The organism is Pandoraea anhela, from assembly GCF_902459655.1.
Classification (GTDB): Bacteria; Pseudomonadota; Gammaproteobacteria; order Burkholderiales; family Burkholderiaceae; genus Pandoraea; species Pandoraea anhela.
Genome location: NZ_CABPSB010000017.1, coordinates 1 through 114,785, shown reverse-complemented (window position 1 = coordinate 114,785; position 114,785 = coordinate 1). Strand labels below are relative to the sequence as shown.

The window sequence follows — 114,785 nt, the reverse complement described above, 5'->3', positions numbered from 1 at the left end:
TCACCTCGAAGGTGCCGACGCCGTGCTCGCCATGTACCACGATCAGGGCCTGCCAGTGCTCAAGTACGCCAGTTTCGGCGCAGGCGTGAACATCACGCTCGGTCTGCCGATCATCCGTACGTCGGTCGATCATGGCACTGCCCTCGATCTCGCGGGCACGGGGCAAGCAGAGAGCGGCAGCCTTCTCGAGGCGTTGCGCACTGCCGCGACGATGGCGGCCAATGCCGCAACACACGCACAACTGACCGCGAGTGCGAGCGGCGATCCGCACGCCACCCAACCGCGTTCATAAGGAATTTCACATGAGTAGCGCATCGAAGCGCACGGGCGTCCAACAGGGCCACGTGGCGCGCAAACGTTTTGGTCAGAACTTTCTCGTCGATATGGGCGTGATCGACGCGATCGTAAGCGCCATCTCGCCGCGCAGCGACGACCTGATGGTCGAAATCGGGCCGGGGCTCGGCGCGCTGACGACACCGCTGACCGAATGGCTCGCGCATCTGCATGTCGTTGAACTCGACCGCGATCTGGTCGCACGTCTCACGCGCAAGTTCGGTGATCGCGTGAGCGTTCATGCGGGTGACGCCCTCGACTTCGACTTCGGCTCGCTCGTCCCGGCAGACCGCCACGACGAAGCGCCGCTTCGCATCGTCGGCAATCTGCCGTACAACATTTCCAGCCCGCTGCTGTTCCATCTCATGCGCTACGCCGCGCTCGTGCGCGATCAGCACTTCATGTTGCAGGACGAAGTGGTCGAGCGCATGGTGGCGCCGGCCGGATCGAGCAACTACAGCCGGCTGTCGGTCATGCTTCAGTATCGCTACTGGATGGACAAGGTGCTCGACGTGCCGCCCGATGCGTTCAATCCGCCGCCCAAAGTCGATTCGGCCGTGGTGCGGATGATCCCGCGCGCGGTGGCCGATTTGCCGCAGGTCGATCTGGACGTGTTCGAAGCGGTCGTCGCACAGGCATTTTCACAGCGTCGCAAAATGCTGCGCAATACCCTGCACAGCTATCGGGACCGTGTCGATTTCGATGCACTGGGCTTCGACCTCACGCGTCGCGCCGAAGATGTGCCGGTGGACGAATACGTGAACCTCGCGCGCGCGATCAGCGGCGCCGGTTCACAAGGCTGATCCCGGCGAACACGAGCACCACGGCGCCGCCGAAGCGCCAGCCGACGGATTCGCCGAGAATCAGCACGCCGAACGTCACGCCGAAGAGCGGACTCAGGAACGAGAACGACGCGAGACGGGCGGCGCTGTAACGTGTGAGCAACCAGAACCAGATCAGATAGCTCGCAAACGCCACGCCGACCGCCTGATACACGAGGCTGACCCACGCGGTGGCCGTCATCGGTCCGATCGTCACATTTCCCGTGACCAGTGCGAGCAGGCACAGGAGCACGGCCGAGACGGCAAGCTGGTAAAGCAGCGTCTTCGCCGGTGCCGCCGTCGCCAACCGCGAGGCGCGCACGACCACCGTCGTCATTCCCCACAACACGCCAGCGAGGATCGCCAGCAGATCGCCCGGCCAGGTTGTTGCGAGGGTCGCGCTGCTGCCGTCGGAGAACGCCACGACGATGCCGAAGAACGCGATGGCCATGCCGAGCCATTGGGCAGGCCGCAGCCGTTCGCTCGGCACGGTCCAGTGCAGTCCGATAGCGGTGAAGCACGGCGCCGAATACAGGAAGACGGCCATACGCGAGGCGGTGGTGTGGGTGAGGCCGACGAAGATGCAGAGGAATTCGAGCGAGAACAGCACGCCGGCAAGCAGCCCGGCGGGCAGGGTGCCGTCACCGGTGATGAGGCGCTGACGCCGCCACAGCATCCACGCGCCGACGAGCACTGTGGCGACCGCGGAGCGCAAGCCGGCCTGCAAGACGGCCGGCACCACCGGGACAGCCAGTTTGACGGCGACTTGCTGGCCGCCCCAGATCATGCAAAGGCCAAGCATGATCGCGAGCGCGGTGGCGTCGATCGGACGCGGTGTGGTTTTCATGGAATTGGTTCGGATGGCGATGTGTCGTGCGCGCGATGCGCAGGCCGACCATTGTCACCGATCCTGATATCGCATGCATCATTCCGGCACCGTCAATGCGAGTAAAGTTGACGGCCGGTCTCTCCGGATGCTGTCGTCATTGTTGCGTCGCGCGACACAATCTCTCCCCGGATTCCCGGTTTATTCGTACCGGAGGCATCGCTACAATGCTCCGCGAGGCGGCGCTTGCCCGCCCGATTTCACCCTCCTTCCTGCCGTATTGAGCATCAAAACGTATGTACAAGAAAGGTTCTGCCGTCGAATTGCAGTTTTCCCCGTCTCGACTCAACGACGGCGCCGGCGATCCGTTCTGGATCGATCTCACCCGCGACGAAGCCCAGGCGTTGCTCGACGCGCTGCAATCGCATCTCTGCCGTCCTGCAAACGACGCCTCAGGTACTGAAGCACCCCTCACGTTCACGCTGCTCGACCCGGGGGCGCCGTCGTTCGCGCACACGGTGCGGGACGGCGCTGCCGCCGCGACACCTGCCGACGACATCGAGACAAAACCGGCGCTCGCGACGCGCCAATGGGTCTGCGTGATTTGCGGATGGATTTACGACGAAGCGACGGGCTATCCCGAGGACGGCATTGCGCCGGGCACGCGTTGGGAGGATGTACCGCAGGACTGGCGTTGCCCGCTGTGCGATGTGGGCAAGGAAGATTTTGCGATGGTGGAATTCTGAAATACGGCACTCCGGCACTACGGCACTAAGTCGCCATTGCGCCACTTCGCCGATCGCAAGAAGACGGTCGATCGCGGCGCTGCGATTGACGCGCCGCAGACGACACGGCCGCCCGGGCAGGGCGGCCGCTTTCTTCCTGGAACGCGCTCCGAACGCTCGGAACGCGCCGATCTCTGTGACGCCCCGGCGGTATCGGATGGATCGGATGTCGGACGCCGCAGGTCGACACGCCTGCCTGCCGGCCTCGTCCGTCTTACAGACCGCCCTTGGCCGAGTGCTTCTGGATCAGCTCGATCTTGTAGCCGTCCGGGTCTTCGACGAAGGCAATGACCGTGGTGCCGCCCTTGACCGGGCCTGCCTCGCGCGAGATCTTGCCGCCGGCGGCGCGAATCGTGTCGCAGGCGCGGTAGGCGTCTTCGACTTCGACGGCCAGATGGCCAAACGCCGTGCCGATTTCGTACTTTTCCACCCCCCAGTTGTACGTCAGTTCGAGTACGGTGTTCTCCGACTCGGACCCATAGCCGACGAATGCCAGCGTGTATTTGTACTCGGGGTTTTCACTCTGACGCAGCAGTTGCATGCCGAGCACGCGCGTGTAGAAATCGATCGAGCGCTGCAGGTCGCCGACGCGCAGCATGGTATGGAGCATTCGCATGATGTTTTCAGTGTGGGGACAACGAAAATTCGATTGTACTCGTCGCCATGAAAATGAACATCATTCATGTCGCGTTGAGTCATTTTTAATTTAAAACGCGAGAGATTACGATATCTGCGTCAAATCGCCCGCTCAGAATTCCGGCAGCCACTCGGGAGCGTGCGATTTGAGCGTGTCCCGCGCGGTTTCGAACTCGGGGAAGATCGACGCCACGGCCTGCCAGAAACGCGGCCCGTGGTTCATCTCCTTCAGGTGCGCCAGTTCGTGCGCGACCACGTAATCGATCACGCCGAGCGGGAAGTGGATCAGACGCCAGTTCAGGCGAATGCGTCCGTCTGCGCTGCAACTGCCCCAGCGCGTGGTGGCCGACGACAGCCCCAGCGCCGTGTATCGCACCCCCAGACGCTCGCCGTAGACTTCCAGCCGTGTCGTAAAGAGCTTGCGGGCTTCCTGTTGCAGCCAGCCCTGGACGCGGTCGCGCATTTGCTCCGGCGCGGCCTGCGGCGGCAGATCGAGCCACAGCGTATGCGTATGGATGTCGTATTGGGCGGCGCCTGCGCGTCCGCCCAGGCGCACGGTCAGCGTATGGCCGAGGTAGGGCAGCGTTGCGCCGTCGATCCATGTCACACGCGGAATCACGCGTCGTGCCGCGCGTTCGCGAAACTCGGCGATCTTGCTGAAGATCCAGCGCTTCTTTTCGACGACGGCCGCTTCGACATCGGCAATCGTGACCCAGCGCGGCGCCGTCACTGCCAGTCCGGACTCGTCGATCATGAAGCCGATGGTGCGGCGCGAGGAGCGCTTGAAGCGGTAGTAAAGCGCGTGGCCGTCGAGCATGATGACGCGCTCGCCCGGCGCCGGTGCGCGTCGCGGCCCGCTGCCCTGCAATGACATCGGGGGCGAGTCGGCGGTGGTGGGGGGCGTCGTCGACGTCACGCCGTGCGTGGGCGCGGGCGCGACAGGTGGGGCGGACGCAGTGGGGGCGTCCGTCGCTACGCCGTTGGCTTCGGCTGCAGGGCTGCCGAACAGGTCGAGTTCCATCTGGGGCGCGGGGGTCTCATGGCGGGCGTGAGTGTCACGTTTGTCTCGTGTATCACGTGTATCACGTGAGGCGGGTTGGACTTTCGACATGAGACGGCCTCGCGTGCGCAGTCAGGTCCGGGGCTTCACGTCGGAAGTGTCCGATGTGTCGGACACGCTCGCCCGCGGTTTCGACGTGTAGGCGGCCGGGTCGATCCGTATCATCTCGCGCTCGATCCACTCGGCGACATCGGCGTTGACGGCTTCTGCCGTGCGGCCTGCCGTCTCGATGACCGGTCCGATGGAGACGATGACTTCACCGGGGAACTTCATGAACGAGTTGCGTGGCCAGACACGTCCCGCATTATGCGCGATCGGCACGACGGGCGTACCGGTAGCCGTCGCCAGACGCGCGCCGCCCGACTTGTACTTGTTGCGCGAGCCGGTCTTCGTGCGGGTGCCCTCCGGGAACATGATGATCCAGTTCCCCTCGGCAAGCCGGTCGCGCCCTTGCTTGACGACCGACGCGAACGCATCGGTGCCCTTGCGGCGATCGATGTGAATCATGCTCAGCAGGCCGAGCGCCCAGCCGAAGAACGGCACATACAGCAACTCGCGTTTGAAGACATAGCACAGCGGACGCGGCATCAGCGCAGGCAACGCCACCGTCTCCCACGCCGATTGGTGCTTCGATAGCAGGATGGCCGCCGTCTGCGGCAGATTCTCCCGACCGATCACGCGGTAACGCATACCGCACAGCTTGTCGCCCACACGCGTGACCACCTTGCACCAGCCCACGGCGAACCAGTAACGTTGCACGCGCGACAGGAACGGGAACGACACGATGCACGCAATCGCGTACGGAATCGTCCAGACGATCTGGAAGATGAAGAAAAGAATCGAGCGAAGCTGCTGCATGGGGTTCTGGCCTGAAATCGGTCGTCGCGGCGGATGTCGTGGCGGTCGTCTGAATAGGGCTCGCGGGCGAGTGCCGGATGCTCGTGGTGCGGAGGCTTACGCGTCCTCGTCGGCGAGCAGATCGTTGACGAAGGCCGCCAGACTGTCGTGCACGCGCGTGCCCTCGGGCAAATTGCCGGCGGCGAGCGTTTTCTTACCCTTGCCGGTGAGGACCAGATGCGGCTGCGCCCCCACGGCGGCGGCGGCCTGCAAGTCGCGCAACGAGTCGCCCACAGCCGGCGCGCCGGTCAGATCGACTTCGTAGCGCCGCGCGATTTCCTGGAACAGGCCGGGCTTCGGCTTGCGGCAATCGCACGCGTCGGCCGAGGTGTGCGGGCAGAAGAACACCGCGTCGATGCGCCCACCCGCTGCGGCGGCCAGCTTCGACATCTTCGCGTGCATGGCGCCGAGCGTCGCCATGTCGAAAAGACCGCGCCCCACCCCCGACTGGTTCGTCGCCACGACCACACGGTATCCGGCCTGATTGAGCCGGCCGATGGCCTCGAGACTGCCGGGCAGCGGCACCCACTCGTCCGTGGACTTGATGAATTGATCCGAGTCGACGTTGATGACGCCGTCCCGGTCGAGAATCACGAGTTTGCGGGCGGCAGGGCCAGGGGTGCGGTCTTTGCGCGAATCCATGAGGAGCTCAGTTGACTCGTTGGCACATCACGCGGCGAGCTTCGAGAGATCGGCCACGCGGTTCATCTGGAAGTGCAGGTTCTTGAGCAACGCGAGGCGGTTGTTGCGCAGCGCCTCCTCGTCGGCCATCACCATCACGTCGTTGAAGAAGGCGTCGACTGCATCGCGCAGTTCGGCCAGCGCGGAGAGCGCCTGAGCGTACTCGCGCGCCTCGAACTTCTGCTCGACGGCGGGCGTAACCTTCTCGAGCGCCGCAGCCAACGCCTTCTCGGCCGGCTCCAGCAGCAGGTCCGGCGAGATCGTGCCGTCCGCCGGCGGTGCCGTCTTCTTCAGGATGTTGCCGATACGCTTGTTCGCGGCGGCGAGCGCTTCGGCCTGCGGCAATGCCGAGAAGGCGCGCACCGCATCCAGACGCTCGATCAGATCGCCCAGATACTTCGGCTGATCGGCCAGCACGGCGTCGATTTCGTTCGCTGCGTAGCCTTGCTCACGCAGATAGCCACGCAGACGGTCGAGCACGAACTGGTAGACGTCGCTCAGATAAGCCGAATCGGCCACGCCCGTCGTGAACTGCCGGTACGTCACGTTCAGCAGTTCCGGGAGCAAGGCAGGCAAACGCTTTTCGATGAGCATGCGCACGACGCCGAGCGCATGACGACGCAGCGCGAACGGATCTTTCTCCCCCGTCGGGTGCAGGCCGATGCCCCAGATGCCCACGAGCGTTTCGAGCTTGTCGGCGAGGGCCACAACCGTGCCGGTCTGGCTGGCGGGCAACGCGTCGCCGGCAAAGCGCGGCTGATAGTGCTCCGAGCAGGCCAGCGCGACGTCGGCGTCTTCGCCGTCGTGGCGCGCGTAGTACGTGCCCATCGTGCCTTGCAGTTCCGGGAATTCACCGACCATGTCGGTCAGCAGGTCGGCCTTCGCGAGCAGGGCGCCGCGCTCGGCGAGTTGCACGCCATGTGCGTCCGCGCCGATCATGTGCGCGATCGCGCCGGCGAGTTTCACCAGTCGCTGCGTACGCTCGAACTGCGACCCCAGCTTGTTGTGATAAACGACGTTCGCGAGCAGCGGTACGCGATCGGCAAGCGGCTTCTTCTTGTCCTGCTCGAAGAAGAACTTCGCATCGGCCAGACGCGGACGCACCACGCGCTCGTTGCCCGTCACGATCTGTTCGGGCTGAGGCGTCTCGATGTTGGAGACGATCAGGAAGCGGTTCGTCAGGCGACCACCTTCGGCGAGCGGCTTGTCGGTGAGCGCGAAGTACTTCTGGTTCGTCTGCATCGTGAGAATCAGACATTCCTGCGGCACGGCCAGGAATTCCTTCTCGAAATGGCAGGCGTAAATCGCGGGCCATTCGACGAGTGCGGTCACTTCGTCGAGCAGCGAATCGGGCATCACCACGTGGTCGTCGCCGGCGGCGGCGAGCAGACGCTCGCGGATCGCGTCGCGACGGCCGGTGAAACTGGCCACGACCTTGCCTTCGCCTTCGAGCGTGGCGGCGTAGGCGTCGGCGTTGGCCACCGTGACTTCGCCCTTCGAGAGGAATCGATGGCCTTGCGTCTTGTTACCGGAGGCCAGGCCGATGGCCGTTGCGGGCACGAGCGTGTCGCCGTGCAGGGCGATCAGGCCATGCACCGGACGGACGAACTGCACCGTCTCGCCATCCGGGCGCTGATAGCTCATGACCTTCGGGATCGGCAGCTTGCCGAGCGTCTCGTCGAGCGAGGCTTGCAGCGCGTCGGCCAGCTGCGCGCCAGCCGCGGTGTAGGTATGGAAGAAGGCTTCGGCCTTGCCGTCCATGGCGCGTTCGAGGCTTGCGACCGGCAGGTCGGCGAAGCCCATCGCGGCGAGCTTCTTCGCCAGCGGCGGCGTGGGGTTGCCGTTGGCGTCGAGCGCGACGGACACCGGCAGCACCTTGGCGCGGATGGTGGCGTCGGGGGCGCGTTCGAGCACGTTGGTGATCGAGACGGCCAGACGGCGCGGCGTGGCGAACGGCGTGATCACGCTCGATTGCGTGACGAGGCCGCGCGAGCGCAGGCCGTTGGCGATGCCGTCGGCAAACGCGTCACCCAGACGCGCCAGTGCCTTCGGCGGCAATTCTTCGGTCAGCAGTTCGACCAGCAGGGTGCGTTGTGCGGTGCTCATCATGCGGCTTGCGTTTGGGTTTTTGCGGCGGGGGCGTTCAGCATCGGGAAGCCGAGCTTTTCGCGCGAAGCGTAGTAGGCCTGTGCGATCAGACGCGACAGCGAGCGGATACGGCCGATGTACGCCGCGCGTTCGGTCACCGAAATGGCACCGCGCGCGTCGAGCAGGTTGAAGGTGTGCGCTGCCTTGAGAATCATCTCGTAGGCGGGCAGCGCCAGTTCGGCTTCGATCAGACGCTTCGCTTCGCTCTCGTAGTTGTCGAAGAAGCTGAAAAGCATCGGCTGATTCGAGTGCTCGAAGTTGTACGTCGACTGCTCGACTTCGTTCTGATGGAACACGTCGCCATAGGTCAGGCGGCGCTTGACGGGACCGTCGGCCGTTGACTCTTCCCACTCCGTCCACACGAGGTCGTAGACGTTCTCGACCTGTTGCAGATACATGGCCAGACGCTCGATCCCGTAGGTGATTTCGCCCAGCACCGGCTTGCAATCGAGGCCGCCGACTTGCTGGAAGTAGGTGAACTGCGTGACTTCCATGCCGTTGAGCCAGACTTCCCAGCCCAGACCCCAGGCACCGAGCGTGGGGTTTTCCCAGTCGTCTTCGACGAAGCGCACGTCGTTTTCGGTCAGATCGAGACCGAGCGCGCGCAGCGAGCCCAGATACAGGTCGAGGATGTTCTCCGGAGCCGGCTTGAGCACCACCTGAAACTGGTAGTAATGCTGCATGCGGTTTGGATTCTCACCGTAACGGCCATCCTTGGGACGGCGCGACGGCTGCACATAGGCGGCACGCCAGGGCTCCGGGCCGATCGCGCGCAGGAACGTGGCAGTGTGCGAGGTACCGGCGCCGACCTCCATGTCGTAAGGCTGGAGCAACGCACAGCCTTGCTTGTCCCAGTAATCCTGCAACGTCAGGATGACTTGTTGAAAGGTAAGCATGATGAATTCGCGCGGACGAACAGGAAAAGATGCGGATTTTGCGCAGTCTTCCGGCCCGGCCGCGAGCGCGGCCGAAAGACTAAAACGTTGAATTTTAGCGGGAATTCGACCCGCGCGGGGCGCTGATGGCCCCGGGATCGTACGACGGGGAGATTTTCACGTTTCCCCACGTCGTTTCGATGGGGTAGCGCCGGCGGCCGGACGCCGCAGGGGCGTCGCTCAGCGCGCGCGGCGCGTCATCGCCAGACCGAGGCCCAGCGCGACGAGCGCGAGCACCAGCGCGGGCACGTTGCCGAAGCGCACGTATGGCGTGAGGCCGCTGTAGGGCTGCACATTGCCGGTGAGCACGCCGACGGTCATGGCCGGCAGACGTCCCTGCACCTTGCCATGGGCGTCGATGATGGCCGTCGCCCCGGTGTTCGTTGCACGCAGCATCGGACGCCCCGTCTCCAGCGTACGCATGCGCGCGATCTGCAAGTGCTGGTCGAGCGCGATGGTGTCGCCGAACCACGCCAGATTGGTCGAGTTCGCCAGCACTGTCGCGGGTTCGGGCATGTTGCGCAGTGCTTGCGCGATTTCCTCGCCGAACAAGTCTTCGTAACAGATGTCGAGCGCCACACGCTGATCCCGGACGGGGAAGCCGCCGGGTGTTGCCGTGCCCCGCAGGAAGTCGCCCAGCGGGATATGCATCATGTCGACGAACCAGCGGAACCCCCACGGCACGAATTCGCCGAATGGCACCAGATGGTGCTTGTCGTAGCGATAGAGCGTCTGGTCGCGCGGCGTCACGCCGAACAGGCTGTTGGTGAGGTCGGTCGGGCCACGATCGGTGATCGTCGCCCCCACCGCGCCGAGCACCACGTGCGAGCCGGTGCGGTCCACGAATTCGCGAATCGGTGTGGCGACCTCGGGCGGAATGCCTTGCAGCAGGACCGGAAACGCGGTCTCCGGGGTGATGATGAGGTCCGCCGGCGCGGCCACGATCATGTCGCGATACATGGCCATGGCGTGATCGATGCCGGCGCGCTCGAACTTCATGTCCTGCGGTACGTTGCCTTGCAGCAGCCGGACCGAGAGCGGTTTTCCGGACGGCGTTGTCCATTCGTGACGCGCCAGCCCTGCACCCACACCCATCAGCGCGAGCACGCCGACGACCGCCGCGAGGCGGCGCGTAGCGCGCGTGGCGGCCACGACCGGGACGACGGCACGGGCGAGGCACGCGGCGGCGAGCGCGGCGAGGCCGGTAATGCCGTACACGCCGAGCAACGGTGCGAAGCCCGCAAGCGGCCCGTCGACATGGGCGTAGCCGGGCGAGAGCCAGGGAAAGCCGGTGAAGACGGTGCCGCGCAGCCATTCGGCGAGCGTCCAGGCCCCGGCGAAGGCGAACACGCGCCACGGGCCCGTGCCCGACACCGCGCGCGTGGCGAAGGCGGCGAGCGCGGGGTAGATCGCGAGGTAAATCGAAAACAGGACGACCGCCGCACCGGCCATGATGCCGGGCATGCCGCCATACGTGTGCATGCTGATGTAGAGCCACCAGATGCCGCAGACGAACGACGCGACGCCGAAACTGCCGCCCAGCCACAGCGCACCGCGTCGCGAGGCGCTGCGTTCGACGAGCGCGAACAGCGCTGCCATCGCGAGCAGTTGCAGCCACCAGAGATCGCGCGGGGCGAAGGCCAGCGTTTGCGCGATACCGGCCAGACCGGCGAGCGCACGGGCACGCCAGGCCGGCCACGAGCGCCGCTCGGGCGCGTGGACGGTCATTTCCTGCATGGATCGATGAATTGGGTTACTCGGCTACTCGGCTTCGACGGCCGGTGCCGGCTCCACGCGCCGCAACAGCAGCATGTGAACCTGACGGCCATCGGCGCGCAGCACTTCGAACACGAGATTGCCGATGCGCATGCGCTCACCCCGGCGCGGCACACGGCCGAACTGGTGCGTGATCATACCGCCGATCGTGTCGTTCTCGTCATCGTGGAACTGGGTGCCGAACGCTTCGTTGAACTGCTCGATTTCCGTGAGCGCGCGAATGCGATAAGTCCCGTCGGGCGCGGCGATGATGTTGTCTTCTTCCTCATCGAAGTCGTACTCGTCTTCGATGTCGCCGACGATCTGTTCGAGCACGTCTTCGATCGTGATGAGACCGGCCACGCCGCCGTATTCGTCCACGACGATGGCGATGTGATTGCGATTGACGCGGAAGTCGTGCAGCAGCACGTTCAGACGCTTCGACTCCGGAATGAACACCGCCGGGCGCAGCATGTCGCGCACGTCGAAATCGTGATTCGCGTAGTAACGCAACAGATCCTTGGCGAGCAGAATGCCGATGATGTTGTCGCGATTGCCTTCATAGACCGGATAGCGCGAGTGCGCCTGTTCCAGCACAAAGGGCACGAAGGCTTCGGGAGTCTGTTCGATGTTGATGGCGTCCATCTGCGCGCGCGGCACCATGATGTCGCGGGCGCACAGATCGGCCACCTGAAATACGCCCTCGATCATCGCCAGAGAATCGGCGTCCATCAGGTTGCGGGCGTGGGCGTCTTGCAGAATTTCGAGCAACTCTGCGCGCGACTCCGGCTCCGGGGAAATCAGATCGGTGAGGCGTTCGAGCAGAGAGCGAGGTTTGTCGGTGTTTTTTCGACCGGGTCGACTGGGATAAGGGTCGTTCATGACGGCGCGTCCAAGTTGGGCGGACGCCGGACTGTTACAGGAAGCTCAAGGATACACCAGATGTGCGGCATCTCCGCGTCAGGGTGCCGGCACAATCATGTCGGAAAGGTGTCTTGCACCGTTGCGCATATTTCAGGACATTTCCGGCGTCGGCCTGCGCCATCCGCCGGTTTATTTTGCACCGCAGCGGTGCAGCAACGCTTCGAGCGCGGGGTCGGGCATGCCGGCTTCGCGCAGCGCCTTGACGGTCCGGGCGACGTAATCGTGCGTGGTGCCGTAGCGCCCCTGTGCCCGATCGAAAACCTGCCGGATGATCTCGTCTGACAGACGTCCCGCGTAGCTCACGGCTTCGCGCCGCATCACGAACGCCAGGCCCGGCTTGGCGCGTCCGTCCGCCAGTTGGCAATTGAGCCACATCGGCCGGTAAGAGCCCATGGCCATCTCGCGATACCAGAGCGTTTCGAGTTCCGCGCGTGCGTGGCGCGCGGCGAGCCGCATCGCCACGCCGGCGCACGAACCGCCGCGGTCCAGCGCCAGCACGAGCCCCGGTTGTTCGGGCGTGCCGCGATTGACGCGCGACCACAGATACAACCCCCGGTGATAGCCATGTACGCGGGCGCGATGGCATTCCTCGACCGGCATGCCGGGGTTCCAGATGAGCGAGCCGTACGCAAAAATCCACAGATCCTCGCGGCCGTCCCAGTCGACGAGCGCGGCGTCGAGCGATTCGCTCATCTCCGCTTGCGTGAGATGGCGGGAGACACCGAGGTCCGGCGGGTAACGCGTGCACCCCGGGCCGCGCGAGAGGCTGGCCTTTGCGGTGTCGCTGGCGTCAGAGGCGGGCGGTCGGTCGGGAGTGCGGTCCATGGGGCTTCGATGGGTCTCTGGTGGGGCGCGGTTGGTGTCTGATCGGTCTCGGTCAGACGCGGCGGGCTTTGGTCGGGGCTGCCGTCTTCTTGACGTTGCGCGGCGAGGGCGCGGGGGCACTCGCCGGCGTTGCACGCCTGGCAGCTTTCGGAGATTTCACCGGCGACTTGGTGAGGGCGGCGGCAGGGGGGGGCGCAGGGTTCGCGGCATCGGCCCGGTCCGCGATCTTCGACGGCTTCTCAGCGGCGTACGGATCGGCGTAGCCGAGGCCGGCGAGAATCTCCGTCTCGAGTCCTTCCATTTCCTGCGCCTCGTCGTCGTCTTCGTGATCGTAGCCTTGCGCGTGCAGCACGCCGTGCACGATCAGGTGCGCATAGTGCGCTTCGAGCGAGATGCCCTGCGCCTCGGCTTCGCGCTCGACGACCGGGCAGCACAGCACGATGTCGCCCGTCACCGGATCGCTCTCGTCCTGCGCATAGGCGAACGTGAGCACATTGGTGGCGTAGTCCTTGCCGCGATAGCCGCGATTGAGGGTCTGGCCCTCCTCGGCGTCGACGAAGCGCAGCGTCAGCGCTGCGTCGGCCAGCAACGCGGCCTGCACCCAGCGGCGCACGGCGGTGCGCGAGAGCAACGCCTTGTGCGACGCGAACGCCGGCCCCGCCACGAACTGGTTCGTCAGCGCGAGCGCGTGGCGGGCGGCCCGAGCGCTCATGCCTTGCCTCCGGCCGCGCGCGGTGCGCGGGCCTGATGCTCGCCCCGCGAGCCGGAGGCCGGCAGATCGAGTCCGGCTTCGAGGTGTTGCGCATGCTCGTCGTAAGCTTCGACGATGCGCGCAACGAGCGGGTGACGCACGACGTCCACGCTCGTGAAGCGGGTCATCGCGATGCCGCGAACGTTCTTGAGGATCACCTGCGCTTCCATCAGACCGCTCTTCTGACCGCGCGGCAGGTCGACCTGCGTGGTGTCGCCGGTCACGACCGCCTTGCTGCCGAAGCCGATACGCGTGAGGAACATTTTCATCTGCTCGGGCGTGGTGTTCTGCGCCTCGTCCAGAATGATGAACGCGTGGTTGAGCGTGCGACCGCGCATGTAGGCGAGCGGTGCGATTTCGATCATCTGCTTCTCGAAGTACTTCTGCGTCTTGTCGAAGCCGAGCAGATCGTAGAGCGCGTCGTACAGCGGGCGCAGATACGGGTCGACCTTCTGCGCCAGATCGCCGGGCAGGAAGCCCAGGCGCTCGCCCGCTTCCACCGCCGGGCGCGTGAGCACGATGCGCTTGACGGCGTCGCGCTCCAGCGCGTCGACGGCACAGGCCACGGCGAGATACGTCTTGCCGGTGCCGGCCGGACCGATGCCGAATGTGACGTCGTGCGAGAGGATCTGCTTGAGGTATTCGCGCTGCGCGGGCGTGCGGCCGTGCAGGTCGCTGCGACGCGTGTGCAGCACCGGCGAGCCGTCTTCCGTCTCACCTGCGGCGAACGGATTGTCGTCGCCATGGCGCACGCTCGGGGCAAGCCCCTGACGCGTCTCCACGAGGCCGAGCTGAATGTCGTCGACGGACAACGCTTCGGTCGCGCGGTTGTAGAAGCTCTCGAGCGCCTGCGTAGCGACGGCGGCGCTTTTGCCGCGAATGGAGAAACGATGGCCACGGCGGGTGATCGAGACGTCGAGCGCCTGTTCGATCTGACGCAGATTTTCGTCGAGCGGGCCGCAGAGATTGGCCAGACGGCGATTGTCGTCGCGCGGGGCGGTGAATTCTTGGACGGGTGCTTTCAAAATGATCCGGTCGGTTGCCTGTTCAGGTCGTTCGAGGGGGCCGCGGCGACGGGGGCAGTGACGGCTGTAGCGGCTGAAGTCGCCCTCGTCGCCCTCGCCGTCCTCGTTGTCCGATGTGCCCCGTCGGTGCGTTCATGCTCGCGGGTTCAGTGCGTGGTGACCAGTTCGCCGCGCAACGAGTGCGGATAGGCGAACGTGATCACGACATCGGTCATCTGGCCGATGAGGCCCGCGCGTTGCGCCTCGGGCGCCGGGAAGTTGACCACGCGGTTGTTTTCGGTGCGGCCTTGCAGCTCGTTCGGGTCCTTGCGCGAGACGCCTTCGACCAGAATGCGCTGACGCGAACCGACCATGCTCTGGCTGATGCGCGCGGCGTTCTCTTCGATCACCGCCTGCAAATGTTGCAGGCGACGCAGCTTCACTTCGCGCGGCGTATCGTCTTGCAGGTTCGCGGCGGGCGTGCCGGGGCGCGGGCTGTAAATGAACGAGAAGCTGGTGTCGTAGCCGATCTCGTGGATCATGGCCATGAGCTTTTCGAAATCCTCTTCCGTCTCGCCGGGGAAACCGACGATGAAGTCCGACGACATCGACATGTCCGGACGCACCTGACGCAGGCGACGGATGATCGACTTGTACTCCAGTACCGTGTAGCCGCGCTTCATGGCCGAGAGCACGCGGTCCGCGCCGTGCTGCACGGGCAGGTGCAGATGGCTCACGAGCTTGGGCACCTTGGCGTAGGTGTCGATCAGGCGCTGGGTGAATTCCTTCGGATGGCTGGTCGTGTAGCGAATGCGCTCGATACCCGGCACTTCGGCCACGTATTCGATGAGCAGCGCGAAATCGGCGATTTCGCCGTCCGCCATCAGGCCGCGATAGGCGTTCACGTTCTGGCCCAGCAGCGTGATTTCTCGCACACCCTGTTCGGCCAGTCCGGCAATTTCGGTGAGCACGTCTTCGAACGAGCGAGAGACTTCGTCGCCGCGCGTGTACGGCACCACGCAGTAGCTGCAATATTTCGAGCAGCCTTCCATGATGGAGACGAACGCCGTGGCGCCTTCGACCTTGGCCGGCGGCAGGTGATCGAACTTCTCGATTTCCGGAAAGGAGATGTCGACCTGCGAGCGACCGGTCGCACGGCGGGCTTCGAGCATCTGCGGCAGGCGGTGCAGCGTTTGCGGGCCGAACACGACGTCCACGTAAGGGGCGCGCTGCACGATGGCCGCGCCTTCCTGACTGGCGACACAGCCGCCGACGCCGATCACCAGGTCCGGTTTGATTTCCTTGAGGGCACGCATGCGGCCCAGATCCGAGAACACTTTTTCCTGCGCTTTTTCGCGCACCGAGCAGGTGTTGAACAGAATGACGTCTGCGTCTTCGGGGGTGTCGGTCTTTTCGAGGCCTTCAGCTGCGCCGAGCACGTCCGCCATCTTGTCGGAGTCGTACTCGTTCATCTGACAGCCGAACGTCTTGATGTAAATCTTTTTTGCCATGGAGTGTGCGCCGTTCGCAGTGGTTGACCTGGGGGCGTCGGTAATCATGAAATTCGAGCGAAATTCAAACGCAACCAAACGCAAAAGCCGGCATAGCCGGCCTGTCCGGACCTCCTTAGCGGGGCCGGTGTGTGGTGCACGCATTATACCGCGTGCACCAGGGGAAGGAGGGGGAAGGCGGGACGACCCGCCGGGGCTTAGCGGTTGTCCTTCATCGCGGTCGCGAGCGCCCGGATGTTGTATTGGAACAACTGGAGATAGGTCGTCGCTTCCGGGTTCTTCGACAGCGCGTCGGAGTAAAGCTTGCCGTCGACCGTTACCTTGGCGTCGTGCGCAATGCGTTCCACCAGACGCGGATTGGAGATGTTCTCCATGAACACCGCCTTGATGCCCGTCTTCTTGATAACGCGAATCAGTGCGGCTACGTCCTTGGCGCTGGCTTCGCTCTCGGTCGACACGCCTTCCGGCGCGAGGAACTTGATGTTGAAGCGCAGGCCCAGATAGCCGAAGGCGTCGTGCGAGGTCAGCACCACGCGGCGCGACGGCGGAATCGGCGCCAGTTGCTTGTTCGCCCAGACGATCAGGTCGTCGAGCGCCCCACGGTAGTTCTTGGCACGCTCGGCGTAGTAGGCGGCGCCGGCCGGATCGGCTTGCGAGAGCGCCGCGGCGATGTTGTCCACCATCGCCTTCACGCGCTCGGGATCCTGAAACATGTGCGGATCGGTGACCGTCTTGCCGTCGTCGACCATCGTACGCGCCTTGAGGCCCTTCGTGACCGTGACGAGCTGGCCGGGATAGTGGCTCGACTTCATCAGCCGGGGCAACCAGCCTTCGAACCCCAGACCGTTCACGAAGAAGAGTTTGGTGCCCGAGAGCTTGGCTACGTCGGCCGGGGTCGGGGCGTAGGTGTGGGTGTCCTGATCCGGGCCGACGAGGGTGGTGATCTCGATCCGGTCGCCGCCGACGGCCTTCACGATGTCGGACAAAATGCTGAAGCTCACGCCGACGGGCAGATGCGTGTCCTGCGCGCGCGCCGGGCCGGCGAACGCCATGGCCAGCGCGAACATCGCGGCGAAGATACCTGCGCCGAACCAGGAGTTGCCACGAATACCGATGCCGCCGTCGCCGTTGCCTCGCTGACGTTTGGCGCCTATAACCATTCCGAACATGTTTTCCTCTCTGACGCTTTTAATGTGCCGGCGCTTTGGCAGTATGTGCACCGCCCGGCGAAATCAGCAGTGCGCCCAGATAGGCGACACCTGCCGTCAACACGATGGCCGGCCCGGATGGGCAAGCCAGGTAGTAAGAAATCAACAGCCCGAGCGCGCTCGACGCGCTCGCGACCAGCCAGGCCGCGAGCAGCATGCCGGGCACCGTCCGGGCGACAAGGCGCGCCGTGGCCGCCGGGAGCATCATCAGCCCCACCGCCATGAGCGTGCCCATCGCCTGAAAGCCCGCGACGAGGTTCATCACCGTGAGCACCGTAAAGCCGAGGTGATAACGCATCACGCCGCGACTGCCGCCACCGCTCTGCCCGAGGAACGTCGGGTCGGCGCTGTCGAGCACCAGCCCGCGATAGTGCCAACCGAACCACAGCAGCGTTACCGTGGAAATGGCGCTCACCAGAATCAGCGAGGGGTCGTCGACTGCGAGTACCGAACCGAACAGGAGGTTCATCAGGTCGACGCTATTGCCCCATTTCGAGACGATCACGACGCCGCCCGCGAGCGCCAGCAGATAGAAGCCGGCGAACGATGCGCCTTCGTCGAGCCGCGTGCGGCGGCTCGACAGCCCGGCGAGCAGCGCCACGAGCAGCCCGGCGATCATGCCGCCTCCGGCCATCCACGGCAGCGACAGGCCACCGATCAGATAACCGACGGCGGCGCCCGGCAGCACCGCATGCGAGAGCGAATCGCCCATCAGGCTCATGCGGCGCAGCAGCAAAAACACCCCCACGGGCGTGCAGCCGAGCGAGAGCGCCAGACTGCCGACGAGGGCGTGCCGCATGAAGTCGAATTCCGCGAACGGGCCGACGATCAGGTTCAGCCACGCGCTCACCGTCGGCCTCCGGACATGGGCAGGGCCGCGCCCAGGGGCGCCGCGCACGGGGTAGCCGCACGGGCGGTGTAACCGCCTGCGCCGGAGAGCGCGCCGAGCGAGCCGCCGCCCGAGCCGTCTGCCAGGGGGAATCCGGTGTGCAGACAGGCCGATGGTGCGCCCGAGGCGACCAGTCGCCCGGCCATCACCGCCACGTGCGCGAAGCGCTCCAGCACGAGCGGCAGATCGTGAAGTACCGTCACCACCGTGCGCCCTTCGTTGCGCCACTGGTCCAGCAGGGCCAGCAACAGCTCCGCCGATGGCACATCGATGCCGGTGAGCGGTTCGTCCAGTAAAACAATGGGGGCGTCCTCGACGATAAGACGCGCGAAGCGTGCCCGCTGCCATTGCCCGCCGGACAAGGCTTCGAGGGCCTGAGCGCGCTTGTCGGCCAGACCGACGCGGGCCAGCGCGTCGAGCGCGCGTTCGAATTCGTCGCGACCCAGGCGACGGGCGTCGCCGGTGCGGCGCCACGTGCCGGTCAGCACGTACTCTTCCACGCACATCGGAAAACGGTGGTCGGTCTCGGGGCGCTGCGACAAATAGGCGACGGGGCCGTCGCTGAGCACACTGCCCCGGGACGCCTTTTGCAGGCCCGCGAGCGCGCGCAGCAGGGTAGTCTTGCCGCCCCCGTTCGGGCCGACGACGGCCGAGAGCACGCCGGGGGCGAATGTTGCGCTCACACCCTCCAGTGCGACGTTCGCGCCGAACTGGACGGACAGATCCTGGCAGCCGATCACGAGGCCACTCCTTTCAGTGCCCAGAAAACGAGCGCCCAAAGGGGGATGAGCACGAGCAGTGTGAGTGCCGTGCGCTCCCAGCCAGCGAGACGATAGAGCCAAACGGAGAAGCGAATCATGGATAAGTCGATGGGCGGTGCCCGGACACAGCCTGCAACTGTGTATCAAATCGCGCGCAAATGCAACAAAGTTGCATTATTGCACGAAACCGTCCGGGCATGCCGGGTATGCCGGGCGACTGCCGGCGGGGGGGGCTGGGGGGAGGGGGGCACATCACGTTACACATCGGCGCAGCAGATTTTGGCGAACCGGCGTAACATGCTTTCAAGGTCGCTCGTCTGGCACGTTGTTCGCTTCATTCCAGAGATCGACGATTTGCAAGGAGGAGGTTAGTCCGTTCAGACATCCGCCCGTTTTCGACTTTCCGCTTGCGACGAACATGCTCCCCCACGCATGCCGTTCGCACGACCTTCGCGACTTCGCGCAGCCGCGACGCTTCGACAGGAAAGCACATCTTTTGCGCCCACGTCTTCGGCTCCGTCGACGTCGTTGGGCTTCCCACTTTTTTTCCCGAAAACATGGCACGTGGTGCATCGCATTTTTGCAGGAAATTTTTCTTGATGCGTAGGATTCCGTAGTAAATGGACGGGTCGTCGATACGCTCTCGAATGCAGGCAAACCCGAGTGCGCAATGCGTGGGTGAACACTTCAAAACTCGCTCGATTTTTGATCTATCTCGCGTGACGTGCGCAATGCGTAGAGGCCGTGGAAACCCTTGTGATATGTGGGTTATCGAGAATGCTTAGCGCTGCGGAAAATATCTAGCGACAGTTTTTTTGTTTGTGCATATGATGAGTTAACGGTTGCAATTTTCAGTGACAAGTTTAAAGTCAACCTAAACCGATTTTCAGTCGTTCATGTGAGGGAGGGGACAGTGCGAAAGGTTTCGCGTGAGTCGCTCCGGCATGCAGTGAGCCAGGTCGAAACTATTGCGCAGTCATCCGGGTCTTAGGCAACAGAGCGGGCATCGCATCGCGATGTTTTCCGATGAAGCGGGGGGTGAGGCATATGGATATTTTCAGCCACTACACGACACGTTTCGAATCACGCAGGGAAGAGGAATACAGCATCCAGGAATATCTGGAGATCTGTAAGAAGGACTCGACTGCGTATGCCACGGCAGCCGAGCGCATGTTGCGCGCCATCGGTGAGCCGGAGCTGATCGATACGCATCACGACCCGCGACTCTCGCGGCTGTTCTCCAACAAGATCATCAAGATCTATCCTGCCTTCCGTGACTTCTACGGCATGGAAGACACGATCGAGCAAATCGTCTCGTTCTTCAAACACGCGGCGCAAGGGCTCGAAGAACGCAAACAGATCCTGTACCTGCTCGGGCCACCGGGCGGCGGCAAGTCGTCGCTGGCCGAGAAGCTCAAGGTGTTGATGGAAGACGTGCCCATCTATTGCCTGAAGGGATCGCCGGTGCACGAGTCGCCTCTGGGCCTGTTCTCCCCGGAGGAAGACGGCAAGATTCTCGAAGAGGACTTCGGCATTCCGGTGCGCTATCTCAATACGATTCCGTCACCGTGGGCCACCAAGCGTCTTAACGAATTCAACGGCGACATCACGAAGTTCCGCGTGGTGAAGGTGCGGCCCTCGGTGCTGCAACAGATCGCCATTGCCAAGACCGAACCGGGGGACGAAAACAACCAGGACATCTCGTCGCTGGTCGGCAAGGTCGACATTCGCAAACTCGAGGAATTTCCGCAGGACGATCCGGACGCCTACTCGTATTCCGGCGGTTTGTGCCTGGCCAACCGCGGCCTGCTCGAATTCGTCGAAATGTTCAAGGCGCCGATCAAGGTGCTCCACCCGTTGCTGACCGCGACGCAGGAGGGCAACTACAAGGGCACGGAAGGGTTCGGTGCGATTCCGTTCGACGGCATCGTGCTCGCTCACTCGAATGAAGCGGAATGGCAGAGCTTCAAGGGCAACCGCAACAACGAGGCTTTCCTCGATCGTATATACATCGTGAAGGTGCCGTACTGCCTGCGCGTGACCGACGAGGTGAAGATCTACGAGAAGCTGGTGAAGAACAGTTCGCTCGCCAATGCACCGCGCGCGCCGAACGTGCTCAAGATGCTCGCGCAGTTCGCGGTGCTCACTCGCCTGAAAGAGCCCGAGAATTCCAACATCTTCTCGAAGGTCCGTGTCTACGACGGTGAGAACCTCAAGGACATCGACCCGAAGGCCAAGTCGTATCAGGAGTATCGCGACTACGCCGGGGTGGACGAGGGGATGACGGGCATGTCCACGCGTTTCGCCTTCAAGGTGCTCTCGAAGGTCTTCAACTTCGATAACACCGAAGTCGCGGCCAACCCGGTGCACATGCTGTATGTGCTCGAACAACAGATCGAGCGCGAACAGTATGCGGGCGAGGTCGAGAAACGCTATCTCTCCTATATCAAGGAGTATCTGACGGCGCCGTTCGTGGAGTTCATCGGCAAGGAGATACAGACTGCCTATCTGGAGTCGTACTCCGAGTACGGGCAGAACATCTTCGACCGGTATGTGAACTTTGCGGACCTGTGGATTCAGGATCAGGAGTATCGCGATCCGAACACCGGCGAAATTCTCGACCGCACAGCGCTCAACGACGAACTGGAGAAAGTCGAAAAGCCGGCCGGGATCACCAATCCGAAGGACTTCCGCAACGAGATCGTCAACTTCGTGCTGCGCGCGCGCGCCAACAACGCGGGCAAGAATCCGCTCTGGACGAGTTACGAGAAGTTGCGGGCGGTCATCGAGAAGCGCATGTTCTCGACCACCGAGGATTTGCTGCCGGTGATTTCGTTCAACGCGAAGTCGTCCAAGGAGGATCAGGAAAAGCACGCCAACTTCGTCAACCGTATGGTGGAAAAGGGCTATACCCCGAAGCAGGTCCGCCTGCTTGTGGAATGGTATCTGCGCGTGCGCAAATCCTCGTAGCAACCAATCGGGGCCACTATGTCAGCAATCATCGACAGACGGCAAAACGGCAAGAACAAAAGCGCCATCAACCAGCAGCGCTTCATCAAACGCTACCGCGATCAGATTCGTCGCGCGGTAGCGAAGGCGGTGGCTGGGCGCAAGATCACCGATATCGATGGCAGCGGACAGGTCTCGATCCCGGTCAAGGACATTTCGGAGCCGTTGTTCCACCACGGGCCCGGCGGGCGGCGGGAGATGGTACATCCCGGCAATCGCGAGTTCGTGGTGGGTGACAACTTCGAGCGTCCGCCATCGGGCGCAGGGGGCGGCGGCAGCCGCGCCAGCGACTCGGGAGAGGGCGAGGACGATTTCGTCTTCAATCTCTCGCGTGAGGAGTTTCTGAAATTCTTCTTCGAGGACATGGCGCTGCCGGACCTCGCGAAACGCCGGCTTGCGCAGATTCCGGAGTTCCGCAAGGTCCGTGCGGGCTATTCCATCGACGGCACGCCGTCGAACCTGAACGTCATCCGTACGATGCGCAGCTCGCTGGGCCGCCGCATCGCGCTCACCGCCCCGTATCGCAAGCAATTGCGCGAACTCGAAGCCGAGTATGCGGACATCGTCTCGCGCGAGGGCGATACGTCGCCGCGCGCGTTGGCGCTGGCCCACGAGATTACGCACCTGCGCACGCGTGTCGAGGCGATCCCGTACATCGAAAAACTCGATCTGCGGTATTCGAACCGGATCATGCAGCCGCGCCCGCAAGCGCAGGCGGTCATGTTCTGTCTGATGGACGTCTCGGGCTCCATGGATCAGAGCCGCAAGGAACTCGCCAAACGCTTCTTCATGCTGCTTTATCTGTTCCTGCGGCATAACTACGAGCGTATCGACCTGGTGCTCATTCGCCACCACACCACAGCGAAGGAAGTCAACGAAGACGACTTCTTCTACGCGCGCGAGTCCGGCGGCACGGTGGTCTCCAGCGCGCTCAAGCTGATGAACGAGATCATTGCGGACCGGTACTCGCCGAGCGACTGGAATATCTATGGGGCGCAGGTCTCCGACGGCGACAACTGGGACGGGGACTCGCCCATCTGTCGCGACATTCTGATGCAGTCGATCATGCCGGCCGTGCAGTACTTCGCCTACGTGGAGGTGGCGAGCGCGGAACCGCAGAACCTGTGGAACGAATACCTGTCGGTCAAGCAGCAGCACCCGAATTTCGCGATGCAACGCATTATGGAAGCCGCCGAAATTTACCCGGTGCTGCACGACCTGTTCAAGAAGAAGGCGGCCTGAAAACCGTCCCGCCGGTACTACAACGAGGACGCATCATGGCGTATATCTCCACCGGATCGGAATGGACGTTCGAACTGATTCAGCGCTACGAGCATGAGATCGCGCGTATCGCGTCGGATTTCAAGCTCGACACGTACCCGAACCAGATCGAGATCATCACGGCCGAGCAGATGCTCGACGCTTACGCGACCGTCGGCTTGCCCATCGGTTATCACCACTGGTCGTACGGCAAGCACTTCCTGTCGTCAGAGCGTGGCTACAAGCGCGGTCAGATGGGACTCGCCTACGAGATCGTCATCAACTCGAACCCCTGCATCGCGTATCTGATGGAGGAGAACAGCATGACCATGCAGGCGTTGACCATCGCGCACGCCAGCTACGGTCATAACTCGTTCTTCAAGGGCAACTACCTCTTCCGTACATGGACCAGCGCCGACGCCATCGTCGATTACCTGCTGTTCGCGCGCAATTACATCACCGAGTGCGAGCAACGCTATGGCGAGCAGTCCGTGGAACTGTTGCTCGATTCGTGCCACGCGCTGATGAACTACGGCGTGGACCGTTACAAGCGGCCCAAGCGGCTGTCGCTGGCGCAGGAGCAGGCGCGGCAGAAGGAGCGTGAAAACTACCTGCAAATGCAGATCAACGATCTGTGGCGCACACTGCCGAATCACGCCCTGCACGACGACGATGAAGACGACGGACTCGATCCCACCGATTCGGACGAACCGCCGTTCCCGGGCGAGCCTCAGGAAAACCTGCTGTACTTCTTCGAGAAGAATGCCCCGAAGCTCGCGCCGTGGCAGCGCGAGATCGTGCGCATCGTGCGCAAGCTCGCGCAGTACTTCTATCCGCAGCGTCAGACGAAGGTCATGAACGAGGGTTGGGCCACATTCTGGCACTACACGATTCTCCAGCAGCTCTACAAGGAGAAGCTCGTCAACGACGCTTTCATGATGGAGTTCCTGCACGCGCACACGAACGTGGTCTATCAGCCGTCGTTCGACAGCCCGTACTACAGCGGTCTGAATCCGTATGCGCTGGGCTTCGCGATGTTCCAGGACATTCGCCGCATGTGCGAGGATCCGACGGAAGAAGATCGCCGGTGGGCGCCGGATATTGCGGGTGCCGACTGGCTCACGACGCTCGACTTTGCGATGCGCAACTTCAAGGACGAGAGCTTCATCCAGCAGTTTCTCTCGCCCAAGGTCATTCGCGACCTCAAGCTGTTCTCGGTGCTCGACGACGATCGCGACAGCCGCCTGCGGGTGACGGCCATTCACAACGACGCCGGTTATCGCGAGATTCGCGAGATGCTTGCACAGCAGTACAACCTCAGCCAGCTTGAACCGAACATTCAGGTCGCGCATGTCGATCTGCACGGCGATCGTTCGCTCACGCTGCGTCACGTGCAGAGCGAACGCAAGCCGCTCGACGACAGCTTCGAAGAAGTCCTCAAGCACGTGGCACGGTTGTGGGGCTTCACGGTGCGGCTGGAGACGGTCTTCGAAGACGGACGAAGCGAAATGACGCACGAAACCAAGGTCGAGAAGCGACGGCGCTATGCGCTGAGTGCCTGACGCCGTAGCGAGCCAAGGGATGAAGATTCCGTTCGTCGCCCTCGATCACGTCGTGCTGCGCACCGCCGATGTCGCCCGGCTCCGGCACTTCTACATCGATGTATTGGGCTGTACGCTGGAGAAGGTGCAGGCCGACATCGGACTGGTGCAACTGCGGGCGGGCGATTCGCTGATCGATCTGGTGGATGTCGCCGGGACGATCGGCCGCCAGGGCGGCGCGGCGCCCGGCCCGGAAGGGCGCAATCTCGATCACTTCTGTTTGCGCGTGGCGCCGTTCGACGACGAGGCCATTCGTCAGGGACTCGCGTCGCACGGCGTGACGCTGGGCGAGGTCGTGCAGCGCTACGGCGCACAGGGCGAGGGGCCATCGTGTTATCTCAACGATCCGGATGGCAATACCGTCGAACTCAAGGGGCCTCCGCGTCGTCTTCCCGATCGGCTTGACGCTCGCGTGTCTCAACCGGCACGCCTCTCAGACCTCACTGACCCTCCCATCGCTCGCGCTTCACGCGTCGAGATCGCGGGCAACCGATAATCGGGGCGACGCGAAAAGATGCGGCCATGAGGCATTGCCGGCTTAGTGGTCGTGGTCGCTCTCGTTGTCGTTGTCGGCGCGGCGGGCGTTGACGCAACGAACCTCACGCCGCCATCTGTCCCAGCACGCTCTGATCGCGTCCCTTGTGCTTGGCCTGATACAGCGCCTTGTCCGCACGGTCGAGCATCGCGCTGATGACGAGCGGCTCGCCCGGCTGCCATGATGCAATCCCCACGCTGATCGTGATCGCCTCGCCTTCGTCGCGCGCTGTTTGCGGCAGCAGATCGGAACTCGCGCGCTTGACCGATTCGCGAATCCGGTCGGCGACCCGCAGCGCCGCATGCTGATCGATCTCGGGCAACACCACCGCGAACTCCTCGCCGCCGAGACGCACGGCGAAGTCGCTCGGCAACCGGATGCAATGCTGGATCGTGGTGGCGATGCGCTGCAATACGGCGTCGCCGAACGGGTGTCCGTAGCGGTCGTTTACCTGCTTGAAATAGTCGATGTCGATCAGCAGCACGGACAGCGGAATCGCGCGCTGCTGCACACGCTCCGCGACGAGGCGGATGCGATTGTCGAAGTAGCGGCGGTTATAGATGTGCGTGAGCGGATCGATGAACACTTTCTCCACCAGATCCGTGTTGGTGAGCGCGAGCGATTGATACTGACGCGTGATTTCCCACACGAGCGCGAGCGTGGCGACACCCGGCGACGCCAGAGCGAGCAAACGCGCCGCATACCACTGATAAGACGCTTCGCTCGGTGCGGTTAGCGAGAGCAGCAACTGACACAGCGAGATGGTGACGACGACCCACACGAGCAAAAACAGCTTGTGCGACAAACGCGTGATCACCGCGATGCGCCACCACAGCGCGACGTAGGCGACGAAGAGCGCCCCGAGCGCGAGCGTCTCGATGTCTATGCCCCCCGCCAGATGCGGTGTGATCAGCGTGCGTCCGGCCCCAGCGAGCGAGAGCGATACCGTCACCCAGATAACCAGCACGGTCGCGCCGTATCGTGCGGCTTCGGAATAGCCCGGGCGCGTATGCGGATCCATGCGCGTGCGCGAATAGCTGCGTACGCTTAGCATCACGTACGCGGCGAAGCTGGCTTCGGCCACCAGCCAGAGCCAGAACGGCGCGCGTGTGGCGTGCGTGGAGATGCCGGCCAGTTGATTCGCGAGCAACACCCCTTCGGTGAACATGAACAGGCCGCGCAGCAGGAATGCGCAGCCGAACTGCGCGAAGTAGCGCTTGCCGTTATAGAGATACTGAACGCCGAGCAGACACGCCGTCGACAGGTTGAGAATGCCGCCTGCGGAGACGAGAAAGAAGGTGAGCAACGGGTTCACCGCGCCTTCGAAAGCGCGCGCAAGGAATCCGCCGAGCGTGAGCGCGGCGCACGCAGCCAAAATTGTGGTCGCGGCAACGCGATTGCCCTGTTCGGTACGGCTGATGGTACTTTTCATAGTTGTTATTCGCCATTCAACGAACTCGTGCCCGCGCACGATCGCTTTTTTACCGTTCAATACTGTTCAATCACCGCGCCCGCGAATCGCCGCAAGGTCATGGCCTCACGTTACGCCCACGTTTCCCCGATTTTTCGCTAAATGATTGAAAACTAAGATAAACCTCGGAGAATACACGAGTTTTTCCGGCTTCGCATCCGTTTCCGAAGCGGGGTGCTGATTTCCGTACGCGCACCCGACGACATGCGGATTTCGACGCCGTGACGCACCATGTCGGGGCGGAAAAACACGATGCCGTCGGCGCCGGAAAACAATTCGCCGCGGTACATCGATCCGCGATGCGAAACGTCGAAATGCAGGATTTCGGGACGTCGTAAAGCCGTGTTGCAGATGCAACTTTTCATATTCCCGCAACGCCAGTGACGACGGGGGATTTCAGCGTACGCAATTAATTAGTTATCCTGTTTATTAAGCGATCGATGGGTGTAATTGCGTGTAAATATGCCGGATTCTTCACTAAAAACGTGCTACGGGTTGGCATCGACGCACTATCTGTACTAGAATAAAAAAAGCCAATCGCTTCGGTTGGCCCATAGAATCAAAAGCGTTGCCGGTGTTCCTCGTTGCGCCGGCGTCCTTACCATCACGCAATGAGTTTGTGCAGTAAAACTTTCGCGCGCTTTCAATAAGCGTGCACCGAGAGGCCCAGGCGCCCACGGCGTCGAAAGCTCGTCTCTCATGTCGCATTTCGCGACGCCTTGTTCGTCACCGTCGTCTTCCACAGACCTTCGGATCGAACACATCACAATTCGCAAGGCAGCTATCAGTTGTCATGCTTGATTGACCGCGTTGTCACGTGGGGCGATGGCTATGGCTATTGCCTCGCGCGCAGCGCTGCCAACCCATTCAAAGGGAGCATGAACGTGGCGAAGCAGTATCGCATTCTCTATCTGGCCGGCTTCGGACTGCTCGGTGTTGCCGCCGCAGTGACCGGTCTGGTGTATTGGCTGGGCGTCGATTCGCTCATCAAATACCGGGGCGACCTGGTGTATTACACCCAGCAGCATCTCAAGCTAGTGGCGATTTCGATGACATTGGCCATCGTGGTCGGCGTGCCTGCGGGCGTGCTGATCTCGCGGCCGATGTTCGAGAAACACGCTGAGCGTGCGGTGCAGATTTTCAACATTGGCAACACACTGCCGTCGCTCGCCGTGCTGGCGCTGTCGATGGCGGTCCTCGGGATCGGCGACCGGCCGGCCATTCTGGCGTTGTGGCTCGCGTCGCTGCTGCCGATCGTGCGTAACGCGTACGAAGGCTTGCGGCAGGTGCCTCCCGCGCTGCGGGAATCGGCGCGCGGCATGGGCATGACGCCGGCGCAAGTGCTGTTCCGCGTCGATCTGCCCAACGCCATGCCGGTCATCGTCGGCGGCGTGCGCACTGCGCTCGCGATCAACGTCGGCACCGCGCCGCTCGCGTTCCTGATCGGTGCGGACAGTCTGGGACAGTTGATCTTCCCGGGCATTTATCTCAACGACCAGACCAAGTTGCTGCTCGGCGCGGCCGGCACGGCGTTGCTCGCGCTCGTGCTCGACGGCATCGTCGCTTTCGTCAGCGGGCTCTGGTTCGCGCGTCACGGCGCCGCTGCGCGCTAAGACTTCAGGAGACCCACACGTATGCCATTTTCTTTTCCTCGCTTCATCACGCGCTGCACGCGTGCGCTGGGCGTCGCGGTCGTCGCGCTCGGTGCGTTGGCGACGAGCGCTGCCGCACCGGCCGCCACACTCACCATTGGCGGCAAGAACTTCACCGAGCAGTTGATCCTCTCCGAGATGACGGCGCAATACCTGCGCAGCAAGGGGTACGACGTCGAACTCAAGAACGGGCTGGGCAGCGTGGTAATGCGCCAAGGCATGGAGAGCCATCAGCTCGATGTGGTCTGGGAGTACACCGGCACGTCGCTGATCGTCTACAACAAGGTCAGCGAAAAGCTCGATCCGCAGCAGACCTACGAGCGTGTGAAGGACCTCGACGGCAAGATCGGCCTCGTCTGGCTTAACCCGGCCGCGCTGAACAATACCTATGCATTCGCCATGCCGGGCAAGATCGCGCGTGACGAGGGCATCGAGACCGTGTCGCAACTCATCGAGACATTCCGCACGCATCCGAAGATGCAATTTGCCTTCGACATGGAGTTCGTCGGTCGCTCCGACGGTCTCGATCCGATGGAGCAGCTTTACGACTTCCATCTCGAGCGCCGCAACATCAAGCAGATGGACCCCGGCCTCGTGTACACGGCGCTCAGGAACGAGCAGATCGATGCCGGTCTCGTTTATACGAGCGATGGCCGTAACAAGGGTTTCGATCTGAAGGTGCTGGCCGACGACAAAGGCTTCTTCCCTGCGTATGCGGCCACGCCGGTGGTGCGCAAGGAAGTCCTCGACGCCAACCCCAAACTCGCCGACGAACTCAACGCGCTGTCCGCGAAGATCAACGACGAGAACATGCGTGACATGAATGCGAAGGTCGACATCGACCATCGGTCCGTCTCGCGTGTGGCGAGCGACTTCCTCAAGCAGGAAGGACTGGTGCAGTGACGGCGATCCATTGCCGTCGCCCACTGACTGATTGAGGAGTCCCATGATTGAATTTCTGACACACAACTGGCATCGCATCCTGACCCTGACCGGTCAGCACGCGTGGCTGGTCGCCGCCTCGGTCGGGGCGGCTATCGTGGTCGGCGTGCCGCTGGGCGTGCTGGTCACGCGTTTTCGCTGGTTGTCGGGCGCTGTGCTGGGTCTGGCGACGGTCGTGCTCACGATCCCGTCGATCGCCCTGTTCGGCCTGATGATCCCGGCGCTGTCCGTGTACGGCATGGGCATCGGCCCGGCGCCCGCCGTCGCCGCCGTCTTCCTGTACTCGCTGCTGCCGATCATGCGCAACACGAGCCTCGCGTTGCGGCAGATCGACCCCAGCATTCGCGAAGCCGGCATCGGCATCGGCATGACGTTCTGGCAGCGACTTCGCCTCGTCGAACTGCCGCTGGCCGTGCCGGTGGTGCTGGGCGGCGTGCGCACTGCCGTCGTCATGAATATTGGCGTGATGGCCATTGGCGCCATCGTCGGGGCCGGCGGTCTCGGGGTGTTGATCACCCAGGGCATCAGCCAGAGCGATACCCGGCAACTCGTCGTGGGTGCGGTCATGGTGAGTTTGCTCGCCATCGTCGCCGACACCCTGTTGCACCGCCTTCAGCGCGTGCTGACACCGAAAGGAATCCGAACCGTATGATCAAACTCGACAATCTCACCAAAAGCTTCGTTCAGAAGGACGGCACGCGCGTGACCGCCGTGAACTCGGTCAGCCTCGAGGTGCCGCCGGGCGAAATCTGCGTCTTCCTCGGCCCGTCGGGATGCGGCAAGACGACCACACTCAAGATGATCAACCGGCTGATCAAGCCGACGTCCGGGCACATTCTGCTCAACGGCGAAGACACCGGGAAGATCAACGAAATCGAACTGCGCCGCCATATCGGCTATGTGATCCAGCAGATCGGCCTGTTCCCGAACATGACCATCGAGGAGAACATCACGGTGGTGCCGCGTCTGTTGGGCTGGGACAAGCAGCGTTGCCGCGAGCGCGCGACCGAACTGATGGCGATGGTGGCGCTCGATCCGAAGCGCTATCTCTCGCGCTATCCGCGCGAGCTCTCGGGCGGCCAGCAACAACGTATCGGCGTGATCCGCGCCCTGGCGGCGGACCCGCCCGTGTTGCTGATGGACGAGCCGTTCGGTGCGGTCGATCCGATCAACCGCGAATCGATCCAGAACGAGTTCCTGCAAATGCAGCGTCAACTGGGCAAGACCGTCATCATGGTCAGCCACGATATCGACGAGGCGATCAAACTGGCCGATCGGATCGCGATCTTCCGTCAAGGCCGTCTGGTGCAATACGCGCAACCGGATGCATTGCTGGCGCGCCCGGTCGACGAATTCGTCGCGAGCTTCGTGGGACATGACCGAATTCTCAAGCGCCTGCTGTTGGTGCGCGCAGAAGACGCCGCAACCCCGCAACCGACCGTCAAGCCACAGACGACGCTGGCCGAAGCCTACGGCATGATGGACGAACTCGATACGCGTTCGCTGGTGGTCGTCGACGAAAGCGCACGCGCGCTGGGGTACATTGCACGTCGCGATACGCGTCATGCGCAAGGCACCTGCGGCGAGCGGGTGCGTGAGTTCAAGGCGTCGGCCGTTGCCGGCGACAACCTGCGCGTGCTGCTCTCGCGCATGTACGAGCACAATCTGGCATCGCTGCCGGTGTTGGGTGACGACAATCAGTACCTCGGCGAGGTCACGCAGGATTCGATCGCGGACTATCTGAGTTCGGGCAAGTCGCGGGGCAATGGTGGCGGCACGATCATTGCGCCGTCGCTGCCGGGCGCGCCGAGTGTCGTCGCGAGCGTGCCGTTCGGCGCATCGGTGTAAGCTGCCGGGACCGCCGTTGCACCGACGCAGCCCCAAGACGCGGGGCAACGAGGCGGACCTGTATCGCAGATTTTTCGAGTGTCGGGAGACGGGGAGGAAACGTCTTGCCGGCACCGCCAAGAATGACGGCCCACCGCGGCCGTCATTTGCGTTTGTCCGTCGTCGGTCGACCACGGTGAGCGACCGGCGGGCATCATGTAAAGCAATCGGTGAGTCAAGGAGTTAGGGGATGACGTGGGAAGCGGTAATGGCTTGGTTCGACAATGCGCCGCGGGCGCGCATGGTCGGGGGGCTGGCGATGCTGATCGTGGCGGCGGCACTGACGCAGGCCGTGGCGCAGTTTCTGATCGTTCGTGTGGTGCGTATGGTGGTGCAGCGCACCGCCAATCGCTGGGACGACGCGCTGCTCGCGCATCGCGTTTTCCATCGGGCGGCGCGCGTGCTGCCCTATCTGGTGATTCAGTTCGGCATCGAGCTGGTGCCGGATCTGCCGGAGAAGGCCGTGCTCGTCATCGGCAACGTGGCGCTCGCCACGACGCTGCTCTACGCGACGCTGGCCGTCGCGGGGATTCTGGATGCGGCGCAAACCGTGTACGCGATGTCGGAGCATGCGCGTACGCGCTCGATCAAGGGATACGTGCAGTTAGGCAAGATTGCGCTCTACGTCGTGGCGGCGATCGCCATCGTCGCCACGATCATCGACCGTTCGCCGTGGCTGCTGCTCTCCGGGTTAGGCGCAATGTCGGCGGTGCTGCTGTTGGTGTTCAAGGACACGATCATGTCGTTCGTGGCGAGCGTGCAATTGACGTCTAACGACATGCTGCGTGTGGGCGACTGGATCGAAATGCCGCAAGTCGGCGCCGATGGCGATGTGGTGGATATCGCGTTACATACGGTGAAGGTGCAGAACTGGGACAAGACGATCACGACGATTCCGACGTGGCGTCTGATCTCCGAGAGCTTCCGCAACTGGCGAGGCATGCAGCAGTCGGGCGGTCGTCGCATCAAGCGCACGCTGTGTATTGACGCCGGCAGTGTCGGGTTTCTGGACGACGCCGAGATCGCGCGGTTGTCGAAGCTGCATTTGCTGGGGGGTTATCTTTCGGAGAAGCAGCGTTCGCTCGCGGATGCCAATGCGGCGCTGGGCATCGCGGCGGGGGTGCCGGCGAATACGCGGCGTTTGACGAACATCGGCACGTTCCGGGCGTATGCGTTGGCCTATCTGAAGGCGCATCCGAACATCCATGACGGCATGACATGCATGGTGCGCTCGTTGCAGCCGACGGCTACCGGGATTCCGGTCGAACTCTATTGCTTCACGAACACGATCGTTTGGGCCGAATACGAGCGCGTACAGGGCGATGTCTTCGATCACTTGTTGGCCATCCTGCCGGAGTTCGGCTTGCGCATGTACCAGAATCCGGCGGGTGCCGATCTGGTTCGCTGGCAGGCGCAGCGCGCGGCGTAGCGAACGAATTGCCGGCGTCTCGGGGAAAAAATGCACCGGGGCTACCGGCGTTCATGTCACGTCAACGATGCGTCTTCGCCCGCCGACGAGACAGGGGCGCACGGCGATGGATTCGTCGCCGCGAATCCAGGCGGCCCGGCGGATGCAACAAGGGCTCCCGAAGGAGCCCTTTTCGAAGGGGGCCGTCGCACGGCGGCATCAACTCGATGGGATGTCGCGTGCCTGGCGCACCGTACGTTCAGGGCGTCCGTTACGCCGCCGACTCGTCCAGCGTGGGATAGTCGACGTAACCACGCGCATCGCCGCCGTACAGCGTATCGCGATCCAGTGCGTTGAACGGGCCGCCGCGCTTGAGGCGCTCCACCAGATCCGGGTTCGCAATGAACGGTTTGCCGAACGCAATCAGATCCGCGAGGTTTTCCTTGCGGGCCTTGAGCGCCAGTGCAAGGTCATAGCCGTTGTTGGCCATGAACGTGCCCTTGAAGCGGTGGCGCAGCTTCTGGAGATCGAAGCCGCCTTCCACTTCGCGCGGGCCGCCCGTCGCGCCTTCGACCACTTGCAGATACACCAGGCCGAAGCGGTTGAGCTGTTCGACGGCATACGTGAACACCGGTTCCGGATTGCTGTCGCCGCAATCGTTGGCCGGGCTGATCGGCGACAGGCGGATGCCGACACGATCGGCCCCCCAGACGTCGACGACCGCTTGCGTGACTTCGAGTACCAGACGCACGCGGTTTTCGATGCTGCCGCCGTACTGGTCCGTGCGATGGTTGGTCTTGTCGCGCATGAACTGGTCGAGCAGATAGCCGTTCGCGGCATGGATTTCCACGCCGTCGAAACCGGCGCGCTTCGCGCATTCGGCAGCATGCCGATATTGCTCGATGATGCCCGCGATCTCGGACGTTTCCAGTGCGCGCGGCACCGGATGCGGCTCGAAACCATGTTCCGTGAACGCCTTTCCGGCAGGCTGAATCGCGGACGGCGCCACCGGCAGCGCGCCGCCGGGTTGCAGCGACGGATGCGAGATGCGGCCCACGTGCCACAACTGGCAGAAGATCTTCCCGCCCTTGGCATGCAACGCGTCGGTGACCTGCTTCCAGCCGGCGACCTGTGCTTCCGTATAAATGCCCGGCGTGAATGCGTAGCCCTTGCCTTGCTGCGAAATGTTGGTGGCTTCGCTGACGATGAGCCCGGCGGATGCGCGCTGGGCGTAGTACTCGGCGACCAGCGGGCCCGGCACGTCGCCCTTGCCTGCGCGGCTGCGGGTGAGCGGCGCCATCACGATGCGATTACTCAGTTCGAGCGGGCCGAGCTTGTACGACGAAAACAGGTCGGTATCGAGCGCGGCGAGTTGGGTATGTTGCGAATCCGTCATGGCTGAATGTCCTGTGAAAGTCGGGGGTGCTGTACTGCACAAAGCTCGCACAGATTACGGCAATTCTCCCGGCCGTGCTTAGCACGACGACGTTGTTTCGGCCAACGACCCCCGCCACCAAAGCGCGCCGGATGCCCTGCGCCGAAGCCGGGCTTGGCGACGCGTTGTCATTCAATGGATGCGATGTCGGATGGCGGTCGAGTACGTCGAAAAAGGGCCTTCGAAATGCGTTCTCAGGCGCGCGCTGCCATCGGGCGCTTCGGCGCGTGCGGCGCAATGCGTAACACCATGATCGCGCCGATGATGCAAACGCCGCCGGAGAGCATCGAGGCCATCGTGTAGTTACCAAGCGTTGCACGCAGCGATCCGGCCACGAGGGCTGCGGTCGCCGCCCCGAGCTGATGACCGGCAACGATCCAGCCGAACACGATCGGGGCCATCGTCTTGCCGAACACGTCGGTCGTCAGGCGCACGGTCGGCGGCACCGTGGCGATCCAGTCCAGACCGTAGAACAGCGCGAACAGCGGCAGGCCGAAGAAGTCGAGACCGAAGGCGTAGGGCAGATAGATCAGCGAGAGTCCGCGCAGACCGTAGTACCAGAAGAGCAACACACGGCTGTTGTAACGGTCCGAGAGCCAGCCCGACGCGGTGGTGCCCACCAGATCGAGAATGCCCATCGCCGCCAGAATGCTGGCGCTCTTGACTTCGGAGATGCCGTAATCGCCGCACATCGCGATGAAGTGGGTGCCGATATAGCCGTTGGTGCTTGCGCCACAGATGAAGAAGCTGAAGAACAGCAACCAGAAGTCCCGCTTGCCGGCAGCCATGCGCAGTGCCGACAAGGCGGCGGTGAGCGGATTGCCCTGGCTGAGCGGGACATCCGGCGCGTCTTCGGGCGCGCCGACCGGGCGCAGGCCCACCGACCCCGGACGCTCCGGCACCAGCAACGCTACCAGCGGCAAGACCACTGCCGCCACCAGCGCGACAATCAGCACCACCGGTCGCCAGCCGTAGTTTTCGGTGATCGCCGCCATGAGCGGCAGGAACACCATCTGGCCCGTGGCCGAACTGGCGGTCAGAATCCCCATCGCCAGGCCGCGATGCGTGTGGAACCAGCGATTCGACACCGTCGCTGCGAGCGTCACCGCCGCCACGCCCGTTCCGCCGCCGACCATGACACCCCAGATCAACACCATTTGCCACGGCGCCGTCATGAGCGAAGAGAGCGCCGTGCCCGACGCCAGCAGCAACAGCGCCACCATGACCGTCGGACGAATGCCGAAACGCTGCATGGCGGCGGCGGCGAACGGTCCCGTCAGGCCGTACAGCGCCAGATTGACGGAAATCGCCAGCGAAATCGTGGCGCGGCTCCAGCCGAAGTCGTGTTCGAGCGGCACCATCATGACGCTGGGGGTCGCGCGAATGCCCGCCGAGGCGAGCAGAACCAGGAAAATGACGCCGACGACGATCCACCCGTAGTGGAAGCGACCGTCGATGCGCTTGGCAAGTGCAGCCTTCATGGCGGAAATCCTTGCTGAGGTTCGGTGTCGGGTGCCGAACCGGGAACGTTTGCGAGAGCCGGGCAGTCTATGCTGATCGGTAGCATTGTGACTGATCGGTAACATGAGGTTGCCATGTTATGAACCGATCGGTAACATGTCAAGTATTCCTTTGTGACGGCAGGGATTTGTCCGCTGCGCGGTGCTCGCACCGAACGCAGTCGCCGAATGCGGCCCGGTGGCATTCACGGGTGCGCGCCTGATCGTCCAAGTATCGTTTCAGGGAGGGCCGGAAATGGCCAAATCGACAACGCCCCCCGCGCTCGACACCATGTCGGTCGCACCCGAGGACACGGCGGGACCGGCAAGGGAGGACGGTGATGGCGTGATGCGTCATGCACCGAAGCACGCTGGCGGCGAAGCAGCGGGCAAGACGGGCACGGAAAAGGGGGCCGGGGCGCGACGTCGCAGTGCTGCCCCGAGAGCGGGAAAGCCCGCGCGACATGTCACGCCGGCACCTATTGCCCAACAGCATCTGCTCGATGCTGCCGTCGAGCTGTTCCATAAGGAAGGCGTGCGCGCGGTAGGCGTCGATGCGGTCGTCAAGCGCGCGGGCGTCAACAAAATGAGCCTGTATCGTCAGTACGCATCGAAGGACGATCTGATTCTGGCGTATCTGGATCATATGCAGACGGCGAGTTTGGCGCGCATCGACGAGAGCATCGCGAAACGGGCAGGCGAGCCGCGCGCCCAGATGCTGCAAATCTTCGTGGATTTGTCCGAGCGCGCGAGCAAGCCCGGCTATCGCGGGTGTCCGTTCGTGAACGTGGCCGCCGAATTCCCGGATCCGGCGCATGCGGCGCGGCTCTCGGTGGTGAACTACAAGGCGGAAGTGGTCAAACGCTTTACTGCGCTCGCGACGGCGGCAGGCCTGGCCGAGCCCGCCCCGCTGGTCAATGCGCTGTGTCTGGTCCTCGAAGGTGCCTATGCGGCGAGCCAGACCTTCGGTCCGGGATCGCCGCCGTTGCGCATTCTGCCGACGGTGGCGCGTCAGGTGATCGAAGCGGGCTTGGCGGGCGGCTTGGCGGGCGAATTGACGGCGATGGCCTGAAGCATTTCGCCTCAGTACCGGCAGGGGGCGCGACGCGACGCGTCGCGCCGGTCGCACGCCCTCACGTCTTGCAACACACGCGCCCGGCGGACGCGGCCGGCTCAACGAGCGCAGCCTTCTGCTGCGTCACCTCACCTCACCCATCGGCGTGACGGCCCGCGCGGCTTCCACGGCGGCGTTCCGCGCCAGAATGTTGGTCTGGAACGCGATGCCGTCGATCACGCTGATGTCGGCCAGAGATACGTGACGAACGGATCGTCAGTCCGCGCGGCGACGCGGTGACGCGGTGACGATGTGCGACCGCAGACCACAATGTCGCTTTCAGACGCAAACGCTGCATTCCTTCGTCATCCCCACTGATTCCGCTTTGGTGTTGCATTGGCGGTGGCCGCACGTGACGTGGCGACACGTCCGGGCGGTCCGTTAAGCGATCGGTTGTCGGCGCCTTCGGCGAAGGCGCCGACCGAACGTGCGCTAACGGCGGTTCGCAGGGGGACTTGAGCTTTGGCTTACCCGTGGATGACGATCATCAGTCCGCGCGCCACCGACTTGCCGACGTTGCGAATGGCATGGGCACGGTCGGCCGGATAGCGCGCGGTCTCGCCCGGCTTCGCGCGGCGCGCGACATGTTCGACCTCGATGTCGACCTGCCCGTCGAAAACGGTGAAGTGCTCGCGCGTGCCCGGGTCGTGCGGTTCGGAGACGAGCGCCGCGCCGGGTTGCAGCGTGAGTTCGTACCATTCGAACTTCCCCGCCAACTCCATCGGCCCGAGGATCTTCAACTGATACGCCTGCTCCGCGCCCGCCAGTGTCGGGGTCTCGTGCTTGCCGTAGATGCGCACCGGCTCGGGGTCGCCTGCCGGCGCGCCCAACAACTGGTCGAGGCGCACGCCCAGCGCGTTGGCCAGCCGCCACGCCACGGCGATGGTCGGGTTCGCCTTGTCGCGTTCGATCTGCGAGAGCATGGACTTCGAGACGCCGGAGGCGCGCGAGAGCGTCTCCAGGGTCATGCCACGCTCTTTGCGCAGTTGCTGAATCATGTCGCCGACGGGCGGCGGCGCGATCGGGGACATCGCGGACGCTGCGGGAGTGCTTGCCATATGAATTCCGGGATATTAGAATTTTTCAATATATTGAAACTTGTTCAATATAAAGTATAGTTTCCGATAAGCTGTATGTCGTGATGGTAGCAGAGCGCGCTTGCGGGCACGCCGGGTTTGCGCCCCTACGTCGCGATTTCCACGATATCGAAGCCGACCGGCGTCCAAAAGCGTCGACGGCAATCCCGGGCGGGGCCTCACGACGGTCCCGCCGAACGCAAAACAGCATGAAAGGAGATGCGCCCGATGACCGCACATACCCAGGAGGCCCGCGAGGGCTTCTACCGTCAACTGACCGAACGACTCGAAGACACGCGCCGTCAGGGCCTTTTCAAGCAGGAACGCGTGCTCATGTCGCGGCAGGGGCCGGAGGTCATGTGCGACGACGGACAAACGCGTATCAACCTGTGCGCCAACAATTATCTCGGCCTGTCGGGCAGCGAGTCGCTCGTCAAGGCGGGGCAGAAAGCGCTGGAAGACTTCGGCTTCGGCCTGTCGTCGGTGCGCTTCATCTGCGGCACGCAAGGTCCGCATAAGGAACTCGAAGCCCGCATCGCGGCGTTTCTCGGCACGGAAGACGCCATCCTGTACGCCGCCGCGTTCGACGCCAATGGCGGCGTGTTCGAGCCGCTGTTCGACGAGCAGGACGCCATCATCTCCGACGCGCTGAACCACGCCTCGATCATCGATGGCGTGCGGCTGTGCAAGGCGCAACGTCTGCGCTACGCCCACAACGACATGGACGACCTCGAGCGCCAGTTGCAGGCGGCGGCCGGCGCGCGTCATCGCATCATCGTCACCGACGGCGTGTTCTCGATGGACGGCACTATCGCCCAGCTCGACCGCATCGTGGCGCTCGCCGGGCAGTACGGCGCGCTGATCATGATCGACGAGTGTCACGCGTCCGGCTTCATGGGGCCGACGGGGCGCGGCACCCATGAGCATCACGGCGTGCTCGGCAACATCGACATCATCACCGGCACGCTGGGCAAGGCGCTGGGCGGGGCGATGGGCGGCTTCACGGCGGGGCGTCGCGAAGTGATCGAGACGCTGCGCCAGCGCTCGCGTCCGTATCTTTTCTCGAACAGCCTCGCACCGGCGATCGTCGGCACGTCGCTCGCCGTGTTCGACGAACTCGAACACTCGTCGGCGCGCCGCGAGCAACTGCACGCTAACACCGCGTTCTTCCGTCAGGAAGTGGCAGCGCTCGGTTTCACGATCAAGCCGGGCACGCACCCGATCGTCCCGGTCATGCTGTTCGACGCCACGCTCGCGCAGCGTTTCGCGCAACGCCTGTACGAACTCGGCGTGATCGCCACGGGGTTCTTCTACCCGGTGGTGCCGCAAGGTCAGGCGCGCGTGCGCGTGCAACTCTCCGCAGCGCATACCCGCGAACATCTCACCCGGGCGCTGGCCGCGTTCGCCCAGGCCGGTAACGAACTCGGCATTCTCAAGCAAGGTTGATCATGGAACGAATTCTCATCATCGGCGCGAACGGGCAGATCGGCAGCGAGCTCGTCGAGGCGCTCGCAGCGCAGTACGGCAACGAGAATGTCGTCGCGACGGATATCGCCCCGGGGCCCTCGCGCCATCCGGTGCATTACGAGACGCTCGACGTGCTCGATGCGGCGCGACTGGCTGCGCTGGTCGAGCGTTTCGGCATCACGCAGATTTTCCATCTGGCGGCGCTGCTCTCGGCCACCGGCGAGACCCGTCCGCTGCAAGCCTGGACGCTGAACATGAACGGTCTGCTCAACGTGCTCGAACTGGCGCGCGAGCATCAGGGCAAAGGCAGAGGCTTGCGCGTGTTCTGGCCGTCGTCGATCGCCGCGTTCGGCCCGCACACCCCGGCCGTCGAGACGCCGCAGCTCGCCATCATGGATCCGACCACGATGTACGGCATCAGCAAGCAGGCGGGCGAGCGGCTATGCGAGTACTACTTCTCGAAGTTCGGCGTGGACGTGCGCAGTCTGCGCTACCCGGGCGTGATCAGCTACAAGACGCCCCCGGGCGGCGGCACGACGGACTACGCCATCGAGATTTTCCAGGCGGCGCGTCGCGGCGAGACATACACCTGTTTCCTGAAAGAAGACGCTACGCTGCCGATGATCCACATGCCGGACGCCGTGCGCGCCACGCTCGAACTGATGCATGCCGATGCGTCGAGGCTGCGGGTGCGTTCGTCGTACAACGTGGCCGGCGTCAGTTTCGATCCGAAGACGCTCGCCGGCGCGATTGCCCGTCGGGTGCCTGGCTTCAAGGTCGAGTACGCGCCGGACTTCCGTCAGGCGATCGCGCAGACGTGGCCACACACGCTCGACGACACGCATGCCCGCTACGACTGGGGCTGGAAGCCGGCGTTCGATCTGGACGCGATGGTGGACGACATGCTCGCCAACGTGCCGCTGGACTGGCATGCGCCGGTGCTGGGAAACGCAGCCTGAAGGAGCGACGACCGCCTGACGGGGATCAAGGCAGGATCGAGATAGGCGGCGCGTCTGACCGCTTCGGTGAGCGCCGACGGTAGGCGCGAGCCGATCGGGGCGCGTGCGATGCGAATCGTACGCGCCTTGTTTCGTTCGGCGACGGTGTTGCGCCAGCGCTTACTTCGGGTGATGTACGGCGTAGTAAGCCAGAGCGGCAAGCACCGCACACGACACGGCGAATGCGCGACGGCGCCAACGGTAGGCGGGCGTGAGGCTGAGGGCGCGTGCGCGGCCTTCCTCTTTCGAATGGTAGTAGCTCATATTGCACCTTCCGGGATCTGGTACACGGTCTTCGCCGCAGAAAGAACCTGCTGACGTTTCTGCCGATGCGCCCCCCGGCACACGGCAGACCCCCGAACTGGCTTCGGTTTGCGGCAGGTTCCGAATCGATTATGCGACTGCACAAAAACGACCGCTAATCAGTATCTATACCGATAGGTGTGGCCTTTTTGATACGGTCTCTCAACGCGCGATTCGTTTCGACGAACGCCTCGAAAGCGGTGGGGTGCCGTCGATGTCGTCTTCCTTGCCAATCGCCACGGCCCGCTCGCAGGCGTTGCCGGTTTGCGCGCCTCGCCCCCACACAAATCTCGATAATCGAAGGATACGAAGAATCCACATTTCCCCGCTTGCGCGGCGTCGTGCGCGCTGAAACAATGCCTGAAAACGGTGGCCTCGCCGAAGGCCGCTTTCAAGTCGTCGTTGCGATCACGCCTGGGGAGGGACGTGCCATGACGCCGGATACGCGCCGCACCATTGCTTGCGGCCTTCGCGGAACCGCCTTCGGGCGCGCCGCCTGTCTCGTCGCTGTCGCCGGGCTAACCGGGCTCCTTGGACTGTCGAACGCCGAGGCGCAGGAGGCCATGCTACGGGCCAACAATCAGGTATGGCTTGGCGTGGGCGCGCAGCAGTTGAACTACTGGGAGACCATCGGGCCCGGTAAAAGCGATTCCGAAAGCGGCACGACCGCCGCGTTTGCCCTGACCGCCTCGACCCAGCGCCAGTTGTTCGGCGTGTCCAATCTGTACTTCAGCGGGTCTGTCCGTGTGGCGCACGGCAACGTGAACTACGGCGGCTATTTGCAGGACCGCGCCGGCAACGTCATTCAGCCCGACTATCAGATGTCGACGCGCTCCACGGCGACGGACGTCACGCTCAAGGCCGGCAAAGCCATCCCGTTCCATCTGGGCACCTGGAATGCGCAGGTGATTCCTTACGTGAGCTACAGCTACCGCGACTGGATTCGCGACAGCAGTCGGGATCGCTATGGCTTCTATGAGCGCTACCGCCATCATGTGGTCGGCGGCGGGTTGATGGGGCAGATGGAACTGACATCGAAGCTGGTGGCGACCGCCGACATTCGTGCCGGTGCGATGCTCGGCGCGTCGATGACGCTGGCCGGTTCGCAGAACACCTTCAGCCTCGGCAACAAGCCGGTCGTCGTGGCCGGTTTCGGACTCGACTATGCAATCGCGCGCAACTTCCACATCAACGCCAGTTACGAGTGGTCACGCTTCCAGTACGGCCGCTCGGCGGCGACGCAGGTCGGCCCCGGCGTGAGCGCCTACGAACCCGATTCGAGGACCATCAACCAGACGTGGATGATCGGCGCGGGGTACGCGTTCTAGTCGCGCGCCTGTCGCCCCTCGCGCAGAAACGACAACGCCGCGCGGCCGGACGGCTCGCGCGGCGTTGCCTTTTCAGCCGCCGATCATGCGCTCATGCGGGCGTTCAGACGTCGATCAGGTCGCGCCTTCCACGTCTTCCAGACTGAACGTTTCCGTGTGGTCGTTGTACGAGAAGATCTCGGCGTAGCGTCCCCAGTTGATGGCGGTGTCGAGCGTTTCCTGCGCGAGATCGTCCGACATCGAATCTTCCAGTTCCTGCTCGAAACGCACGCGCGGCGCCCGCTGCCCGCGACGCTCCTGCAACACGGTGCGGATCTTCGCGGCGAGCGGCACGTGACGCAGCAGATGCTCGGCGAACAGCACCTTGCGCTCCTGCGTGCCGATGTCCACGAAGCGCTTGCCAGCGGCGGTCAGCATGATGTCGCCTTCCTTGAGTTCCGCGAAGCCCAACTGATCGAGAATTTCCGCCACCGGAAAGAGGTCGTCGACCTCCAGCAGCAGCGTCTGTGCGATGTCCGGCAAGTCGGCGCGTCCGTTGTAGGGCGGCACCGCCAGCGCTTCGAGCAGGCCGGCCATCAGGTTGGTCGACACTTCGTGCAGCGGGCTGGAAAGTTCCAGCGGGATCTTCTGCGTGGTGTGGGCGTTGCGGCGCGATGTCATCAACGCGTAGATATCGTCCACCATCTTGCGGAAGGCCGGATCGAGGCGGTTGCGACGATGCGGGAACGGCACCTTGATCTCGGCGACCACCCGGCCCGGATTCGACGACAGCACCAGAATCCGGTCGCACATGAACACCGCTTCTTCGATGTTGTGCGTGACGATCAGGATCGATTTGATCGGCAACTGACGCTGGCTCCACAGATCGAGCAGGTCGGTACGGAGCGTTTCCGCCGTGAGCACATCGAGCGCGGAGAACGGCTCGTCCATGAGCAGCAGCGTCGGGTTGACGACGAGCGCGCGGGCGAAGCCCACTCGCTGGCGCATACCGCCCGAGAGTTCGCGCGGGTAGGCGTTTTCGAAGCCGTCCAGACCGATCAGGTCGATGGCCGCGAGGGCGCGCCTGCGGCGCTCTTTCGGCTCGACGCCGAGCGCTTCGAGCCCGGCTTCCACGTTCTGCAACACGGTCAGCCACGGGAACAGCGCGAACGTCTGGAACACCATCGCCACGCCCTCGGGCGGCCCTTCGAGCGGCTCGCCCATGTAGCGAATGTCGCCCGAGCTGGGCTGAATCAGTCCGGCGATGATGCGCAGCAGCGTCGATTTGCCCGAGCCGGAGCGGCCCAGCAGGCCCACGATCTCGCCTTCGTGCAGATGCAGGTTCACACCGTCGAGCACCTGACGCTCGTCGCTGCCCTTGCGGAAGCCGCGACTGACGTTGGCTAGCGAGAAGATCTCTTTTCCGGCGATCGTTTGGCCAGCGGATGTATCGTTCGGCATCTCGGTCCCTTCAATTCAGACGAAGCTTGTTTTCGGCGATGGCGTACATGGGGCGCCACAGCAAGCGGTTGAACAGTACGACGAACAGCGCCATCACCGCGATGCCGAGCAGAATGCGCGGATAGTCGCCGGCGGCCGTCGTTTGCGCGATATAGGCGCCCAGTCCGTGTGCGGCGACCTTGTCGTCGCCCCATTGCACGTATTCCGAGACGATGGAGGCGTTCCATGCGCCGCCGGACGCCGTGATCGCCCCCGTCACGTAATAGGGGAAGATCCCCGGCAGCATCACCTGACGCCACCATTGCCAGCCGCGAATGCGGAAGTTCGTGGCGGCTTCCTTGAAGTCGTTCGGGAAGGCCGTGGCCCCGGCGATCACGTTGAACAGGATGTACCACTGCGTACCCAGCACGATCAGCGGCGAGAGCCAGATGTCCGCGTTCAGGCGGAAGTGGACGATCAGTACCACGAATATCGGGAACAGCAGGTTGGCCGGGAAGGCCGCCAGGAACTGAGCGAGCGGCTGGATGCGCTCCGCGAGTTTCGGGCGCAGCCCGATCAGCACGCCCAGCGGCACCCAGATCACCGACGCAATCGCGATGAGCACCACCACGCGCACCAGCGTGATGAGACCGAGGCCGAACACGCGCAGGATCTCGGCGCCGCCGACTTCGGCCAGCACGAACGTGCAGATTTTCCAGGCGGCGGATACGCCCAGTGCAACGAGCACCGCCGCCCATAGCCAGTCGATCACGCGCGAGAGCGGCGACTTCGATTCGGAGTGAATCGCGGCCGGCAGCGAGATCGGCATACGCATGCGGGCAATCGTGCGCAGCAGCTTGCCCAGCGGACGCAGCAGCAACTGGATCGCGCGCGTGCGCTGAATGACGTTGAGTACCCAGGATTCGGGGGCTGCCTGCGAGACCGTGTCTTCCAGACGGAACTTGTCCGACCACGCGACCATCGGGCGGAACAGGAACTGGTCGTAAATGATGATGACGACGACCATCGCCAGAATCACCCAGCCCACAGCGCCCAGATCGCGCTGAAGGATGGCGGTGGCGAGGTACGCCCCGATGCCCGGCAGCGTCACCGTCTTGTCGCCCACGGTGATCGCCTCGGAGGCCACCACGAAGAACCAGCCGCCGGACATGCTCATCATCATGTTCCAGATGAGGCCCGGCATCGAGTAGGGAACGTCGAGCTTCCAGAAGCGCTGCCATGGCGAGAGGCGCAGGTTCACGGCGACTTCGGACAGGTCGCGCGGCTGGGTGCGCATCGATTGGTAGAACGAGAACGTCATGTTCCACGCCTGACTCGTGAAGATCGCGAAGATGGCGGCGCATTCGGCGCCGAGCACGCGTCCCGGGAAGAGGGCGAGGAAGAACGTGACGGTAAACGAGATGTAGCCGAGCACCGGCACGGACTGGAGGATATCCAGCATCGGCACGAGCAGCTTTTCGGCGCGGCGGCTCTTGGCCGCGAGCGTGCCGTAGACCAGCGTGAAGATGAGCGAAGCCACCATGGCCGCGAGCATGCGCAGCGTGGTGCGCAGGGCGTACTCGGGCAGGTTCGCCGGATCCAGCGAGATGACTTCGGTATGCAGGTCGCCCAGCGGGGCCCACGTCTGACGAATGCCCATCGAGCTGACCATCAGAAAACCGATGATGATCGGGAACGCAATGAAATCCCAGCGGTTGGGCAGCAGGCGTCGCGCGGTGGCGGGGATGAACGGACGGGCTACGCGCGTCATCAAGACCTCGTTCGGATGAGGGTTCGGACGGACAACAGAACTGGAGCGTCGGTGTGCAGCGCGGCAGCGACGATGCGCGTGTGCAGCGACGGCAGCGGATGCTACCAGATTGCCCCGTAAAAAGATGTTAAAGCCGGTGTCATTGGTTGGCAAACCTCGTCCCCGACGAGCGACTGTGGTATTTATGCTGCACTGCGGGAGGGTGCGGTTTCGCTGGTCGATACGTGGTCTCGCCCCGACCGATGACGCTTCCGAAAAGCGCCTGAATCCTTGGGGGGAACGCCGGGGGATGGCATGACGGTGGCTTTGCCCGGCCCGGCGACTGGAACCGGCGCGGGGAGGTGGGGCGTGAACCGTGAAGCGCGTGAACTTTATTGGCGTTGCGAAGACCAATCCCCGCGGCTTGCTTCGTGCCGTGCGGTCGTGTAGTGTGCACCGCTTATTCGGGCTACGGCGCCTGTTGCCGAGGGGCTGCCTTATGGCCGTACGGCCCCGGGTGTTTCCATGGCTTGCCGGCCCGTCTTCTCCAATTCCCACACAAGCAAGGATGCGCCGCATGACGACGCCATTAGATGCGCGTTGCGAGCGTGCACGACAACTGAGTGCCGCCGGCCGGCTCGACGAGGCGATCGCCGAGTTACGACAAGTTCTGAAACAATCCCCTGAATTTCTGCCCGCGCTGGAGGGCCTCGCGTACGTTTCGTTGCGTACCGGCGCTTTCGAGTCGGCGGCAGACGCTTTCGATCGTCTGCTGGCGCTCGTGCCGCACCCTGGCGCACAGGCGACGTTCGACGCCGCGATGGCGAGCCTCCAGGCCGGCCGTCACATGCGCACCGAAGCGCTGTTCGAAGCGACGGTGCAGCAGTCGCCGGACGTCATCGGCACGCTGCACACCATCGGAATGACGTGGGCGCAGGCGGGCGATAACGCACGCGCGCTCGTCTGGTTCGAACGCACGGCGGCCAAGGCGCCCGCATTGTGGCAGGCGCACTTCAACCGGGGCCGTGCGCTCGGCGCGCTGGGACGGTTCGACGAAGAGATCGCCGCTTACCGGCTCGCCAACACCATCGCGCCTGCGCAACCCGATCCGCTCGTGAATCTGGGCGTAGCGCTGCGCGAGCGGCATGCGTTCGACGATGCCCTGCAATGCCTGCATCAGGCCGTGAAGCTCTCGCCGAACCATGCCGGCGCGCGCACGAACCGTGCGCAGACGCATTTGCTGCTCGGCGACTTCGAGCACGGCTGGCACGATTACGAGTGGCGCTGGCAGGACGGCGTTCAGCAGCGGCGTTTCAACGATCGTCTCTGGGACGGCAAGACGTCGCTGGCGGGCAAGCGCGTATTCGTCTATAGCGAGCAGGGGTTCGGCGATACGTTGCAGTTCGTGCGCTTCGTGCCGAGTCTGGTGGAGATGGGCGCGACGGTGGTGCTGTCGGTACAGGCGCCGCTCGTGACGTTGCTGGGCGGCTTCGCACGCGGTGTGACGGTGCTCGGCGAGCATATGCCGGTGCCGTCGTTCGACTTGCAGATGCCGTTGCTCAGTCTGCCGCATTTGCTCAGGACGGGCGGCAATGTGGCCATGCATTCGCCATATCTGCGCGCCAGCGCAGGGCGCGAGACCATCTGGCGGTCCTTGCTCGGCGCGAAGCCCGAGGGGGCGCTGCGTGTCGGTTTCGTGTGGCGTACGCGTCCGTTCCCGCCGGGACGCGATATCCCGCTCGCGCATTGGGCGTCGTTGTTCGCCACAAAGGCCCAGTGGTATTCGTTGCAGGTCGACGCGACCGACGAAGAGCATGCGGAACTCGAGCGCTATCGCAAGGCGCACGGTAACGTGCACGACATTGGCTCCAAACTCAGCGACTTCGCCGAGACGGCGGCCGTCATCGCGCAGATGGATCTGGTGATCGCCGCCGACACGGCTGTGGTGCATTTGGCCGGAGCGCTGGGCAAGCCGGTGTGGGTGCCGCTGAACTACACGCCGGACTGGCGCTGGCAGTTGTCGCGGCGCGACAGCGACTGGTATGCGAGCGTCTCGCTCTTCCGTCAGCCTGCGCGCGGCGACTGGGATGCCGTGATGGCGCAGATCGCTCAGGAGGTCGCCGCGCTGGCCTCGCGCGATGTCGACGCGGTTTCGACGCCGTAGACGCCGTAGACGCCGTAACGCGTCGGGGGCAGCACCGAGGCCCTGAAGCGCCCGCGCCCTGAAGCGGTCAGACGCTCAGGCGGTAACGCGCCCGGCTGCTATCTCGATAGCCCGGTAACGCGGGCGCGGCCAGCCGGGGCGGGATGACGGGCGCGGCTGGCATGGCTTGCGTCGGCCGCAGACAATGACGCCATTCGCCCGGAACGGTGCCGGGCGTAGGACGTAGGGTGTCGGGCGTCGGCAAGGCGTCGCCGACGTTGCAGATCGTCATGCCATGTCAGCCTGCGTCGGCGCCCTCGTCGTCGTCGCGCAAGCGCGTGTAGATGTTCCAACTGGCGATGAACAGCGCCGCGATCAGCGGCCCGATCACAAAGCCCGTCAATCCGATGAGCGACATGCCCCCGAGGGTAGAGATCAGCACGACCCAGTCGGGCAGCTTGGTGTCCTTGCCCACCAGAATCGGGCGCAATACGTTGTCCACCAGACTGACGATGGTGCCGCAGAACGCGAACAGAATGATCGCCTTCCAGATGTCTCCCGAGAGCAGCAGCCAGATCCCGACGGGCACCCACACGACGGCCGCGCCGACGGCGGGCAGCAGCGACAGAAAGGCCATCACCACGGCCGCCAGCACATATCCCTGAATACCGAGCACGGCGAAGATGAAGCCCCCGAGCGCCCCTTGTGCGACGGCTACCGCGATATTGCCTTTGACCGTTGCGCGCACGACGGTGGTGAACTGACGGATCAACTGACTCTTGTGACGTTCGTCGAGCGGTAGCGCGCGGCGCACCATGGCGCCGAGCGCCGTGCCGTCGCGCAGGAGGAAAAACAGCAGATAGAGCATCACGCCGAAGCTCACGAGCAATTGCGCCGTGTTCTGGCCGATGCTCACCAGGTAGACGGCGACGAGGCGGCCGATCTGTGCGGCGCCGTCGCCGAGCTTCTGCTGGATGGCGTTGACGTCCTGCACGCCGGCGAGATCCATGATCCGATGAACGCTCGCGGGCAGGCGGTCGAGCAGTTGCTGGAAAGCGACCGTGAGCTGCGGCAAATCGGTACGAAAGCGCACGAGTGCCGTGCTGATTTCCTGCGTCAGCATGCCCACGACGAGCGTGAGCGGCAGGATGACGATCACCAGAATCAGCGCGAGCGTGGTGAGCGCGGCGAGGTTGGGGCGTCCGCGCATGCGCGTCAGCATGCGACGCTGCACCGGCTGGAACAGCACGGCGAGAATCGTCCCCCAGAAGATCGCGCCGAACAGGGGAAACAGAATCCAGCCGAACACGATGGTCACGACGAACAACATCAGGTGGAAAAACTTGCGCTGGTCGCTACGACTCGACATGGGGTTTCCTTGCAGATGACGACGGCGCGGATGGCACGTCACTCGTTCTTATAGCAGAACCGGGCGTCGGATCGTCGACGATGTCCTGGGCGTGGCCATGTGCATGGCCGAGGGGATGGCCGAGGGGATGGCCGATAATGCGAGCCACGAGCGGATGACCCTCGCCGCGCCGCGAGCGAATGGCGTGGACCTCCTCGTGCACGTCTTGCGGGCGGCCCAGCCAGCGCAAGCCGCGCAGCACGGAGACGTCGCCCGCGCCGGCTTCGCTGAGCGGAAACACGCCCAGACCGCGCGTGGCGAATACCGCCATCAATGCGCTGTCCTCGAACTCGCCGACGATATGCGGGCGGATGCCCAGCCCCTCGAACCACTGATCGAGCCGGGCGCGTAGCGCCGAGTGGCCGGTCGGCAATAATACGGGCAGTGTCGTCAGGCATTGTGGAAAGGTGTCGCGCGAGATGTTGCGCACGATCGACGCTGGTCCATACCAGTCGACCGGCGAATCGACCAGACGTTCGCTTGCCAGCCGCAGGGTAGGGTTGTACGGCGCGGGTTGGCTCGCGAGCACGAGGTCGAGCTTATGCAGCGCGAGTTCGGCAAGCAGTTGTTCGTGCTCGCCTTCGTGGCAAACGAGTCGCAGCGAAGGCGTGCCCAGGACAGGTGCGAGAATGGCGTGAGCGGCGAGTTTCGAGATGCCGTCGGCGAGGCCGACCGAGAGGCGCGCGACCCGGCCGCTTGCGGCTTCGCGGACATCGTCCGGAATCGACTGGCCGAGGCGGAAAATCTCCTCGGCGCGGCGAAAGGCGGCCTGACCCGGTTCGGTCATCGTCACCCCCCGCCCCAGGGGTTTGAGCAGTTGGTGACCCAGCGACTTTTCCAGCTCGCGAACCTGCGCGCTGATCGTCTGCACGGCCATGTCGAGGCGCTCGGCGGCGCGGGCAAAGCCGCCTTCCTTGACGACTACCCAGAAGTAATAGAGATGGCGGTAATTCAACATGGCAGGAATGCTTCGTAAAAACCGAACCAAATTGAAGTATATAGCTGGTTTTTACGAAACATGAGTTCGACGATGATGCTGTCCTGAGCCCGCACCTGACGTTTGGTGCGGGAGACGAAGGGAGGTCCGCGGCCTGAGGGCGGCGGATGCACCGATAACCAAACGGAAAACTCTGGCGCCTATATGGACTATCTACTTGCTTTGGCGGCCGACCCGGCGGTGTGGGCGGCGCTTGTTACGCTGGTGGTCATGGAGGTCGTGCTCGGCATCGACAACCTGATCTTCATCTCGATCCTGACCAACAAATTGCCGGTGTCGATGCGTGCGCGCACCCAGAAGATGGGTATTGCGCTGGCGCTGATCATGCGCCTGGCGTTGCTGGGCACGGTGGCGTGGATCGCCAAGCTGACGGCGCCGCTGTTCGAAATGTTCGGGCACGGGTTCTCCTGGCGCGACCTGATCCTGATCGCGGGGGGGCTTTTCCTCGTCTGGAAGGCGACGAAGGAGATGCATCATCACGTGGCGCTGGGCAGTGGCGACGATGAGGGGCATGCCGAAGGCGGCTCGGGCGCGGGGGCGCTCGCGACGATCACGGCGCGGGCGGCCGTATTGCAGATCATCATGCTCGACATCGTGTTCTCGATCGACAGTATCGTGACGGCCGTGGGCATGACCGAGCACATCCCGATCATGTTCATTGCGGTGATTGCCGCCGTGACGGCGATGTTGTTCATGGCGGGACCGCTCTCGCGCTTCATCGCGGCAAATCCGACCGTGGTCATGCTGGCGCTGGGCTTCCTGCTGGTGATCGGGATGACGCTGATCGCGGAAGGGTTCGGCTCGCACATCCCGAAGGGTTACATCTACGCGGCCATGGCTTTCTCGGCGTTCGTCGAGGGACTGAACATGCTCACGCGCCGGGCCAAGGCGCGTCGCGAGGCGCAGAAGGCGCGGGTGGTGCACTAAGTAGTGCATTAAGTGGTTCACCAAGGGAAGCCCTCGGGTTCCCGGTAGCCTCCCGCAGTCGATCGGGTGCGATCAGTGAGTGATCGCGCATAAAGGCAGCGGTGCCGACAAACGTCGGCACCGCTTTTTTTCGTCCGGAGCAAGGGGGAGGCGGGCGAGACCGGCCCATCGCGCTGTATTCGGGACAGTTCGAAAATATCGAAGTTAAGTGAATAAAAATGCAGGTTTTTCCGTCGCCACGTGCCCGATACATTGAAGGCGTTGTCTTTTACGTAACGGAGCCAAACGATGAAATGTCCTGTGTGCGGTACCCCGGATTTGCTGATGACGGAGCGTCAGGGAGTGGAGATCGATTACTGTCCGAACTGTCGTGGCGTATGGTTGGATCGGGGCGAGTTGGACAAGTTGATTGAGCGCACGGATGGCGCGGCGGCGGCGTCGGCCCCGATGGTCCGGGGCGAGCATGACAGGAGTCGTCGCGAGTCCGGCGGGCGTTCGAATGGCCATGCGAACGCGCAGGAGTATCGCGACGACGATCGAGGGTATTGGGAGCGTCGCGACAATCGTGACAATCGTGACAAACGTGACAGTCACGACCGCCAACATGGCGACGACAACCGCCGTCGCTATTACGACCGCCCGCGCAAAAAGAAGTCGCTATTCGAGATGTTCGACTTCGATTGATTAGGCGGGGCGCCGCGAAGGCATCGGCGGCGATTGTCGCCACGCTATGTTTCGTGCATCGGGGATGGGCGTGCAGTCCCCGATGCATCGGTAAGCGGCGCTGCCGAAATGACCGGCTCGGTCAACATGGCGGACTTAACTGGGGATGCGTGCTTTGACGAAGAGTTCGCGGACAATCGTTTCGTCGCCTGGCGGCAGTATATTGAGGTCGAGCTGTCCTGTCTTGACTGCTTCGTTGACCGCGCTCCATCCGTAAGGCTCATCTGTCAGGATGCATTGAAGCCCAGGGAGACGCGCCTGAGCATCCAAATGTCCCAGACTGCCAGCGAGCAGTACCAACACCGAGTGCCGAACGTTGGTGTCCCCCCTATCGCGGTTGTGTCCGTGCAAGAAGTGTATGTGGGTGTGGAGGCAGAATGCGTTCCAGTCACTTGATTGATTTCCCAATCGAATTGCTCTCGTCCAGAAGTCCTTATCGGACTTGGAGAGAAAGCGAATCCCTGCGAGGGGCTGCTCAGACACCCCCATTGAAGACTGAGGAGACAGTTGCACGGACATCAGGTCTGATGGCAGGGCTCCCACGTTTGGCGTTGAGGTGCGTTGCACCGACGTGTCGGTAGATGCGTTAGAGATTTGCGGCGTGATGTTCGATACGGGGTCCATGATGTTCCTCCAATGGATGGCGGGACTTCATCGTGGCACTTTGAGCGTGACGTACTTTGCGTTACAAGGCGTTGGATTATCGAAAGCGATGCCGGACTTGCCGACCTATGGGTGAGGGCCTAATGGTGTGGCTGGGAATTGCCGGCGGACGGTGCCGACCTCGCCAAGCCCAATGACGATGCACACGAAATCGTGTTCGATCGAGATTCGGAAGAGAATAAAAAAACGGCTTCCATTGCTGGAAGCCGTTCTTAAATTTGGTGGCGAATCAGGGACTCGAACCCCGGACCTGCGGATTATGATTCCGTCGCTCTAACCGACTGAGCTAATTCGCCGTAGAAGAAAGATTATAGGTAGACCCCTATGGACTGTCAACAGGTATTTTGCGAAATCATGAAAATATCCTGATGACGTTCATCGGGATTGAAGAGGTCGCCCCAAGGCGTCCTCTTCAACGACAACGCCGGGACCCGAAGGCCCCGGCGTTGCATCGCATCCTGACCTGCCTCGTGTGTCGGGGCAGGTCACGCCATCGTCAGTCGTTGGCGTAGATGTCGACGTCCTTCGTCTCCTTGATGAACAGCATGCCGATCACGAAGGTAATCAGCGCGATCACGATCGGGTACCACAGGCCGGAGTAGATATCGCCCTTGGCCGCCACGATGGCGAATGCCGTAGCCGGCAGGAAGCCGCCGAACCAGCCGTTACCGATGTGATACGGCAGCGACATCGAGGTATAGCGGATACGCGTCGGGAACATTTCCACCAGCATCGCCGCGATCGGGCCATACACCATCGTCACGAAGATCACGAGGATCGCCAGCAGGACCACGACCATCGGCTTGTTCATCTGCGCCGGGTCGGCCTTCGCCGGGTAGCCGTCCGCCTTGAGCGTAGCCGACATGTCGGTCTCGAACACCTTGGTCTTGTCCTTCGCGTCTGCCGCCTTGCCGTCGACCGACTGGATCACCTTGTCGCCGATCTTCACCGACGCCATCGTGCCCGCCGGTGCCGCCTGGTTCTGATAGTTCAGACCGGCGCGCGACAGATAGCTCTTCGCGATATCGCACGAGCTGGTGAACTTCGAGGTGCCCACCGGGTTGAACTGGAACGAGCACTCGTTCGGATCGGCGATGACCGTGATCGGCGAACGGGCCGTCGCGGCTTCCAGCGCCGGGTTGGCATAGTGCGTGAGCGCCTTGAAGATCGGGAAGTACAGCAGTGCTGCCAGCAGGCAACCCGCCATGATGATCGGCTTGCGACCGATCTTGTCCGATAGGGCGCCGAAGAACACGAAGAACGGGCTGCCGATCAACAGACCCAGCGCGACCATGATGTTCGCGGTGTTGCCGTCGACCTTGAGCACCTGCGTCATGAAGAACAGCGAGTAGAACTGGCCCGTGTACCACACGACCGCCTGACCCGCCGTAAGGCCGACCAGCGCCAGAATCACGATCTTCAGGTTCTTCCACTCACCGAACGATTCCTTGAGCGGCGCCTTCGAGCCTTTGCCTTCGGCCTTCATGCGCTGGAATGCCGGCGATTCGTTCAGTTGCAGACGGATCCACAGCGAGATCAGCAGCAGCACGATCGACAGGATGAACGGAATACGCCAGCCCCAGTCACCAAACGCTTCTTCGCCCAGCACCATGCGAGTGCCGAGAATCACGAGCAGGGAGAGGAACAGACCCAGCGTAGCGGTCGTCTGAATCCACGACGTGTAGAAGCCGCGACGGCCATGCGGCGCGTGCTCGGCAACGTACGTGGCAGCACCGCCGTATTCGCCGCCCAGCGCCAGACCCTGAAGCAGACGCATGGCGATGAAGATCACCGGCGCCGCGATGCCCCAGGAGGCATAGCCCGGCAGCAAACCGACGACCAGCGTCGACAGACCCATCAGCGTGATGGTTACGAGGAACGTGTACTTACGACCGACGAGGTCGCCGATGCGACCGAACACGATGGCGCCGAACGGACGCACCGCGAAACCGGCAGCAAACGACAGCAGCGTGAAGATGAAGGCCGCCGTGGGATTGATCCCCGAGAAGAAGTGACGGCTGATGAATGCGGCCAACGAACCGGCCAGGTAAAAGTCGTACCACTCGAACACCGTGCCCAGCGACGACGCGAAGATGACCTTGCGCTCTTCTTTGGTCATCGGTGCATGGGAGGTGGCTGTCGTTGCAGTAGCCATGCGGTTGTCTCCTGTAATGTAAGCACGCCCCTGGGACGCACCCGGGCCGTTGCAACTGATTATTGGAGGACAACCTTACCGCCGTCTGACGCCAAACTGACTCGAACCTTACGTTGCTAGGGACTTACCCTCGACTTTGGCCTGAAATCGACCGTATTTCGCGTGATTCTGTCACGCATGAGGGTTTTCGATAAGCGCCTCGGCGAGCGGTAACGTCACGCGTATCAGGGTGCCGGTTGCTTCGGGATGCTGTGCATCGACATGGTCGAGCACGCTGACATCGCCCCGATGGATCTGCACGATCTCGCGAACGATCGCCAGGCCGAGACCGCTGCCGTCGCTGTCGCTGCCGAGAATGCGATAAAAGCGCTCGAACACGCGCGGACGCTCCGCCGCGGGAATGCCCGGCCCGGTGTCCTCGACTTCGAGATGCACGAAGCCGTCCGAGGCTTCGTGGCGCAGACGCACCGTCACCTTGCCGCCCGCCGGCGTGTAGCGGATCGCGTTGTCGATGAGGTTGTTGAGCAGCTCGCGCAACATCACCGGCTGACCCGACAGATGCACCGGGAACGGCGGCTCCTCGAAGCCGAGATCGATCCGTTTGGCGAAGGCCGCCTGGAACCAGTCCTGCATGGCGCTGCGGGCGAGCAGGCTGAGGTTGACCGGCGTGAACGCGGCGGCGTCGTTCGCGCTATTCTCGGCGCGCGCCAGCGCGAGCAACTGGTTGACGAGGCGCGCCGCCTGTTCGGAACTCACCGCAATTTGCGAGAGCGAGCGGCGTAATTCATCGGGGGAAGTCTGACGCAAGGCGAGTTCGGCCTGCATGCGCAAACCGGCCAGCGGTGTCTTGAGTTGGTGCGCCGCGTCTGCAATGAAGCGTTGCTGGAGTTTCATGTTCTGCTCGAGACGTCCGAGCAGATCGTTCAGCGAATTGACGAGCGGAGCGATCTCCGGCGGGGCCTGACGCGCTTCGAGCGGCGACAGATCGTCGGGGCGACGTGCACGAATGTGTTCTTGCAACGCATGCAGCGGCGCCAGACCGCGTGACAGCCCGAACCATACGAGCACGATGGCCAGCGGCAGAATCACGAACTGCGGCAGGATCACGCCCTTGATGATCTCGTTGGCGAGTTGACTGCGTTTGTCGAGCGTCTCCGCGACCTGAACGAGCGCCATGCTCCCGGGCGGCTCCATGCGCGGTAGATCGACGTAAGTGAAGGCCACGCGAATGTCGTTGCCGCCGACCGTCTCGTCCCGAAACTGGACGACGCCGGGTTGCGGCCGGTCGTCTTCATGCGGCAGCGGCAGCTCGGCCGTGCCGCCGACCAGTTCTCCCTTGGCGCCAAGAACCTGAAAGTAGATGTTGTCGGTGGCGTCGGCGCGCAGCAGATCGCGTGCGGGCATCGGCAAGGTGAGCGTGACCTGACCCCGATCCGAATGGACTTGCTGGGCAAGCACGTAGGTATTGGTTTCCAGCGCGCGGTCGAACGGGCCGTTGGCGATCGACTTCGCAACGAGGTACGTCACGGCAATGCTCATCGGCCAGAGCAGCAGCAGCGGCGCGAGCATCCAGTCGAGAATCTCGCCGAACAGCGAGCGCGGCGGCGGCTCGGCTTCGCGCTCCAGCGGCGCGCCGAAGCCGGGGCGCACGAACGGGTCGGCGTAGGGGTCGAACGGATCGGTGGCGTCGGCCCCATGCGCGGCGTCACCGGAACGGCGAGCGGCGTCCGGATCCGTGGCGCGATGGGGGTGACGAAAGCTCAGGCGCATCGGGCAGGAAGGCTAAAGAGGCTGAGGCAGCCGGACGATGGCACGTCGCGCGGCAGGCATGCAGGCATGCAGGCAAGCAGGCGGCGGCGTCGCGTGCGCGCCTGACGTGGGAGCCTCAGGCTGCGTTCGCCGGCGTCGCAGCCGGTTTCTCCAGACAATACCCCAGTCCGCGGATCGTTGCGATGCGCACACCGCTCGGCTCGATCTTCTTGCGCAGCCGGTGCATGTATACCTCGATGGCGTTATTGCTGACCTCTTCGCCCCAGCCGCATAGATGGTCGACGAGCTGCTCCTTGGAGACGAGCCGCCCCGTGCGCAGCAGCAACACTTCGAGCAATTCGAGTTCGCGCGCTGACAGGTCGAGCATCTGCTCATGGATATAGGCGGTGCGCCCGACCTGATCGAAGCTGAGCGGGCCGTGGCGGATGACCGTCGAGCCGCCGCCCGCGCCGCGCCGGGTCAGGGCTCGCACGCGCGCCTCGAGTTCGGCGAGCGCGAAGGGCTTGGCCATGTAATCGTCGGCGCCGAGGTCGAGTCCCTTCACGCGGGCGTCGACGCTGTCGGAAGCCGTCAGAATCAGCACGGGCAGATGGGAATTGCGGGCGCGCAACCGGCGTAACACCTCGTGACCGGGCAGGCGGGGCAAACCGAGATCGAGAATCAGCAGATCGAACGTCTGTGCGGAGAGGGCGGAATCCGCTTCGAGCCCCGTCTTGACGTGATCGACGGCGTAGCCCCCCTGACGTAGCGAGCGGGTCAGGGCGTCGGCCAGAATGCTGTCATCCTCTGCGATGAGAATTCGCATGGGCGTGATAGGCTTGTGTAGGCACCGTCGCCTGACGGCAGCGGTGTGTCTCCTGTGATGTTGCGGCGCGTGGTTCGCGGCTTTTTTTGTCGTTTCGGCGCTTTCGGACAACAGGCACTTGCAAAGAGCACTGGTTTTTTATACAGTACCGGCAGTCACGCCTCACTCGAGCCGTCTCGCTCATCATATCAAAGGACGATTCATGGAAGAAAGCAAGAAAGGGTCTGCCAATCTGTCGGCCGAGAAAGGCAAGGCGCTCGCCGCCGCCCTCGCGCAGATCGAGAAGCAATTCGGCAAGGGCTCGATCATGCGTCTGGGCGACGGCGAGGTCGAAGCGGACATCCAGGTCGTCTCCACGGGCTCGCTGGGTCTGGACATTGCGCTCGGCGTCGGCGGCCTGCCGCGGGGTCGTGTGATCGAGATCTACGGCCCGGAATCGTCGGGTAAGACCACGCTCACGCTGCAAGTCGTGGCGGAAATGCAGAAGATCGGCGGTACCTGCGCGTTCATCGACGCGGAACACGCGCTCGACGTCGGTTACGCCAGCAAGCTGGGCGTCTCGGTGCCGGAGCTGCTGATCTCGCAGCCGGACACGGGCGAACAGGCTCTGGAAATCGCCGATGCGCTGGTGCGCTCGGGTTCGATCGACCTGATCATCATCGACTCGGTGGCGGCGCTGGTGCCGAAGGCCGAAATCGAGGGGGAAATGGGCGATTCGCTGCCGGGGCTTCAGGCACGTCTGATGTCGCAGGCGCTGCGTAAGCTGACCGGTACGATCAAGCGGACGAACTGTACGGTGATCTTCATCAACCAGATTCGTATGAAGATCGGTGTGATGTTCGGCAACCCGGAAACCACGACCGGCGGTAACGCGCTGAAGTTCTACTCGTCGGTGCGCCTGGACATCCGTCGTATCGGCTCGATCAAGAAGGGCGACGAGGTGGTCGGTAACGAAACCCGTGTCAAGGTCGTGAAGAACAAGGTGTCGCCGCCGTTCCGCGAAGCGATTTTCGACATCCTCTACGGTCAGGGCATTTCGCGCGAAGGCGAAATCATCGATCTGGGTGTGAATGCGAAGATCGTCGAGAAGGCAGGCGCCTGGTACAGCTACAACGGCGAGAAGATCGGTCAGGGCAAGGACAACGCGCGCGAGTTCCTGCGTGAGAATCCGGACATTGCCCACGAAATCGAGAATAAGGTACGTGCATCGCTGGGGGTGACGGCGATCAACGAAACCGGTGAAATCGAAGAAGACGACGAGGCTTAAGCGCCGAAGTTGTCGGAGCGGCAGCGCGAAGTCAGACGGCTTCGCGCTGCCGTTTTTATTTGGTTGCGCCGCTTTCTTAATTTCCCGTGCCGTGCCTCAAGCTCCGGGTGGGGGTATCTCGCCCGGCAGATTGTGGTTGATGGCGCTACGATGAACGCATGATCAATCGCCGTCCTCCCCGTGATCCGAATGCGCCGCCGCCCCCGCCGGGGGATCCGGACGTCGCCGTCAAACCATCCCGTAAGCCTGCGCTGAGTCTGAAGGGGCGTGCGCTGTCTTATCTTGCGCGTCGCGAGTACAGCCGTGCCGAGTTGCGCCGCAAACTCGCGCCGTATGCCGAGGCCGAGGACCCCGAAGCACTCGATCGCGTGCTCGACAGCCTTGAGCAGGAGCGCTGGCTATCGAACGAGCGGTTCGCCGAGAGTGTGGTGAACCGGCGCGCGTCGCGAATGGGCACGACGCGAATCGTCGGGGAGCTCAAACAGCATCAGGTCGATGCACAGACCGTTGCGGCCATCTCGGAGCAATTGCGCGAGACCGAACTGTCCCGCGCCCGCGCTGTCTGGCAGAAGAAGTTCGGCGAAGTGGCGACGACGCCCGAGGCGCGCGCCAAACAAATGCGCTTTCTCGCGGCACGCGGTTTTTCGCGTACCGTTATCAGCAAAATCGTACGAGGCGCAGACGACTTTTCGGACGATGTTTAAAGCGGGGGGCATCGCATTCGTTATGGATCGGCGCACATTCATCGCCAGACGGCGAATGACGCGCCGCATCGTGTAACTGGCTTCAACGCCGGCGTGACAAAGCCATGAATCTCGCGTGACGCGTCGTTGCTCGGTTATCCCGTTATGGCGCCGCACCATGCACATGGCATGCAGGCGATGTTGATAACCCGACCGATGGGTCGGGTTATTCGGCCTTATGCGGCGGGCTTCTGCTGCGCTGCGGCAGACGGTGCTGTCGCCTATGCTAGAATCAAGGTCTTTCTGCGTTCATGCATTGCACACTTTCGCATGCCGCTCTCCGCGCCTGCCTCTCGTACCTTGCGTCACCGTCGCACGATCGCTGTCGAAGCGTTTTCGCGCGACGATGGCCTATGGGACATCGAAGCCTGTCTGACCGATCATAAGGATCGCGACTTTACGTTGGCGACCGGCCTTCGCAAGGCGGGCACGCCGATTCACGAGCTTTGGCTGCGGTTGACGATCGATGAATCCTTCGAGGTGCATGACGTCGAGGCCGTGTCCGACTGGGTGCCCTATCCGGGTATTTGCGATCAGATCGGCCCGGAATATCGTCAGTTGATCGGTCTCAACTTGCGACGGGGTTTCCGGCGCGGGGTTCGCGAGCGCCTTGGCGGCGCGGCGGGCTGTACCCATCTGACAGAACTTTGCAATGTCCTGCCCACGGCAGCGATTCAGGCCTTTGCCGGGGTGGTGATCCACACGCCCGATACGGCGCTCAAGGCCGCCAACGACGCCAACGACATCAACGATTCGGCGCCTCCTTTCCAACTCGGACATTGTCACGCCCTGCGGTTCGATGGCGAGGCGGTGCGCCGGTTTTACCCGCGCTGGTTCAACGGCCGCGCAAACGATCGAGCGAACGAGCCCACGACGCCCGTCACATCAGAAGCGGTGCGCGATGAGGCCTCGACTCGCAAGCTCGAACCCAAACTTCCAACTCAGCAAGAAGGGAATCACGCATGAAGATTCATGAGTATCAAGGCAAGGAAATCCTCCGGAAATTCGGAGTCGCGGTGCCCCGCGGCATTCCGGCGTTTTCCGTGGACGAGGCCGTGAAGGCAGCCGAAGAACTCGGCGGTCCGGTTTGGGTGGTTAAGGCCCAGATTCACGCAGGCGGTCGCGGTAAGGGCGGCGGCGTGAAGGTTGCCAAGTCGATCGAGCAAGTGCGCGAATACGCCGGCCAGATCCTCGGTATGCAACTGGTCACGCACCAGACCGGTCCGGAAGGTCAGAAGGTCAATCGCCTGCTGATCGAAGAAGGCGCCGACATCCACAACGAACTGTACGTCAGCCTGGTGGTTGACCGCGTCACGCAGAAGATCGTGATGATGGGTTCGAGCGAAGGCGGCATGGACATCGAAGAAGTCGCTGAAAAGCATCCGGAACTGATCCATCACGTCGTGATCGATCCGTCGGTTGGCCTGACCGACGCGCAAGCCGACGACTTCGCGAAGAAGATCAGCGTGCCCGACGCCTCGGTGCCGCAAGCCCGTACGATCCTGCAAGGTCTGTACAAGGCCTTCTGGGAAACGGACGCATCGCTGGCCGAAATCAACCCGCTGAACGTGAGCAAGAACGGCACGGTCACGGCACTGGACGCCAAGTTCAACTTCGATTCGAACGCCCTGTTCCGTCATCCGGAAATCGTCGCTTACCGCGATCTGGACGAAGAAGATCCGGCGGAAGTCGAAGCCTCGAAGTTCGATCTGGCTTACATCTCGCTCGACGGTAACATCGGCTGCCTGGTGAACGGCGCCGGTCTGGCCATGGCCACGATGGACACCATCAAGCTGTTCGGCGGCGAGCCGGCCAACTTCCTGGACGTGGGCGGTGGCGCCACGGCAGAGAAGGTGACCGAAGCGTTCAAGATCATGCTGAAGAACCCGAACCTGACGGCCATTCTGGTCAACATCTTCGGCGGCATCATGCGCTGCGACGTGATCGCCGAAGGCGTGATCACCGCATCGAAGGCCGTGTCGCTGAAGGTGCCGCTCGTCGTGCGCATGAAGGGCACGAACGAAGACCTGGGCAAGAAGATGCTCGCCGAGTCGGGCCTGCCGATCATCTCTGCGGACAGCATGGAAGAAGCTGCCCAGAAGGTTGTCGCGGCCGCCGCAGGCAAGTAACCAGAACAGTCGAAGCCGTCGCGGCGCGCCACTCCGAGAGGAGAAGCGCGCACCGCCAGGCAACAGGACGAAGGAAATCAAGCAATGTCGATTCTGATCAACAAAGACACCAAGGTCATCACCCAGGGTATCACTGGCAAGACCGGCCAGTTCCATACCCGCATGTGCCGCGAATACGCGAACGGCAAGAACGCGTTCGTCGCTGGCGTGAACCCGAAGAAGGCTGGCGAAGACTTCGAAGGCATTCCGATCTACGGTTCGGTGAAGGACGCCAAGGAACAGACCGGCGCGACCGTGTCGGTGATCTACGTGCCGCCCGCAGGCGCGGCTGCCGCCATCTGGGAAGCTGTCGAAGCCGACCTGGATCTGGCGATCTGTATCACGGAAGGTATCCCGGTCCGTGACATGATCGAAGTGAAGGACCGCATGCGTCGCGAAGGTCGCAAGACCCTGCTGCTCGGCCCGAACTGCCCGGGCGTGATCACGCCGGACGAACTGAAGATCGGCATCATGCCGGGTCACATCCACAAGAAGGGTCGCATCGGCGTGGTGTCGCGCTCGGGTACCCTGACGTACGAAGCCGTGGGCCAGCTGACCGCACTGGGTCTGGGCCAGTCGAGCGCCGTCGGTATCGGTGGCGACCCGATCAACGGTCTGAAGCACATCGACGTCATGAAGATGTTTAACGACGATCCGGAAACGGACGCCGTGATCATGATCGGTGAAATCGGTGGTCCGGACGAAGCCGCTGCCGCCGAATGGATCAAGGGCAACATGAAGAAGCCGGTCGTCGGCTTCATCGCAGGCGTGACGGCGCCTCCGGGCAAGCGCATGGGCCACGCCGGCGCGCTGATCTCGGGCGGTGCCGATACGGCCGAAGCCAAGCTGGCCATCATGGATGCCTGCGGCATCAAGGTGACCAAGAACCCGTCGGAAATGGGCCGTCTGCTCAAGTCGGTGCTGTAATTCCCGCCGGACGACCTCGTTACTGCCGTCGGAACCGGCGGCAGCGTAACGGGTCATGAAAGAGGGAGCCCAGGGCATCGGGCTCCCTCTTTTACTATTGTGTTTGCGCAATCCTTTGCTGCAAACGTTTCATCGGTCGCTATCGTCTCGTCTTCATCGTTCCCGAGGATATTCGCGCCATGCTTGCGTTTTTTGCCGAGCTGAACTGGGCCGCTGTGGCACAGATCATCATGATCGACATCCTGCTGGGTGGCGACAACGCCGTGGTGATCGCGCTCGCGTGCCGCAATCTGCCGGCCAAGCAACGCCTGCAAGGGATCGTTTGGGGAACGGCCGGTGCGATTGTATTGCGCGTGATTCTGATCGCGTTCGCCGTGACGCTGCTCGCCGTGCCGTATCTCAAGGCCATTGGCGGGCTGCTGCTGCTCTGGATCGGTATCAAGCTGCTGGTGCCCGACCATGACGCGCATGACAGCGTAAAGCCAGCGGACAAGCTCTGGACGGCGGTCAAGACCATCATCGTTGCCGATCTCGTGATGAGCATCGACAACGTGATCGCGATTGCCGGCGCAGCGGAAGGCGCCGCCGAGCACCATCAATTGCCGCTCGTCATTTTCGGTCTGCTCGTGAGCATTCCGCTGATCGTCTGGGGCTCGCAACTGGTGCTCAAGGCGCTCGACCGGTTTCCGATCATCGTGATGGCCGGGGCCGCGCTGCTCGGCTGGATCGCGGGTGGGCTGATCGTGTCGGATCCGGGGATCGGTCACCTGCTGCATTTGCCGGGCGATGCCGCCCGATACACGCACTACGTGGCGTCCGCGATCGGTGCGGGGCTGGTTCTCGTGATGGGGCTGGTGCTCAGGCGTCGCAGCGAAGCACGTCAGATGCGTGCAACCTCTTCGAAATAATCGAGTCCATTGCCGGGTCCGGACATGAGCGTGCGGCATCGCGGCGCTTTGCCGGGGCGCGTGCACAACGTGACGGATCGCGGCGGCTCGTCAATCCCTTGGTAAAGCCCGCCCATCGACGATTCCTTCGACGTTGGTTCGGATGATTCCGAAGACCCCATGCGGCGCCGGCCGATTTTGATCTGCGGCAGGGCGTTCGCGGGGAGGGCTATGGCATACTCCGCCCACTTCCCCCCGATGTCCCTTTTGTTTTCATTGCTTTTGCAGGGAGTTACACAATGCGTCGTTTCGGCCACCGGACTACCGGTCTCGCCAAATCCCGGGGTTTCACCCTGATCGAGTTGATGATCGTGCTCGCGATCATCGGCGTGCTGGTTACGGCAGGGGTTCCGTATCTTCAGAATTATCTGGTGCGCGCGCGCGTCGTCGAAGGGTTGGGCGCAGCGGCTTCGGCCAAGGCGCTCGTCAGTGAGAACGCCATGCATGGCGCACCGTTCAACAGCGGTTGGCAGGCACCGAGCGCCACCGACAACGTGAGCGGCGTGAGCATCGATTCGGTCAGCGGCAATGTGACGGTGGCTTACACGCAGCGCGCCGGTGACGGTGCGATCGTTCTGGTGCCCACGAGCACCGGCGTGACCGGCAAGCCGGAAACGCTGACCGTCGGCAAAGCGCCCGAGGGCCAGATCGTCTGGACGTGCTATGCCCAAGGTCGCGAAGGCGCGCCGAACGGCGCCACGCTGCCGGGCAAGCTGGCGCCGCCGGAGTGCCGTGGCGAAGCGGCGGCCAAGGGCGCCTGAGTCCGATTGGCGGCTGGCCGGATGACGTGACGTTGCATCACGCGATACCACGCCCGGCGCCGCCGCCATTGCTGTGAGTGACGATCAGGGCGATCGTGACTGTCGCGACTGTCACGACGATGGCGGCTTCGGCGGGACGCACGGCGACCTCGAACGAAGCCGCACCCCTCGAACTCCTCGAACCACCCGAGCCACTTGAACCACGCGCGTCAGGCATGAAATGGCTGCCCCCGGGCGGCCGTTTTTCGTTATGCTTGCGCATCTTCCAACCGGTGCATTGCACGGCGGCGACCTTGTTTCCTCCTCTGCTTCTCTCGATGATCGGGCTCACGCTGGCCCTGATCTGGGCCCTGCCCTACAACCTCGTCAAGCACACGTATCCGATCTCCACGTTCTACTCGGAAGCGCTGGCGTTTTCGCTCTTTGCGCTGCTCGGCGCGCTCTCGATGGTGGCCGTGTGGCAACGTGACGCACGGGTGCTGCGCATGCCGCGCGTGACGTGGATGCCGCTGGCGTTCGTGGCGGTGATCCTCGTACAGCGCGCCGCGATGCCGACCGAGTTGCCGCAGTTGATGATGACGGCACTGCTTTATGGCGTGGCGATGATCGTCGCCGTCAACGCGGGATATTGGCTGGCGCAGTTGGGGTGGCGTGGTGTGCTCATGCGCTGGAGTGCGGTCGCGCTGACGCTGGGCGGTCTGTACGCCGTGGGCGCGCAGATCGTGCAGGCGTTTCATCTTGAGGCGCATGTGCCCTGGCTGGTGGCCAAGTACACGGTGACGGCGGCGAGGCGTCTGTTCGGCAACATGTATCAGCCGAATCATCTGGCAACGTATCTGTCGCTGGCGAGCGCGGGCGCGTTCTATCTCTGGTATCAGCGCAAGTTGCCGGCCTGGGCGCTGCTGGTCGCGTGTGCGGCATTCGATATCGGCATCTGCCTGACGGGCTCGCGCACGCCCTGGTTGCAACTGGCCTTGCTTGCGGCGTTCGGGTTGTGGCTCGTGTGGATGGAGCGCAGTGAAGAGACGCGCAACATGCGTCGCTCGATGCGCTGGTTTGCGCCGGTTGCGATCTTGCCGCTGCTCGCTCTGATCACGATGTTCGTCGGGTGGGCGAACGTGGCGTGGGGGCTGCAACTCGATGGCAGCGCCGTCGCGCGCATGCAGCAGGCGGGGCAGGTGACGGGGCGTCTGAACCTGTGGGAGTACGGGCTGGCCATTTTCCGCGAGCACTGGCTCTCCGGTGCGGGATGGTCGAACTACATCGATGCGCAGTTCGCGCTCGTCGATAAGCTCGGTCCCGTTGAAATGGCGGACAACGCGCATAACGTGCTGCTGGATCTGCTGGCGAAGACGGGGATCGTGGGCACACTGGTCGTGTTGCTGCCGCTGGCGTTCTGGTTCGTGCGTGCGGTGCGCGGCATCAAGACGGCGCCGATTGCGCTCGCTTTCGTAATGCTCGGCATGCTCGCGATTCACGCGCTGCTGGAGTACCCGCAACATTACGCATTCTTCCTGCTGCCGGCGTTGTTCCTGCTCGGCTTCTGCGAGACGAAGCCGATTGAGAGTGTGTCGCCGACGGCGACCGGCGCCATCAACGGTGTGATCGTGTTGTTCGCGTGCGTGGCGATTCCGTGGCTGTATGGCGACTATCAGCGCGTGGAGGTTGCGTATCGTGCTGGCAAGATCGAGACCTATCGCACCGATCCGGCGTTGTTCTTCGCACCCTACGGCGATTATGCGGTGACGGGGGCGCTGTACCTGAATCGGGATCAACTCGACGAGAAGCTCGCCGCACATCGTGAGGCGCTGGCGCTGGGCGCCGGGCCGACGATGATCAAGCGTTATGTCGTGCTACTGGCGCTGGCGGGACGCGACGACGAAGCATTGCTCGACATCCAGCGGTTGAAAAACTACAACTCGCGCATCTTCGAAGGGCAGTACGCCGCACTCGTGCGCATGTTGCGCGCGCAGGGGGACGACCTGAAGCCGTTCGTCAAGCGCGTTATCGATACCTATGGACGACCGACCGGCGAATCCGACACCGACGCCATGATGTCGCCGGGGGACGGTGCGCGTCGTCTGTCGTAGCCGTCGCTCATCTCTCGTCTCTCGTCGCTCACGCTTCGTCACCCATCTCGAATGCCGGCGCACGAGACCGGCAGATGACAAAACGCCCGTGCGTCGGAAGGGACGCCCAAACGTTGGATGGAAGTTCAACGCTTTGGGACGCTTCGGACTCGCGGGCGTTTTTGATTGCCATGTCGGTCGTCGTCGCGACGACCTGATGCATCAGGCCTCGGGCGTGTTGCCGTCCTGCTCGGTTTCCTCGGTGCGAGCCCAAAAGAAACGATCCGGAAAGTGGCGTCCCATGCCGGGGCGGAACGCATTCTCCAGCACTTGCTGAAGATACTCCTGCGCCTCGCGTACGGCTTCCGGAACGGCCAGGCCGTTGGCGAGCATGGCCGTGACCGCAGCGGCGAGCGTGTCCATGGCGCCGGCCACGTTGTGCGGCGGACGATCCCACGCGTCTTCACGGACCACGCCGCCGTCGCTGTACAGCGTATGCGTGAACTGCGGCGCATTGCCGTCGCTCACCAGCACGAACTCGCAGCCGTTCTCCAGCAGGATCGTGACGGCCTCGTCGAGCGAGAGGTTTTCGTTCTCCGTAATCGTCTGTGCGAGGGCGATGGCGCTGGCCGGGCTCACGACGAGTACGCTCGCCTGCGGCACGAGCAGACTGGCCGTGGCTTCGCGCAATTCGTCCGCCGAGAGCAGATGGTCGCCGGCCAACCCGAAGTCGGGGGAGACGACGAGGGGCGTCTCGTCGTAGTCGGCCACGATTTCGGCGATGGCGGCAACGTTCTCGGCATTCACCGCGCTGCCCACCTTGAAGGCGGCCACCGGCATGTCTTCAAGCAGCATGCGTGCCTGATCGGCGATCCAGTCGGGATCGATGGGCTGCACGTCGTCGCACGCGCGCGAGTCTTGCGAGGAGTAGCCGGTGAGTACCGATACGCCATAGCCGCCCATGCTCGCGAAAGTGAGCAGGTCGGCCTGCACGCCGGTTGCCGAAGTGGGGTCGGAAAGCCCGAAGGTCAGGAGAATGGGTGGGGATTCTGTTTGCATGGAAGCAGGATAGACGGCGATCTGGTCAGGCCTTGGGTTCGTTGGTACCATCACGCCTTAAATGCCCGTTTCGGAGCGCTTGAAAGCGCCGTGGGCAGCGCCCGCCGGGCAATGCACCGGCAGGGTTCCCACAAGACCGTCCGGCATGTCTGCCGACGGGACCCGAAGCGGTTGACAAGCCATTGTAACGGAACGCTCGTCGCTGAAGAAAGCATGGAATACAAGAGCTGGATGTGCCTCATTTGCGGTTGGATCTACGACGAAGAGGCAGGATTGCCCGACGAGGGCATTGCGCCCGGCACGCGCTGGGAAGACGTGCCCATCAATTGGACCTGTCCGGAGTGCGGGGCCCGCAAGGAAGACTTCGAGATGGTGCAGATCTGAGGCCGAACGGCCAGGAGACGGCCTATGGTGATGTCTGAATCGTCCGGTGCCGCGTCCCGCGCGGCCGGTACGTCTCAATCGTCTCCCGATTCCCCTGATAACGTCACGGCAAACGTCGCGCGCGAGATGCGCGAGGCGCCGTTGTGGCGTCTGCCGGAGGTCGCCGAAGCGCTGACCGAGGCGTCCGACGCGTGGTCCAATGGCCCGGCGGCGGCGCTCGGTCCGTTGCGCCGCGCCAATCGTCTGCTGCAAACGAGCGGTCACGTCGACTGGGCGCTGCAAGGCGAGCGTCTCGTGCAGGCGATCGCCGAGGCGGCCTACGGTGAGCCGGGCGGTCAGGACGCCCAGCGCAACGCCCTGCGCCAGTTCGAACGCGATATCTGGCAGGCGGGCGTCGTGCAGACGGTGCAGACGGTGCCGTCTGCGGCATCCGCATCGTCAGCCGAACCCTCGCTCTCGCAAGGCACGGCCGGCGGCAACTGGTCCGGTGCGCCGACACCGGGCGAGCTGCGGATGGCCGGATGGGCGATTGCCCGCCCGCGTCTGCACGGCCTGCCGGCGGGCACCGCCCCGCTGCGCGCCGATGTCGAGCGCGTGCTGCTGCGCTTGTTGCGCCCTGATGCCGACGCGACCGACACCACGGCCGCGTTGGGCCAATTGGCCGATCTTGCCGCCGATCTGCATCGCGCCGGTGCGACCGCGCCGCTCGATTACTGGCGTCTCGCTGCGGCGTGGCTGCGCTTCGCCCGGGCGCCGCTGAGTCTTGCCGACAAGCGCCAGATCGGGCGGATGAACATGGCGCTGCGCAAGCAACTCGCCCGGCCGGGCGGTCCCGACGAGATTGGGACGACATCCCTATCCGCTACGTCGTCGGCGGGGGCCGCCAAAGCGTCTGCCGACGCCATTCCCGGTCACGATCTGCTCGAAGCGCTCGCCACATGGCATGCGCAAGCGCCCGATAGCTGGCTGGGGACGCTGTTGGCCGATTTTGGCGTCTTACGCCGCCCCGGCCACCTGCCCGAACCGTTGGCGGACGCCGCGCAAGCCGGTGAGAAGCAAGGCGCGGGCACCAGTTCGCGCGATTGGCTGCGTATCGGCCCGTTGGCGGTCAGACAGGACGTTTGCCAGACATTCCTGAGCCTTGCGGATGAGGCGCTTCCGAATTTGAACGATCCGGCCGTGGCGGCGCAGGTGGCGCAATACGCAGCGGCCATCGGGTTGGCCCCGGTCGCGCGGCTGGCTGCCGCCGTCGCCGCGACGGGCGAGCGTCTGGCGGCGTCGCCACCGGCCGAGCCGCGCGGTCCGGCCGCCTTGGCCATGACGGTCAAGACATTGCGGGGCATGCTCCATCAGTTCGCGGCAGATACCTATCCCGAGCCGCGTCCCGACCTGATCGCGGAGATGGCCTTGTGGCGCGAGCGGGCGTTGGACGCCAGCGTGTTCGGGCAGCGGCTAGTCACCGGGCGCGACGTTCCGTGATACAGTCGGCCCAAAGGCTGCCCCTGGTGGCCGATGGCCGTATCACGATGCGGAAAAAGTTCGTCCGCCGACCGGCCGCCGGCAGGTGACGCGAAGCCCGCTCAGGGCGTCGGCGCCTCGCTGCGGCGTGAGGTCGCGCGGCAGACCGTCAAACAGGTTCCGTTAAACTTGGCCCTATGCCGAACGACCGTATCAACCTTACGAATCAATTCCTCATCGCCATGCCCGGCATGGCCGATCCCACCTTTTCCGGCACCGTCGTCTATCTGTGCGAGCACAGCGAAAAAGGCGCGATCGGGCTGGTGATCAATCGTCCTACCGACATCGATCTCGCGTCGCTCTTCGAGCGGCTCGATCTCAAGCTCGAAATCGATCCGCTCGCCCATCAGCCGGTCTTCTTCGGTGGGCCGGTGCAGACCGAGCGCGGCTTCGTGCTGCATGAGGCGACGGGCACGTCGTACAGCTCGTCGCTGTCGGTGCCAGGCGGGCTCGAGATGACGACGTCCAAAGACGTGCTCGAAGCCGTCGCCAACGGGCAGGGGCCGAATCGCTTCCTACTCACGCTGGGGCACTCGGGCTGGAGCGCCGGGCAACTGGAGGACGAGATCAGCCGTAACGGCTGGCTGACCGTCGCGGCGGATCCCGGCATCGTGTTCGATGTGCCGCCCGCCGAACGCTTCGATGCTGCCCTGGCGCTGCTCGGGGTCACATCGTCGATGCTCTCTGCCGACGCAGGTCACGCATGACGGCTGGTAGTCGCACGGTGCTCGCTTTCGATTACGGCGAGCGCCGCATCGGCGTCGCGATGGGCAATCTGATGCTGCGCGAAGCCCGCGCCCTTACCGTCGTCGCCAATCTCAATCGTGAAGTTCGTTTCGCCGAAACGGGCAAGCTCATTGCCGAATGGCAACCGGAGCTGATCGTCGTCGGCCTGCCGTGTCACCCCGACGGCACGCCGCATGAAATGACCCAGCAGGCCAAACGCTTCGGCAATCAACTCAACGGGCGGTTCGGCGTGCCCGTCGTCTGGGTCGACGAGCGTTATTCGTCGGTGGCCGCCGCGGCGGCGCTGGCCGAGGCGGGCGTCAAGGTCTCGCAAAAAACATCGCTCGACGCCGAGGCCGCCCGCATCATCCTTCAGCAGTACTTCGACGAGCATGTGCCTGCCTGACCTTCCCCCGTCCCTCGTGACATCGCTCGCCGCGGAGCCGCAGCATGGCTAACGGCATCCTCGGGCGGCGCGGTCATCCGCAACTCAACCGTCACGGCGAGCTGAAGCATTTGCTGACGGTAGAGGGGTTGCCGCGCGCCGTGCTCATGCACATTCTCGACACCGCCACGCAGTTCGTCAGCGTGAACGATGCCGATGTCAAGAAGGTGCCGCTGCTCAGCGGCAAGTCGGTTTTCAATCTGTTTTTCGAAAACTCGACGCGCACGCGAACGACGTTCGAGATCGCCGCGGCACGCCTGTCGGCGGATGTGCTCAATCTGAATATCAATGCGTCGTCGACGAGCAAGGGCGAGACGTTGCTCGACACCATCGGCAATCTGTCGGCGATGCATGCGGATCTGTTCGTCGTGCGTCACGCGCAGTCGGGCGCGCCCTATCTGATCGCCGAGCATTGCGCGCCGCATGTGCACGTCATCAATGCCGGCGACGGACGTCACGCGCATCCCACGCAAGGGCTGCTCGATATGTACACGATTCGCCATCACAAGGGCGAATTCCAGAATCTCACGGTGGCGATCGTCGGGGACATTCTGCACTCGCGCGTGGCGCGCTCCGATATCCATGCGCTGACGACGCTCGGCGTGCCCGAAGTGCGCGCCATCGGTCCGCGCACGCTCCTGCCCGCCGGGCTCGAACAACTCGGCGTGCGCGTGTTCCACGACATGGACGAAGGACTTCGCGACGTTGACGTGATCATCATGCTGCGCTTGCAGAACGAGCGGATGAACGGCGCGCTGCTGCCCTCGGCAAGCGAGTATTTCCAGTATTACGGCCTGACGCCGGCGCGTCTCGCGCTGGCGAAACCCGACGCCATCGTCATGCACCCCGGCCCGATGAACCGGGGCGTGGAGATCGACTCGTGCGTCGCGGACGGCCCGCAGTCGGTCATTCTCGAACAAGTCTCGTTCGGCATTGCCGTGCGCATGGCGGTGATGAGCATCGTCGCCGCGAACAACGGGTAAGCGCGCCATGAAACTGCATCTGAAGGGTGGCCGCGTCGTCGATCCCGCCACACGTACCGATTGTGTGCAAGACGTCTACATTGCCGACGGCAACATCGTTGCGCTGGACATGTCGCCTGCCGACTTCACTGCCGAGCGCACCGTGGACGCCACGGGCATGCTGATCGCTCCGGGACTGGTCGATCTGTCGGCGCGCCGTGTGACGGCGGCGACGGAAGGGGCGGCGGCGCTCGCCGGTGGCGTCACGCGCGTCGTCTGCCCGCCCGACACCGATCCGGTGCTCGACGAACCCGACCTCGTGGAGATGCTGCAATTGCGCGCCCGCGCGACGCATTCTGCGCAGCTCCATCCGCTCGGGGCGCTGACGGTCGGGCTGGCAGGACGCGAACTCACCGAAATGGCGCAATTGACGCGGGCGGGTTGCATCGGTTTGTCGCAGGCGAACGCCGCGATGGCGGATCACCGGACGCTGCTGCGCGCGCTGCAATACGCCGGTACCTTCGGACTGACGGTATGGCTGCGCGCGCAGGACGCGTCGCTGGCGGCGGGCGGTGTGGCGGCAAGCGGAGCGGTCGCGTCGCGTCTCGGACTGGCGGGCATTCCGGTGGTCGCCGAGACCATCGCCCTGCATACGATTCTCGAGCTGGTGCGGGTCACGGGTACACGCGTGCACCTTTGCCGCCTGTCGTCCGCCGCCGGACTGGCGCTGGTGCGCGCGGCGAAAGCCGAAGGACTGCCGGTGACATGCGACGTTGCCGCGCATCACCTCCACCTCACGGACATGGACATCGGGTACTTCGATGCCCAGTACCGGCTCGACCCGCCGCTGCGGACTCAACGCGACCGTGAGGCCGTGCGCGACGCTGCGCGCGACGGTACGATTGATGCTATCTGTTCGGATCACACGCCGCTTGCTGCCGACGCTCGTCTCGTGCCCTTCGCGGAAGCGACGCCGGGCGCCACGGGGCTCGAATTGCTGCTGTCGCTGGTGTTGAAGTGGGCCGAAGCGGCGCGTGTGCCGCTTGTCGACGCGCTCGCCCGCGTCACGCACGGGCCGGGACAACGCCTGACGGCGGTTGCCCCGGGGGCGGGTCGCCTGTCGGTCGGCCAGCCCGCAGACGTTTGTGTCTTTGCGCCGTCGACACACTGGACCGTGTCCGCGCCGCATCTGCGCAGTGCAGGTCACAACACCCCGTTTCTGGGATATGAATTACCGGGCCAGGTACGGCTCACGCTGGTCGGTGGCCGCGTGGCGTACGAAGCGCTCGCCGTCTAGGATGCGATTGCCGTGCTGTTGATCAAAAAACTTCGTCTGGGCCTGCACCTTGCGCGCGGCATGCTGACCGCAGCGACCTTGTTCCCGTTTCTGTCGCAAGCACAGAAGGACCGTCGCATTCGCGCGTGGTCGCAAAAGCTGTTGAAATTGTGCGGCATGCGTCTCGAAGTCGAGCAACACGCGCCGGTGCCTGAAGGCGGCGTGATGCTGTTGTGCAATCACGTGTCGTGGATCGACATCTTCGCGCTCAACGCGTGGCAGCCGGTGCGTTTCGTCGCCAAGGCGGAGATTCGCCATTGGCCGCTCGTCGGCTGGCTGTGCGTGCAGACGCGCACCATCTTCCTGCAACGCGAGCGTCGTGCAGACGCGCGCCGCATCATGCATTACCTGTCCGATTGCCTGCGAGACGGCGACATCATCACGGTCTTCCCGGAAGGCACCACAACGGACGGACGCAGTCTGCTGCCGTTCCATGCCAATCTGCTGCAAGCACCGGTGTCGACGGGCAAGCCGGTGCAGCCGATGTGCCTGTTCTACACCGATGCTGCGAGCGGACGCCACACGATGGCGCCGGCTTATATCGGCGAGACGAGTCTGATCGAATCCATCGACATGATTCTGAGGGCGCCCCCGATGACGGTGCGTCTGTCGATCGGTGCGCCGCAGTATCCGCAGCCGGGGCAGCATCGTCGCGAATTCACCCTCGGGGCACAGCAGGCCGTCGGGGCCGCGTTGCAGTGCTTCCTGCCCGAAGCGGTGTTGCCGGCGAATGGTGCAGTCGGATCGCAACCGCTGACATTGGGTGACGAAGAGGACGATGCCGCACAGGCGGTACAGGTCTGAAACCCCGCGACGCGCGAACCGGTCCGGCGATCACTCGCCTTTGCGCTTCGCTCCCCTGTCCGACTTGTCCGACTTGTCTGCCTTCGCCGCTTTCTCCAGCTTCTCCAGCTTGCGCGCTGCTTTGCCGAACTTGTCGAGCTTCTCGGCTTTGGCGGCTTTGAGCGCGTCTTCGGCCTTGTCCGCCGTTTTCATCTTGCTGCGCTTCTTGTCGCCCGACGCGAGTGGGTCGCGAATCTGCGGGCAGTCGATCTGAATCAGTTGGCGACCCGCCGGCGACGCGGCGAGCTTCACGGCCGTGAGCTTGCCGCCCCACACGCAGCCCGTGTCGAGTCCGAGCACCTTGTCGCGCATCACGAGCCCGAGCGCCGACCAGTGACCGAAGACCATCGTGACATCTGCGGTGCGTCGGCCCGGCACGTCGAACCATGGCTTCAGGGCGTCGGTGGCGGCGTCGGCGCCTTCCTTGATCTTGAAGTCGATGCGTCCGTCCGCGCTGCAAAAACGCATGCGGGTGAGGGCGTTGATCGTGAGACGACGACGGTCCTCGTCGCTCAGTCCTTCGTGCCATTGATCGGGTTGATTGCCGAACATGCGCGAGAGGAACGCTTTCCAGTCCGGGCTGCGCAACTGCGTCTCGACATCGCGGGCGAGCGCGACGACCTGTTCGGCATCCCATTGCGGCAGTACACCGGCGTGCACCATCAGATGCCCGTGCGCGAAGTGCGCCAACGGCTGACGGCGCACCCAGTCGATGAGGGCATCGCGGTCGGGGGCGTTGAGAATGTCGTCGAGCGTATCGCTGCCGTGCGCCTGACGCACGCCGGCGGCGACCGCCAGCAGATGCAAATCGTGATTGCCGAGCACGGCGGTGACACGCTCGCCCAGCGCCATGACCTGGCGCAGCGTATCGAGCGAGCGCGGCCCGCGATTGATGAGATCGCCGGCGAGCCAGAGATCGGCGTCTTGCGGCAGGCGCGCGAGCAGTTGTTCGAACGACGTTTGGCAACCTTGCAGGTCGCCGATGGCATAGATGTCACGCATCGCGTTGGTGGCGCTGTCTTGTCTTGTTGTCCCGATCCGGGGGATTGCGTGTGCCGCAGCCGCGCACTTTCGGTGCGCCGCCCCCGTGGTCGTTCATTTCTTGTAGATCAGCCAGCGCGGTGCTTTGAAGCGGACGATGCTCAGGTACAGCCACACATACGTCACCATGAAGGCGACGCAGCACAGTGCCAGCACCACGCTATGCCGCCAGAAGACCGTCGCGGGGATCACTGCCAGCAAGCATAGCAGCCAAAGGTAGGGGGAGGTCAAAGAATTGCGTTGCGTGAGCGCACTGGCCGTGCGTGCGCCCGCGGCCCAGCGCATCAGTCGTTTATACACGAGCATGTGCAGATGCACGCCGTCGGGAATGCCCGGCGAGATGCCGCGCACGAAGCGCTTGCGATAGATCGAGAAGCAGACTTCGAACGCGGGATAAATCACCATCAGCGCGGGATACCACGGCGACACCTGCGGGTTGCGCATCACGAGCAGCACGGCGATTTCGGCGAGCATGAAACCCAGGAAATACGCGCCGCCGTCACCCAGGAAGATTAGCCCGCCGGGGAAGTTGAAGATGAAGAAGCCCAGGATGGCGCCGACCATGATCATCGACGTGGTGAGTACGATCGGGTCCTGCACCTGAAACCCGACGTAGCCCAGCGAGGCGAACATGATCATCGCGACCATGGCGGCAAGACCGTTGAAGCCGTCGATGATGTTCACGGCGTTGGCCATGCCGGCCACGCACAGTACCGTGAGCGGCACCGATACCGCCGCGATGGCCAGTGCCCGGTCGGCCACGCCGATGTCGACGCGGGTGATGTGGATATCGAGCACCAGCCAGGCCAGCAGCGCGGCGAACATCGTGCAGATCAGCCGTGCGGTGGGCGACACCTTCTTGGTCAGGTCTTCGATGAAGCCGGACAGAAATGCAGGCAGGCCGCACGCGACCAGCAACAGAATGTCGCGCGAGACGATCGGGTACGAAAGACTGAGCGCCGTCCCCGCGACGAGCAGCCCGGCGAGAATGCCCACGCCGCCGATACGCGGCACCGGGCGCACGTGAAACTTCTGCACGCCGGCAACATCGCTATCGCCGGAGAAACGAGAATGAACGTGCGCGTAACGGACGATCAGCAGCGTCGCGACAAACGACACCACGAGGGCGATGACAAGGCTCAGCATGATGCGGGAAGGGATCCGAGAATCCGAAAATACTCTGCAATGACGACGTGTTCGTCGAATTCGCGCGCTACTTTAGCACGCCCGGCATCGCCCATCTGCGCAAGCGCCGTGGCCGGTGTGACCGCTACGGTGCGCAGGCGGGCGGTCAGCGCAGCGGCGTCGCGCGCCGCAACGAGGTAGCCGGTGACACCGTCGTCGATGACATCGCGGCACCCCGGTACGTCCGTGGCGATCAGGGGGCGGCCCATGGCGGCGGCTTCGAGCAATGTGCGCGACAGACCTTCGCGGTAGGAAGGCAGCACTACGCAATGCGCGTTTGCAATGAAGGGGCGCACATCGTGGGTCGTGCCGAGATATTCGACGACGCCCTCGCGTTGCCATGCCTCGACTTCCGCCCGCGTGATCGCCGTCGGGTTTTCGACGTCTGCCGCTCCGAGGATCTGGAAGACGACGTGCGGCATCTCGGCGCGCAACGCGCGTGCCGCCTCCACATACTCGAGCACGCCTTTGTCGCGCAGCAGGCGCGCGATCAGAAGATATCGCATGGGCGACGGCGGCGCGTCGGGCGGGGTGGCCGACGGTGGCCACGGCGCTCGCGCGAAATGCGTGAGATCGACGCCTTCGCCGGGCAGCAGACGTGTCTTGGCGAGCGCCACGAGTCCGCCATCGACGAACGCGCGATGATCCTCGACGTTCAGGAACCAGTTCTCGAGCGTGTGCCGGAACGCCACGCGATATAGCCGGCGAGCCAGACGCGTGGTGATCGATTCGCGGATGAAGACGTAGCCGAGGCCGGTCGTCATCGACACGGCGGGAATACGGGCGAAACGGGCGGCGATAGCGCCGTAGATGTTCGGCTTGATGGTGTAGTGGAAGACGACGGCCGGCCGGATTTGCCGATAGAGCCGGTACAACCGCCACATCAGCCCGAGATCCTGAAGGGGGTTCTGTCCCTTCGCCGCCATCGGCACCCGATGCACGACGCATCCCATCTGCGCGAGTCTGGCGGCGAATTCGTCGTCCGGTGCGGCGACATGGACCGGGTGTCCTGCCGCGAGCAGGGCCGCAATCGGCCCCCGCCGGAAGTTGTAGATCGACCAGAACGTGTTGGAGCAGAGCAGGACCGGAGATGACATTGACGATGTTCTGATGGAGTCAGGCGTTTGCATGACGGGCGTTGCGCAAGCTTGTGTACGTTGCAATCCAGCGCGTGACGATGGCGTCGAGCGAGTAGTGCGCCACGATGCGTTGCCGGTTCCCGGCGCCGGCAGCGAGCCGTTCGCTCGGCGCTGTGCGCAGGTGACGCAGCAGCGCGTCGCCGAGGGCAGCGGCGTCGCCCACGGGCACGAGTGTGTTGTGAGGTCGCTCGCCGGTCAGCTCGCGAACGCCCCCGCAGTCGGTGGAGACGATCGTCAGCGCGCTCGCCATCGCCTCGCCGACCACGAGTGGCAGTCCTTCCCAGGCAGACGACATCGCATAGACGTCGGCTGCACAGAGCAACTGCGCCACATCGTTGCGTCGGCCGAGCAGCGTGATGGCGTGCGCTACGCCCTTCGCGTCGATCAGCGATTGCACCTGAGCGCGTAACGGGCCTTCGCCCGCGATGAAAAGGCGGGCGTCGGGCATGCCCTCCAACACGTGGACGAAGGCGTCGACCAACGTCGGATAATCCTTCGCTTCGACCATGCGCCCTGCGGCAAACACGACGGGCGTAGTCGCCGCGGCGCTGCCGGGGCCCAACAACATCTCGCGCCAATGCACGCGCACTTGCGTATCGGGACGGTAGCGTGCGGTGTCGATGCCGTTGGGCATGCTCACGATGCGTGCGGCAGGCGCGGCACGCTGGGCGACGAATGCGGCGACGGCGTCGTCGCTCACGTTGGTCGTGAGGTCGGTCCACCGGTCGGTCAGCCGATACGCCAGCATGCGCGCGCGGCCGCCTTCGTTGCGGCTGTGCGCGCTGGTGACCAGCACCGGCATCGCGACGAACCACCGCGCGACACGCGCCATCAGATTCGCATGCACCATGTGCGCGTGGACGACGTCGGGCTGCCACTCGCGCAAATATGCGGTGAAACGCAACATGGCGCCGAGCAGCGAGTGCGGCGATTTGCCGGCTCTCAGTTCCACGAGCGTGAGACGTGGGGACTGCGGCAGCGCGATCGTGCATGGGCCGGTCAGCGAGATGAGTGCGACGTCGTGACCGCGCGCGAGAAAGCCGCGCGCGAGATCCGCGACTTGCGTTTCCGCACCGCCGAGTTGCAGGCCAGTGACGAACAGGGCGATTTTCATCGTGTCTCCCAAAGCGCTTCCCAGCGCGCGGCGATGGCGTCGGCTCGGAAGTGCTGCGCATGGGCGTAACCCGCCCGCCCAAGTTGGCGACGCAGGGGGGCGTCGCCGATCAGCCGGCGCAACGCCTCGGCCAGCGCGGCGATGTCGCCGTCGTTCACGACCAGACTGTCGATGCCGTGATGCAGCAGCGCGCGCGGCCCGGCGTCGGCGGCGAACGCCACGATAGGCACGGCGTAGGCCTGCGTTTCAATGAGCACGAGGCCGAAGCTCTCGCGACGCGAGGGCAGGCAGTAGATCGATGCCTGCGCATAGTGCTGCGCAATTTCGGCGACGGCCGGCAAGACCTGTACCGAATCGGCCACGCCTGCGCTGCGCGCCTGCGCGATCAGGGCGTCGCGCAGCGGCCCGTCGCCGACGATCCGCACGCGCCAGCCCGGCGCGTCGTGGGCGATACGCGACCATGCGTCGATCAGGCGGTCGAATCCCTTTTCCGGCACGAGACGTCCGACGGCGAGTATGCAGCGCTCGTCTGCGTGTTCAGGGGCGATGTCCGGCATGGGAATGCCGAGGGGGTTCGGTAACGTGACGAACTGCGCGCGGGCATGGGGATGGTGCGTCTGCCACGCCTTGCGGTCGGCATCGGTGAGCACGACGACGGCGTCGTAGCGCCGCGCCGCGAGCGCACGTGCCCAGCGGCGCGCGCGGCGGCCGAGGTCGCTCGCATAGGTGCTGTGTTCCCAGGCGATGCGTCGTACGGCAAGTCCCAGCGTGGCCGGCACGGTGTAAAGGGCAAGCATCGGGTCGACGTCCACCATCACCTCGATACCGTGTTCAAGCACGTAGCGCCTGAACTGACACACGATCGACGGGTAATGGCGCTTGAACGCGACGCGCGCCTCGAACATCGCATGGTGCACGACGTCGGGCGAGAGCGGGAACACGGGCGCGTGTCCCCACAGCGAGAGGACATGCACGCGATGTCCGCGCGCGGCGAGCGCGTTGGCGAGCGTGGCGGTGGCGCGCTCCGCACCGGCGAACGCGGCGAGCGTACCCGTGAACAGGCAGAGGGTGCGGGCGCCGCCAGGCGATGTGCGTGAATCGATCGTCGTCATCGCCTTAGTCCCGTCGCAGCAGCCACACGCCGAGAATCAGCGCCGCAGCGTAGCCTGCCCCGTAGCCCAGCGCGCCGGCGAGGGCGCCGAGCTGCGGCGCCAGACCGCGCACGACAGCGAACGCAACCAGCGCTGCACACAGCCATTTCGCGATGACCCAGCGTCCTGCGCCGCGCCGGATGAGGGTGAGGTTCAGCGCGGCATCGGCGAACACGAGAATGCCCATCAATGCGGAGATGCGCAGAATCTGCGCCGACTCGGCAAAGCCGGCGCCGTAGATCAGATGGACGATCCATGGTGCGAGCAACGCGATCGGCACGGCCAGACTGGCCCCGGCGGCGACCATCAGCCAGACGGCCCGAACGGTGTTGCGTCGGGCCATGACATTGTCCGTCGTCTGAAAGATGAGTTGCGGCGCGAGTGAATTCGCGATGATCGGCGCGACGAGCACGAAGTTCTCCGTGATCTGCATGGCGGCCGCGTAAGCGCCGAGTTCCGCCAGCGGGACGATCGGTTTGAGCACGAGCTGATCGATGCGCTTGAACAGAATCATGAGCATCAGCCCGCCCCAGAAGGTCGCACCGCTGGCGAGCAGTTCGAGCAGCAGCGTGCGACGCCAGACGATGCGCGTCTTCGGCGAGTGCTTCAGGTAATAGCGTACGAGCAAAGCGGCTGCGACGACGGCCTCCACGGCGTAGACGATGGCGAAGGCTGTGACATCGGCGTGCGTGACGAACAGCACCGCCACGAGCGCGAGCTTCACGCCGAGCGCACACAGGTTGGCCGTCACGCTGGGCCGGTTGAAGGTCCGCGCTTGCAGCCAGGCGATCACGATGCCCGATGGCTCGCGAAACCACAGCGCGACGCCGAGCCATAGCGTTACGGCGACGAGATTCGATTCGGCGAAGCAAACGACGTAGATCGTGAGCAGCGTATAGGCGACGGCGGCGGCGGCCAGTCGCAGCACGAACGCGTGAGCGATGACGGTACGTTGCTCGGCTTCGGGCTTGCCGACCAGCCGCGGCACCACGACTTCGCTGCCGCACAGCAACGTGAGCGAGGCCGCGAGAAACACGAGCGATTGTGCGTACTGGAACAGGCCGAATTGCGCGGCGCCGAGACTGCGGGCGAGCAGGCCGGAGACCGCGATGCCGCCGGCGATCTGCGCGCCGCGCTCGGTCAGCATCCAGAGGATGTTGCGTAAGATGGTCCGGTACGTTCGGTAGGGCATGTGGCGCTCGCGCGTCTCACTCGTTCTCAAGATAAGCAAAACCGGCCTCGTGAGGCCGGTGCGGGTGGACCGAAACTTGGGCTGTCGCGACCTGCCCGACTCGCGGTCCGACGACGGTGCAGGCAACGGCGCAGGCGAATGTAGGCGCAGGCTGACAAGGGTTTGGGGAAATGCCGCAGTGCGGCGAAGTCCCGTATAATTTTAGCGTAATGCGGCAACTCCCGGCCGGGCTTCCCGCTGGGATTCGATGTTTGTGGCGTCCTTGCACGCCACGGCATTTTTCTGGCCTTGCATTCCGGGCCTTGCATTTCGGGCCTTGCATTTTTCCGAACGTTGCTTTTTCCAGGCACATTCCAGTCAAATCTCCCCCTCGTTTCCGAGAGACTCTTTCCCATGACGCAAACCACGCAAGTTTCGCCTGCGATTTTCAAGGCATACGATATTCGCGGCATCGTCGGCAAGACGCTGGACGCCAACGTCGCGCATCTGATCGGGCGCGCCTTCGGCACGGCACTGCGTCGCGAGGGCGGCAATGCCGTCGTCGTCGGCCGCGACGGTCGTCTGTCCGGTCCCGAGCTGGTCGGGGCATTGGCCGACGGCCTGCGCGCATCGGGCATCGATGTGGTCGATATCGGCGTCGTCGTCACGCCGATGGTGTACTTCGCCACGAACGTGACGCTGCACGGTCGCGTGGTCGACTCCGGCATCATGGTCACGGGCAGCCACAACCCGCCCGACTACAACGGTTTCAAGATGGTGCTGCGTGGTCGTGCGATCTACGGCGACGCGATTCAGGGCCTCGCCAGGCTGATCGAGGCGCAGGACTTCGAGACCGGACAGGGCACTTATACGGCCGACGAAATCGGCGAATCGTATCGCTCGCGCATCGTCAACGACGTGCATCTGGCGCGTCCGATGAAGATCGCCGTGGATTGCGGTAACGGCGTGGCGGGCGCGTTCGCGCCGGCGCTGTTCCACGCGCTGGGCTGCGAAGTCATCGAGTTGTTCTGCGACGTCGACGGCACGTTCCCGAACCACCATCCGGATCCGGCGCATCCCGAGAACCTTCAGGACCTGATCCGCACGCTGCAAACCACCGATGCGGAAATCGGTCTGGCCTTCGATGGCGACGGCGATCGTCTCGGTGTGGTCACCAAGGACGGTCAGATCATCTATCCGGACCGTCAGCTGATGCTCTTTGCCGCCGAAGTGCTGAGCCGCAATCCGGGCGAGAAGATCATTTACGACGTGAAGTGCACGCGTAACCTCGCGAGCTGGGTGCGCAAGCATGGCGGCGAGCCGCTGATGTGGAAGACGGGTCACTCGCTGGTCAAGGCCAAGCTCAAGGAAACCGGCGCGCCGCTGGCCGGCGAAATGAGCGGTCACGTGTTCTTCAAGGACCGCTGGTACGGTTTCGACGACGGCCTGTACACGGGCGCGCGTCTGCTGGAAATCCTGTCGAAATCGGCCGATCCGAGCGCGGTGCTCAACGCGTTGCCGAATTCGATCTCGACCCCGGAGTTGCAGATTCCGCTGGCCGAGGGCGAGAACTTCGCGCTGATCGACAAGCTGCGCGAGACTGCGAAGTTCGACGGGGCGCAGGACATCGTCAAGATCGACGGCGTTCGTGTCGAGTACCCGGACGGTTTCGGGCTGGCGCGCTCGTCGAACACCACGCCGGTCGTCGTGCTGCGCTTCGAGGCCGACAGCGACGCCGCGATCCGGCGTATTCAGGACGATTTCCGTCGCGCCATCCTGGCCGTCAAGCCGGACGCCAAGCTGCCGTTCTGAGGTCGCGCGGCCGTCGGAATCATGCCGCACGGCTGGCCGGAGCGGCACGGTAAGGCGGTCGTTTTCCAAACGACGGCGACAATCATGATCGGCGGGCCGGGTCGGGGTAAAATCGCGGTTTTGCTCACGAGGCCCGGCCGAACCGCCGGGGCGTTCGGTTGCAGGTTCTGATCGTCAAAGTCTCGTCGCTCGGCGACGTCGTCCATAACATGCCCGTGGTGCAGGACATCCTGCGCCGGTATCCCGATGCCCAGATCGACTGGGTCGTGGAAGAGGGCTTCGTCGACCTCGTCAAACTCGTGCGCGGTGTGCGCCGGGTTATTCCCTTTGCGCTGCGCCGCTGGCGCAAGACCCCTTTCGCGGCGCGCACGTGGCGGGAAATCGGCACATTTCGCCGTGCGCTGCGCGAAACCCCGTACGACTACGTGATCGACACGCAAGGTCTGGTCAAGACCGGCTGGATCGCGCGCACCGCGCGCGGCGCGGTATGGGGGCTGGGCAACCGCACCGAGGGCGCGAGCTACGAATGGCCGGTGCGTTATCTCTATCAGCACATGGTGCGTATCGAACCGCATACGCACGTGGTGACGCGCTCGCGTCTGCTCGTGGCGCAGGCGCTGGGCTTCAAGGTGCCGGGCGAGATCGACTTCGGTATCGCTACCGAACGCGCGGATCACAGCCAGTGCCCCGATCGTCCGTATGCGGTGTTCGTGCATGCGACGTCGCGTGACGACAAGACCTGGCCGGAAGACGACTGGATTGCCCTGGGACGCGATCTGGCGTCGCAGGGGTTCCTGATCGTGCTGCCCTGGGGCAGTGCTGCCGAACGCGAGGTGTCGCTGCGACTGGCGGCCGCTCTGGGCGATGCGGCGTGGGTGCCGCCGAAGATGAATCTGTCGCAGGTCGTGGGGCTCATCGACCGCGGGGCGATCACCGTCGGGGTGGACACGGGGCTGGTGCACATTGCCGCCGCGCTGAACCGTCCGACCATCGAGCTATACAATTTCAGCACCGCGTGGCGTACCGGCGGATTCTGGTCGCCGCGCATCGTCAATCTCGGCGACGCCGAACACAAGCCAACGCTCGCACAAGTGCGCGATGCCGTGCGCGAGCTTGCACCATCGCTCACGCCCGTGCCGGCTGGCGCCGCCGCGTCCGAGGAGGACTGACTCGCATGAATTCAGTAAACGAAGCCAGGGAAGCCGACGAGAGCAGCCAGATCGTGACGGTGCCGTCCGGCGATTGGCATGGCGGGCAACTGCCGGTCTCGCGCGAAGCGCTGGTCGCGGACGTCGAAGCCGGCAAGGTGCTGTTCTTCCCGCATCTGGCCTTCGCGATCGATACCGCCGAGCAACGTCTGCTCGACCCGGCCATCGCCGATCCGAAGCGCAAGAACATCAGTCTGGATCCGAAGACCGACGTGCTCGTGGGTGTGGCCGCCGACGACGCCACGCAGCGCGCCGTCCATGCGCTGGTCAAGCGGTACTACACACAGGCGAGCAGCCTGATCGACGGCCTGATGCCGGAGTATCGCGGCAAGCTGCGCGCGGCACCGACGAGCCTGCGTCTGCATCAGGTGGAGACGCGCCAGACGTCGTGGCGCAAGGACGACAGCCGTCTGCATGTCGACGCCTTCCCGTCGCGCCCGAACTACGGCGAGCGCATTCTGCGCGTGTTCACCAACATCAATCCGGCCGGACAGCCGCGCGTATGGCGCGTGGGCGAGCCGTTCGAAGACGTGGCGAAACGCTTCCTGCCGAAAGTCCCGACGCAGTGGCCGGGCTCCGCGTGGCTGCAAAACGCCGTGGGCATCACCAAGCGTCCGCGCAGCGGCTACGATCACATCATGCTGCATCTGCACGACGGCATGAAGGCCGACATGGCTTATCAGCGCGATGCGGGGCAGCAGACCATGCCGTTCCCGCCCGGTAGCGTCTGGATCTGCTTTTCGGACCAGACCTCGCACGCCGTGATGTCGGGGCAATTCATGATGGAGCAGACCTTCTTCCTGCCTGCCGAGGCCATGGTGCACCCCGAGTGCTCGCCGCTGGCAGTGTTGCAACGTCTCACGCATCGCGCGTTGGTCTGAATGTTGCTGCGTCTCGTCTATCGCGCGCTCTGGTGGGTCGTTGCACCGCTGGCGGTGGTTCGGCTGTGGTGGCGCGGCCGCTTCGAGCCGGGCTATCGCCGTCATATCGGTGAACGCTTCGGCATCTACAACACACCGCCTTACACCGGCCGTCCGCTGATCTGGGTGCATGCCGTCTCCGTTGGGGAGACGCGTGCCGCGCAGCCGCTCATCGACGCGTTGCTCGAACGCTACCCGTCGCATGGCGTGTTGCTCACGCATATGACGCCGACCGGGCGCGCGACCGGCGAAGGGTTGTTCGGCGATCGCGTGGTGCGTTGCTATTTGCCGTACGACATGGTCGGTCCCATCCGGCGTTTTTTGAAGCACTGGCGGCCGAGCGTCGGTGTGGTGATGGAGACCGAAGTCTGGCCGAATCTCATCTTCACGTGTCAGGAAGACGGCGTACCGCTCGTGCTGACCAACGCCCGTATGTCGGCGCGTTCGTTCCGTCGCGCGGCGCGCTTCGGCGACGCGACGCGGCCTGTCTTCGGCGGATTCAGTCGCGTGCTGGCGCAAAGCGACGCGGACGCCGAGCGTCTGCGCATGTTGGGGGCGAGCGACGTCGACGTGATGGGCAACCTCAAATTCGACATGACGCCGCCGCCTGCGCTGACGGCGCTCGGTGCGCGCTGGCGCGAGCGCTTCGGCGACCGGAAGGTGTGGCTCGCGGCAAGTACGCGCGACGGCGAGGAGGCGCTCGTGCTTCAGGCGCGGGCGATGCTTTCGGCGGCCTCCGATGTGGGACGCCGTTCGTTGCTGGTGCTGGTGCCGCGTCACCCGCAGCGCTTCGACGAAGTGGCGGCGATGATTGAGAAGGTGCGTCTGAATTACGTTCGCCGGAGTGTCTGGCCGGATGACGATGCGCCGTTGCCCGCCGATGTCGACGTCGTGCTCGGCGATTCGATGGGCGAGATGGCCGCGTACTTTGCGGCGGTTGACGTCGCGTTCATCGGTGGGAGTTTGTTGCCGTTAGGCGGGCAGAATCTGATCGAAGCCTGCGCGGCAGGCACGCCGGTCGTCTTCGGTCCGCACATGTTCAACTTCACGCAGGCCAGTGAGAACGCGCTGGCGGCGGGTGCGGCTCGCCGGGTGAGCGACGCGGGCGAACTCGCCTCGACCGTTGCCGACCTGCTGATCCACGACGACAAGCGGCTTGCGATGCGAACGGCGGCGTTGCTGTTCGCAAAGCAGCATCAGGGCGCGACGGCGCGCACCGTCACCGCCCTCGGACGCTGGCTCGATACGAGCGGTGGCGGACGCGTCGGCGGTGTCGTCGCGCAGCAGGAGTGACGCCCGGCTCGCCTTGACAGCGGACGTCGGAGAACAAAAAGCCTCGCATGCCGTCATGGCGATGCGAGGCTTTTTGTTTGCCTGCTGACGACGGTGGCTGCCGTGGTAGTTGCTGTTGTTGCTGCCGCCGGCCCTCGCTCGTTAGCGAGGCAGCGGCGGCGTCGTCCCGGGCCGGACGCCGCGCGCCGGCAGTCCGGCGCCCGCATTGGGCGGCACCGATTCGCGAGCGCCTGCCATGGCGGCAGAGGCATCCGGATTCTCGGTGAGCAACGCGTTGAGCAATTGCAGATCGGTATCGACGAGCGTGGCGGCGCTGGCCTTCAGTTGCAGGCTGGAGAGCAACGTGCTGTAGCGCGCCTTTGCGAGATCGCGTCGCGTCGTGAAGAGTTTGTCTTCGGCGTTGAGCACGTCGGCGTTGATGCGAATGCCGACCTGATACCCAAGCTTGGTCGACGCGACCGACGATTGCGCCGATTGCTCGGCCGCTTCCAGCGCCTTGACTTGCGCCAGCCCGCTCGACACACCGAGATATGACGTGCGTGCGCCGAGCACCGCGAGCCGTCGCGCGTCGTCCAGATCGCTCTGCGCCTTGTCTTCCAGCGCGAGCGTCTGCCGCATCTTGCTCTGCACCGAGCCACCCGAGAAGATCGGAATGCTGATCTGAATGCCGATCTGTCCGGCGGAGCTGGGCCCCGAACCCTGACTCGACGGACTCGACACTGCGGAGCTGAGCAAGCTGTTGGCGTTGCCCACGTTCGAATGCGCACCGGCGGCGACCAGATCGACCGACGGCATGTAGCCCGATCTGGCCTTGGATGTTTCGCGGCGCGCGATTTCCAGCGTGAGCGTCTGCAACTGCACCCCGTAGTTGGCCTGCTCGGCCTGCGCGACCCAGTCGGCTACGTTGTTCGGTTCGGGCGAGGGCAGCGTCGAGCCGGCACGCAACGTGGCAAGCGAGCCGACCGGATGCCCGACGATGCGGGCGAACGCCGCACGGCGCACGTCGAGCGTGTTCTGCGCGGCGATTTCCTGCGCGGTGGCCTGATCGAAGCTGGCTTGTGCTTCGTTCGCGTCGACGATGGTCGCGTTGCCGACTTCGAAGTTGCGTTTGGCGGACGCCAGTTGTTCCGCAATGGCCTGCTTGTGCGTGCCGGCGAGCGCGAGATCGTCCTGCGCGGCGAGTACGTCGAAGTAGGCGGTCGCCACGCGCAGAATCAGGTCCTGCTGGGCTTGCGCAAACGTCGCTTCGGCGCTTGCGACCGTGAGCTTGCCTTGTTGATACGACTGCCAGCTATCCCAGTGGAAGACGGGCTGTGTGAGCGCCAGGCTGTAGCCGCTGCTGCCGAACGTGTTCGAGATGTTGCCCGCGCCGTAATGCGTATTGACGGCGCCCCAGCGGGCGGTGACTTGTGGCAGGAGCGCGGCGCGGGCTTGCGGCAGCGCCTCGATGTTGGCGAGGTAGGCCGAGCGGGCGCTGGCGATCAGCGCGTCGCGGTTCTGGGCTTCGCCGTAGAGCTGAAGGAGGTCCGTGGCGCCGACCGGCGCGGCGTGCCCCATGAGCGCCATGAGGGTAATGAGGGCTGAGAGCGCCGTCGTGGAGACGAGGGCGCTCGCAGAGGGGGTGCGCAGAGCAGGCGCACGCCTGGCCGCACGCAGTCGCGCGGCAAACCTCGCGGGGCGCACGGCCCTGGCTCAGTAAGTCGGCATCGACGGATCGACCTGGCGAGCCCAGGCATCGATTCCGCCGTCCAGATTGAACAGCTGAGAAAAACCTTGTTGTTCCAGAAACATGGCGGCGCGCGCGCTGCGCATGCCGTGATGGCAGATGCACACGATGGGCGCGTCGGCGTCGAGTTCGGTCAGACGACCAGGCACTTCCCCGAGCGGCACGTTCTTGCTCTGCGCGATGCGGCAGGTCTGCACTTCCCAGTCCTCACGCACGTCGAGGAGCGTGGGTTGGCCGCGTTCCCCATCCGCGAGCCACTGTGCCAATTGCGCCGGTGTAATGTTTTGCATGATGTTCTACGTGTGTCGAATCGGTGGCGTCCGGTCCTCGTCCATCCGTGCATTCGTCCCCAAACGAAGGCACGCGGGACCGGTTCGCTCGCGGCGTCCGGGAAGTGCGCGGTCCGCGAGCGAACCGTGCGCCGGCCCGGTCGCCGGGCTTAGAACTTGAAGCTCGACGGTTGCGGTGCGACCAGATAGGTCACTTGCGTCTCGAACAGGTTTTCGCGGCGGTATTCGGTCTCGGACAGGCGCGTGATGAGCACGGCTTCCATGACCGGGCTGCCGCCCACGAACGCGGCCAGACGGCCACCGACCTTCAACTGGTTCAGGAACGCCTGCGGCAGTTCCGCCAGTGCGCCCGAGATCGCGATCACGTCGTACGGTGCGGCGGCGCTCCAGCCCTGGGCGCCGTCGGCGTTGACGACTTCCACATTGGTCACGCCATTCGCACGCAGCGTCTGCTGAGCCGTTTGGGCGAGGTTCGCGTCGAATTCGACGGTGGTGACGTGATGGGCGTTGTAGGCCAGCAGTGCGGCCATGTAACCCGAGCCCGTGCCGATTTCGAGCACGTTCTCGTTCTTCTTCGGCGCGAGCGCTTGCAGAATGCGCGCTTCGACGCGCGGGAACATCATGTGCTGGCTCTTGTTGGGAATCGCGGCGCCCGGCAGCGGCAGTTCCACGTCCGTGAACGCGATATCGCGCAGTGCCGTCGGCACGAAGTCTTCGCGCTTGACGACTTCCAGCAGCTTGAGCACTTCCTGGTCGAGCACGTCCCAGGGACGGATCTGCTGCTCGATCATGTTAAAGCGGGCCTGTTCGTAATTCATTTCGATTACTCGTGGGTAGTATGGCAAACGAGGCAAACACAACCCGGCATTTTACCAGTTCCGGGCGATGGTCATGATGACGGGCAAACTTTTGCCGCCATTCGGAGAGATTGCCGGGCAATCCGCCGTTCGACAGGCGCCGCGGGGCGCCTAGGCGGCGCGCTCCGGCAACGGCGACGCTGCAAGCCCGCCGTCGGGCGCAACGGCCTGCGAATCTTCGTCGGTGCATCGTGCGACGCACTGCAAATAGGCCCCGCACATCGTCGCCATCTGATCGGCGATCTGGCCGGCCAGGGTTGCGTGGCACGTGTCTGCCGGCGCGCGGTTTTCCAGAATGGCCTTGATGGGGCCGCTCATCGAGTTCAGGAAGACGAAGGCGACCGTCTCGGGATCGTCGAAGCGCGCGTTGCGCGCCGTCTTGAGCATGCCGACAACCGCCGCATGCATGCGCGCCGCGGCCCCGGCGAACACCTCGCGCCCGTCCAGATCCTCGGACAGCCGGTAGAGCGCCTGCGCTTCCTCGATATCGCGCATCTTCGCGCCGACATACGCCCTCGCCAACTCCCGCGCCATCACATCCAGCGACCGGCCGCGCGCGGCCTGACATGTTTGCTCGACCGTCTCCACGATCCGGTCGATATGACGCTCCAGCACGGCGTAGAGCAACACCTGCTTGTTCTGGAAGTATTGATAAAGGGTGCCGACGGACACGCCCGCGCGTTCCGCCACGCGGGTCGTGGTCAACTGACGCCCGCCGTCGAGCAGCAAAACCTGAAGCGCGGCTTCGAAAATGGCGTCGATAGTGACCCGAGAACGCGCTTGCTGCGGCGATTTACGGGGCGTTGCAGGGGATCGACCGGCCGGTTTCATATGCGAATAGAAAATCTGAAGGATTCTTCATAAACTCGATCCTAACAAATTTGCGTGCGGTCGGGCGCAGAACAACAGGGAATTCGACGGGAGCAGTGATGAAACGGGACGCTATCGAGAGTGCAGTGCGCGCAGACGCCGAACGCCATCTGGGCAAAGTGGCGTTGGTGACGGGCGCGACCCGGGGTATCGGACAGGAAGTCGCGCGCGAGCTGGCCGAGGCGGGCATGACGGTGCTGGTGGGCGCGCGCGACGAGGCGAGGGGCGATGAAGTCGTCGCGCCGTTGCGCAAGGCGGGTTTCCAGGCGGAGACGCTGGTGCTGGATTTGCTGCGTCCGGAGACGCTGCACGCGGCGGCTTATCGCATCGGCCGCTACCACGGGCGGCTGGACGTGCTGGTGAACAACGCCGGCGTGACCGATCCGCGCGACGACACTCCGGAGAAGGCGTCGATCGAAGCGGTGGAGCGGGTCTTCCAGACCAACTTCTTCGGCACCTTGCGCGTGACACAGGCCATGTTGCCGTGGCTGTCGCGCTCGGCGGGTGCTCGTATCGTCAACGTGTCGAGCGGCCTCGGTTCGCTCGCGTACAACAACGATCCCGCGTGGGAGCACGCTGCGTTCCGGCAGATCGGATTCAATGCGTCGAAGGCGGCGCTGAACATGCTGACGGTGCAGTTGTCGCAGACGTTGCGCGAGACGTCGATCACGGTGAACTCGGTCGATCCGGGCGCGCCTGCGGATCTGACGATCGACGCCGGCGGCAAGCGTTGCCGTCACGGGCTGGCGGACGGCGTGCGCAGCGTGGTGATGCTCGCGCTGGGCGAGCGCGGCCCGGTGACGGGCGGATTCTACGACCTCAAGGGCGATCTGCCCTGGTGAACCGGTATCGGGACATCCGTCGGTTCCGCCGTCCGACGCCGCCCTCGCGGTAAAATGCGCGGCCTCGAACGACGTCGTCCCGAATGGCCGGCACCGCTCGCCTGAGTGGTCAGCCTCTGCGCCATATCACTCTGTTTCGTTCTGTCCCGTTCCGTTCTGTTCTGTATCGTTCATGAACTGCCGACCTCATTGCGCGGCCTGCTGCATCGCGCCTTCCATCTCGACGCCCATTCCCGGCATGCCGAACGGCAAGCCGGCGAACACGCGCTGCGTGCAGCTCGACGACGACGACCGCTGCCGGATCTTCGGCAGCGCGCAGCGCCCGGCCGTGTGCGGGTCGTTGCAGCCATCGGCCGAGATGTGCGGCGACGATCGCCGACAAGCGATCGCATGGCTGTCGCATCTCGAAGCGATGACCGCGCCGGTGACCGCGTGAGCGCATCCCGGACAGACGTCAGGCAGATATCAAGAAGGCTTAGGCAGACGCGGGGCCGTGTCATAGGCGAGTGCTATAGTCGCGCGTGTCGGGCGTCTGACGCCCTGAAGCGGAACGCCTCATGCCGGTTAACACTCCTCCAGATTCGATCGTTCGTCAGCAGTGCGACGCGCTGGCGTCGCAAGATGTCTTGCCGCGCACCTCGCGGGCCTATGGTCTGTCGCGTCGCCGCTGGCTGACGATGACCGGCGCGGCCGCGCTGGCCGCTGGCCTTGCCGGATGCGCGGGCCTGCCTTTCGGCAACGACTACACCTTCTCCGAGGGGCAGTTGCAGCGCGCGCTCGAACGCAAGTTTCCGTTCGACCGTCGCGTGCTGGCGGTGCTCGACGTCAATTTGTCGCATCCGCGTCTGACCCTGCTGCCCGAGCGCAATCGTCTCGCGGTGGCAGTCGATGCGACCGTAACGCTTCCCCTCGGCGGCGCACTCGCCTACGATCCGGCCACATTGTCCGTCGTGTTACGGGATCCGGAGGTCGAGACCTTCACCATCGACGGCTTGCCGGAGCGGTGGTCACGTCAGTTGAACGCCGCAGGCGCATTGATCGCAACGCAGTTGTTGCAGGGCGCGCCGATCTACACGTTCAAGCCGGAGCAGCTCAACATCGGCGGCGCCGTGCGTCAGCCGGGGGCCATCACCGTGCTGTCGCATGGCGTGAACGTCAAGTTCGACACGCGCTGATCTGCGCACTGTCATCGCCTCGATTCTTCCCTTTTCAGGAACGCATTGCATGGACTTGTTGCTGGCGCTCAAAGCCGTCATTCTCGGTGTCGTCGAAGGTCTGACCGAGTTTCTGCCGATCTCCTCGACCGGGCATCTGATCCTCGTCGGCAGCTTGCTGAACTTCAACGACGACAAGGGCAAGATCTTCGACATCGTGATTCAGTTCGGCGCGATTCTCGCAGTGTGCTGGGAGTTTCGCGCGAAGATCGCACAGGTCGTGAGCGGACTCGGCCACGATGCGAAGGCGCGTCGCTTCGCGGTGAACGTCGTGATCGCGTGCGTGCCTGCCATCTTGCTGGGCTTGCTGTTCGGCAAGCACATCAAGGCGGTGCTGTTCAATCCGCTCGTGGTGGCCACGGCGTTCATCGTCGGCGGCGTGATCATTCTGTTCGTGGAGCGTCACAACCGTCGCAACGTGGCGGCGGGCAAGTTGCCGCGCGTGCGATCGATCGACGATCTGAGCGCCGTCGACGCGCTGAAGGTCGGCTTCGCGCAGTGCCTCGCGCTGGTGCCCGGCACGTCGCGCTCGGGGGCGACGATCATCGGCGGCATGATGTTCGGGCTGGAGCGGCGCGTAGCGACCGAGTTTTCGTTCTTCCTCGCGATTCCGATTCTGTTCGGCGCGACGATTTACGAGCTTTACAAGTCGCGCTCGATGCTCGAGGTCGAGGACTTCGGCCTGTTCGGCATCGGCTTCGTGTTCGCGTTCATCAGCGCCTTCATCTGCGTGCGCTGGCTGCTGCGCTACATTGCCTCGCACGACTTCACGGCGTTCGCGTGGTACCGGATCGTCTTCGGTCTGGTCGTGCTGGCGTCGGCTTACAGCGGGCTGGTGGTCTGGACGGACTGACGATCGTGCGGTCGGACGTCGCATGAAAAAGCGGGCACCCGAGTGCGAAGACACCCCCAAGCATCGGACAGCAATCCAGTGTTTGGGGGCACTTCAGCGGGGTGCCCTTTTTTTGTCGTGCGCGAGATGCCCGAGGCGAGATCAGCCGCGCTTGCGGAACACCAGATCCCACACGCCATGACCGAGGCGCAGGCCACGGTTCTCGAACTTCGTCACGGGACGATAGTCCGGCCGCGGCGCGTAACCGGTCGCCTCGGACGACGTGTTCTCGAGCGACGCCTCGCCGCCAAGCACTTCGAGCATCTGCTCGGCATACGCCTGCCAGTCGGTTGCGCAGTGCAGATAACCGCCCGGCTTCAGACGCGATGCCAGCAACGCCACGAACGGCGGTTGCAGCAGGCGGCGCTTGTGGTGGCGCTTCTTGTGCCACGGATCCGGGAAGAAGACGTGCACGCCATCGAGCGAGCCTTCCGGCAGCATGTGCTGGACGACTTCCACGGCGTCGTGCTGGATGATGCGCACGTTGGACAGCGGTGTCGTGCCGATGAGCTTGAGCAGCGCGCCCACGCCCGGCTCGTGCACTTCCACGCCGAGGAAATCGTCGTGCGGGCGCAGCTTCGCGATATGCGCGGTGCCGTCGCCCATGCCGAAGCCGATTTCGAGAATGCGCGGGGCATTCGCACGGTCGAATGCCGCGGGCCAGTCGAGCGTCTCGGGGGCATAGGGCAGCAAGAACTTCGGGCCGAGCTCGTCGAAGGCACGCTTCTGCGCTTCCGAGCTACGTCCGGCGCGACGCACGAAACTGCGGATGCGGCGCGGATGGGCCACGCCGTCCGGGCCGACATAATGTTCGCCGTGCTCGTCGTGCTCGTCGTGTTCCGAATCGGGGGAGGCGTGGGTGGGCGACGCGTCGAGGTCGGCGTCGTCGTGGGCCGGGAGCGCGTCGTCAGCCGGCGGTTGTCCGTGGTTCGTCATGGAAACAAAAAGCCGTCTGGGACGACGGCTTGTCGAGGGAGTGCTGCGTGCGACAGGCGGTGCAAGCAGCGCCCAACACGATGATTTTTCAAAGGATTTTCCCGTGCCGTGGCGGCGGGATCGGGCTCGATTATCCCTCGGAACCCCCATGACTGGCAAGTTGACGGGCAGACGTTACGCCAACCGTCGCGCAATCCGCAACGCGTCACGACCAGAACGCTTCAGCGCGCCTTCGCGCGCGTCGGCTTGGCGCTCGCTGCGGCGCGCGGCGCTCTTGTTGCCGAAGACACCGGTGGTTTCCATGTCTTCGAGCCATGACAGGGCGTCGGCATGGCGCAGGAAATGGCGCAAATAATCGGGGGACACGTCGTGCATGAGCGACAGCGCACGATGCACGAGATGGCTGGAATTGAGCGGTCCGGCGTTTTCGGGCACTTGCGCGAGCGACTGGCGCAGATTGCCGTCGGTGCTCAGCTTCGACCACGTCTCACGGAAGTATTCGAGCACGTCGAGGTCTTCGAAGGCGTCGTCCGTCGCGATGACCGTCGGCGTGATCGCCACCGGTGCAGGGGCGGTCGGCGCGACGGGGCGCTTCGGGGACACCGCAGCGCCAGGCGCCGCGTGTGCGGGCGCGCGCGCGGTCGTGGTGGGCGCGGCCGATGGCGTGGGAAACTCGCGCACGCCGACGCGTTGCGCAATCTCCGTCGTCAGCGCGACGAGCGGCGAGGCGGCGTCGGATGCCCGGGCCTCGCGCGTCACAGACGATGGCGGCGGGCCGTCGAACGATTTCGCAAGTTCGGCGGTCAGCCGTCCGAGGCGGGTTTCCAGTACGCGGCGCACGTCGCCGTCGTACGCGTGCATACGCAGCGAAAGCGCTTCGATGCGATGAAACCGAACCGGGTCGCGCTTATCGACACCCCCATCGCGCCATGCGGCGAGTTGTTCCGCGACAGGGCGCGCGAGGGGGGCAGCAATGGCGTCGGTGGTTTCTGCCTGCGCGTGCGCTTGCGCGTATATTTGCCTCGGAAGATCCGACGCCTGCGTCAAGGTGTCCGACTCGTGCGCGGCTTCAGGGCGATCGGGCGTGACCGTTTCGTCGGCTGGCGTCGGGTGTTCATGCATCGGGGGCCGGGCGTCGCGCATGTCAGGCATTCGGTTTGCCCGCGTTGCTGGCGCTGCTGCGTGGCATCGGTGCGATTTCCACGCGCCGGTTCTTCGCGCGACCGGCTTCGTCGGCATTCGACGTTACCGGTTGTTCCGCACCGAAAGCGGCGGAGAAGACGGAGGACGGCGGCACGCCGGCGGCGATCAGCTCGCGCGTGACGGTGAGCGCGCGCTGCGCCGACAATTCCCAGTTATCCGCGAATCGACGGTTCGTCTCGCGCACTTGCTGGTCGTCGGTAAAGCCGCTGACCATGAGGATCTCGTCGCTGGCACGCAGATAGGCGGCAAGCGGAGCGGCGAGGCTTCGGAGCACTTCGCGACCCTGCGGTTGCAGTTGATCCGAGTTCAGCGCGAAAAGCACGTTCCCGCTGATGCCGATACGACCGTTCACCAGCGTGACGCGACCGCCCGCGAGCGGCCCGGCGAGTGCTTTTTCAAGCGTCTCGCGGCGTTGCGTCTCGACCTGACGCTCCCTCACCTCGCGTTCGAGCTTGGCGGACAGTTCGATCTGCATGCCGATCACCCCGAGCATGATGAGCACGAACGCGCCGAGCATCACCGACATCAGATCGCCAAAGACGGCCCAGGTCGGCGCGGCGGCACCGATGTCGCCGTCTGCGATATCGACGTCGACCTCCTCCCTCATGCCGTCCCTCATGCTGCCACGCTACCCGGTTGCGCCGCCTGCGAGGTTGCGGCCAATGCGGCGTGTGCACGCGTTTGCGCCATGTCCTGAAGATTCTCGAGGATTTGCTTCTGCGACATCACGCTCAGTTCCACGACTTCGCGCGCCTGCGCGACGTAGTAGCCGAGTTGTTCGTCGCTGCGCGCCATCGACTTGTCGAGCGCGGCTTCGATGCGTTGCAGGTGTTCGAGCAATTGCGTGTTCGATTCGCCGAACGATTGCACGGCCGCACCGAAGGCGTCGCCCAGGCTCGCGATCTCGATCACGCTGCCGGTGACTTGTGCGGATGCCTGCGTGAGCTTCTCCGTTTGCGCGGCGAGCGCCTCGCCCAGATTCGCGCCGGCGCGCTCCAGCAACTGGGCGGATGTCGTCACCAGTTCGTCGACGGCGGCGCGTTGCTCGTTGCCCGCGTGCTTGACGGTGTCGAGTAGTGTGCCCAGCGTGTCGAGCAGTCGCGAGCGCTCTTCGAGCATCGCGTTGTCGCGCACCATGCTGTCGGAGAGCTTCTGACGCAGTTCGCCGATGATCTCGGCGGCGGCCTTCGGCGCTTCGGACGCCGTTTGCACCAGACGCGAGATTTCCGCGAGGGTGTCGCTGGCGTTGGCGCGCGTCTGTTCGGACATCTCCAATGCGGTGCGGGCCAGCGTGTCGCAGATCGCCTGCTGTTGGCTGGCCGTTTGCGCGCCGACTTGCTGCCATTCCGCGCGCAGCGTGGCGAGCGTGCCTTCGAGCGTTTCGGTCCAGGCGGACAGGCGTTGCGTCTCGCGCTCGGCGGTGGCGTCGTGATGTGCGGTGTTGGCGGCGCTGAGCGCTTGGAGCAGCGAGGCGCTGTGTTCGGTGAACGCCTGAGTGGTTGCGGCGACGAGTTGCTGATTGCCGTCGGCCAGACGCTCGTTCGTGCGCGCGTGCGCCGCAACGGCGTCGCGCCACGTCTGTGCGACGTTGGCAGACGTCGAATCCATCTGCGCGGAGACGCTTTGCAGCAACTGCGACGCGTGCGCTTCGAACGTCTCGGCAAAGCGGGTGAGGGCGTTGGCGAGATCGCGGGCGAGGGTATCGTTGGCCGATTGCTGCGCGGTGATCGCCTGCTGCCATTCGCCGGAGACGACGGCGGCCGTCTCCGACACGCTGTGCATTGCGCCTTCGGTGCGCTGGCTCACGCCGTCGATGAGATGTGCGCAGCGCTGCTCGAAGGTGTCGGTGAAGCGCGTGAGCGCTGCGGATAGTTCGGTGTTCAGCGCGGCATTGGCTTGCTGCTGCAACGCGATGGACTGGTCCCATGCCTGTGCAACGCGCGCGTGCGCGCCGCTCACGTTGCCGCTCGCGGTGTCGAGCTTGGCGGCGATGTCGCCCAGCAACGCGCCGGAGCGCGCTTCGAACGTTTGGGCGAAACGCTCCAGCGCAGTGCCGAGCGATTGCGTGAGGGCGTCGTGCGATTGCTGCTGCTGACCGAGCGCCTGCGCCCAGGCTTCGGCCACGGTCGTCTGTGCCGTGGCGATGCTGCCGGTGGCGCTGTCCAGACGTGTGGCGACGTCTGCGAGCAGACCGGCAGAGCGTGCCTGGAACGACTCGGTGAACTGTGCGAGCGTGGCGCCGAGGGCTTTGGCGAGCGCGTCGTTCGTTTGCTGTTGCGTGCTGAGCGACGTCTCCCATGTGTGCGCGATGCCGGCATGTGCAGCGCTGACGTGGCCCGTTGTGGCGTCGAGGCGTGCGGCAACATCGTCGACCAGCTTGGCCGAGCGTGTCTCGAAGGTCTGCGCGAATTGCGCCAGAGCGGCGCCGAGGTTCTCGGCGAGCGCGTCGTTGCTGCGCTGTTGCGTGACGAGCGACGCCTCCCATGTTTTCGCGACGTCCGCATGCGCATTGCCGACGTGCGTCGTCGCCGATTCGAGTCGGGCGGCGACATCGTCGACGAGTCGCGACGAGCGGGTCTCGAACGTTTGCGTGAAGTCGCCGAGCGCGGCGCGCAGGTCGGTGGCGAGCGATTCATTGGTGCGCAATTGCGCGTCGAGCGAATCCTTCCAGACGTTGGCCACGCGGGTGGTCGTCGCTTCGAAGCGATCGGACAGGCCATCCATGCGGTCTTGCACGGCGTTGGACACGGTCTGGTGCCAGGTGGCGGTCTCGCGCGCGAGGCTGGCCATCGTCGCTTCCACCTCCGGACGAATCGCCGCGCCAGCGGCGCTTGCCGTGGTGGCGACGCTGTCCTTCAGGTACTGCTGCATCGCGCTGGTCAGTTGTGCGTAGGAGGCGTCCGTCTTGGCGTGCAGCGCGTCCTGATTCGCGACCAGACGTTCGCCGAGCGCCTGACTCTGGCGCTCCATCGCGGCCATCATGTCTTGCAGACGCTCGACGAGCGCCGGCATGACTGTCGCTTGCTGCTGAAGCAGTTGCAGCGTGGTTTCGCGTTGATGCTGCTGGGAGAAACCGCGCAGCGTCGTGACGATGCGGGCGTCGAGCGATTGGACGACGTGGGCGCGTTCCTTGCGCGCGAGTGCGGCGAGCAGGCCGAGCATGGCCGAGGTCGCGACACCGGCGACCGACGTGCCGAACGCGAAGCCGAGACCCTTGACCGGCGAGGCGAGCGAGGCGCGAATCGCTTGCAGATCGGTCGCGCCTTCGAGGGCGATGCCGGTGCCGCGCAGCGTGGCGGCCATCCCGAGGAACGTGCCGAGCATGCCGAGCAGCACGAGCAGGCCAACGAGGTAAGGCGTGAGGGCCGGGCCGGGCAGGCCCACCCGTTCGCCTTCCACGCGCAGCCGCACGGCGGTGCGCAATCCGGCGGGCAGCGTGTCGAGCCATGACGGCAGCGAGGCGGGGGGAGCGTTCAGGCCGGCCACGGCATTGGCGAGAGCGTTCGTCGACTGATGGAAGCGCTTGAGTTCGAGCGCGCCGATGAGATAAACGGCGGCGATCAGCAGCGCGACGGCAAGCGCGAGGGTATTGGTGCCGGCATAGCCGATGGCGATCCAGCCGACGACGGCCAGCCCTGCGACAAAGGCAACGAGATCAACGAGGTAACGGGTCATGTTGTCCGGGTTCAATAACGTTTTCGCCGGTGGCGACCGAGGCGAGGGCGGCGATCAGCCCTTCGATCGGTTCCAGGCGTATATCCAGTTCCGCGAGCAAAACGCTCTGCATATCCCGGTGGAAGGTGTCGAGCCAGGTGCCGGCCGGGGGGAGCGGCGGTGCACCGGGCACGCGCGGAGCGGCCATTGCCGCCTGTTCCGTATCGCGCAGCCGCACGAAGTGTCCTTCGAGCAAATTCGGCACGCTCGACAGCAGTGTGCGCTCACGTGCGCCCATCACGCGTTCCATAACGGCGTCGACGCTGGCGAGTCGGGCAGCGTCTGGCGACTGCGTGGCCAACTGAGCCCGCAGGCGGGTGCGCAGGGCGCTAATCGCCGTATCCATCGTCTGCTGCGAGGTCGCGTAGCGTTGTCGATACGCCGGGAATTCGGCGAAGGACGCGGCGCGTTGACGCTCGGCGGCGCTCAGTGCGCGAATCTGCCCGCCGGGCGCGGCGGCCAGACCGCAATCGCGGGCGATGGCGGCGGCCAGCTCGGCGCGCACGCGTGCGAGTTCGCTCGCCGGGTCCTGCGCAGCCGGACGCGCGCCGGGCGTTGCCGCCGGCGGGTGGGCTTTCAGGGCCGACGACAACGCGATGGCGTCGGTCCAGCCCAGCCACTGGCTCATTCGGTCCGAGAGCGACGGCGCGGCCTCGGGGGGCGTGAACGCGCTCAGGCGGGCCAGCGAGCGTATGAGTGTTGGGGCGCTGATAACGGGACGCCGGGACACTTGCACCATTCCACTGGGGGGTCAAAAACCCAGCAGTTTACACTGCGCGCGCCTTCCGACCCCCGACTGCTCTGTGCGACAGGGGTTGACGGGCGTGAGACGGCGCTTTTCCCCGTCGCTTGGGACTGTCGACAGATGTCATGACGATGACATTGCGGCCGATGTGCGCGGCCTGCGCCGCAGCCGTCGATCCGTCTGCCACGCCCGACTGTGATTTATCTCAGTTTTCAGCTCCCGACCCGAGGTTTATCTTTGAGCCAACTCGCGACAAACGCGAAACGACGAAACGACGAAACGACGAAACGAAGGCTAACGAAACCGGAGGTGTGAAATGGCTCTGATTGGACCGATCTGCGATGGACTGGTGGTCTTTGGCACGTGGGCAAGCCGGGCGGCGCCGGTCGCCAAATTCATCAACGATGTGATGGCGCTGTTCTGACCCATTCGCGACGAAACGCAAACCGAATCGAACTGACTGGAGGTGTGACATGGCAGCTATTGGACCGATCTGCGACGCACTGGTGACGGTAGGCACGTGGGCAAGCCGGGCAGCACCGGTCGCCAAGTTCATCAACGATGTGATGGCGCTGTTCTGATCCGTCCGCGATGAGCGAAACCGGATCAAGCCGACGACACGGGGTGAGAGAGGCGCGAATTGGCGCTGGTCGTCGCGACGGGCAGCCAGTCCGCGGCGGTCGGCGACCGCGGTGCGGACATGGCTGTCAGGCGCGTCTCTGACGAATCAGGACGCGGAGCAAACCGTCTCGGGGGCTTGAGCAAGACCCGAACGGAGGTAGGGTAATAAGCTGGCAAGACCGAGCGCAGCCATCGCGGCACCGATCCAGAGGGGGGCACGCAAGCCGTAGCCGGCGTCGATGGCGGCGCCGCCGGCCCACGTGCCGAACGCGAGGCCCGCGGTAATCACCGACGTGTGCATCGTATTGACGAGCGGCCCCGGCGCAGCGGCCCGCATCACCCGCGCGACCATCGCCGGATTGAGCGACACGCCCGTTAGTCCGATAGCGGCGAACGCAGCGATACCGACCGGCGTCAATGGTGCCCAAAGTGCAAAGCTGATCAGCGCCAGTGCGAGCACCGACAAACCCGTCATCAGCACGGTCAGCGTATGACGGTCGGCGAAGCGTCCCACCACGGCGTTACCGATGATGTTGGCGATGCCGTACATCGCGAGCAGGTTCGGAATGGCGGCGGCCGATACCCCGCCGACATTCAAAAAGATCGGCGAAAAGTAGCTGAACGCGGCGAACGTCGCCCCGATGATCAGACCGCTGGTCGTGAACGCGGCCCACAGCGGACGATTGCGCAGCGAGCGGAATTCAGCCGCCAGGCTGACAACTTCCCCCGCCTGCCTCTCACGCTTGGGCGCCCACAGCGCGACGGCCACGGTACACAACGCGGCGAGCACGGCCACGAGCCAGAAACTGGCGCGCCAGCCGAAGTGCTGCTCGATGAAGGCCGTGAGCGGCACACCGACCACGGGCGAGAACATGAGCCCTCCGAGCACGAAGGAAGCAGCGCGTCCGCGTACGGACGGCGCGACGAGATCGGCGCAGAGCGTGAGCGCGACGCCGAACGTCGCCGAGCTGGCGACGCCCATGATGATGCGCGCGACGGCCATCACCTCGTAGCGAGTCGAGATCGCGGCAAGTACGCCGCCTGCGACGTTAATCGTCAGCAACCAGATCAGCGCGCGCTTGTGCGGCGTGCGCAGGGCGAGCAGCAGTGCCGTCAGCACCGGCCCGCCAACGGTCATCCCCAATGCATAGAGCGAGATGAGATTGCCGATGTCGCCGATCCCGACATGCATCGCGTGGGCGAGCGCCGGCATCATGCCGGCGACCATGAATTCCGCTGTGGTCATCGCGAAGACGGTCAGTCCAAGCAGGTAGACGACGGGCGGCATTGTCGATTTTTGCTTCATATCTATAACGATCATTCCATAATCGCGGGTGAGGGTGCGGCCCGCGAGGGGGCAGGGTGTCAGGTGTGGTGAGTGATGTGCAGCGCGAGAAGTTAAGCGATGAGGTGAGCGATGAGGTGAGCGATGAGGTCAGCGGTAAGGTCAGCGACGAAATGACGGCCTGGGTCGGGCGTCAGAGTTGATCGAGCGTGCCTTGCATGATGCCTTCTAGGAAGGCGCGGTCGCAGACGGTGCGCCCGAGGGCGCGCAGGCCGTAGTAGCTCGACAGGAATGTGCGCGCCACGACGACGGGTGAGCGGTCGGTGGACAGTTCACCGTTGTGCTGCCCGACGGCGATCAGATGGACGAGCACTTGTTCGATGCGGGTGAAGTAAGCCTGACTGATCTGTCGGACTTTCTCGTCCTTGGCGCCGCGCTCGAACGCGGCGAACAGGGCCATGCAGCCGCGTTGTTTGACCGGATCGAGATCGTCGTCGATGCCCCATTGCATGAGCGCACGCAGCCGATCCTTGACGGGGCCGGGCGTGCTGAGAATGTCGGCCTGCTTCTGGAGTCCGAGCGCCTGATAGCGGTCGAGCGCTTCGTGATAGAGGTTGAGCTTGCTGCCGAAGGCGTTATAGAGGCTGCCGCGTCCGAGGCCGGTGCATTCGACGAGCGTTTGCGCGGACGTGCCTTCATAGCCATGCGTCCAGAAGACGTCCATTGCGGCGTCGATGACGGCCGCGTCGTCGAATTCTCTGGGTCTGCCGCTCATGGCTGAGCCTCGTCTATCGGGAGCAATCGATGGGGCAGCGCACCTGCTGCGTGGCTGCAATGCCGTGACTATAGGTTATTTTTGACTCAACGTTCAAATAACCGGATATCAGGCATGGGTTTGATGTGGTGCGGATGGCATGAGCGCCGGCAAATGCAGCGAAACCGCAGCAGAGACTGTGCACCGACCGCGCAAGGACTGTGCCGTCGGGCGATGCTTTTGGCCGTCGGCACGTCGGCATCACGGCGTGAGCACGGGGTGGATGAGCGTTCTGAGGCCGTCGAGAACGAGGGGCAGGGGATGTCCCATCTGCGCATGCACGATTGCGCCGTCGACGGCCAGGGCAAGGGCTCGTGCTTTCGTGGCGCGGGCGGCGCCGGGGGGGACGAGTCCTTCGAGGACGGCCGTCATGTCGTCTTTATGCTGTCGCACGATTTTCAGGATTTCGGGGTCGGCGGTCCCGAGTTCGGCCGATGAGTTCAGGAAGGCGCAGCCTCGGAATTCGTCCTGTGAGAACCATTGCGTCAGCGTGGCGACGAGCGCCTCGGACGGTGCCTGTCCGTTGGCCACATGATCTTCGAGCGTCGTGCGAAACCAGCGCATCCAGTGGACATGCCGGTAATCCAGGTATGCGCGGATGAGGTCGTCTTTGCTCGGGTACTGACGATAGAACGTGACCTTGGTGACTTTCGACCGCTCGATGATCTTGTCGATTCCCGTCGCCCTCACGCCGTCGCGATAGAACAGATCGTGCGCTGCGACGAGGATGCGATCGCGGGGTGACGGTTGGGCGGGGCAGTCATGAGTAGGATTCATAGGGGAATTGTAGACAGGTCGTTCTACCGCGTCTACACTTCGCCATGTAGACAGATCGGTCTACCTTGCTAACTGTCAGGAGTCATCATGGAAACACGTCCTCCGCTGCCGCCGTTCACCCGGGAAACCGCGATCGAGAAAATCCGTTTGGCCGAAGATGGCTGGAACACACGCGATGCGGCCAAGGTGGCGCTTGCTTACACGTTGGATACGCAATGGCGCAATCGTGCTGAATTTGCGACCAACCGTGCTGAGGCGCAGGCTTTTCTGGAGCGCAAGTGGCGCAAGGAGCTCGACTATCGGCTCATCAAGGAGCTTTGGGCCTTCGACGGCAACCGGATTGCGGTGCGTTATGCCTATGAATGGCACGACGATGCGGGCAACTGGTTCCGGTCATATGGAAATGAGAACTGGGAGTTCGCCGCGAATGGATTGATGCAGCGTCGTTATGCGAGCATCAACGACATGCCGATCAAGGAAAGCGAGCGGAAGTATCACTGGCCGCTCGGGCGCCGTCCGGACGATCATCCGGGGCTGTCCGAACTGGGCCTCTGAGTCGAAATTGCGACGTCGGGCTATGCTGGCTTCGGCGCCTGCACTGCGGGGGCGCTGAAGCGACTCCTGATAGGGGTACGGCATGACGCTGTGACGGGGTGCGTCAGAGCGCTGGCGGAAATCTCTTGGGAAGTATCAAGACTTGCAGAACGTACCGAGAGAACCCCCGTGGGGGAGGGAAGCGTTCTGGAGCGGGCGATGGGAATCGAACCCACGGCTCTAGCTTGGGAAGCTAGGGTATTACCATTATACGACGCCCGCGAAGGGTGCCATTCTACGCGGGGATTGTGGCGTTTGGCAATCTGCGCGTTTTGTAGGTGGGTGCGCTTCTGGGGTGAGAGCCTTGGGATCGATTCCCATCGCAGGCGCTTTTTTAGATTCCCGTTGGTCCGGTTTCAGGCGGTTTTGGGGCTTCCTTGGTCGCTTTGTGTGGGTCCGGTGGCAAAAATCCATTTAAAGGACAGATTCAAGAGAAGAAGACCGGGGTGTAGGGAACCTTGATGTAAGCGTCGAGCGTGTCATACACTGCATGACCAAAACCAGCTTAGATGTCGATTGGTGGCCTGCTTCGGCGTTGGGTAATCAGTAAAACCGAAAATATTGATGTGACCAGATAACAAGGGGAACGTGATGGGGTGGATATTTCTTGTAGCAGTCATTGGGATAATTGTCGCTGGTGTTATGGCTGGGAATAAGGCAGCGCGGGAACGAGAAGCTGCGCGTCAGCGGTATATCTCGTCTCTGGAAAAGCTGAAAGGAACCCCTACAAACGCCGATATCAAGCAAGAAACGCTTGCTCTCGGTCGACATTATTCAAATCTCACGCGAGACAAGAAGGGCAACACGCTGTTTGATGAGGTGGCATTGATGAATGACATCAATGCAGCATGTGCCGGAGCAGGCAACACTGCGCAAACGCCACCAGCAGCAAGTTCGTCAGCCTCGCTCGAGGACCGTATTCGGAAGCTGAAGGATCTGCACGAGAAGGGACTCATCAGCCCCGAAGATTTCCAGAAGCGACGCGACGAGATTCTCGCGAGTATTTGAGCAGAAGAAGACATAGAGATGAGGGCGGCGAGCGGGAGTTTTTGCCGCCTCACATTTTTTGCCAAACGTGACCTTGGGCGGGTTGTATTTTTCGGCTCGTAACGTTCCGCATTCCAAAAAATTATACTTCTGAGATCGGACTTGCAAATTTTTGCGCCAGCTTGTGCCCAGGAGTTCCCCCACCTTTCGTTGGGACCTTTAGCAACATCACCGAATACGCGGATTTACCGATCCAGGCTTGCAGCTAATCTATCTAAGGACGTACCTCAACCGGCGATTACGGTGGCGCCGACAGCTGGTCGTCGCGGGTGGACCTGCCCCGTGGGATAACGAGAAGAGAAAAATATAATAATTATGTGATCTGTTATCCGATCCATGTCCCACGCGGATTGACTGGCATGAGGATAAAGTGCGGCACGGTAATCGGTTGTTGGCCTAGCGAAGCTCTGTCAAGCTCAGGCAGCGTTGGATCTTGAGTGGATAAACTGGTCGAGGTTTGATCAGGGTACGGTGGGATAGGTTTATGCTAACCTTCTGAATCGCCGAAAATGATCGCTGTTGATAGGAAAAATAAAGGAAAAGATAGGGGGGGATGTGGCTGATAAAGATAAAAAGAAAGATTGCTTCGTAATAATGCCAATCGCGGATGTCGATGGTTATCCTCAGGGGCATTTTAAGCACGTTTATGACAACGTGATTTACCCATCCTGTGAGAAAGCAGGGTATCAAGCGATCCGTGCTGATGAAGTAAAAGCGACCAATCTTATTCATCTGGACATACTGAAAAAACTTATCGATGCACCCATTGCAATATGCGATCTAAGTAGTAGAAATCCGAATGTACTTTTTGAGCTTGGAATTAGGCAGGCATTTGATCGACCTGTTGTGATTATTCAGGAAATAGGGACCCCTAAGATTTTTGATATTGCGCCGCTTCGATATCTCGAATATTCGAAAGAAATGCGCTATCACGACGTACTCCGTACGCAGGGGGAGCTGAAGGACGCGATCGAGGCAACTGTGGCTGCGGATGGAGATGCAGGGAACGTTAACTCAATCGTAAAACTCTTGGCGCTCAATAGCGCAGCAAAGATCCCTGATCTCAAAGGCGGAAAGGAGGGCTTGGCCTTGGAGGTTCTTCAGGCTGAAATGCGAGAAGTGAGGAAGTTGATGGAGATCACGATGCATGAAAGAGTGAGATCCCCCCGACGCGGTTCTATCACCGCCATCGAGTACGAGAGAATCTCGAATTCTTTGGAACGATTGAGGGAGTCGAAACGCGTTCCATTAGCTGAAAGGATGGAGCAGATTCACGTGTTGGCGAGAGAAACGGAGGATCTTATGATGCGCTGTGAAGAAAAATCGGATCATATGCATTTCCGACATTTGATGGAGCGGATTCAGCGGACAATGTCTGAGCCTATGGCGTAAGTTAGACGCTGCTCTGGCGCGAGGCATTCACATTCGTTGCTGGTAGAGATTGATGAGTTCAACCATGTCGATCCCAATGGCATCTGCGATATCCACAAGTTCGGGAAGATCAAGCCGGTACTTGCCGGATTCGTAGTCGAGAACGAATGCTTCAGGTTTGCCAAGTCGGGCGGCAACCTGTTTTGTTGTCAAGCGTTTCGCTTGCCGAGTGGTGATGAGGATCTCTGCGAGGGCGTCGATGCTGCGTTTGTGATGGGGAAAGAAGTTCATGAGGTGCGATCCTCGTGATGAAGATCGAACCTTCATGCAATTACCACTGCATTTCAACCAACGTCGAGCTTAAGCGGTGACGATACTATCTATCGCACGAACGATCCCTTCGATACAACGCGCGACGTGTTGAAGATCCGCTCGATCTATTACCCAAGGGACGCGGGGGGGCAGGGGCTGCAAGTCCCCTTCATGGGCGATCTTGTTTCGGCGTTCTACAATCAGGGAGAGTTCTCGCTTGATGGCCTTCGCTTTCACGATCTTCGTTGCCTGAGTAGCACCTAGTGCGATGGCTACGTCATTCCACAGTTCCACATCGGAACACAAGCGCACACCCTCCGCGATCTTATCCGGGTCTTGATACGTAACGTATCCGAGTCTCGTCCGAACTTCCAAGTCGAATGCCTGGCGAGCAGCATTGGGCGAAGGCGCTGAGCGGATTCTCATTAAAACGTCGTTAGCAACTTGGAAGCGGAGATATCCGTTTGAGGCCGGTTTGCGGCCCTCAAACGTGTCCAGCATCCCCTTGGCGACAAGTTCGTGAACGTACAAGTCAAGAGCGCTAACCCGAGTGACCCATTCGGCACGAAGCAATTCATCCGGACGCAATGCATTCGTAAGCTGCTTAGCCAAATACGCATGCATTGCGGCTAACTCCTCACATCGTCCCCAAATTGATTCGAAATGTGCAATCGGGGTCATGTCGTAAGGCTAATTACTTTGTTCGCGCAATCGCGGAATGCCGTTTCGAACTTCTGCATACTTTCCTTCGTACTATCCCACACCGCGCCTGCCTGTTGAAGCATTTCTGCCGTCAAGGCATACACTGGAACCAGGTGTTCCTGAGACTGGGCAATTAGGCTGTTGAAGTCTGCGACATTGAGGAGTGGTTCGTACGGAGCAAATCCAGCTTTCTCTTCGAACTCATCAGAATTCAATAAGCCACACGACTCCAGACTAGGAATGAGCTCATTGCGAAGCCCCCTCGCTAGTTGATCAACCCAGCGCTGGAAGGCTGCGCTCGGTTGCCCATTCCGGGGACGGTACTTCTGGACGACCGCGCCAATGAACTTGGCTTTGGGCTCGGGAAATGGGTAATCCGCATCCCTCAAAACGGCAATGCTATAAGCAGTCTTTGCCCACGCTGCCCAGCGTGGTAGAGATTTTGACAGCGAACTGAGGGCCATCGAAGAGAAGTAATCTGGGTGAAGAGGTACGATAAAGTGATCGCAAGTCATCAACAGATTCTGGTTCATCGGGCCGAGGCTAGGGCTAAGGTCGACCAGCACATAATCAATCGCGTACTTTTCCGCAGTTGCATCCAAAAGAAACCGTAATGATCCAGGAAGGTTTCGCAGAGCGAGTAATGAGCCGCTGAGTTCTTGGGCTACACCGAGAGTGGTTTCGTATTCTGCGAGGCCAATGTGGCCGGGCAACAGGAAGAGGTTGTCGTTGCTTGGAACCTGAACGCACTCGGCGCCGACAATCTGTCGAGGTTTAGATTCAAATGCCGGCGCAAGTCCGTCTTTGACGTTGTTCGGCGGATCAGACTTATACGTTTCCTCTAAATCTTCGATTCCCTTGAAACCCAACACCATACCGGTGAGGTTGCATTGAGGGTCGAAGTCGGCAAGGAGCACACGTTTGCCGAGCGAAGCGAGCATCCAGCCCAGATTGAACGTCGTAGTTGTTTTGCTTACGCCACCCTTGTGATTGAACAAGGTAATTATCTTCGTCATGCAAGTTCCCCTCGATATTTTTTCTAATCCAACCCGCTCGATTACCCGCGTGGCAAAGGATATTCTACGATAATCTAAATGCTTAGCGATGCTGACTAGATACTCCGGTTAAGCAGTTGTTGATAACGTCCAATAAACTGGATCACATCGACTTCTAACGCAGCAGCAACCTCGATAAACTCACAAAAATCGAGGCGTCTTTCTCCCCGTTCGTACTTCGACACGAACGACTGGGTCTTCCCAAGTCTCTCCGCAACCTCAACCTGCTGTAGCCCCTTCTCCTTGCGGGCATCCAACAACATCTGACGGAACACTTGGTACTTCGGATCATGAATAGGGTTCGGCATCCGGTCATTCTTGAACCGGATATAGACTATTCAATAACCTATTGTGGGTTAGTCTAACTTGGGATATCGTAACCGACGCTGGTCATCATGCCCAGCCATCAGCTACGGAGAACAAGAGCATGTTGATGTTTCGAACAGTACTCGGGGTAGTCTCCGCCTGCACGCTCGTCACGGCGTGTGGTGCCGTGTCACCGCCAGAGATCAAGGTGTTCAACGACAACCCTGACCTGAAGGTCGTATGCAAGCAATCAGGATGGTTCACCCCCGACGTGAACTGCGATATCACGAACACGTCCGGCGCGAGGTGGTACTCGCTCCAAGGTGGAGGTGTGATTCAAAAGGATGCCGGCGGCGTCGTTCTGGAGAAACGGGCGTTCGGCGATACTCGTATCAACTCGAACGAGACGATCCGCGAGACGATGGCGTACTTGTCACCCGACACGAAGGTGAAGGTGGTCGAGGTCTACGTACCCCGTCCAAAACTTCCGTGGGAGCGATGATGCGAGCAATTCGACTCTCAGTTTTCGTGATCTGTTGCGTACTCGGTGGTGCTGTATCCGCACAGACAGTCGGATCACCGACCCCACAGCAGGTTGATCAGTGGATTCAATACAAGATTCGATTAGAAAACCCGATGTGTCGTCAGCTATCTGGCATGTTCCGAGACGCCGCACTTGCCAACACTCCTGATTACGTTAAAGAGCGGTATCTGGAGAAAATCGGCGAGAAGCTGACCAAGTTCAACTGCTGGAGGTGATTTCCGTGTGATCAAGGTCTGTTCTCAACAAACGGGATCAGACGTGATGATGGATAACCATCCGACGAGAAATCGTGGATGGCTTCCCGTATCCTTGTAACGCCCCCTTGGGGCACGGTTTTTACCCGTACCGTAGTGTGCGGGTTTCTTTTTTGGTGTCGCCGTCGATCATCCACCCTTGCGGTTGGGATGATCTCCGTCAACAGGACTCGACCGGTATCTGGGATGACGGAAACCGTCATCCGCCCCGGTCTTCGTCCTGATCTTTTCTCCAACACCAATACTCCGGGTGACACCCCACCTTCATCCACCGACGTTCCCCTTCATTTTTTCTGTTCCCAAATCCCGCTCCCATTCAAAAAGGCAGAGTGATTTTAATTTATATAGAAGAAATTTAAGATGTCTGCCTTTTTTGTTTTTTTGTTAAGACGGGAAGGATTCTTCCCCTCTGCTGAGTGTGGGAGTAAGGATGGACTCAGGAAATAACAAGGTTTGACAGGGGACTGACCGGTGATCGTATCGTCCTGAGTTGTCTGACGCGACTTGTCAGTAGTGACACTGACAGACTGAAATTTGGACGCGACATCGTACTGTTCCGAACGTAGTGGACGATCTCATCGATTTTTTCCCCATCACACCCGTCCCCGCATAACAAAAAAAAGGCAGACATCTTAAAGTTCTTCTATATAAATTAAAATCACTCTGCCTTTGGGGTGTGGGGGTAACCCGGAGAGAGGGAGGGTGACTCCGGGAATAAATGGAAGTCAGAACGAAAACTGAGGAAGTGTGACGGGCACCGTCACATGCACCGCTGTTGAGTTCTGTCGACGGAAATCATCCCGTCCCGCAGGGGCGGGTGATTGACGGAGAGATTTGTTGTCAAGCTCAATGTGTCAGGTGAAAGCATCCTGTCGATCACCTGAACCGCTTTCCGGCTGGTTTCGTTCGGGGCAAGGTGAGCATATCGCTGCGTCATCTTTGGGTCTGAGTGACCGAGCAGGACGGATACTTCGTAAAGGCTGATACCCGCTCTCACGAGTTTACTGGCGAACGTGTGGCGAAGCGTGTGCAGGGTGACTTTCCCGCCACGTTCCTTCACTACCGTTGGGGTATTCAGTCCAGCACGGATGAACGCTTTTTTGAACGCGTTTGTGGAATATCCACGGGACTCCCCTTGTTTATTCTTGAATACATGACGGTCTGATGCAGACCTGACCGTCGCTCGTCGGTACATCACCGCGTGCAATCGCTGAGTCATGTGCAAAATGCTTTCGTTCTGCACCTTCGATCGGAAGAGATTAATCGTCTGGTTCTCGATGTCGATGGACGACCAAGGGATGTTCGCGGCTTCCGAATACCTACAACCGGTGTCGAGCAGAAACACTGCGAGATCGTAGTTGTCTTGCACCATCCGAACCATGTCGGGGGTGTGAAGCTTTTCGGATATCAACTCGGTGAGCAGGGTGTCAGGGTGAAGGGCATGAAGCAGGGCGTCTTCCTCAGACTGATCCAAGTAGCGCAGACGAGATTGGGTGCGAATTACGGGGAATATCACCTCACGATTGATTCGGTATCCGAGCCGAGCGGCTTCATTCATGGCGGCGCGGATCAGCCCGATTTCATGTTTGATCGTTTGGTGTGAATTTCCTTCGACCTTCCGGTGTTGTACCAGGCGTTCGACATCCCTGGTTGTCAACTCGTGAAGCATCACGTCAGCCGGCAACGAGTGACAGGAACGCACGCCACCACCACGGGGTATCACCTTGTGACCGTTGATCTTTCTTGCGATACTGTCCATAGCAGGCCAGTAGGGCTTGTCTTTCCGGGATTCGATGTATCGATGGATCGCGTCCATCAAGCGAATTTCATCCGCCTGTCCAAGAAATACCCGCGCATGAGCCTTGGCGCGAGCGTCACGCTCCACCTGAGCCGCAACGGTCTTGTTAGGTGTGCCAGTCGACCCCAGAAAACGCTTGCCCTTGATCTGGAAGCTGTAAAACCAATTCTTAGAATTCACTCGCTTGTGTAATCCCATGAGGCGTTCACCGTCGAAAGATGGGGTAGTTTCACGGGTGTTTGGGCGAGAGACAACCACAATACGGGGCACAGTGTGAGCACGGCTTTTGCAGTCTCGCTGAATCAGCACATCATCAACAAGAACGCGAATGGCGGAAACCTCGGGAAAGGGTGGGAACCGTTCGACATGACCCGCGAAGATCTAGCGAAGGTCATCTCCATGGGCGTGGCATTCTCTGCTCAGTACAAAGATGGTCAACGGTCGCAGGCGAACTTCGAACGAACGGGATTTATCGCCGTCGATGTCGACCACGGCATGAGTTGGAACGATGCCATCGAACATCCGTATGTCAAAGCTCACGCAGCATTGGCTTACACGACGGCTTCACACACTGACGACCACCATCGCTTTCGAATCGTGTTCCAGCTCTCCGAACCGATTGTTGATGCGCAGCGTTACCGGCAGGTCATGGTTGGGCTGGTGGGTAAGTTTCTTGCTGACACAGCGTGTGCAGAACCCGCACGGGTGTTTTACGGAAGCAGAGGGTGCGAGTCCGTGGTTTTCGATGGCATCCTTGATTCGTCAGAAATTGCGCAGATCCTTTTGCTGGCAGACAACGGCAAGATTAAGGAAGAAGCCGTTGCCTATGTAGATTCGGATGGGAAAGAGCAAACCCACAAACGCAAGGCGAGTTCAACGTCGAAGCACTGGCTCGTCAAGACCACGGAACTCCGGTTGGCACGGGGTGGCGTAGTCCCGCTAAATCAGGCTGAAGTCCGGACGCCGGTTTACTGCCCGGTTCATGTTGACTCTCGCGCAAGCGCATTTGTTGTCCACTCATCGGACGGCGGTGGGATGGGCGTTCACTGTGTCGCATGTGGAAGAACCTACTGGGCGGATCGAGGTAGTCCAACATTCGACTTGCATGAGTATGACCGTCGAGTTGAGAAGCTGATTCGAGAGTCGTTTGACACGTGGCTGCGTGAGAAAAACACGAACACCGATATGTTCGACTTTGACACCGCGCCTCCCGGACTCCTTCAAGAGCGATTCTTACCTAACGAACTGATCCCTCTTCAGGATGGGGTGACGATCATCAAGAGCCCGAAAGGGAGTGGGAAGACGACGGTTCTCCGTAGTGTTGTCGATGAAGCGAAACGTAAAGGAAAAAGCGTCCTGCTGATGGGGCATCGGCAGACGTTACTGAGGTCGATGGCGCAACGGCTGGGGTTGACCTGTTATTTCGATTTGGTTACGCGGGAAGGCAAAGAGGGTGATGGGACTGGAGAACAAGGTCCTGTGAAACAAGTGAAGGTGAACATCAACCCTACCCGTCACTATGCGGTTTGCATGGACAGCCTCCAGGGGCGGTTGAATACCCAAGAGGACAAATACGACGTCATCATCCTCGATGAGGTCGAGCAGGTGATTTCACATCTGCTGGTGTCGAAGACACTGAGACTTGATCGTCGCCGCATCTATAACGTGTTTCGGTATTACTTGCGCAATGCGAAGTCCGTGTATTTGCTGGACGCCGACATGAACGCCCCGACAGTGATCATGTTGCGTGAAATCTTGTCCGACGGGAAAGACCGGTCTTACCATGTGATCCAGAACACCTACCCAACAGGGGAGGGTAAGGAAATCTGTGTGTATCAAGGGGATGGGCATTTGCGTTCCGTGATGGAACAGATGCTGGTGGACGGTAAGCGTTTGTACGTCTGTTCAAACTCCAAGACGGAGATAGATGCGCTGGAAATCCGGTTTCAGACACTCTTTGGTGAAAGCAAAAAGATCTTCAAGGTAACTTCCGACAACTCGCAGGACGCGGAGGTTCAGCAGTTCTTGAGCGATGTTTCGAGCCGTATCCTCGGATGTGATGTGTTGTTGGCATCCCCCGCCATCGGCACTGGGATTGACATCACGTTCCCGAATGGCGAGGCGCTTGTTGACGCCACGTTCGGCATCTTCAAGTCGGAGATCACGACGCATTTTGATATCGACCAGCAGTTATCCCGAGTCCGTAACCCGAAGGAAATCCATGTCTGGATTTCGCCGGAAACTGCGGATTTGGAAACCGACCCGGAAGTTGTCAAGCTCGACCTCGTGAGATACGAACCATCGCTGGCACATCTGGAGTCGATTGAGGACACCACTGGGATACGTGTCATCAAGGCGAATCTGAGCAAGGAAGAGGACGAGTTCCTGACGATTTTTTCGTATGTCACTGCGCTGCAACGAGCGTCGAAAAATCTTCTCAAGAATAACTTCATCGATCTTAGGAAATCGACAGGTTGGGTCGTCAACATCATCGAAACGGATCGGGAGCTAAACCGCGAGGGGCGCAAGGGCGCAGCGGCCGCCAGTACCGTGCTCGCGCACAGACGTGCCGCAGATGTCGTCATCGCGTCTGCGCAGGTTTCTGATGAGGTCATGAACCCCATTTTCGATAAATTGCGTCACAACGAAAAACTGACCCCGCACGAAGAAAATCTGTACATGGCTTACCGTGTGGAGTCGTACTTGGGCGCACCGGTGACGATTGAAAAGGTGGCGGAATTCGATGACGGAAACCTGCCCCGTCAAGTTCGTCAGTATCTGATGCTCCGGAACCAGAGTTGGGCGCGATATTCGGCTGAACTGGCGCGTTATGAGCAGTTCAAGGGAGGACCGCCGATGCTGACGGATCAGAATCGGGATTGGGATCGCATCGATATGTTGCGGAAGTTGTTCATCTCCGCAGGCATCTATGACGACGAAAGAGGGTTTCTGACGGAGGTTGAATACTCAGTTGTCGAGTTGGAAGGGTTCGTTGAGGAATGCAGGAAGTCTGAAACACGGATTCAGTCTCTTTGGGCACAAGATCGGGTATGGCGCCGTGATGCATTCAGCAAACCCGCCGGTTTGGTCGGCAACCTGCTGGAGCTGGTGGGTGTGGCCCACGATCCGAAACGTTCGACCAACATAACGCTTCCCACTGGTAAGCAAAGGAAAATCGACTACAAACAGATTATCTCGGGGACGGTTGAGCGAATGGAGCGCTACATGAAAGCCGAGTTAGAGCGATTGCGCGAGAAATCTCCTGACTTCGAGGAGAGAGCCAGGAGAGCGGAAGCAGATATTGCCGCCGCGAAGGCATCAGAAGAAATGGAGCAATGAAAACCGTTGTCTGACACAACGGGGCCGGTGATGGTGGTCGAAATTCACCATCACCGGAGGTAATCGTGATTCTCGATGTTGATGATGCAGGTTCACGCAGAAGTAGTGACGACGTGGCGTATCACGGCGAGGCTGGCTCGTCGGTATCAGAGACCAAGACGAAGATGCAGATCGCAAAGGAAGTCTACAAGCGGATGATGCGCCGCAAGCAGGTAACGCGGAAGGAGATCATCGCGCAGTTTGTCGCTGAGGCTGGATTGTCGAAGGACGGGGCGAGCACGTATTACCAAAAGATAAAAGCAAATCACGCGCCAACCGGAAAGCGATAACCGTACGCTAGTTGCTATTCCTTCTGGCCCCAGTGGACGGAGGAGAACCTGACTTTGACGTCAAAAGAAGGATTGCTTCTCTGAGGAGGGCGACAGATTGGTCCAACTGCTGGGAAGAATTACCCACCCTATCGGTTAGCGATAGGTAGGCTGAATGCACCGCGTCCGAATGACGTGCCAGTGCGACAAGATGGGGGCCGCTAGGACCTCTGACTCCGGCCAGCCAATTCTGTACGGTACGTTCGCTCGCGCCAGTCCATCGGGTCAGCGTTTTAATCGCACGCCTCGTTTCCCCGACCTCCGTCTTAAGCGCCATCGCTATTACAAGCGGATAGGTCGCGCTTATCTCATCCTTGGTCTCATGTAATTTCTTGCTTGTTGTCGGCAACATTTTTCTCACCTTCAAAACTATATTCAGAGAACGTAGGCGCTGCATCGCGATAGGTGTTTGATATGCCCGTCGCCGAAGGTTTTTTCGCGCCAGTGGTTTCCTCTTTCGAGGAGGGGGAAGTGAGGTGGAACGCACTAAGAATGCCCGGCAGACAGATACATCGGGGCGGCGGCGAGCTGCTGCGTACGTTCGAATGTCGACTGAGCATCAACAGTACTCCACGGAGAACCAGAAGGACGTAATTTTCGCGTTTGCGGAAAGTCGAGACTTGGACGTTGTGAAAGTCTACGCAGACGAAGGCAAAAGCGGTTTGACGCTCGGGGGACGTCTCTCCCTTCAATCGCTCCTGCGAGACGTCGAATCTGGGGCCGCGGATTTCTCTGTGATTTTGGTTTACGACGTTAGCAGATGGGGGCGCTTCCAAGACCCGGACGAGAGTGCAAGTTATGAGATTCGATGCAAACAGGCGGGGGTCCAGATCCTCTACTGTGCCGAGCAGTTCGAGAATGATGGAAGTCCGATCTCCAGCATCATCAAAAGCGTTAAGCGGACTATGGCAGGGGAATATAGCCGAGAGCTGAGCGTAAAGGTTCATGCGGGACAGACACGTCATGTGCTGAACGGCTTTCGACAAGGTGGTGTTGCGGGGTATGGTCTTCGGCGCGTACGCGTAGATCAGTTTGGTGCGGTGAAGGGGGAGCTAGCCCGGGGAGAGCACAAGGCAATTCAAACGGATCGCGTCATCTTAGTACCGGGGCCGGATGACGAGCAAAGAATTGTGCGGGGAATATACCGACTGTTCGTGGATGAGGGGCGATCCGAGGTGGAGATTGCGGCTTCGCTGAATCAGGAGGGCGTTCGAACGGATCGTGGCACTGATTGGACGAGAGGGACGGTTCACCAAATCCTGATAAACGACAAGTACGTTGGCGACAATGTTTGGAATCGGACTTCGTTCAAGCTTAAGCACGAGCGAATTCGTAACCCTCCAGCATCATGGGTTCGTGCAGAGAACGTCTTCGAGCCAGTGGTTGATCGCATGATGTTTGAAGCCGCAAGGCAGATCATTCTCGCTCGCTCTTATCGACTCTCAGATGCGGACATGTTGCACGCGCTTCGACAACTGCTTCACCGAAGTGGCTATCTATCCGGCATCGTAATTGATGAGGCTCCTACATGCCCTTCGGGTAGCGCCTATGTATTGACCTAGCAAAACCTGCACAGGTTAAGCGGCTAAAGCGAATGCCTCGGCCGGGGTCTTCATCTTTAGCGC

General features: G+C 62.8%; 99 protein-coding genes, 2 tRNA genes and 7 pseudogenes (1 of these 108 running past the window's edge). 49 read left to right on the top strand and 59 right to left on the bottom strand.

Annotated features, from left to right (window positions below; all coding sequences use genetic code 11):
- Both pdxA and rsmA read left to right on the top strand, forming a co-directional pair.
- Positions 1–292 carry the 3' end of a 4-hydroxythreonine-4-phosphate dehydrogenase PdxA gene (gene pdxA / locus PAN31108_RS20415; protein ID WP_150670594.1) on the top strand. The gene continues 833 nt to the left of window position 1, outside the view, so 292 of the gene's 1,125 nt are visible here — the last part of the coding sequence; the start codon falls outside the window, past its left edge; its stop codon occupies positions 290–292.
- 10 nt (positions 293–302) lie between these two features.
- The gene (rsmA, locus tag PAN31108_RS20410) at positions 303–1,136 is read left to right on the top strand and encodes a 16S rRNA (adenine(1518)-N(6)/adenine(1519)-N(6))-dimethyltransferase RsmA (RefSeq protein WP_150670593.1); all 834 of its coding nucleotides are present in this window, start codon (positions 303–305) and stop codon (positions 1,134–1,136) included.
- Here the strand turns inward: rsmA and PAN31108_RS20405 are convergent.
- The gene (locus tag PAN31108_RS20405; protein ID WP_150670592.1) at positions 1,111–2,001 is read right to left on the bottom strand and encodes a DMT family transporter; all 891 of its coding nucleotides are present in this window, start codon (positions 1,999–2,001) and stop codon (positions 1,111–1,113) included. The genes rsmA and PAN31108_RS20405 overlap by 26 nt on opposite strands.
- Positions 2,002–2,276: 275 nt before the next feature.
- Between PAN31108_RS20405 and PAN31108_RS20400 the strand changes: the two genes are divergently transcribed.
- Positions 2,277–2,726 (top strand): rubredoxin, encoded by a 450-nt coding sequence (locus PAN31108_RS20400; RefSeq protein ID WP_150670591.1) that lies wholly within the window; start codon positions 2,277–2,279, stop codon positions 2,724–2,726.
- Positions 2,727–2,979: 253 nt separating this feature from the next.
- Here PAN31108_RS20400 and gloA read toward each other — a convergent pair whose 3' ends face one another.
- The 16 genes and pseudogenes from gloA to PAN31108_RS27040 form a co-directional block, all read right to left on the bottom strand.
- Positions 2,980–3,381 (bottom strand): lactoylglutathione lyase, encoded by a 402-nt coding sequence (gene gloA / locus PAN31108_RS20395; protein ID WP_150670590.1) that lies wholly within the window; start codon positions 3,379–3,381, stop codon positions 2,980–2,982.
- Between the two features lie 132 nt (positions 3,382–3,513).
- Positions 3,514–4,422 carry a M48 family metallopeptidase gene (locus PAN31108_RS20390; RefSeq protein WP_150670589.1) on the bottom strand — a complete coding sequence of 303 codons (909 nt, stop codon included), beginning with the start codon at positions 4,420–4,422 and terminating at the stop codon, positions 3,514–3,516.
- A 111-nt stretch (positions 4,423–4,533) separates the two neighbouring features.
- Entirely contained in the window at positions 4,534–5,319 is a 786-nt protein-coding gene (locus tag PAN31108_RS20385) for a lysophospholipid acyltransferase family protein (RefSeq protein ID WP_150670588.1), read from the bottom strand.
- A gap of 96 nt (positions 5,320–5,415) precedes the next feature.
- A complete protein-coding gene (gene gmhB, locus PAN31108_RS20380; RefSeq protein ID WP_150670587.1) occupies positions 5,416–6,000 on the bottom strand; it encodes a D-glycero-beta-D-manno-heptose 1,7-bisphosphate 7-phosphatase in 585 nt (194 codons plus the stop codon).
- Positions 6,001–6,027: 27 nt separating this feature from the next.
- Complete coding sequence (gene glyS / locus PAN31108_RS20375; protein WP_150670586.1) at positions 6,028–8,148, bottom strand: glycine--tRNA ligase subunit beta; 2,121 nt, start codon at positions 8,146–8,148, stop codon at positions 6,028–6,030.
- Positions 8,145–9,083: a glycine--tRNA ligase subunit alpha gene (glyQ, locus tag PAN31108_RS20370; protein ID WP_150670585.1), complete on the bottom strand. Its 939-nt coding sequence runs from the start codon at positions 9,081–9,083 to the stop codon at positions 8,145–8,147. Before glyQ ends, glyS begins: the two co-directional genes overlap by 4 nt.
- A 219-nt stretch (positions 9,084–9,302) precedes the next feature.
- Entirely contained in the window at positions 9,303–10,850 is a 1,548-nt protein-coding gene (gene lnt / locus PAN31108_RS20365; RefSeq protein ID WP_246184057.1) for an apolipoprotein N-acyltransferase, read from the bottom strand.
- A 33-nt stretch (positions 10,851–10,883) separates the two neighbouring features.
- Positions 10,884–11,759 (bottom strand): CorC family transporter, encoded by an 876-nt coding sequence (locus tag PAN31108_RS20360; RefSeq protein WP_150670583.1) that lies wholly within the window; start codon positions 11,757–11,759, stop codon positions 10,884–10,886.
- A gap of 171 nt (positions 11,760–11,930) precedes the next feature.
- Complete coding sequence (locus PAN31108_RS20355; RefSeq protein WP_150670582.1) at positions 11,931–12,626, bottom strand: gamma-glutamylcyclotransferase; 696 nt, start codon at positions 12,624–12,626, stop codon at positions 11,931–11,933.
- 247 nt (positions 12,627–12,873) lie between these two features.
- A pseudogene (ybeY, locus tag PAN31108_RS20350) lies at positions 12,874–13,338 on the bottom strand (rRNA maturation RNase YbeY); the annotation flags it as partial.
- Positions 13,335–14,402 (bottom strand): PhoH family protein, encoded by a 1,068-nt coding sequence (locus PAN31108_RS20345; RefSeq protein WP_174995072.1) that lies wholly within the window; start codon positions 14,400–14,402, stop codon positions 13,335–13,337. The gene PAN31108_RS20345 and the pseudogene ybeY, both read right to left, overlap by 4 nt.
- A gap of 146 nt (positions 14,403–14,548) precedes the next feature.
- Positions 14,549–15,892, bottom strand: a complete 1,344-nt coding sequence (miaB, locus tag PAN31108_RS20340; protein ID WP_150670580.1) for a tRNA (N6-isopentenyl adenosine(37)-C2)-methylthiotransferase MiaB — start codon at positions 15,890–15,892, stop codon at positions 14,549–14,551.
- Positions 15,893–16,089: 197 nt separating this feature from the next.
- Positions 16,090–17,061 carry a metal ABC transporter solute-binding protein, Zn/Mn family gene (locus PAN31108_RS20335; protein ID WP_246184056.1) on the bottom strand — a complete coding sequence of 324 codons (972 nt, stop codon included), beginning with the start codon at positions 17,059–17,061 and terminating at the stop codon, positions 16,090–16,092.
- A gap of 19 nt (positions 17,062–17,080) precedes the next feature.
- Positions 17,081–17,950, bottom strand: a complete 870-nt coding sequence (locus PAN31108_RS20330) for a metal ABC transporter permease (RefSeq protein WP_217426342.1) — start codon at positions 17,948–17,950, stop codon at positions 17,081–17,083.
- A complete protein-coding gene (locus PAN31108_RS20325; RefSeq protein ID WP_174995071.1) occupies positions 17,947–18,729 on the bottom strand; it encodes a metal ABC transporter ATP-binding protein in 783 nt (260 codons plus the stop codon). Before PAN31108_RS20325 ends, PAN31108_RS20330 begins: the two co-directional genes overlap by 4 nt.
- A complete protein-coding gene (locus tag PAN31108_RS27040) occupies positions 18,726–18,848 on the bottom strand; it encodes a hypothetical protein (RefSeq protein ID WP_281350123.1) in 123 nt (40 codons plus the stop codon). The genes PAN31108_RS20325 and PAN31108_RS27040 overlap by 4 nt, the downstream gene beginning before the upstream one ends.
- Positions 18,849–19,797: 949 nt before the next feature.
- Here PAN31108_RS27040 and PAN31108_RS20320 point away from each other — a divergent pair.
- The 4 genes and pseudogenes from PAN31108_RS20320 to PAN31108_RS20305 all read left to right on the top strand — a co-directional run.
- Positions 19,798–21,720 (top strand): PrkA family serine protein kinase, encoded by a 1,923-nt coding sequence (locus PAN31108_RS20320; protein WP_150670578.1) that lies wholly within the window; start codon positions 19,798–19,800, stop codon positions 21,718–21,720.
- A gap of 18 nt (positions 21,721–21,738) precedes the next feature.
- Positions 21,739–23,001, top strand: coding sequence for a YeaH/YhbH family protein (locus PAN31108_RS20315; protein WP_150670577.1), 1,263 nt, complete (start codon positions 21,739–21,741; stop codon positions 22,999–23,001).
- A 35-nt stretch (positions 23,002–23,036) separates the two neighbouring features.
- Positions 23,037–24,581: a SpoVR family protein gene (locus tag PAN31108_RS20310; RefSeq protein WP_150670576.1), complete on the top strand. Its 1,545-nt coding sequence runs from the start codon at positions 23,037–23,039 to the stop codon at positions 24,579–24,581.
- Positions 24,582–24,600: 19 nt separating this feature from the next.
- A pseudogene (locus PAN31108_RS20305) lies at positions 24,601–25,002 on the top strand (VOC family protein); the annotation flags it as partial.
- A gap of 217 nt (positions 25,003–25,219) precedes the next feature.
- On the opposite strand, the gene PAN31108_RS20300 reads toward PAN31108_RS20305, so the two are convergent.
- Entirely contained in the window at positions 25,220–26,587 is a 1,368-nt protein-coding gene (locus PAN31108_RS20300; RefSeq protein ID WP_150670574.1) for a GGDEF domain-containing protein, read from the bottom strand.
- A gap of 917 nt (positions 26,588–27,504) precedes the next feature.
- On the opposite strand from PAN31108_RS20300, the gene PAN31108_RS20295 reads away from it, so the two are divergent.
- The 5 genes from PAN31108_RS20295 (at position 27,505) to PAN31108_RS20275 (ending at position 32,536) form a co-directional block, all read left to right on the top strand.
- The gene (locus PAN31108_RS20295; RefSeq protein WP_150670618.1) at positions 27,505–28,239 is read left to right on the top strand and encodes an ABC transporter permease; all 735 of its coding nucleotides are present in this window, start codon (positions 27,505–27,507) and stop codon (positions 28,237–28,239) included.
- 21 nt (positions 28,240–28,260) lie between these two features.
- Positions 28,261–29,181 carry a glycine betaine ABC transporter substrate-binding protein gene (locus PAN31108_RS20290; RefSeq protein WP_150670573.1) on the top strand — a complete coding sequence of 307 codons (921 nt, stop codon included), beginning with the start codon at positions 28,261–28,263 and terminating at the stop codon, positions 29,179–29,181.
- 43 nt (positions 29,182–29,224) lie between these two features.
- Entirely contained in the window at positions 29,225–29,872 is a 648-nt protein-coding gene (locus tag PAN31108_RS20285; protein ID WP_039393117.1) for an ABC transporter permease, read from the top strand.
- On the top strand, positions 29,869–31,068 hold the full coding sequence (locus PAN31108_RS20280; RefSeq protein ID WP_150670572.1) for an osmoprotectant ABC transporter ATP-binding protein OsmV: 1,200 nt from the start codon (positions 29,869–29,871) through the stop codon (positions 31,066–31,068). Before PAN31108_RS20285 ends, PAN31108_RS20280 begins: the two co-directional genes overlap by 4 nt.
- Before the next feature lie 229 nt (positions 31,069–31,297).
- Positions 31,298–32,536, top strand: a complete 1,239-nt coding sequence (locus PAN31108_RS20275; protein ID WP_150670571.1) for a mechanosensitive ion channel family protein — start codon at positions 31,298–31,300, stop codon at positions 32,534–32,536.
- Between the two features lie 250 nt (positions 32,537–32,786).
- Here the strand turns inward: PAN31108_RS20275 and PAN31108_RS20270 are convergent, their stop codons facing one another.
- Positions 32,787–33,911, bottom strand: a complete 1,125-nt coding sequence (locus PAN31108_RS20270; protein WP_150670570.1) for an alkene reductase — start codon at positions 33,909–33,911, stop codon at positions 32,787–32,789.
- 233 nt (positions 33,912–34,144) lie between these two features.
- A complete protein-coding gene (locus PAN31108_RS20265; RefSeq protein WP_150670569.1) occupies positions 34,145–35,431 on the bottom strand; it encodes an MFS transporter in 1,287 nt (428 codons plus the stop codon).
- A gap of 274 nt (positions 35,432–35,705) precedes the next feature.
- Here PAN31108_RS20265 and PAN31108_RS20260 point away from each other — a divergent pair, with 274 nt between their 5' ends.
- A complete protein-coding gene (locus PAN31108_RS20260) occupies positions 35,706–36,521 on the top strand; it encodes a TetR/AcrR family transcriptional regulator (protein ID WP_246184055.1) in 816 nt (271 codons plus the stop codon).
- 153 nt (positions 36,522–36,674) lie between these two features.
- Here PAN31108_RS20260 and PAN31108_RS20255 read toward each other — a convergent pair.
- Positions 36,675–36,749, bottom strand: a pseudogene (locus PAN31108_RS20255) (methyl-accepting chemotaxis protein); the annotation flags it as partial.
- A 281-nt stretch (positions 36,750–37,030) separates the two neighbouring features.
- Entirely contained in the window at positions 37,031–37,621 is a 591-nt protein-coding gene (locus PAN31108_RS20250; protein WP_174995070.1) for a helix-turn-helix domain-containing protein, read from the bottom strand.
- A gap of 246 nt (positions 37,622–37,867) precedes the next feature.
- Here PAN31108_RS20250 and kbl point away from each other — a divergent pair, with 246 nt between their 5' ends.
- Together kbl and PAN31108_RS20240 are read left to right on the top strand one after the other, a co-directional pair.
- Positions 37,868–39,085, top strand: coding sequence for a glycine C-acetyltransferase (gene kbl, locus PAN31108_RS20245; RefSeq protein WP_150670568.1), 1,218 nt, complete (start codon positions 37,868–37,870; stop codon positions 39,083–39,085).
- 2 nt (positions 39,086–39,087) lie between these two features.
- On the top strand, positions 39,088–40,065 hold the full coding sequence (locus PAN31108_RS20240; RefSeq protein WP_150670567.1) for an NAD-dependent epimerase/dehydratase family protein: 978 nt from the start codon (positions 39,088–39,090) through the stop codon (positions 40,063–40,065).
- Between the two features lie 159 nt (positions 40,066–40,224).
- Here the strand turns inward: PAN31108_RS20240 and PAN31108_RS26460 are convergent, their stop codons facing one another.
- On the bottom strand, positions 40,225–40,368 hold the full coding sequence (locus tag PAN31108_RS26460; protein WP_174995069.1) for a hypothetical protein: 144 nt from the start codon (positions 40,366–40,368) through the stop codon (positions 40,225–40,227).
- A 470-nt stretch (positions 40,369–40,838) separates the two neighbouring features.
- Between PAN31108_RS26460 and PAN31108_RS20235 the strand changes: the two genes are divergently transcribed.
- Positions 40,839–41,735: a hypothetical protein gene (locus PAN31108_RS20235; RefSeq protein WP_174995068.1), complete on the top strand. Its 897-nt coding sequence runs from the start codon at positions 40,839–40,841 to the stop codon at positions 41,733–41,735.
- A 114-nt stretch (positions 41,736–41,849) separates the two neighbouring features.
- Here PAN31108_RS20235 and PAN31108_RS20230 read toward each other — a convergent pair whose 3' ends face one another.
- The 3 genes and pseudogenes from PAN31108_RS20230 to PAN31108_RS27285 form a co-directional block, all read right to left on the bottom strand.
- Entirely contained in the window at positions 41,850–43,175 is a 1,326-nt protein-coding gene (locus PAN31108_RS20230) for an ABC transporter ATP-binding protein (RefSeq protein ID WP_150670565.1), read from the bottom strand.
- 10 nt (positions 43,176–43,185) lie between these two features.
- Positions 43,186–43,833: pseudogene (locus PAN31108_RS27290) on the bottom strand (ABC transporter permease subunit); the annotation flags it as partial.
- A 179-nt stretch (positions 43,834–44,012) separates the two neighbouring features.
- Positions 44,013–44,925, bottom strand: a pseudogene (locus PAN31108_RS27285) (ABC transporter permease subunit); the annotation flags it as partial.
- 556 nt (positions 44,926–45,481) lie between these two features.
- On the opposite strand from PAN31108_RS27285, the gene PAN31108_RS20220 reads away from it, so the two are divergent.
- On the top strand, positions 45,482–47,068 hold the full coding sequence (locus tag PAN31108_RS20220; protein ID WP_174995067.1) for a tetratricopeptide repeat protein: 1,587 nt from the start codon (positions 45,482–45,484) through the stop codon (positions 47,066–47,068).
- A gap of 67 nt (positions 47,069–47,135) precedes the next feature.
- Here the strand turns inward: PAN31108_RS20220 and PAN31108_RS20215 are convergent, their stop codons facing one another.
- From PAN31108_RS20215 to PAN31108_RS20205, 3 genes are read right to left on the bottom strand one after another with little or no spacing between them, the layout of a single operon-like run.
- A complete protein-coding gene (locus tag PAN31108_RS20215; RefSeq protein ID WP_150670562.1) occupies positions 47,136–47,339 on the bottom strand; it encodes a hypothetical protein in 204 nt (67 codons plus the stop codon).
- A gap of 6 nt (positions 47,340–47,345) precedes the next feature.
- A complete protein-coding gene (locus tag PAN31108_RS20210) occupies positions 47,346–48,416 on the bottom strand; it encodes an AI-2E family transporter (protein WP_150670561.1) in 1,071 nt (356 codons plus the stop codon).
- The gene (locus tag PAN31108_RS20205) at positions 48,403–49,413 is read right to left on the bottom strand and encodes a LysR family transcriptional regulator (protein WP_150670560.1); all 1,011 of its coding nucleotides are present in this window, start codon (positions 49,411–49,413) and stop codon (positions 48,403–48,405) included. Before PAN31108_RS20205 ends, PAN31108_RS20210 begins: the two co-directional genes overlap by 14 nt.
- Before the next feature lie 183 nt (positions 49,414–49,596).
- Between PAN31108_RS20205 and PAN31108_RS20200 the strand changes: the two genes are divergently transcribed.
- Together PAN31108_RS20200 and PAN31108_RS20195 are read left to right on the top strand one after the other, a co-directional pair.
- The gene (locus PAN31108_RS20200; RefSeq protein WP_150670559.1) at positions 49,597–50,379 is read left to right on the top strand and encodes a TerC family protein; all 783 of its coding nucleotides are present in this window, start codon (positions 49,597–49,599) and stop codon (positions 50,377–50,379) included.
- Between the two features lie 288 nt (positions 50,380–50,667).
- Positions 50,668–51,063: a TFIIB-type zinc ribbon-containing protein gene (locus tag PAN31108_RS20195; RefSeq protein WP_150670558.1), complete on the top strand. Its 396-nt coding sequence runs from the start codon at positions 50,668–50,670 to the stop codon at positions 51,061–51,063.
- A 135-nt stretch (positions 51,064–51,198) separates the two neighbouring features.
- Here PAN31108_RS20195 and PAN31108_RS20190 read toward each other — a convergent pair whose 3' ends face one another.
- The 5 genes from PAN31108_RS20190 to PAN31108_RS20170 form a co-directional block, all read right to left on the bottom strand.
- Positions 51,199–51,726 (bottom strand): hypothetical protein, encoded by a 528-nt coding sequence (locus PAN31108_RS20190; protein WP_150670557.1) that lies wholly within the window; start codon positions 51,724–51,726, stop codon positions 51,199–51,201.
- A gap of 258 nt (positions 51,727–51,984) precedes the next feature.
- Positions 51,985–52,061 (bottom strand) — tRNA-Met (locus PAN31108_RS20185).
- A 200-nt stretch (positions 52,062–52,261) separates the two neighbouring features.
- Complete coding sequence (locus tag PAN31108_RS20180) at positions 52,262–53,920, bottom strand: MFS transporter (RefSeq protein ID WP_150670556.1); 1,659 nt, start codon at positions 53,918–53,920, stop codon at positions 52,262–52,264.
- Between the two features lie 171 nt (positions 53,921–54,091).
- Complete coding sequence (locus tag PAN31108_RS20175) at positions 54,092–55,690, bottom strand: sensor histidine kinase (RefSeq protein WP_150670555.1); 1,599 nt, start codon at positions 55,688–55,690, stop codon at positions 54,092–54,094.
- Between the two features lie 115 nt (positions 55,691–55,805).
- Positions 55,806–56,495 (bottom strand): response regulator, encoded by a 690-nt coding sequence (locus tag PAN31108_RS20170; protein ID WP_044457047.1) that lies wholly within the window; start codon positions 56,493–56,495, stop codon positions 55,806–55,808.
- A gap of 202 nt (positions 56,496–56,697) precedes the next feature.
- Between PAN31108_RS20170 and recA the strand changes: the two genes are divergently transcribed.
- The 8 genes from recA (at position 56,698) to PAN31108_RS20130 (ending at position 65,398) form a co-directional block, all read left to right on the top strand.
- Positions 56,698–57,762, top strand: coding sequence for a recombinase RecA (gene recA / locus PAN31108_RS20165; RefSeq protein ID WP_044457046.1), 1,065 nt, complete (start codon positions 56,698–56,700; stop codon positions 57,760–57,762).
- A 158-nt stretch (positions 57,763–57,920) separates the two neighbouring features.
- Complete coding sequence (recX, locus tag PAN31108_RS20160) at positions 57,921–58,466, top strand: recombination regulator RecX (protein ID WP_150670554.1); 546 nt, start codon at positions 57,921–57,923, stop codon at positions 58,464–58,466.
- A 309-nt stretch (positions 58,467–58,775) separates the two neighbouring features.
- A complete protein-coding gene (locus PAN31108_RS20155; RefSeq protein WP_150670553.1) occupies positions 58,776–59,471 on the top strand; it encodes a DUF2889 domain-containing protein in 696 nt (231 codons plus the stop codon).
- Complete coding sequence (sucC, locus tag PAN31108_RS20150) at positions 59,468–60,634, top strand: ADP-forming succinate--CoA ligase subunit beta (protein WP_150670552.1); 1,167 nt, start codon at positions 59,468–59,470, stop codon at positions 60,632–60,634. The genes PAN31108_RS20155 and sucC overlap by 4 nt, the downstream gene beginning before the upstream one ends.
- An 84-nt stretch (positions 60,635–60,718) precedes the next feature.
- On the top strand, positions 60,719–61,600 hold the full coding sequence (gene sucD / locus PAN31108_RS20145) for a succinate--CoA ligase subunit alpha (RefSeq protein WP_044457042.1): 882 nt from the start codon (positions 60,719–60,721) through the stop codon (positions 61,598–61,600).
- Between the two features lie 179 nt (positions 61,601–61,779).
- Positions 61,780–62,508 (top strand): TerC family protein, encoded by a 729-nt coding sequence (locus PAN31108_RS20140; protein WP_150670551.1) that lies wholly within the window; start codon positions 61,780–61,782, stop codon positions 62,506–62,508.
- A gap of 278 nt (positions 62,509–62,786) precedes the next feature.
- Positions 62,787–63,308: a pilin gene (locus PAN31108_RS20135; protein WP_150670550.1), complete on the top strand. Its 522-nt coding sequence runs from the start codon at positions 62,787–62,789 to the stop codon at positions 63,306–63,308.
- A gap of 215 nt (positions 63,309–63,523) precedes the next feature.
- A complete protein-coding gene (locus PAN31108_RS20130; protein WP_174995066.1) occupies positions 63,524–65,398 on the top strand; it encodes an O-antigen ligase family protein in 1,875 nt (624 codons plus the stop codon).
- A gap of 201 nt (positions 65,399–65,599) precedes the next feature.
- Here the strand turns inward: PAN31108_RS20130 and thiD are convergent, their stop codons facing one another.
- A complete protein-coding gene (gene thiD / locus PAN31108_RS20125; RefSeq protein WP_150670548.1) occupies positions 65,600–66,436 on the bottom strand; it encodes a bifunctional hydroxymethylpyrimidine kinase/phosphomethylpyrimidine kinase in 837 nt (278 codons plus the stop codon).
- Between the two features lie 213 nt (positions 66,437–66,649).
- On the opposite strand from thiD, the gene PAN31108_RS20120 reads away from it, so the two are divergent.
- The 7 genes and pseudogenes from PAN31108_RS20120 (at position 66,650) to PAN31108_RS20090 (ending at position 72,611) form a co-directional block, all read left to right on the top strand.
- Entirely contained in the window at positions 66,650–66,820 is a 171-nt protein-coding gene (locus PAN31108_RS20120) for a rubredoxin (protein WP_006400971.1), read from the top strand.
- A gap of 24 nt (positions 66,821–66,844) precedes the next feature.
- Positions 66,845–68,299, top strand: coding sequence for a hypothetical protein (locus tag PAN31108_RS20115; RefSeq protein ID WP_150670547.1), 1,455 nt, complete (start codon positions 66,845–66,847; stop codon positions 68,297–68,299).
- A 176-nt stretch (positions 68,300–68,475) separates the two neighbouring features.
- A complete protein-coding gene (locus PAN31108_RS20110) occupies positions 68,476–69,045 on the top strand; it encodes a YqgE/AlgH family protein (RefSeq protein ID WP_044457038.1) in 570 nt (189 codons plus the stop codon).
- Positions 69,042–69,470, top strand: a complete 429-nt coding sequence (gene ruvX, locus PAN31108_RS20105; RefSeq protein WP_150670546.1) for a Holliday junction resolvase RuvX — start codon at positions 69,042–69,044, stop codon at positions 69,468–69,470. Before PAN31108_RS20110 ends, ruvX begins: the two co-directional genes overlap by 4 nt.
- Positions 69,471–69,538: 68 nt before the next feature.
- Positions 69,539–70,492, top strand: a pseudogene (locus PAN31108_RS20100) (aspartate carbamoyltransferase catalytic subunit); the annotation flags it as partial.
- Positions 70,493–70,499: 7 nt separating this feature from the next.
- Positions 70,500–71,768, top strand: a complete 1,269-nt coding sequence (locus PAN31108_RS20095; protein WP_150670544.1) for a dihydroorotase — start codon at positions 70,500–70,502, stop codon at positions 71,766–71,768.
- A gap of 12 nt (positions 71,769–71,780) precedes the next feature.
- Positions 71,781–72,611 carry a lysophospholipid acyltransferase family protein gene (locus PAN31108_RS20090; RefSeq protein WP_150670543.1) on the top strand — a complete coding sequence of 277 codons (831 nt, stop codon included), beginning with the start codon at positions 71,781–71,783 and terminating at the stop codon, positions 72,609–72,611.
- A 30-nt stretch (positions 72,612–72,641) separates the two neighbouring features.
- Here the strand turns inward: PAN31108_RS20090 and PAN31108_RS20085 are convergent, their stop codons facing one another.
- The 6 genes from PAN31108_RS20085 to PAN31108_RS20060 form a co-directional block, all read right to left on the bottom strand.
- Positions 72,642–73,652, bottom strand: coding sequence for a symmetrical bis(5'-nucleosyl)-tetraphosphatase (locus tag PAN31108_RS20085; RefSeq protein ID WP_150670542.1), 1,011 nt, complete (start codon positions 73,650–73,652; stop codon positions 72,642–72,644).
- Between the two features lie 93 nt (positions 73,653–73,745).
- Positions 73,746–74,837 (bottom strand): MraY family glycosyltransferase, encoded by a 1,092-nt coding sequence (locus PAN31108_RS20080; protein ID WP_150670541.1) that lies wholly within the window; start codon positions 74,835–74,837, stop codon positions 73,746–73,748.
- The gene (locus PAN31108_RS20075; RefSeq protein WP_150670540.1) at positions 74,831–75,973 is read right to left on the bottom strand and encodes a glycosyltransferase family 4 protein; all 1,143 of its coding nucleotides are present in this window, start codon (positions 75,971–75,973) and stop codon (positions 74,831–74,833) included. Before PAN31108_RS20075 ends, PAN31108_RS20080 begins: the two co-directional genes overlap by 7 nt.
- 19 nt (positions 75,974–75,992) lie before the next feature.
- A complete protein-coding gene (locus PAN31108_RS20070) occupies positions 75,993–77,129 on the bottom strand; it encodes a glycosyltransferase (protein WP_150670539.1) in 1,137 nt (378 codons plus the stop codon).
- Positions 77,126–78,241 (bottom strand): glycosyltransferase family 4 protein, encoded by a 1,116-nt coding sequence (locus PAN31108_RS20065; protein ID WP_150670538.1) that lies wholly within the window; start codon positions 78,239–78,241, stop codon positions 77,126–77,128. Before PAN31108_RS20065 ends, PAN31108_RS20070 begins: the two co-directional genes overlap by 4 nt.
- Before the next feature lie 4 nt (positions 78,242–78,245).
- Positions 78,246–79,472 (bottom strand): oligosaccharide flippase family protein, encoded by a 1,227-nt coding sequence (locus PAN31108_RS20060; RefSeq protein ID WP_150670537.1) that lies wholly within the window; start codon positions 79,470–79,472, stop codon positions 78,246–78,248.
- Between the two features lie 393 nt (positions 79,473–79,865).
- Between PAN31108_RS20060 and PAN31108_RS20055 the strand changes: the two genes are divergently transcribed.
- The 4 genes from PAN31108_RS20055 (at position 79,866) to waaA (ending at position 84,684) form a co-directional block, all read left to right on the top strand.
- The gene (locus PAN31108_RS20055) at positions 79,866–81,263 is read left to right on the top strand and encodes a phosphomannomutase/phosphoglucomutase (RefSeq protein ID WP_150670536.1); all 1,398 of its coding nucleotides are present in this window, start codon (positions 79,866–79,868) and stop codon (positions 81,261–81,263) included.
- A 209-nt stretch (positions 81,264–81,472) separates the two neighbouring features.
- Positions 81,473–82,432 carry a lipopolysaccharide heptosyltransferase I gene (gene waaC, locus PAN31108_RS20050; protein WP_246184061.1) on the top strand — a complete coding sequence of 320 codons (960 nt, stop codon included), beginning with the start codon at positions 81,473–81,475 and terminating at the stop codon, positions 82,430–82,432.
- A 5-nt stretch (positions 82,433–82,437) separates the two neighbouring features.
- On the top strand, positions 82,438–83,352 hold the full coding sequence (gene kdoO / locus PAN31108_RS20045) for a Kdo hydroxylase KdoO (RefSeq protein ID WP_150670534.1): 915 nt from the start codon (positions 82,438–82,440) through the stop codon (positions 83,350–83,352).
- Positions 83,353–83,355: 3 nt separating this feature from the next.
- Entirely contained in the window at positions 83,356–84,684 is a 1,329-nt protein-coding gene (gene waaA, locus PAN31108_RS20040; protein ID WP_150670615.1) for a lipid IV(A) 3-deoxy-D-manno-octulosonic acid transferase, read from the top strand.
- A gap of 141 nt (positions 84,685–84,825) precedes the next feature.
- Here the strand turns inward: waaA and PAN31108_RS20035 are convergent, their stop codons facing one another.
- The 4 genes from PAN31108_RS20035 to PAN31108_RS20020 form a co-directional block, all read right to left on the bottom strand.
- Positions 84,826–86,367 carry a TolC family outer membrane protein gene (locus PAN31108_RS20035; protein ID WP_246184054.1) on the bottom strand — a complete coding sequence of 514 codons (1,542 nt, stop codon included), beginning with the start codon at positions 86,365–86,367 and terminating at the stop codon, positions 84,826–84,828.
- Positions 86,368–86,376: 9 nt separating this feature from the next.
- On the bottom strand, positions 86,377–86,700 hold the full coding sequence (locus tag PAN31108_RS20030) for a rhodanese-like domain-containing protein (RefSeq protein WP_150670533.1): 324 nt from the start codon (positions 86,698–86,700) through the stop codon (positions 86,377–86,379).
- Positions 86,701–86,849: 149 nt separating this feature from the next.
- Positions 86,850–87,518 (bottom strand): protein-L-isoaspartate O-methyltransferase family protein, encoded by a 669-nt coding sequence (locus tag PAN31108_RS20025; protein ID WP_150670532.1) that lies wholly within the window; start codon positions 87,516–87,518, stop codon positions 86,850–86,852.
- Between the two features lie 150 nt (positions 87,519–87,668).
- On the bottom strand, positions 87,669–88,388 hold the full coding sequence (locus tag PAN31108_RS20020) for a TetR/AcrR family transcriptional regulator (RefSeq protein ID WP_150670531.1): 720 nt from the start codon (positions 88,386–88,388) through the stop codon (positions 87,669–87,671).
- 98 nt (positions 88,389–88,486) lie between these two features.
- On the opposite strand from PAN31108_RS20020, the gene PAN31108_RS20015 reads away from it, so the two are divergent.
- The 4 genes from PAN31108_RS20015 to PAN31108_RS20000 all read left to right on the top strand — a co-directional run bounded on the left by PAN31108_RS20015 (position 88,487) and on the right by PAN31108_RS20000 (position 91,336).
- Positions 88,487–89,269, top strand: a complete 783-nt coding sequence (locus PAN31108_RS20015; protein WP_150670530.1) for an SDR family NAD(P)-dependent oxidoreductase — start codon at positions 88,487–88,489, stop codon at positions 89,267–89,269.
- 172 nt (positions 89,270–89,441) lie between these two features.
- Complete coding sequence (locus PAN31108_RS20010; RefSeq protein ID WP_150670529.1) at positions 89,442–89,705, top strand: YkgJ family cysteine cluster protein; 264 nt, start codon at positions 89,442–89,444, stop codon at positions 89,703–89,705.
- A 121-nt stretch (positions 89,706–89,826) separates the two neighbouring features.
- A complete protein-coding gene (locus tag PAN31108_RS20005; RefSeq protein ID WP_150670528.1) occupies positions 89,827–90,444 on the top strand; it encodes a DUF1439 domain-containing protein in 618 nt (205 codons plus the stop codon).
- Positions 90,445–90,493: 49 nt separating this feature from the next.
- Positions 90,494–91,336, top strand: a complete 843-nt coding sequence (locus PAN31108_RS20000; RefSeq protein WP_150670527.1) for an undecaprenyl-diphosphate phosphatase — start codon at positions 90,494–90,496, stop codon at positions 91,334–91,336.
- A 141-nt stretch (positions 91,337–91,477) separates the two neighbouring features.
- On the opposite strand, the gene trmB is transcribed toward PAN31108_RS20000, so the two are convergent.
- The 8 genes from trmB to PAN31108_RS19960 form a co-directional block, all read right to left on the bottom strand.
- Entirely contained in the window at positions 91,478–92,311 is an 834-nt protein-coding gene (gene trmB / locus PAN31108_RS19995) for a tRNA (guanosine(46)-N7)-methyltransferase TrmB (protein ID WP_150670526.1), read from the bottom strand.
- 174 nt (positions 92,312–92,485) lie between these two features.
- The gene (locus PAN31108_RS19990; RefSeq protein WP_174995064.1) at positions 92,486–93,463 is read right to left on the bottom strand and encodes a DUF2894 domain-containing protein; all 978 of its coding nucleotides are present in this window, start codon (positions 93,461–93,463) and stop codon (positions 92,486–92,488) included.
- Complete coding sequence (locus PAN31108_RS19985; protein ID WP_150670524.1) at positions 93,456–94,121, bottom strand: OmpA family protein; 666 nt, start codon at positions 94,119–94,121, stop codon at positions 93,456–93,458. Before PAN31108_RS19985 ends, PAN31108_RS19990 begins: the two co-directional genes overlap by 8 nt.
- Positions 94,122–94,129: 8 nt before the next feature.
- Positions 94,130–97,189 carry a DUF802 domain-containing protein gene (locus PAN31108_RS19980; RefSeq protein ID WP_150670523.1) on the bottom strand — a complete coding sequence of 1,020 codons (3,060 nt, stop codon included), beginning with the start codon at positions 97,187–97,189 and terminating at the stop codon, positions 94,130–94,132.
- Positions 97,170–97,967, bottom strand: a complete 798-nt coding sequence (locus PAN31108_RS19975; protein ID WP_150670522.1) for a DUF3348 domain-containing protein — start codon at positions 97,965–97,967, stop codon at positions 97,170–97,172. Before PAN31108_RS19975 ends, PAN31108_RS19980 begins: the two co-directional genes overlap by 20 nt.
- A 733-nt stretch (positions 97,968–98,700) precedes the next feature.
- Positions 98,701–99,900 (bottom strand): MFS transporter, encoded by a 1,200-nt coding sequence (locus PAN31108_RS19970; RefSeq protein ID WP_246184053.1) that lies wholly within the window; start codon positions 99,898–99,900, stop codon positions 98,701–98,703.
- A 172-nt stretch (positions 99,901–100,072) separates the two neighbouring features.
- Positions 100,073–100,654, bottom strand: coding sequence for a TetR/AcrR family transcriptional regulator (locus PAN31108_RS19965; RefSeq protein ID WP_150670521.1), 582 nt, complete (start codon positions 100,652–100,654; stop codon positions 100,073–100,075).
- 240 nt (positions 100,655–100,894) lie between these two features.
- Positions 100,895–101,470: a TetR/AcrR family transcriptional regulator gene (locus PAN31108_RS19960; protein WP_150670520.1), complete on the bottom strand. Its 576-nt coding sequence runs from the start codon at positions 101,468–101,470 to the stop codon at positions 100,895–100,897.
- A gap of 87 nt (positions 101,471–101,557) precedes the next feature.
- On the opposite strand from PAN31108_RS19960, the gene PAN31108_RS19955 reads away from it, so the two are divergent.
- Positions 101,558–102,025 (top strand): nuclear transport factor 2 family protein, encoded by a 468-nt coding sequence (locus PAN31108_RS19955; RefSeq protein ID WP_150670519.1) that lies wholly within the window; start codon positions 101,558–101,560, stop codon positions 102,023–102,025.
- A gap of 187 nt (positions 102,026–102,212) precedes the next feature.
- Here PAN31108_RS19955 and PAN31108_RS19950 read toward each other — a convergent pair.
- Positions 102,213–102,286: transfer RNA gene (locus PAN31108_RS19950), tRNA-Gly, on the bottom strand.
- Positions 102,287–102,655: 369 nt separating this feature from the next.
- Between PAN31108_RS19950 and PAN31108_RS19945 the strand changes: the two genes are divergently transcribed.
- Together PAN31108_RS19945 and PAN31108_RS19940 are read left to right on the top strand one after the other, a co-directional pair.
- Positions 102,656–103,072 carry an SHOCT domain-containing protein gene (locus PAN31108_RS19945; protein ID WP_150670518.1) on the top strand — a complete coding sequence of 139 codons (417 nt, stop codon included), beginning with the start codon at positions 102,656–102,658 and terminating at the stop codon, positions 103,070–103,072.
- A 594-nt stretch (positions 103,073–103,666) separates the two neighbouring features.
- Positions 103,667–104,503 (top strand): hypothetical protein, encoded by an 837-nt coding sequence (locus tag PAN31108_RS19940; RefSeq protein WP_217426341.1) that lies wholly within the window; start codon positions 103,667–103,669, stop codon positions 104,501–104,503.
- 27 nt (positions 104,504–104,530) lie between these two features.
- On the opposite strand, the gene PAN31108_RS19935 is transcribed toward PAN31108_RS19940, so the two are convergent.
- The 4 genes from PAN31108_RS19935 to PAN31108_RS19920 all read right to left on the bottom strand — a co-directional run bounded on the left by PAN31108_RS19935 (position 104,531) and on the right by PAN31108_RS19920 (position 106,859).
- Positions 104,531–104,773 (bottom strand): helix-turn-helix domain-containing protein, encoded by a 243-nt coding sequence (locus PAN31108_RS19935; protein WP_150670517.1) that lies wholly within the window; start codon positions 104,771–104,773, stop codon positions 104,531–104,533.
- Between the two features lie 69 nt (positions 104,774–104,842).
- Positions 104,843–105,475, bottom strand: coding sequence for a HEPN domain-containing protein (locus PAN31108_RS19930; protein ID WP_281350120.1), 633 nt, complete (start codon positions 105,473–105,475; stop codon positions 104,843–104,845).
- Positions 105,472–106,512, bottom strand: a complete 1,041-nt coding sequence (locus PAN31108_RS19925; RefSeq protein ID WP_150670515.1) for a ParA family protein — start codon at positions 106,510–106,512, stop codon at positions 105,472–105,474. Before PAN31108_RS19925 ends, PAN31108_RS19930 begins: the two co-directional genes overlap by 4 nt.
- 95 nt (positions 106,513–106,607) lie before the next feature.
- Positions 106,608–106,859, bottom strand: coding sequence for a helix-turn-helix domain-containing protein (locus PAN31108_RS19920; protein WP_150670514.1), 252 nt, complete (start codon positions 106,857–106,859; stop codon positions 106,608–106,610).
- A 119-nt stretch (positions 106,860–106,978) separates the two neighbouring features.
- Here PAN31108_RS19920 and PAN31108_RS19915 point away from each other — a divergent pair, with 119 nt between their 5' ends.
- Positions 106,979–107,359, top strand: a complete 381-nt coding sequence (locus tag PAN31108_RS19915) for a hypothetical protein (protein ID WP_150670513.1) — start codon at positions 106,979–106,981, stop codon at positions 107,357–107,359.
- Positions 107,360–108,415: 1,056 nt separating this feature from the next.
- Here PAN31108_RS19915 and PAN31108_RS19910 read toward each other — a convergent pair.
- Positions 108,416–109,651 carry a tyrosine-type recombinase/integrase gene (locus tag PAN31108_RS19910; RefSeq protein WP_150670512.1) on the bottom strand — a complete coding sequence of 412 codons (1,236 nt, stop codon included), beginning with the start codon at positions 109,649–109,651 and terminating at the stop codon, positions 108,416–108,418.
- Positions 109,652–109,726: 75 nt separating this feature from the next.
- On the opposite strand from PAN31108_RS19910, the gene PAN31108_RS19905 reads away from it, so the two are divergent.
- From PAN31108_RS19905 to PAN31108_RS19890, 3 genes and pseudogenes are all read left to right on the top strand, one after another.
- Positions 109,727–112,792, top strand: coding sequence for a plasmid replication protein, CyRepA1 family (locus tag PAN31108_RS19905; protein WP_150670511.1), 3,066 nt, complete (start codon positions 109,727–109,729; stop codon positions 112,790–112,792).
- Between the two features lie 65 nt (positions 112,793–112,857).
- Entirely contained in the window at positions 112,858–113,121 is a 264-nt protein-coding gene (locus PAN31108_RS19900) for a hypothetical protein (RefSeq protein WP_150670510.1), read from the top strand.
- Positions 113,122–113,636: 515 nt separating this feature from the next.
- Positions 113,637–114,710: pseudogene (locus PAN31108_RS19890) on the top strand (recombinase family protein); the annotation flags it as partial.
- Between the last annotated feature and the right edge of the window lie 75 nt (positions 114,711–114,785).

Bases quoted from the DNA above. Each gene is read 5' to 3' on its own strand.
- PAN31108_RS20115 (WP_150670547.1), top strand. From the start codon at position 66,845: ATGGTGATGTCTGAATCGTCCGGTGCCGCGTCCCGCGCGGCCGGTACG.
- recX (WP_150670554.1), top strand. From the start codon at position 57,921: ATGATCAATCGCCGTCCTCCCCGTGATCCGAATGCGCCGCCGCCCCCG.
- PAN31108_RS19910 (WP_150670512.1), bottom strand. From the start codon at position 109,651: ATGGGATTACACAAGCGAGTGAATTCTAAGAATTGGTTTTACAGCTTC.
- kdoO (WP_150670534.1), top strand. From the start codon at position 82,438: ATGAATTCAGTAAACGAAGCCAGGGAAGCCGACGAGAGCAGCCAGATC.
- PAN31108_RS20015 (WP_150670530.1), top strand. From the start codon at position 88,487: ATGAAACGGGACGCTATCGAGAGTGCAGTGCGCGCAGACGCCGAACGC.
- kbl (WP_150670568.1), top strand. From the start codon at position 37,868: ATGACCGCACATACCCAGGAGGCCCGCGAGGGCTTCTACCGTCAACTG.
- PAN31108_RS20180 (WP_150670556.1), bottom strand. From the start codon at position 53,920: ATGGCTACTGCAACGACAGCCACCTCCCATGCACCGATGACCAAAGAA.
- PAN31108_RS19955 (WP_150670519.1), top strand. From the start codon at position 101,558: ATGGAAACACGTCCTCCGCTGCCGCCGTTCACCCGGGAAACCGCGATC.
- PAN31108_RS20385 (WP_150670588.1), bottom strand. From the start codon at position 5,319: ATGCAGCAGCTTCGCTCGATTCTTTTCTTCATCTTCCAGATCGTCTGG.
- PAN31108_RS20390 (WP_150670589.1), bottom strand. From the start codon at position 4,422: ATGGAACTCGACCTGTTCGGCAGCCCTGCAGCCGAAGCCAACGGCGTA.
- PAN31108_RS27040 (WP_281350123.1), bottom strand. From the start codon at position 18,848: ATGATTCGCTTCTCCGTTTGGCTCTATCGTCTCGCTGGCTGGGAGCGC.
- PAN31108_RS20195 (WP_150670558.1), top strand. From the start codon at position 50,668: ATGAAATGTCCTGTGTGCGGTACCCCGGATTTGCTGATGACGGAGCGT.
- PAN31108_RS19965 (WP_150670521.1), bottom strand. From the start codon at position 100,654: ATGAGCGGCAGACCCAGAGAATTCGACGACGCGGCCGTCATCGACGCC.
- miaB (WP_150670580.1), bottom strand. From the start codon at position 15,892: ATGGCAAAAAAGATTTACATCAAGACGTTCGGCTGTCAGATGAACGAG.
- PAN31108_RS19970 (WP_246184053.1), bottom strand. From the start codon at position 99,900: ATGAAGCAAAAATCGACAATGCCGCCCGTCGTCTACCTGCTTGGACTG.
- PAN31108_RS20235 (WP_174995068.1), top strand. From the start codon at position 40,839: ATGACGCCGGATACGCGCCGCACCATTGCTTGCGGCCTTCGCGGAACC.
- PAN31108_RS19945 (WP_150670518.1), top strand. From the start codon at position 102,656: ATGGGGTGGATATTTCTTGTAGCAGTCATTGGGATAATTGTCGCTGGT.
- PAN31108_RS20275 (WP_150670571.1), top strand. From the start codon at position 31,298: ATGACGTGGGAAGCGGTAATGGCTTGGTTCGACAATGCGCCGCGGGCG.
- PAN31108_RS20070 (WP_150670539.1), bottom strand. From the start codon at position 77,129: ATGAAAATCGCCCTGTTCGTCACTGGCCTGCAACTCGGCGGTGCGGAA.
- PAN31108_RS20270 (WP_150670570.1), bottom strand. From the start codon at position 33,911: ATGACGGATTCGCAACATACCCAACTCGCCGCGCTCGATACCGACCTG.
- PAN31108_RS20310 (WP_150670576.1), top strand. From the start codon at position 23,037: ATGGCGTATATCTCCACCGGATCGGAATGGACGTTCGAACTGATTCAG.
- glyS (WP_150670586.1), bottom strand. From the start codon at position 8,148: ATGATGAGCACCGCACAACGCACCCTGCTGGTCGAACTGCTGACCGAA.
- gloA (WP_150670590.1), bottom strand. From the start codon at position 3,381: ATGCGAATGCTCCATACCATGCTGCGCGTCGGCGACCTGCAGCGCTCG.
- PAN31108_RS20030 (WP_150670533.1), bottom strand. From the start codon at position 86,700: ATGCAAAACATTACACCGGCGCAATTGGCACAGTGGCTCGCGGATGGG.
- PAN31108_RS20000 (WP_150670527.1), top strand. From the start codon at position 90,494: ATGGACTTGTTGCTGGCGCTCAAAGCCGTCATTCTCGGTGTCGTCGAA.
- rsmA (WP_150670593.1), top strand. From the start codon at position 303: ATGAGTAGCGCATCGAAGCGCACGGGCGTCCAACAGGGCCACGTGGCG.
- PAN31108_RS20320 (WP_150670578.1), top strand. From the start codon at position 19,798: ATGGATATTTTCAGCCACTACACGACACGTTTCGAATCACGCAGGGAA.
- PAN31108_RS20005 (WP_150670528.1), top strand. From the start codon at position 89,827: ATGCCGGTTAACACTCCTCCAGATTCGATCGTTCGTCAGCAGTGCGAC.
- PAN31108_RS19930 (WP_281350120.1), bottom strand. From the start codon at position 105,475: ATGACCCCGATTGCACATTTCGAATCAATTTGGGGACGATGTGAGGAG.
- PAN31108_RS19985 (WP_150670524.1), bottom strand. From the start codon at position 94,121: ATGAGGGAGGAGGTCGACGTCGATATCGCAGACGGCGACATCGGTGCC.
- PAN31108_RS20085 (WP_150670542.1), bottom strand. From the start codon at position 73,652: ATGCGTGACATCTATGCCATCGGCGACCTGCAAGGTTGCCAAACGTCG.
- PAN31108_RS20280 (WP_150670572.1), top strand. From the start codon at position 29,869: ATGATCAAACTCGACAATCTCACCAAAAGCTTCGTTCAGAAGGACGGC.
- PAN31108_RS20240 (WP_150670567.1), top strand. From the start codon at position 39,088: ATGGAACGAATTCTCATCATCGGCGCGAACGGGCAGATCGGCAGCGAG.
- PAN31108_RS20020 (WP_150670531.1), bottom strand. From the start codon at position 88,388: ATGAAACCGGCCGGTCGATCCCCTGCAACGCCCCGTAAATCGCCGCAG.
- PAN31108_RS20155 (WP_150670553.1), top strand. From the start codon at position 58,776: ATGCCGCTCTCCGCGCCTGCCTCTCGTACCTTGCGTCACCGTCGCACG.
- PAN31108_RS20025 (WP_150670532.1), bottom strand. From the start codon at position 87,518: ATGAATTACGAACAGGCCCGCTTTAACATGATCGAGCAGCAGATCCGT.
- PAN31108_RS20075 (WP_150670540.1), bottom strand. From the start codon at position 75,973: ATGTCATCTCCGGTCCTGCTCTGCTCCAACACGTTCTGGTCGATCTAC.
- PAN31108_RS20170 (WP_044457047.1), bottom strand. From the start codon at position 56,495: ATGCGAATTCTCATCGCAGAGGATGACAGCATTCTGGCCGACGCCCTG.
- waaC (WP_246184061.1), top strand. From the start codon at position 81,473: ATGCCCGTGGTGCAGGACATCCTGCGCCGGTATCCCGATGCCCAGATC.
- PAN31108_RS19975 (WP_150670522.1), bottom strand. From the start codon at position 97,967: ATGGTGCAAGTGTCCCGGCGTCCCGTTATCAGCGCCCCAACACTCATA.
- PAN31108_RS20130 (WP_174995066.1), top strand. From the start codon at position 63,524: ATGAAATGGCTGCCCCCGGGCGGCCGTTTTTCGTTATGCTTGCGCATC.
- PAN31108_RS20065 (WP_150670538.1), bottom strand. From the start codon at position 78,241: ATGACGACGATCGATTCACGCACATCGCCTGGCGGCGCCCGCACCCTC.
- PAN31108_RS19920 (WP_150670514.1), bottom strand. From the start codon at position 106,859: ATGCCGAACCCTATTCATGATCCGAAGTACCAAGTGTTCCGTCAGATG.
- PAN31108_RS20120 (WP_006400971.1), top strand. From the start codon at position 66,650: ATGGAATACAAGAGCTGGATGTGCCTCATTTGCGGTTGGATCTACGAC.
- PAN31108_RS20135 (WP_150670550.1), top strand. From the start codon at position 62,787: ATGCGTCGTTTCGGCCACCGGACTACCGGTCTCGCCAAATCCCGGGGT.
- PAN31108_RS20400 (WP_150670591.1), top strand. From the start codon at position 2,277: ATGTACAAGAAAGGTTCTGCCGTCGAATTGCAGTTTTCCCCGTCTCGA.
- PAN31108_RS20220 (WP_174995067.1), top strand. From the start codon at position 45,482: ATGACGACGCCATTAGATGCGCGTTGCGAGCGTGCACGACAACTGAGT.
- PAN31108_RS20290 (WP_150670573.1), top strand. From the start codon at position 28,261: ATGCCATTTTCTTTTCCTCGCTTCATCACGCGCTGCACGCGTGCGCTG.
- PAN31108_RS20010 (WP_150670529.1), top strand. From the start codon at position 89,442: ATGAACTGCCGACCTCATTGCGCGGCCTGCTGCATCGCGCCTTCCATC.
- PAN31108_RS20335 (WP_246184056.1), bottom strand. From the start codon at position 17,061: ATGTTCGGAATGGTTATAGGCGCCAAACGTCAGCGAGGCAACGGCGAC.
- sucD (WP_044457042.1), top strand. From the start codon at position 60,719: ATGTCGATTCTGATCAACAAAGACACCAAGGTCATCACCCAGGGTATC.
- PAN31108_RS20060 (WP_150670537.1), bottom strand. From the start codon at position 79,472: ATGCCCTACCGAACGTACCGGACCATCTTACGCAACATCCTCTGGATG.
- PAN31108_RS20295 (WP_150670618.1), top strand. From the start codon at position 27,505: ATGAACGTGGCGAAGCAGTATCGCATTCTCTATCTGGCCGGCTTCGGA.
- PAN31108_RS20355 (WP_150670582.1), bottom strand. From the start codon at position 12,626: ATGGACCGCACTCCCGACCGACCGCCCGCCTCTGACGCCAGCGACACC.
- PAN31108_RS20190 (WP_150670557.1), bottom strand. From the start codon at position 51,726: ATGGACCCCGTATCGAACATCACGCCGCAAATCTCTAACGCATCTACC.
- PAN31108_RS20210 (WP_150670561.1), bottom strand. From the start codon at position 48,416: ATGTCGAGTCGTAGCGACCAGCGCAAGTTTTTCCACCTGATGTTGTTC.
- recA (WP_044457046.1), top strand. From the start codon at position 56,698: ATGGAAGAAAGCAAGAAAGGGTCTGCCAATCTGTCGGCCGAGAAAGGC.
- PAN31108_RS20315 (WP_150670577.1), top strand. From the start codon at position 21,739: ATGTCAGCAATCATCGACAGACGGCAAAACGGCAAGAACAAAAGCGCC.
- PAN31108_RS20360 (WP_150670583.1), bottom strand. From the start codon at position 11,759: ATGAACGACCCTTATCCCAGTCGACCCGGTCGAAAAAACACCGACAAA.
- PAN31108_RS19990 (WP_174995064.1), bottom strand. From the start codon at position 93,463: ATGCCTGACATGCGCGACGCCCGGCCCCCGATGCATGAACACCCGACG.
- PAN31108_RS20080 (WP_150670541.1), bottom strand. From the start codon at position 74,837: ATGCTGAGCCTTGTCATCGCCCTCGTGGTGTCGTTTGTCGCGACGCTG.
- PAN31108_RS20300 (WP_150670574.1), bottom strand. From the start codon at position 26,587: ATGAAAAGTACCATCAGCCGTACCGAACAGGGCAATCGCGTTGCCGCG.
- sucC (WP_150670552.1), top strand. From the start codon at position 59,468: ATGAAGATTCATGAGTATCAAGGCAAGGAAATCCTCCGGAAATTCGGA.
- gmhB (WP_150670587.1), bottom strand. From the start codon at position 6,000: ATGGATTCGCGCAAAGACCGCACCCCTGGCCCTGCCGCCCGCAAACTC.
- PAN31108_RS20265 (WP_150670569.1), bottom strand. From the start codon at position 35,431: ATGAAGGCTGCACTTGCCAAGCGCATCGACGGTCGCTTCCACTACGGG.
- PAN31108_RS20215 (WP_150670562.1), bottom strand. From the start codon at position 47,339: ATGACGATCTGCAACGTCGGCGACGCCTTGCCGACGCCCGACACCCTA.
- PAN31108_RS19915 (WP_150670513.1), top strand. From the start codon at position 106,979: ATGTTGATGTTTCGAACAGTACTCGGGGTAGTCTCCGCCTGCACGCTC.
- PAN31108_RS20205 (WP_150670560.1), bottom strand. From the start codon at position 49,413: ATGTTGAATTACCGCCATCTCTATTACTTCTGGGTAGTCGTCAAGGAA.
- PAN31108_RS20405 (WP_150670592.1), bottom strand. From the start codon at position 2,001: ATGAAAACCACACCGCGTCCGATCGACGCCACCGCGCTCGCGATCATG.
- PAN31108_RS20250 (WP_174995070.1), bottom strand. From the start codon at position 37,621: ATGGCAAGCACTCCCGCAGCGTCCGCGATGTCCCCGATCGCGCCGCCG.
- trmB (WP_150670526.1), bottom strand. From the start codon at position 92,311: ATGACGAACCACGGACAACCGCCGGCTGACGACGCGCTCCCGGCCCAC.
- PAN31108_RS20095 (WP_150670544.1), top strand. From the start codon at position 70,500: ATGAAACTGCATCTGAAGGGTGGCCGCGTCGTCGATCCCGCCACACGT.
- PAN31108_RS19980 (WP_150670523.1), bottom strand. From the start codon at position 97,189: ATGACCCGTTACCTCGTTGATCTCGTTGCCTTTGTCGCAGGGCTGGCC.
- PAN31108_RS19960 (WP_150670520.1), bottom strand. From the start codon at position 101,470: ATGAATCCTACTCATGACTGCCCCGCCCAACCGTCACCCCGCGATCGC.
- PAN31108_RS20285 (WP_039393117.1), top strand. From the start codon at position 29,225: ATGATTGAATTTCTGACACACAACTGGCATCGCATCCTGACCCTGACC.
- PAN31108_RS20140 (WP_150670551.1), top strand. From the start codon at position 61,780: ATGCTTGCGTTTTTTGCCGAGCTGAACTGGGCCGCTGTGGCACAGATC.
- PAN31108_RS19935 (WP_150670517.1), bottom strand. From the start codon at position 104,773: ATGAACTTCTTTCCCCATCACAAACGCAGCATCGACGCCCTCGCAGAG.
- PAN31108_RS20110 (WP_044457038.1), top strand. From the start codon at position 68,476: ATGCCGAACGACCGTATCAACCTTACGAATCAATTCCTCATCGCCATG.
- PAN31108_RS20260 (WP_246184055.1), top strand. From the start codon at position 35,706: ATGGCCAAATCGACAACGCCCCCCGCGCTCGACACCATGTCGGTCGCA.
- glyQ (WP_150670585.1), bottom strand. From the start codon at position 9,083: ATGCTTACCTTTCAACAAGTCATCCTGACGTTGCAGGATTACTGGGAC.
- lnt (WP_246184057.1), bottom strand. From the start codon at position 10,850: ATGACCGTCCACGCGCCCGAGCGGCGCTCGTGGCCGGCCTGGCGTGCC.
- PAN31108_RS19925 (WP_150670515.1), bottom strand. From the start codon at position 106,512: ATGACGAAGATAATTACCTTGTTCAATCACAAGGGTGGCGTAAGCAAA.
- ruvX (WP_150670546.1), top strand. From the start codon at position 69,042: ATGACGGCTGGTAGTCGCACGGTGCTCGCTTTCGATTACGGCGAGCGC.
- PAN31108_RS20230 (WP_150670565.1), bottom strand. From the start codon at position 43,175: ATGCCGAACGATACATCCGCTGGCCAAACGATCGCCGGAAAAGAGATC.
- PAN31108_RS20200 (WP_150670559.1), top strand. From the start codon at position 49,597: ATGGACTATCTACTTGCTTTGGCGGCCGACCCGGCGGTGTGGGCGGCG.
- PAN31108_RS20175 (WP_150670555.1), bottom strand. From the start codon at position 55,690: ATGCGCCTGAGCTTTCGTCACCCCCATCGCGCCACGGATCCGGACGCC.
- thiD (WP_150670548.1), bottom strand. From the start codon at position 66,436: ATGCAAACAGAATCCCCACCCATTCTCCTGACCTTCGGGCTTTCCGAC.
- PAN31108_RS26460 (WP_174995069.1), bottom strand. From the start codon at position 40,368: ATGAGCTACTACCATTCGAAAGAGGAAGGCCGCGCACGCGCCCTCAGC.
- PAN31108_RS20055 (WP_150670536.1), top strand. From the start codon at position 79,866: ATGACGCAAACCACGCAAGTTTCGCCTGCGATTTTCAAGGCATACGAT.